A 110,444-nucleotide genomic window follows, 5' to 3' on the forward strand; every position below is an offset into this window, starting at 1 on the left:
CTGTCCGGGCGTGAGTTCGCCCTGGTCGATGGCGGCCTGGAGGTGGGTGTGCAGGCGGGTGTGCAGGGGGCCGGGGTGGTCGCGCCAGCCGCGCAGCAGGGCGGCCCAGTGGGGCGCATCGGTCGGGCTGTACGGCGTGGGCATGCGCTTCAGCGTACAGGCCAATCTGTCTGGATGAGCAGGCCAATGCGCGGGCCATTGCCTCTGCCGCCGGGGGGCCATTCGGGTGCACACTCTGGGGCATGACCACGCTCCCTGCCGCCAGTCCTGCGCCCTCGTTCTGGCGGGATTCGCACCCCAGCGCGGTGCTGGCCGGGCTGATCACCATGCTGATCGGCTGGGCGGGCCCGAACGTGCTGATCTACTCGGTGGCGCAGGCCGCCCACCTCAGCGACGCTCAGGCGATGTCGTGGCTGTGGGCGCACGCGCTGCTGGCGGGCCTGACCGGGATCATTCTGAGCCTGCGTACCCGCATGCCGATCCTGGTGACCTGGAGCACGCCGGGCATCGCGCTGCTCGTGACGGCCCTGCCGGGTATCCCGTTCCCGGAGGCAGTAGGGGCGTTCCTGACGTCGGGGCTGCTGGTGCTGGGCCTGGGGTTGTTCCCGCCGCTCACCAGGGCGCTCCAGAGCATCCCCGCGCCGCTGGCGGCCGCGCTGAACGCCGCGATCCTCCTGCCCTTCGGGTTCCGGGCGCTCCAGGCATTCGGCACCGCCCCCACGCTGGTGGGCGTGATGATCGCCGCGTACTTCGCGCTGCGGCTCGTCGCGCCGCGCTGGGCGGTGGCGGGCGTGCTGCTGACCGGCGTGGTCGCCAGCGGCGTCCTGAACCTGTGGCAGCCGCAGCCCGTCGCGCTGGCCCTGACCCGCCCGGAATTCGTGCTCCCGCAGTTCAGCCTGCACGCCACCCTGAACCTCGCGCTGCCGCTCACGCTCCTGGCGTTCACGGGGCAGTTCGTGCCGGGTTTCGGCGTCCTGAAGGCCAGCGGCTACGAGCCCGCGCCCGGCCCGATCCTGCGCGCCTGCGGCATCGCCAGCAGTGCCGCCGCGTTCGCCGGGTGCCACAATCTCACCCTGGGGGCGCTGCTGGCGAACATCGTCACGGGTCCCGAGGCGCACCCCGACGCGCGCAAACGCTACACCGCCGCCGTCTGGGCCGGCGTGTTCAACATGGTCGTGGCGCTGTTCGCGGGCACCGTACTGCACCTGCTGGGCCTCCTCCCCACCCAGGCCATCGCCGCACTCGCCGGACTGGCCCTGCTCGCCGCCATGGGCAGCAGCCTCCAGGCCGCCTTCCAGGGCGCCCAGACCGGAAGCCTCGCCGCGCCCGTCGTCCTGCTCGTCGCCCTCAGCAGCATCACCCCGCTCGGCATCGGCGCGCCCTTCTGGGGCATCCTGGCTGGGCTGATCGTGTACGCCATCGAGCGGCGGCCGCTCAGACCGGCGGCCCGCTGACTGCCCCGGCGCTGACCTGCGCGGCGATGAGGTGCGCGCAGGTCAGCGCGTCGCGGCCCGTGGTGTCCACCGTCAGGTCGTACTGCACGCCCCGGTGCACCAGCGCCCCCTGCGCGCGGGCCGTGCCGGTCACGAGGTCGCCCCGCGCGCAGTGGCGACCTCCGGGTCACACTGGACTCCCACCCACAGCACCGCCAGGCCGGCCAGGGCTGCCTGCCAGCGCGCCTGCGAGGCCGCGCCACCCAGGAACACCTCGTCCACGATCACGGGCACGCCTGCGCGGGCGACTTGCGCCACGCCCAGACTCCACGCGGTATCCACGCGGCGGAACACCTCCCCGGTGGCGATGGTGCCGTCCGCCGTCCCCGGATTCCCGCAGCGACGCGGGCAGCGCCGCGACCAGCGTGTCGGTGCTCAGCGTGAGCCACACGCCGGGCAGCAGCGCCTGAAGGTGGCGGGCTATGCTGGAGCTGGACCCGCCATTGAGGACGATCACCTGAACGCTCATGACCCCACCCTACCCGTCCCCTGACAGCCGGATACAGCGGCGCCGCGCCGCGTGGCAGGCCCTCTCGGCCCTGTTCCTGGACACCGAGGTCGACCCGGCGGACGTGGCGTTGCAGCTGCGCGCCACGGGCTTCAGCCTGCCGGAACTGCGGCAGATCCTGCGCGCCGAGGTGGCCCCGGTGCTGGGCGGCAACCTGCTGAGTGTGGCGGGCGTGTGGGCCGCCTTCGACCTGTCCAGCCTTGAGGACCGCTTCCGGGCAGGCCGGGCGCGGCCCACGCTGACCGGTGCGCTGGCCCTACGCTTGATCCGCGCCGACTGGCAGGCGGTGGAGGCTCGGTTCAGGGCAGAACAGGCGCCGGGCAGTTGACAGATGGCGAAACGCCTGTCATACTTGTGTTTCTGACCTGACGAGGTCGTGCCGTGCCTATCCCGCTGGTTCTCACGAGCGAACGTCCACTTCGGACTCTGCGCGAGTTTTCGCGCCCCGGCACTGGAAAGGCATCACTGCACTTGAGGGAGGCGTCCACCTCTGGGATTCACAAAAAACGGACGCGCGAGCAGGTGACACTGGTCAACCCAGTCCGTCTGCACCATCAGAGCAGCCCCTCAGCGGGCTGCTTTCTCTTTGGGCATGCAGCCATGTCAGGACGCCGGGAAGCACGTCCTCCTGGGTGGTGTCCACGGTCAGGCAGGGGGCGCCGCCCAGGTCGAGTGGCGTCCAGCAGCAGTGAGCAGGCAGGGTCGCGTACTCCATCGGGAGGTCGATCCCGGGTCGGCGCCCCGACGCCACCCGCGCGTCATGCCGCGCCTGGAGGACGTCCACGGGCGCGTGGCAGAACACCTGTACAGTCCTCGCCCCGTGTGCCTGGGCCAGCTTCAGGATGTGCGCCTCGCTGACCCCATGGTAGAAATGCGTTTCCAGCAGCGTATCCACGCCCGCCGCGAGCGTCACACCCGCCACGTGCCACAGCAGGTCAAAGCTCAGCGGGCCTGACACGGCGCCCGGAAGGTCCGGCATCCGGGCCAGCAGCAGCGCCTTGTACTCGTCTTTCGTCACGAACGGCATCCGAAGCGCCGCGGCCAGCCGCACGCCCAGCGTGGATTTCCCGGATGCTGGCATCCCCGACACGACCAGCAGCAGTGGCATGCCCGGCAGGGTAGCACCCCACCGGCCGGCTCAGCCGCGCGGCTGCCCACCTCACCGCGCGTCTCCGGGCACGCCAGCGGCCGACCGTGAGGTCCGCCTGCGGTCAGGGCGCGCAGGTGGCCGTGTCCACCGCGGGGTGGAACTGCACCGCGCAGCGGCGGGTGCCGTCCGGACCGCCCCGCAACTCGCCAGTCCGGACGGTGGTGCCCCGCTCGACCAGGCCGTAGCCCTCGTCATCCAGGGGGATCAGTTCGCCGTTCAGGAGCAGGTCGGCATTCACGGCGGGCTGCCCGGGCGCCCAGAAGAAACGCACGAAGGAGGACACCGTGAAGTTCGCGCGCCAGTCCACGGTGGTCAGGCCCAGGGGTGCCGGGCGGACCTCCAGGGTGCTGCTGCCCACCGCGATGCCCAGCGGCAGCTCGCGGGTGTTCACGCGCAGCGTGAGGGTCTGCGCGGGCGTGGGCTGCGGAATCAGGACGTCCCCGCGCGGGTCGGTGAGGATGACCGCGCCGCCATCCACGATCAGGGGCAGGCCCGGCACGCCCGTGCGGACCAGGACGCCCCGCTGCACCAGGGCCGGACTGAGCCGCCACTGCCCGTTCACCCTGCTGAGAGCGCCGGTCACCTGACCTTCCGCGCCCGTCAGACTGGCGCTCAGATTCAGCGCGACGTCCCGCGTGTACCCGTACGCGGCGTTCACGTTCTCCGGACTGACCCGGACGGCCACCACCTGATTCGCGGTGGGCGTGTACGTCAGCGTGGCGGCGGGCGTCACCGCGCCGGGCGCGCCCGCTGCCGTGACCTCCCCCCGGAGGTCCGGGGTGAATACGTACGAGCCGCGCACCTGCACGCTGTACCCGCTGGGCGCGACGGTGCCGCTCAGGCTGATCGCGCTGCGGTCATTGAGTTTGCGGGACGTGCCCAGCGCCGCCTCCCAGGAGCGGGGCGTGAACGCCGTGGCGACCGAGCCGCTCAGGAACCACGGATCGCTGTCGTACGAGGCGCGCAGGCTCACGGTGCTGCGCGGCAGGTCCCCGATGGGCACGCTGGCGCGGGCCTGCGTGTTCAGCGGCCCCCGCGCGTACGACACGCCGCCATTCAGTGTGGTGGTCACGCGCGCGGGGGCCGCGTCTGGAGCCGGTGTGCGTTTCACCTGCAGGCCCACCACGCCGGACAGGCTCTCCCCGTCGGGCAGGTGATCCGCGTTCAGCGCGACCTGCGCGCCAGCGGCCAGCGTGCCGTCCGCGCCGAGCTGCACGCTGCCCTGCGCGGCCAGCGTGCGCGTCAGGGTGGACTGCGCACTCAGCTGCCCCACCCAGCGGCCCGCGCTCAGGCCCAGCGTGGCGCGCGCCGTGAGGTCCTGGCCGGGCGTGACCGCGTCATCGTCCGGCACGGCGATCGTCTGCTCGGTCACGCCCGCCTCGCTGTCCAGCTGCAACTGAATGACGTTCCGGCTGGCGTCCAGGGGAATGTTCGTCAGGTGCACTTCGCCCGCACCGACGCTCACGACGCCCAGCGTCCGCGCGTTCACCCGCACCGTGATGTCCGCCGGGGCTTCCAGGAACAGGGTCACGTCCGGGTACAGGCGCGGCGTGATCCGCTCGTACGTGGCGGTCAGGCCGGTGAAGGCCCCCGCAGTGAAGCCCGGCTGCGTGCTGCCCGGCTCCGCGTTCACCGCGCCGTACAGCGTGACTTCCGGCGTGACCGCGTACTGCGCGGTGGCGCGGGCTGTGACCGTCCGCGCCGCCTGCGGGTCGGGGCTACGCGGGTCAATGGTGCCCAGGACGCCCACGTAGCCCGTGGCGCGCGCCGTGGCCCCACCGACCCCCACGTACGCCTGCGTGACGCCCAGCCCGGCGGGCTGACCGTCCGGCTGGCGGTACGTGGCGCTGGACCACACGCCGAAATCCACGCCCGTGGCCGGTTGCCCGGCAGGCGTGACGGACTTCAGGGCGCGGCTTACGTCAACGTGGCGCTGACCCAGGAAGGTGGGCTGCGGCCGGATCAGCAGGTCCTGACGCTCCTCGCGGTACGTGACGGTCAGGTCCGGTTTCAGGCGCACGAAGGCCACACCGTCACAGTCGACGCGCTCGGCCACATACCCCTGCTCATCGGGGCGCAGCAGGTCAGGGGGCAGCAGCGCGTCCAGGAGCTGCCCATCCTGCACGTCCAGCCGCACGACCTGACTACCCCGCTCGCTCTGCCCCAGGCGCACGTTCAGCAGCAGTTCCGGCGCGTCGCAGCTGGCCGCAGCGTGCCCGGTCAGGAGCGCGCTCAGGATCAGCCCGGCGCGCAGCTCAGGGGACAGGGATGGTCTGCGTGCGCGTCTGCCCGTTCTCATCGACGTACCTCAGGGTGAGAGGGCCGCTGGCGTCGGCCAGGCCGCTCAACGTGAACACCTGCGTGGTGCCGGCCAGCGCGGCGATCACCTGGATGGACTGCGCGCCGCTGCCCCGGGTGACGGTCACATTCCGGTACACGCTGCGGCGCGCGCCGCTGTTCCTCACGGTCAGGGTCACGTCGGCGCCACTGCGGGCCGCGGTCAGACTGACGTTCGCTTTCGCGTCCGGCTGCGTCACGTAGACCGGCAGCGAGAAACTCAGGGCGACATTCAGGGCCGCCCTGCTGTCCTTCCCGAGGGCCGTATTGATGGTGGGCAGGGCCACACCCTCCACCGCCTCCTGCTGCACGTACACGCGGTACGTGAGCTCCGTCTCGCCCGGCTTCTTCCGCACGCCGATGCGGATCACCTGCGACGCGCCGGGCTTGATCGTGAAACTGGACGGATTCACGATCAGGTCGCGCGTGTCGTCCAGTTGCAGGGTGCCGTTCACCACCCGCCACAGTTTCGGCGTGACGACGAAGCGTGCGGGCGTGGCCGTGCCATTGGTGATCACGGTCTCCGTCACGAGGTTCTTCGTGGCGTCAATGTTCAGGATGGTGGGATTGAACCCGAACGTCTGGGCGGAACCGCTGACGCCGCAGGCGCACAGGAGAGCGCAGGGCAGCAGGGCGCGGCGCAGGTTCGGGGTGGCAGGTGAAAACACACGGACTCCTTTGGGGGCGGATCAGGGCTGAGTGGAATGGACGGTCAGGGTCATGGCCGCGCTGTACGGCCCGACCGGCACCCACTGCCCAGCCGGGAACTTCAGGGTGAACCGCAGCGTCTGCGTGCCCTCAAAGCGCAGGCCCGAGAGCAGCGCCGCGCCATTCAGGGCCTGCAGGCTCAGCGTGCGGGTGCCCTGGCGCAGCTGCAGGTTCAGGTGCGGTCCACTGGCCTGCACACCGGGTCCACTGAGCAGCAGCAGGGCACTGTCCCGGGGCCCCTTGCACGTGACCAGAACGCTCAGCGTGCCGGTGGCCGCCGCGTTCAGCGCGGAGTACTCGGGCAGGCTCAGCTGGGTCTGCTGCACGGCGCAGGTGGCGCGGGCGCCGCCGCAGCTGAGAAGCATCAGGATCAACAGTCGTCGCATGGGACCTCTGTTACGCCATTCGTATCCGGCGCGAACGGTGTGGGCTGGCACGTCGGGCGTCGTCGCGGCCGACTCCTGACCCCTGCTGGGGCGGCCCTTGGCCTGCGCGTCCCCTGGAGTCCGCGTGACCTGTTCAGTAGGGGGCTGAACAGCCAGGGGTGGACGCGGGGGCCAGCTGGCCGGATGCGCCCACCCCAGTTCACGTGAGTTAGTAGTCGACGTTCAGGGTGAGGGTGCCGGTGTAGTCGCCCACCATGGCTTCAAACCAGCCCGCGTCGGGCGTGAAGCTGGCGTCCATGCCGTACGTGTCGCCGTTGCCGCTGGCCATGTTGTACTTGGTGATGTTCACGGTGTAGTTGCCGCGCAGGTTCTTGTTGTCATCGCCCGCGTTCCAGGTGCCCTGCCAGCCGTTCAGGACCAGGGTCAGGCGGCCGCTGAAGGACACGTTCGAGGTCTGAGGCGAGTTCATTTCACCGGCCTGGAAGCTCTGGGTGGCGCCGTTCACGGCGAAGTTCACGCCGGTGCCGGTCTGGCAGCGCAGCATGGGGGTGGAGCTGCCCTCGCCGAAGCCCGTGCCGGGAGCGCCCAGGTTCAGGGCTTCAGGGTTGACGTCGGTGCCGTTGTACGTGCCGGTCTGGCTGGTGTAGCTGCTGGCCAGGGCCACGGCGCAGCCGGGCACCACGGTGGTCTTGAAGATCAGGTCCGTGCTGGCACGGCCTTCGGAACGGCCAGCGTTGGCGACGGAGAGGGTAAGGGCAGCGAACAGCATCATTGCTTTTTTCATGACAGCCTCCCTCCGCATGGAGTGACGTCAGCACGCCAGCACGGCGACGCCGTGCCAGTCGGGCGCTGAAGCACCACGAGCGGAATGACCGGAATGTAAAAAACTTCTCATATGAAGTCAAGTTGAAAATTCTGTGATGAATTCCGCAAAAAAAATGATCAGTATTCCCCTGAATGGGGGTAAAGCCACGCTAGACGTGATTTTTCCCACAAAAAGACCACTTTGAATAGAGGCTCAGTGCCCCCTCTGGGGGTGTCCCCGTGACTGCTCTCGCGGGGGCGCCAGCTGGACCAAGCGCCACGCCCAGACAGCCCACGTGAAAGAGCAGGGTGGCCCAGCAGGTGCTGACCCGACGCGCCTGATGCTGAACGCCCCAAATCGATAGTTCCCGCGCTCCTCGCCCATCACTGCGCTCACCGGCGGGAAGAGCCGTGAGGTTCCGTTGACTCTGGCCGGTTGACGCAACCCAGTGATAGGCAGCTCTTCAGCGCCAGCCCAGGCCTGGCGCAACGTGCGTCAGGATGCTCTCGATCAGATGCGCGTTGTAATCCACCCCCAGCTGGTTCGGGACGGTCAGCAGGAGGGTGTCGGCTTCGGCGATCGCCTCATCCTGCCGCAACTGTTCGATCAGGCGGTCCGGCTCGTCGGCGTAACTGCGGCCGAACACCGCGCGGTACTGGTCGATCACGCCAAACTGATCCTGCCCTCCCTGCCGCCCGAAGTACATGCGGTCCTGGTCGTTCACGAGCGCGAAGATGCTGCGGCTGACCGACACGCGCCCCTCGCGGGCGTGCCCGGCTTCCTTCCACGCCTTGCGGTACGCGCGGATCTGCTCGGCCTGCTGCACGTGGAAGGGTTTGCCGTTCTCGTCCACCTTTAGGGTGGAACTCTGAAGGTTCATGCCCATCTTCGCGGCCCACTCAGCGGTGGCGTTCGACGCGGCGCCCCACCAGATCCGGTCGCGCAGACCTGCCGAGTACGGCTCCAGCCGCAGCAGGCCGGGCGGGTTCGGGAACATCGGGCGGGGGTTTGGCTGCGCGAAACCTTTGCCCTCGATCACGTCGAGGAACACCTCGGCGTGCCGCCGCGCCATGTCCGCTTCCGTCTCGCCGGGGGCTGGCGCGTACCCGAAGTGCCGCCACCCGTCGATCACCTGTTCCGGCGAGCCCCGGCTGATGCCCAGCTGCAGCCTCCCGCCTGAGATCAGGTCGGCGGAACCGGCGTCCTCGGCCATGTACAGCGGGTTCTCGTACCGCATGTCAATCACACCCGTGCCCAGCTCGATGGTCTTCGTCTTCGCGCCCATCGCGGCCAGCAGCGGGAACGGCGACCCCAGCTGCTGCGCGAAGTGATGCACCCGCACGTACGCGCCGTCCGCCCCCAGCTCCTCGGCGGCGACCGCCAGCTCGATGGTCTGGTGCAGCACGTCCGCCGCCGAACGCGTGCCGGACTGCGGGGACGGATTCCAGTGCCCGAACGAGAGAAACCCGATCTTCTTCATACCCACAGACTAGCGCGAATAGTTGAAAAAGTAAATCAGTTTGATAGATAAATCTAGGGAGAGTGTGTTCACCAACTGGCTTCCTTCTTCACGCGCGCATTCGGTAATCGCCGCCCCCACACCCACAACCAGATCAGGCACCCCAGGTTGACCAGCGGTCCAGCGAGCAACAGCAGCGCATTGCGCACCTGATCAACCGCAGACGCCCTCACATCCGCGCACGATGTGGCTCTGAAGTCGGCCTTGTGCAGCCAGAAGTCCTGCCCCTCCGCCGCGACGGGCAGACCCGCTGCCGTCAGCACGTTCAGCCGACGTCCCGGCACATCAATACGCCCGAACCTCTCCCCGTCCTTGAACCGCAGGAACGTCAGACCCTCAACGCAAGCCAGCCCCGTCACGGTCAGGCTCACGTTCCGAGGCAACCTCTCGTCCCCATCCCGGTGCCCCAACCCCAGTGGCAACTCCCGATCAGAATCGACGCTCGCCAGATAGAAACCTCCGCCCAGGGGCGTCTTGTAGAAATCCAGTGCCCCCCCGTCAGCATCGCTGCCTGCCCCACCGAAGAAGAACATGACCAGTGAAAACGCCAGCGCCAGAGAGGACACCACCCCCGCCCCCACCCACGCGACCGTACACACCGGATTTCGTTTCCGGATATGCGCCGCTGTCGCCAGGGCCATTAGCAGCCCAGCACCGATGACCAGCAGGAAAAGTACCGGGAGCAGCACGATGAATCCCATGGCCCTACCGTAGATAGTGTTCCGCAGGCTTTCGTCCCCACGCACGATAAGAGCTCTTTGGCCGCATCCCATAGAAGAAAGCCGGAGCATCACGCCCCGGCTTCCCTGATTGACCATCAACTATCGACGGTCAACTGTGACCTTCTTTAGAAGTCCATGCCGCCCATGTCAGGGCCGCCGGCGGGCGCGGCGGGCGCGGCCTTTTCGGGTTTGTCGCTGACGATGGCTTCGGTGGTGAGGATCAGCGCGCCGATGCTGGCGGCGTTCTGCAGCGCGGTGCGGGTGACCTTGGCGGGGTCGACGATACCGGCGGCGACCATGTCTTCGACGTACTCGCCGGTGGCGGCGTTGAAGCCGAAGCGGGGCTTGTCGCTGTTGATGACGGCGTTCACGATGACGCTGCCTTCTTCACCGGCGTTCGCGGCGATCTGACGGGCGGGCTCTTCGAGCGCGCGGATCAGGATGCGGGCGCCGGTGGCTTCGTCGCCGGTCAGGCTCTCGGCAGCCTTGCGCACGGCGGGGATGACGCGCAGCAGGGTGGTGCCGCCGCCCGCGACGATGCCTTCTTCCACGGCGCTGCGCGCGGTGCTCAGGGCGTCCTCGTAGCGGTGCTTCTTCTCTTTCAGTTCGGTTTCGGTGGCGGCGCCGACGCGGATGACGGCCACGCCGCCGGCGAGCTTGGCGAGGCGCTCCTGGAGTTTCTCGCGGGCGTAGTCGCTGTCGGTGGTGTCGAGTTCGCCCTTGATGGCGTTGACGCGGGCGTCGATGGCGCTCTGCTCACCGCGGCCGTCCACGATGGTGGTTTCGTCCTTGGTGATGCGGATGCGCGCGGCGCGGCCGAGCATGTCCATGGTGACGTTCTCGAGCTTGTGGCCGAGGTCTTCGCTGACGACTTCCCCGCCGGTGACGGCGGCGATGTCGCGCAGCATTTCCTTGCGGCGGTCACCGAAGCCGGGGGCCTTGACGGCGGCGATGTTCAGGGTGCCGCGCAGCTTGTTGACGACCAGGGTGGCCAGCGCTTCGCCTTCGACGTCCTCGGCGATGATCAGCAGGGGACGGCCGGTCTGGGCGACTTTTTCGAGGATGGGCAGCATGTCCTTGAGGTTGCTGACCTTCTTCTCGTTGATGAGGATGTAGGCGTCTTCGAGGACGGCTTCCATCTTCTCGGGGTTGGTGATGAAGTAGGGGTTGATGAAGCCCTTGTCGAACTGCATGCCTTCGACGACGTCCACTTCGGTGTCGAAGCCCTTGCTCTCTTCGATGGTGATGACGCCTTCCTTGCCGACCTTGTCCATCGCGCTGGCGATTTCCTGACCGACCTGCTCGTCGTTGGCGCTGATGCCGGCGACTTTCTTGATGGCTTCGCTGTCCTCGACGGGCACGGCGAGCTTCTTGATTTCCTCGATGGCGACCAGGACGGCCTTGTCGATGCCGCGCTTCAGGGCGAGGGGGTTGGCGCCGGCGGCGACGTTACGCAGACCTTCTTTCACGACGGCCTGGCCGAGGACGGTGGCGGTGGTGGTGCCGTCACCGGTGATGTCGTTGGTCTTGCTGGCGACCTCTTTGAGCAGCTGGGCGCCGATGTTCTCGAGCTTGTCCTCGAGTTCCACTTCCTTGGCGACGGTGACGCCGTCCTTGGTGATGGTGGGGCTGCCGAACTTCTTCTCGATGACGACGTTGCGGCCGCGGGGCCCGAGGGTGACTTTGACGGCGTTGGCGACGGCGTTGACGCCACGCTCGAGGGCGCGGCGGGCCTGTTCATCGAACACGAGCTGTTTAGCCATGGTGGTGCTCCTTTGGGGGCGGTGATCGCTGGGCGGTCACGCCTGTTGAGTTGGGGGTGGCTCTCCTGTACGGGGAGCGGTCAGCGCAGCGGACTGAGGGGGTGTCCCTCAGTCGGCGTGCGGTTTACTCGACGATCGCGAGGATGTCGCGTTCGCTGAGGAGGCTGTAGTTCTTGCCTTCAAGGCTGACTTCGGTGCCGCCGTACTTGGCGAAGTACACGGTGTCGCCTTCCTTGACGTCAAGGGCGACGCGGGTACCGTTGTCGAGCATCTTGCCGTTGCCGACGGCGATGACCTTGCCGCGCTGGCTCTTCTCTTTGGCGCTGTCGGGGACGTACAGGCCGCCGGCGGTTTTCTGCTCGGCTTCCTCGATGATTTCAACCAGAACGCGGTCACCTAGGGGTTTCAGCATGTTGTGTCCTCCTTGAATGGGTTGGGCCTCGGCTGTACCGGGGGTTCCCGGCTTTTTGCCGTTCCGCACGCAAGAATAGGCCTGCACTGGAAGAAATGTCAAACTTCAGAATCTGACAATCTGAGCGTGGTTCGCTCAAGGTGCGCCAGCACGCGCATTCCGCATATCCGTTTGCGAGGTGTGACCTTGAACATATATATGTAAGAGGAACATACATGCTGATGACCAGCTGACTACCTCAGAGGAGGAACCTGACCCATGCCGCGCCCCACCATCCTGACCCGCGCCGACTTCGAGACCGCCTTCGCCCGCCTCCAGGGCGCCCCCCTGACTCTGGCCGTCCTTGACCTCGACCACTTCAAGAGCCTCAACGACACCCTCGGACACGCCGAAGGCGACCGCGTGCTGCGCGGCGTTGAACGCCTCCTGGCCGGCAGCCTCCCCACCGGCAGCGTCATCGGACGCATTGGCGGGGACGAGTACGCCAGCATCCTTCCCGAAACCGCCGCCGAGACCGCCCTGATCCTCTTCGATGAGGTCATCAAGCACTTCCACATTCACCGCGACCCGCAGTGGCCGCGCGGCCTGGGCCTCAGCGTCGGCCTGGCCGCCCGGCCCGCGCACGCCAGCACGTACGACGACCTCAAACGCGCCGCCGACGAGGCCATGATTCGCGCCAAACGCGAGGGACGGGGCCGCGCGTGCATCTACGTGGAAAGCAAGATGGTCCTGAAAAGCAACTACTACCCCAAAAGTCAGCTTGAACGCCTCGCCAAACTGAGCGGCGCGCTGGGCCGCACCGAGGCCAGCCTGCTGCGCGAGGCGCTGGACGACCTGATCGAGCGGAACCGGGAGGCGCTGTGAGCGACCACTGGGCGCACCTCTTCCACGGAGAGTTCGCCAACCGGCGGGCCCTCCTGTCCGGCCTGACGCTGGAACAGGTGACAGCGCGGCCCTCCGCGCAGAGCCACTCCATCTACGACGAGCTGTGGCACGCGGCACTGTGGCAGACCATCATGGTGGACCGCGACGAGGCCCTGTACGACCGCCTGTGGCACGGTGGCCCACGCTACCCGCAGCAGCCCCCCAGCGACCTCACCGAGTGGACGGCGCTGGTCGAGGATTTCCTGAGCGGCCTGGAACGGGCTCTGGCCTGCACCCGCTCGCCGGAAGCCCTGAACCGGGAAGTCAACCCGGGCGAGACCATGGCCGACATCCTGAGCGGACTGGCCGTCCACAACGCCTACCACCTGGGCAAGATCGTGGCCCTGCGGCAGGTGCTCGGCGCGTGGCCCCCGTGAACACGGTCGCCTTGACCGGGGCGGGCTGGCACTCGCCAGGCTGGCTGGCAGCCCTCTCGGAAGCGTGGGCCGCGTACTGCGCGGGGTCACTGCCCATCGGGGCGTGCGTGCTGGATGAACAGGGGCAGGTCATCGCGCGGGGCCGCAACCGCCTGGGCGAGCCGCGCGGCGTGGCGGGCGTCATCAGCGGTCACGACCTCGCGCACGCGGAGATCAACGCGCTGCTGGCCCTGAAGGACACGCCCCGCCCAGACTGCTACGGGTGGACGGTCCTGACGACCGTGCAGCCCTGCCCGCAGTGCGCCGGGGCGATCGCCATGAGCGGCCTGCGCGGCGTGGCGTACGCGGCGGCGGACCCGTGGGCGGGCTGCACGCACCTGCTGACCCATGACCCCTACGTGTCCCGCAAGCGTATCCGCGTGGAGCGCGCCCCGGCGGACGTGCAGCTCGTGGCGCTGCGCCTGATGCTGCACGCCCTGCTGGACGAGGGGCGAGTGCCGGGCGAACGGGACGTGCTGGACAGCTTCGAAGCGGCTCACCCGCAGGACCTGCTGTTCACAGCGGCGCTTCACGAATCCGGCACCCTGACTGACCTCCGGGAACGCAGCGCGCCACTCCCGGAGGCGCTGGCGGTGCTGGCGTGACCCGGCCATGCGGGGTGAAGCGCAGCGTACCCCTTCGCCCCTCACCTCTAAAGCCTTCCGCAGGGTGGGCGCCGGGACGCGCGCGTACACTCCAGATTGTGACCCGACCCCCGAATCAATCGCCCTTCATGCGCTGGTTCCTCGAGACCGGCCAGCCTGAACCGGAAGGCTTCTACGAACAGGAGCGCCCCGAGACGCAGCAGCACACGCAGCCCTGGTGGAAGGTGATGTGCCTGACCGGGGTGGATTACTTCAGCACGCTGGGGTATCAGCCGGGTATTGCGGCGCTGGCGGCCGGGGCGCTCGCGCCGGTGGCGACGCTGGTGCTCGTGCTGGTCACGCTGCTGGGCGCGCTGCCCATGTACCGCCGCGTGGCGCAGGAGAGCCCACACGGGGACGGCAGCCTGAGCATGCTTGAACGCTTGCTGAACTACTGGCCGAGCAAGCTGCTGGTACTGGCCCTGATCGGGTTTGTCGCCACAGGTTTCGTGATCACGATCACGCTGTCCGCTGCGGACGCCAGCGCGCACCTGATCGAGAATCCCTTCCTGAAAGCGGCGCTGGATGGGCGGGAAGTGCCGATCACGCTGGGCCTGATCGCGCTGCTGGCCGCGGTGTTCCTCAAGGGCTTCAAGGAGGCCATCGGGATCGCGGTGGGCATCGTGGCGGTGTACCTGACCCTCAGCCTGATCGTGGTGGGGCACGGCGCGGCCGAGGTGATCACGCACCCCAGCCTGCTGAGCGGCTGGTGGGACGCCCTGGTACGCGCCTACACCAGTCCGCTGGCGCTGATCGGCGCGGCGCTGCTGGTGTTCCCGGCGCTGGCGCTGGGCCTGTCGGGCTTCGAGACGGGCGTGGTCGTCATGCCGCTCGTGAAGGGCGACCCGGCCGACACCCCGCAGAAGCCCGCCGGGCGGATCCGCAACGCGAAGAAACTGCTCACCACGGCCGCGCTGATCATGAGCGTCCTGCTGATCGGGTCGTCTCTGATCACCACCCTCCTGATTCCCCGGCATGAGTTCTGGGCGGCGACCAGCGTCACCCGCGAGGTCAGCAGCGCCGACCTGACGGCCGGGCGCGCGGTCGTGAACGTCCCGCTGGACAGTCAGACCCGCCCGCGCGAGGTGTACGCCCTGACCCTGCCCGCCGGGCGCAGCGGCACGTACGTCGTGCAGGCCGACACGGTGGGCGGGCGCGTGCCGATCACCGTGACCGTCCGGCCCGGCGGGAGCGCCGCGACCGTCACGGCCGTCACTCCGCCCGGCCAGGCGAACGGGCGCGCCCTGGCGTACCTGGCGCACCAGCGGCTCGGTGAGGGCTTCGGCACGGCGTACGACGTAAGTACCATCCTGATCCTGTGGTTCGCGGGCGCCAGCGCCATGGCGGGCCTGCTGAACATCGTGCCGCGCTACCTGCCCCGCTACGGCATGGCCCCCGACTGGGCGCGCGCCACGCGGCCCCTCGTGTTGATCTTCACGCTGATCGCGGCGGGCGTCACCGTGGCCTTCCAGGCGAACGTGGACGCCCAGGCCGGCGCGTACGCGACCGGCGTGCTGGCCCTGATGACCTCCGCGGCCGTCGCGGTGTTCCTGACCGAACTGCGCCGCGGCCACCGGGGGACGGCCGCGCTGTTCGCGCTGGTCAGCATGATCTTCGTGTACACCAGCGCCGTCACCATCCGCGAGCGGCCCGAGGGCCTGTGGATCGCGCTGGCGTTCATTGCGGGCATCCTGACGGTCAGCATCTGGTCCCGGATCGGGCGCAGCACCGAACTGCGCGTCTCGCGCGTCGTGCTCGACGAGCGTGCCGGGCAGCTCATCCGCGACACCGCCGCGCGGGGCCTGCCGGTGCGGTTCATCGCCAACCGCCTGAACGCCGGGGATACCGCCGAGTACCAGGAGAAGGCGCTGGAGGTGCGCCTGGACAACCACCTGCGCCCCAACGAGGCCGCGCTGTTCCTGGAAGTCGAGATCACCGACGCCAGCGAGTTCCGCCCCGAGGTGGACGTGACCGGCGTGCAGGTCGGCGCGCACGGCATCCTGCGCGCGCGGGGCAGCTCGGTTCCCAACGCGCTGGCCGCCGTGCTGCTGCACGTCCGTGACCTGACCGGCGTGCCGCCCCACGTGTACTTCGAGTGGAGCGAGAAGGGCCCCGCGCAGAACGCCCTGCGCTTCGTCCTGGCGGGCGAGGGCGACATTCCACCCCTGACACGTGAGGTGCTGCGCGTCGCCGAGCGGGACGCCGCGCGCCGCCCGCAGGTACACGTGGGCGGGTAACGGAAGTCCGGGCGGGGGCCACCGGGGCAGTCGGGTCCGGTGGCCCCCGCGGCTGGAGGTGCCGGGGCAACTTCGCCTGCCGGTTGCCGGACGGCTGGGTACACTGACCGCATGACCATCGGAGCGCACCTCACGCAGTTCGGCGGGTTTCAGGTTCAGCAGTGGAATCCCGGTGATCCGCTGGGGGACCCGGCCACCACCATTCACCGCGTCAGCGTGGAATGGGATGATCAGGAGTCCTGGGTGGAGCGGTTCCGGGCGTTCCTGAACGTGCCGGGCGTGGCCGCCACACCGGGGTTCGTGGTGGGCTGGTGGAGCACGGACGACAGCATGGAGAGCAACGCCGCGGTGGTCGAGGCGCTCGCGGCGGCGCACGCGCAGCTGCCGAACCTGCGGGTCCTGTTCATCGGGGACGTGACGTACGAGGAATCCGAGATCTCGTGGATCACGCAGTCCGACCTGTCCCCGCTGCTGGGCGCGTACCCGCACCTGACGCACCTGGGCGTGCGCGGCGGGAATGAACTGAGCCTGGGCCGGCTGCACCTGCCGCAGCTGCGCGAACTGGTGATCCAGGCCGGCGGGCTGAGCGCCGAGGTGGTCCGGCAGGTCATGACGGCCCACCTGCCCGCGCTGGAGCACCTGGAACTGTACCTGGGCACCGACGAGTACGGCGCGACGAGCAGCGTGGACGACCTGACGCCCCTGCTGGACGGCACGCTGTTCCCGCGGCTGCGGTACCTGGGCCTGAAGAACAGTGACGACCAGGATCAGATCGCGCAGGTACTGGCGGGCGCGCCGGTCACGGGCCTCATCGAGGAACTGGACGTGTCGCTGGGCGTCCTGACCGACGAGGGCGGGCAGGCGCTGCTGAGCAGCCCGCACGTGCCGCACCTGAAGAAACTGCACGCCGCACATCACTTTATGAGTGAAGCCATGGTCGCGCGTCTGGAAGCCCTGCCCACCCAGGTGGACGTCAGTGAGCGCCAGGATGACGAGGACGACTGGCGCTTCGTGGCCCTGGGTGAGTGAGGCCCGCGCCCGCCCCGCTGGCGCGCCGGACGTCCTGCTGATCGCCCCGCCGGACGGACGGCGCGCGCGGGCGTTCCAGGCGACCCTGGCGGGCCTGGGCTGGCCGCCGGCGCGGACCGTGCCCTACCTGGACCTGCTCACCGGGCGCGCGCACCTGGCCGATCTGGTGCGGCCCGGCACGGTCGTGCGCCTGGACTCGCCCGGCGAGGACCTGCCCACCGAGCGGGCCCTGATCGAGCGGGGCGGCGGGGTGCCGGGCGACCTGGCGGCCGGGGAGGTCGCCCCGATGCGCGCGTGGTACGCGGGCTTCAGCGCCCTGCTGGCGGACATTGACGCGGGGCTGGCGCAGGCCCCTCCGCACCGGCGCCTGCAGCGTAGCGACCACGTCCTGACCATGTTCGACAAGGCCGCCACGCACGCCCGCCTGCACGCGGCGGGGGTACCCGTCCCCGACGCCCTGCCGCCTGTGCAGGGCCTGGACGACCTGCTGGCCGGGGCGCGGGCGCGCGGCTGGTCGCAGGTGTTCGTGAAACTGCGCTACGGCTCCAGTGCGTCGGGCGCGCTGGCGCTGCGCTGGGCCGGGGACCGGGTCGCGGCGGTCAGCACCGTGCGCCTGGAGGGGGCGCGGCTGTTCAATTCCCGCCGCCTGATCGGGTACCGGACGTGGCCGGAGGTGCGCGCGGTCGTAGACGGCCTGGCCCCGCAGGGCCTGCACGTGGAACGCTGGCTGCCGAAAGCGGCGTGGCAGGGGTGCCCGATGGACCTGCGGGTGGTGGTGATCGGGGGGCGGGCGGAGCACGCGCTGGTGCGCCTGGGGCGCGGCCCGATCACGAACCTGCACCTGGGCAACGAGCGCGGCGACCTGGACGCCCTGAAAGCCGAGCTAGGCGCGGACCGCTGGGCCGCCGTGACCCGCGCGGCGCAGGGGGCGTTAGCGGCCTTTCCGGGCGCGCTATACGGCGGGGTGGACGTGCTGCTCACGCCCGGCTGGCGGCATGCGGCGGTGCTGGAGGTGAACGCCTTCGGGGATTACCACCGGGACGTGCTCAGCGGCGGGCTGGACACGTACGCGGCCGAGCTGCGCGCCCTGCTGGGGCACCTGCCGGGCGGGCTGGAGGCGGGGCATGCTGCGTCCGCGTGACCTGATCCCGCACGTGGACGTGGCGCTGATCACGCTGGACAGCCTGCGCTTCGACGTGGCCGCCCGCGCGCACGAGCTGGGCGAGACGCCGAACCTCTCGGCGCTGCTGCCGCCCGGTGGGTGGGAGGCGCGGCACACGCCGGGCAGCTTCACGTACGCCGCGCACCAGGCGTTCCTGGCGGGATTCCTGCCCACGCCCGCACGGCCTGGGCGGCACCCGCGGCTGTTCGCGGCGGCTTTCGAGGGCAGCCGCAGCATCGGGGAGGGCACCTTCGTCTTCCCGCAGGCCACGCTGCCCGCCGCTCTGGCCGCGCAGGGGTACCACACGGTGTGCGTGGGTGGCGTGGGCTTCTTCAACGGCCGCACCGCGCTGGGCTCGGCATTGCCGGACCTGTTCGCCGAGGCGCACTGGTCGCCCGCGCTGGGCGTGAAGCACCCGGACTCGGCGCGGGCGCAGGTGCAGGTCGCCGCGGGGGCCGTGACCCGCGCGCCGGGGCGGGTGTTCCTGCTGCTGAACGTGGCGGCCACGCACACGCCCACGCACCTCTACCTGCCGGACGCGCGGCGCGACTCGCCGGACTCGCAGCGGGCCGCGCTGCGCAGCGTGGACGCCGCCCTGCCGCCGCTGCTGGACGCCCTGCGCGCCCGGGGCCGCACGCTGCTGATCGTGTGCGCCGATCACGGCACCTGCTTCGGGGACGACGGGTACTGGGGGCACCGCCTGGCGCACCCGGCGGTGTGGACGGTGCCGTACGCGGACGGCATGCTGGAGGGGTCATGACGCCGCTGCCCCCCACCCTCCCGACGGACCTGCCGGACGCGCTGGCCCGCGGGCCGTACCAGGCCTACACGTACGCGTACCCGCACAAGACCGCGTACCGGCCCCTCGACCCGCCGGTGGCGCTGCGGGACGCCTGGGCGCACGAACGGCAGGACCACCTGTTTCTGTACCTGCACGTGCCGTTCTGCGAGATGCGCTGCGGCTTCTGCAACCTGTTCACGACCGTGAACGCCCCCCGCCCGCTGGAGGAAGCGTACCTGGACGCCGTCGAGCGGCAGGCGCGCGTGATCCGGGCCGCCCTGGGTGAAGGCGCCCACTTCGCCCGCGCGGCGCTGGGCGGCGGCACGCCCACGTTCCTGCGCGCGGGCGACCTGGAACGCGTGTTCGACCTGTTCCAGGGGACGTTCGGCGTGGACCCGCACGCGGTGCCCACCTCGGTGGAGACCTCCCCGGCGACCGCCACGCCCGAACGGCTGGCGGTGCTCGCGGCGCGCGGCGTGGACCGCGTGAGCATCGGCGTGCAGAGCTTCCTGGACAGCGAGGTGCGCAGCGTGGGCCGCGCGCAGGACGGCGCGCAGGTGCGCCGGGCGCTGGACAGCATCCGCGCCTCGGGCGTGCGGGCGCTGAACATCGACCTGATCTACGGCCTGGCGCATCAGACGCCCGACACCTGGGTGCAGTCCCTGGAGACCGCGCTGACCTGGGCGCCGGAGGAACTGTTCCTGTACCCGCTGTACGTGCGGCCCCTGACCGGCATCGGGCGGCTGGGCCGCTCCTGGGATGACGAGCGGCTGGACCTGTACCGCCTGGGCCGCGACCTTTTGAAGGGGCGCGGGTACGTGCAGACCTCCATGCGCCGCTTCCAGCGCGCGGACGCCCCGCCCGGCGACGAACCCGAGTACACCTGCCAGCTGGACGGCATGGTGGGCCTGGGCGTCGGCGCGCGCTCGTACGCGGGCGCGCTGCACTACAGCAGCGAGTACGCCGTGGGGGCGGCGGGCGTGCGGGACATCATCACGGACTTCGTGGGCCGCCCGGACGAGACCTTCGCGCTCGCCACGCACGGCTTCCACCTGAACGCCGACGAGCGGCGGCGGCGCTACCTGCTGCAGTCCCTGCTGCACGCCGCCGGGCTGGACCTCGCAGCGTACCGGGCGGCATTCGGGTCCGGCGCCCTGGCGGACTGGCCGCAACTGCACGCGCTGCTGGCTCACGGCCTGGCGGCCCGGGTGGGCGACATCCTGACCCTCACGCCCGCGGGCCTGGAGCAGTCCGACGCACTGGGGCCGTGGCTGTACTCGGCGGCCGTGAACGACCTGAGCGGAGCGTTCGAGTGGCGGTAGAGGCTGCCCGGCCCGCGCTGGAGCACCTGACGGTGCTGTACCGGGGGCCGCTGGCCAGCTGCAACTACGGCTGCCCGTACTGCCCGTTCGCCAAGCGCCGTGAGTCCCCCGATGAGCACGAGGCCGACCGGGCCGCGCTGGAACGCTTCGTGGCGTGGGTCGAGGCGCAGCCCTTCGACGTCTCGGTGCTGTTCACGCCGTGGGGGGAGGCGCTGATCTGGCCGCGCTACCAGCAGGCCATGGCGCGCCTGGGCCGCCTGAATCACGTGCGGCAGGTGGCGATCCAGACGAACCTCAGCGGCCCGCTCGGGTGGCTGGCGGACGCCGACCGCACGCGCGTGGGCCTGTGGGCCACGTACCACCCGGGCGAGGTGAGCCGCGCGCGCTTCCTGGCCCGCACCCGCGAACTGGACGCGCTGGGCGCACGCTACAGCGTGGGCGCAGTGGGCGTGCCCGCGCACCTGCCGGACCTCCAGGAGCTGCGCGGCGAACTCAGGGCCGGCACGTACCTGTGGGTGAACGCCTTTCACGACGGGCGGCCCTACACCCGCGCCGAGCGCGAGGCCCTGACCCGCATTGACCCGCTGTTCGAGGTGAACACCCGCCGCTACCGCAGCCGCGGCCTGCCCTGCGCGGCGGGCGAGACGGCCATCAGCGTCGACGGGGACGGCGTGGCGAGGCGCTGTCATTTCATCCCGGCGCCGCTGGGGAACATCTACGCGCAGGACGTGCGCGACCTGCTGGCCCCGCGGCCCTGCACGCGCGCCACCTGTCACTGCCACATCGGGTACGTGCAACTGCCGCAGCTGGACGCGCCCGCCGTGTACGGCGCCGGGCTGCTGGCCCGCGTGCCGGAAGGCCCGGCGTGGGCCGATCCGGCCGCTTACCTGGACCGGGCGCGGCAGCTGGGGCGCGCGGGCGCTACGCCTCGGTGACCGGCGCGTAGGCGGCCGGGTCGTCGAAGCCGGCCAGCCACGCGCTGCCCGCGTGCGCGGTGCGGATCGTGGGCGGCACGCGCAGCACGTACCCGCGCCCCGTCGAGGGGCACTGCACGCTCAGGGCCACGAAGGGTTCGTCGTCCGGCAGGTCAATGCGCAGCAGGCGCCGCTCCCCCCCCGCGTCGCGGTCCCGGTCGAGTTCCTGCGCGGCCACCTCGGCCAGGAAGCGCTCGTACCCGATGCGTTCCATCATCACGCGCCTCACCTCGGTGTTCCGCTCGGCCAGGATCTCCGCGCCCGTCAGGCTGTCCGGGTCGAAGGCGATCCGCTCGGTGATCTGCACGCCCCGCCAGCGCAGCGGCGTCCCGGCTGGCGCGCTCCTCAGGCCGCTTCCGGCCACGTCCAGCCACCCGCTGACCCGCAGGCCCGCCGGGAGGGCCGTCACGCCCCGGCAGCCGCTGAGGTCCAGCTGCGCGATCTGCGTGAGCCAGCCGGGCAGTTCGCGCAGGCTCAGGCAGTCCCGCAGGGTCAGGTGCCCGAAGCGCACGCGGGCCTGCCGGGGCCAGCGGCACAGGGCGTCGCAGCGGCTGAGGTTCAGGAAGCACACGTCCAGGCCCTCCGGTAGCGCCTCCAGTGACACGGCCCCCTGCACGCTGAGGGACCCGACGCTCAGGCCGGCGGGCAGCTCGGTCAGGCGCGGGCAGTCGTCCAGTGTCAGGCGGAATCGCACGCGCAGACTGGCGGGCACGCGGGTCAGGGGCAGGCCGCTGGCGATCAGTTCGCCCACGTCCAGATTCTCGGGCAGGGTGTCCAGGCCGGTGCCGCTGACGTTCAGGGTGTCGCCGCTCAGCCTGTCGGGCAGCGCGGTCAGGGTCACGCCGCTCAGGTCGAGCGTGCCGCGGAAGTGCAGCGGGCCGGGGGCGCCCCGCAGGATCAGAGCGCGGGCCTCGCTGGCGGGCACGCTGCGCACGGGTGTGGGGAGGGGCTCCGGGTGTGGGGTGATGGGGTGCCCGGGCCCGCTGAGGCTGGTGTGCACGCGCATGGCCTACCGCCTCCGAGTGATGGGCTGGCAACACCCGTTCAATCCGAGCGGAGCGAGAAGGAGCCAGGCGGATTCCGGGCGTGCAGTGGGCCACCCGTCGCTCTTCTGGGTAGTGAACGAGATAGACGGAACCCGCATCAGTCGATGACCCGGCGGATCGCCTCGGGGCTGTACTCGCGCTGCATCCACACGCGGTACGTGCCGCGCGGGAGCGGAATGGTCGCGTGTTCCTCGTGGATCAGGTCGGCCGTCTCGCTGAGGACCTGCACGAAGGTGTCGGTGCCCGCGGCGTACAGCTGCACCTGGGTAGGGTTGCGGAAGCGGTGGCTGTGGCCGGTGACTTCGCCGCGGGCAAGGACAGCGCCGGGGCGGGGGTGGGCGGCGGGCAGGGTGTCGACGCGCTGAACGAGGACGTCTCCGTGACGGTAGAGCATGATGACCTCCTGAAAAAGAATGACCTTCTTACGTAAATAGCATAACAAGTTGAGTGAACAAAGGCAACCCGACTCACCATCCGCCCCGTACAGTGACGCCATGCGCCACGACCTCACCCTTGCGGACGGCCCGTACACCCTGCGCCCCCTGACCGACGCGGACATCGCGCCGCTCATGGCCCTGGCTGCCGCGCACGAGGCCGAGTACGCCCGCATGGGCACGTTTCCCACCCAGGAGCGCTACTACACGGCCGCCCTGGACGCAGACGACCAGATGCCGTTCGTGACACTCGTGCACGGCGAGCTGGCCGGGGCGACCCGCTACATGGAGATGCGCCCCACCCAGCGCCGCCTGGAGATCGGCAGCACCTGGCTGGCCCCAGCGTTCATGCGCACGCCCGCAAACCGCACCTTCAAACGCCTGCTCCTCGACCACGCCTTCGGGACTATGGGCATGCTGCGCGTGGAGATCAAGACCGACATTCTGAACACCCGCAGCCAGCGCGCCATCGAGGGCCTGGGCGCTGTGCGCGAGGGCATCCTGCGCCAGCACATGCCCCGCCCGGACGGCACCCAGCGCGACACGGTCATGTACTCGATCATCGCCGCCGAGTGGCCGCAGGTGCGGGCCGCGCTGCTGAACCGCTAGGCGGAGGCGACCCCCAGGTGATCCGGGTGCCGCCTCCGTCCGTCTTCACGGCAGGGTGAGGGTGACCTTCCCGTCCCCGGCACTCAGGGTGTACTGCCCGGGCAGGAGCTGCCACGCGCCGGGGCCGTAGGCGTCGCCGACCCAGCTGCTCAGGCGCTCGTGGGGCACGGTGGCCTGCACGGCGCGGCTCTCGCCGGGTTTCAGCGTGGCACGCAGCACCCCGACCGGGCGCGAGGTGGCCTGGAGGGCGCCGCTGGCGGGCAGGGCGGCGCGCAGCAGGACCGTCACGGTGCCTGCCCGCTCGCCGGTGTTCGTCAGGGTGGCCTGCGCGGTCACGCCGTCCGGGGCGGGGGTGACGGTCAGGTCCCGCGCGACGCTGGTTGTGTAGTCCAGGCCGTACCCGAGCGGGTACAGCGGCAGCGGCGTCTCGCCGGCGCCCTCGGCGGGGCGGTCGCTCCAGAGGCCCACCTGGGTCAGGCTGTCCGGCCACGTGAACGGCAGGCGGCCCGGGAAGCCCGCGCGGCCGTACAGCGCGTCGGCCAGGGCGACGCCGCCCTGCGTGCCGGGCAGGTACGCCATGACCAGCCCGGCAAGGCGCGACTGCACGTCGCTGGGTAGGATCAGGGGCCGCCCGGCCATCAGGACCGCCACGACGGGTTTCCCGGTGGCGAGCAGGTCGCGCAGCAGCGTGATCTGCCCGTCCGGCAGGCTCAGCGTGGGGTTGTTCGCCTGGGATTCCGCGCCGGGCGCCTCGCCGACCGCGACGACGATCACGTCCGCGCCCTTCGCGGCGGTCAGGAGTTGCGGGCGTTTGGTTTCCGGCAGGGCGCTGACGGTCACGCCCGTCGGGGCCGACGCCTTCAGCGCGGGGGCCAGGGTGGCGACCTTCGGCACGTCCGGCACGTTGCCCTTGCCGACGCCCTGCCAGTTCACGCTCCAGCCGCCCAGCTGGATCGCGGCGCTGTCCATCGCGGGCCCGGTGACGAGCACGCGGCCTTTACGGATCGGCAGCGTGTCTGCCGGATTCTCCAGCAGCGTCAGGGTCGCCGCCGCCGCGCGCTTGGTGAGGTCGCGGTGGTCGCTCAGCACGCCGCTGCCGCTCAGTGGGGCGTCGAGCAGGCCCAGGCGGGCCTTGAAGGTCAGGACGCGCAGGGTCGCCTCGGCCAGGCGGGCCTCGCTGACCAGTCCGGTCTGCATGGCCTCTTTCAAGGCGTTCTGGTACGCTTCGACGCTGTTCGGGACCATGTACACGTCGATGCCCGCGTTCACGCTGGCCGCCGCCGCCCGCACGAGGTCGGTGTGCGTGCGGTAGGTCGTGATCAGCCGTTCGATGTCGTTCCAGTCGCTGACGAGCAGCCCCTGGAAGCCCAGTTCGCCGCGCAGCAGGTCCGTCAGCAGCGCGGGCGAGGTGTGGACGGGCACGCCGTTCACGCTGCCGCTGTTCGCCATGACGCTCAGCGCCCCGGCGCGGATGCCCGCCCGGAAGGGCGGCAGGAACACCTCGTGCAGCGCGCGGGCGCTGATCTCGGCGTTCGCGCGGTCCATGCCCAGGCTGGGCAGCCCGTACCCCGTGAAGTGCTTCAGCGTGGCCGCCACCCCACCCGACTGCAGGCCGTCCACGGCGGCCGCCACCTGATCCGCCACCAGCCACGGGGACTCCCCGAAGGTCTCGTAGAAGCGGCCCCAGCGGGGGTCACGGCCCACGTCCGCGACCGGCGCAAACGTCCAGCCCATGTTCATGGCGCGCATGTCCGCGGCGGTCGCCACGGCCACCTCGCGCGTCAGGGCCGGGTCGAACGCGGCGCCCAGGCCCAGGTTGTGCGGGTAGAGGGTCGCGGCGGGCACGTTGTTCACGCCGTGCACCGAGTCCGTCCCGAACACCGCCGGGAGGCCCTGCGGGTTGTTCGCGCGGCCCAGCGTGTCCAGGCGGCTCAGGAAGTCCGCCCAGCCGCGCGGCGTGTTCGGCTGCGGGGCATCCCCACCGCCGTTCAGCAGCGTGCCGGGCCGCAGGGCGCGGAAGGTGGCGTCCGCGTCCGCGCGCAGGGGCGCGCTGCGGCCCCCCTCGGTGAAGCGGAACACGTGCGCCATGCTGACCTGCCCGATCCGGTCGTCCAGACTCAGGCGCGGCAGGATCGCGCGGGCCTGCGCCTCGGCCGCCGCCTGACCGGTCAGGGCGCCCGCGTGCGCGGCCAGCGCGGCGGTCAGCAGCGCCAGGACGGGGCGCCTCACGCGGTATCCTCCTCGGTGTACTCGGCCCAGTGGAAGGTCGCCTCCTGCCGCTCGCCGCTCAGGTCCTGGCAGGTCAGGGCCAGGAACGTCCCGGTGAAACTCAGGCCGCCGCAGTGCTCGTCGCTCAGCAGACCCGCGCTGAACGCCGGTCCGACCGGCGTCCACGCGCCGCCCACCGCCTGATACGCGAAGCCGAAGGTGTCGCCGCTGTAGCGGACCTCCAGCCCCACGCGGCCCGTATCGCCCAGCGGGACGTCGCCTTGCAGGTGCTCGCGGTACACGCCGTTCTCGCAGCTCGTGACGTTCAGCGCGCGGCCCGCCGCCTCGTCCCGGCTGACGCGCGCGTACACCCAGTTGCGGCTGTCGTAGTACGCGCACACGCCCGCCATCTGCTGAAAATCACGCGGATCGACGCTCAGCTCGGTGCGCAGCCGCCCGTGCAGGGATTGCAGGCGGCGGCCCACCAGCGCCACGTGATGACGGCTCATCAGGGCCTCGCGGCCCGGCAGGACCAGCCCGCCCTCATCCAGGCGCACGCCCAGTTCGGCGGCAGGGGCGCGCAGGGTCAGCCACTCGGGGCGCATCGCCTCGCCCCGGAAGTCGTCGCGGGCAGGCACCTCCGGCCAGAGGTGCGGCGGCAGCGCGGGCAGCGTCGCGTGCAGCGCCGGGTGGTGTCCGCCCTGGCTCAGGTACGGCCACTCGCCCTCAGGCCAGTCCAGGCCCTGCAACGCCGTCTCGCGGCCCAGCGGGCACTCGCCGCGCGGGGTCAGGGGCCGGCCGCACAGGTGCGCCATCACCCACCTGCCGTCCGGGGTGTCGGTCAGGCTGGCGTGCCCGGACTTCTGGATGGGCAGGCCGGGATCGTCCACCGCCGTGAGCAGCGGGTTGTGCGGGTGCACCTCGTACGGCCCGAGTAGGTCGCGCGAGCGGGCCAGGGTCACGGCGTGCTCCCAGCTCGTGCCGCCCTCGGCGGTCAGCAGGTAGTACCAGCCGTCTTTCTTGTACACGTGCGGGCCTTCCGTGACTTTCAGGTGGGTGCCGGTGAAGATGGTCGTGCGCGGCCCCACCAGCCGCCCCTCGGCCGGGCTGTACTCCTGCGCCACGATCCCCGCGAAGGGGTTGCGGCCCGCGCGGTGGTCCCACAGCATGTTCAGCAGCCACTTGCGGCCGTCCCCACCCTCTGCGACGTCGTGGAAGAGGCTGGGGTCGAAGCCGCTGGAGTTCAGGTACACCGGCTCACTCCAGGGCCCCTCGATGTCGGGCGCCGTGACCAGATAGTTGTGGCTGTCCTTGAACGGCTCGGTGATGCCCCAGCTCTTCACGTCGGTGTAGATCAGGTGGAACTGCACCCCGTCGTGGCTCAGGCACGGCGCCCAGATGCCGCCCGAGTCGGCGTTCCCGCGCATATCGAGCTGCGACAGCCGCTCCAGGGGCCGCGCCGCCAGCCGCCAGTGCACCAGATCCCGCGAGTGGTAGATCGCCACGCCCGGGTACCACTGGAAGGTGCTCGTCGCCAGGTAGTAGTCCTCCCCGACGCGCAGGAGGCTGGGGTCCGGGTGGAACCCCGGCAGGACCGGGTTCGTGGCCGTCACCGTGGCGGGCGCCGTGGGGGTTCCCGCAGTGGACTGGGCCGCCGCGAGGGTATCCGTCACGCGCCGATCGCCTGCCCCGCGCGGGCCAGGAAGTCCCGGTACGTGCGCCCCGACAGTTTGGGCGTGCGCAACTGCGTGTCGAAGTTCACGTGCACGATCCCGAAGCGCTTGTCGTACCCCTCGGCCCACTCGAAGTTGTCCATCAGTGACCACGCGAAGTACCCGGCGACCTTCGCCCCGCGCGAGAGCGCTTCCTGCGTCGCCGCGAGGTGCTCGGTGAGGTACTGGGTGCGTTCCAGGTCGTTCACGTTCCCGTCCTCGTCCGCGACGTCCGGGTAGGTGCTGCCGTTCTCGGTGATGTAGATCGCGTCCGGCGCGTAGTCCTGTTGCAGGCGCACGAGCAGGTCGGTCAGGCTGTCCGGCGCGACCTCCCAGTCGAAGCCCGTGTACGCGCTGCCCTCGGGGCGGATCTGCCGGGCGTGCAGGAACCCCTCGCCGGGCGCGTCCTGCCCCACCGCGCGCGAGTACATGTTCACGCCCAGGAAGTCGGTGGGCTGCCCCATCAGTTCGGTGTCGCCGGGCAGCACCAGCCCCTGCGCCTGCGGGCTCAGGTCGCCCAGCAGGTCCACCATGTCCTGCGGGTAGCCGCGCCCGTACACCGGGTCCAGGTACCAGCGGTTCTGGAAGCCGTCCATGCGGTACGCGGCGGCGCGGTCGGCGGGCGTGTCGGTCGCGGGGTACGTGTGGTGGAGGTTCAGGGTGATGCCCGCCTGCGCGCCCGGCGCCTGACCGCGGATGGCCTGCATGGCCCGCCCGTGCCCCACGAGCAGGTGGTGCGTGGCGGCGAAACTGGCCCGCAGGTCGTGCCGGCCCGGCGCGTGAATGCCGATGCCGTAGCCCAGGTACGCCGAGCACCACGGCTCGTTCAGCGTGATGAAGTGCTTCACGCGGTCCCCGAGCGCCGCCGCGACGACCGCCGAGTACGTTCCGAAGGCCTCGGCGGTGCCGCGCACGGTCCAGCCGCCCTCGTCTTCCAGGGTCTGCGGGAGGTCCCAGTGGTACAGCGTCGCCCAGGGCGTGATGCCGCGCGTGAGCAGCCCGTCCACGAGCCGCTGGTAGAAGTCCAGGCCCGCCTGGTTCACCGCGCCGCGCCCGTGCGGCAGGATGCGTGGCCAGGAGACGCTGAAGCGGTACGCGTTCACGCCCAGGTCGCGGATCATGTCCAGGTCGCTGTCCAGGCGGTGGTAGTGGTCGCAGGCGACGTCGCCGGTGTCCCCGCCGCGCACCTTGCCGGGCGTGCGGCAGAAGGTGTCCCAGATGCTGGGGCCCTTGCCGTCCTCGCGGGGCGCACCCTCGATCTGGTAGGAACTCGTGGCGACGCCCCAGGTGAAACGGGCGGGGAAACGGGCAGGATCAGGAATGCGGTTGGTCATGGCAGAACTCCAGTGCAGGTGGGGGAGGGGAGAGATGGGGCGGGTCAGGGCGCGCGCCGGAACACGACGCGCGTGACGCTCTGGGGCGGCAGGGTCAAGGGGCGGGTGATGTTCAGGGCAGTGGGGAAGGTGCCCGCGTCCACGCCTGCCGGCGTGACGGCCTTCGCGCCGATCACCTGCCAGCCGTCCAACTGCGCGGTCAGCGGCAGGGTCCCGGCACTGGTGTTCAGGGCCAGCAGGGTCAGGCGGTCGCCGTCGGTGGCGGCGTGCAGCCACACGCGCGGGTCGTCGCCCGTCACCGGGAAGCTCTGGCCGCGCAGCTGGGCTGCCTCGCGCAGCGCGCCGTACCCGAAGCGCGGGAAGACCGCGTCGTCCAGCAGTCCGTGGTTCCCGACGCCCATCAGCGCGAAGTACGCGGGGCGGACTCCGGCCTCCAGGAAGCGCAGCGTGGCCTCGGTCGCCCACAGGCCGCCCAGTGCGTCGCTGAGGTGCCGGGCGCGGTCGGTGCGCCACGACAGTGCGAACTCGGTCACGGCCAGATTCAGTGGTCGGCCCTGCGCGGTCGGGTTGGTGGCCGGGTCGGCCCACAGGTCCCGCAGGTGCGCCACGCTGCCCGTCACGCGCTCGATGCTCGCCAGCGCGGCCTCGTCGGTCGCGCCGCCGTCGGTGGGGTACAGGTGGTACGTGATCAGATCGAAGGCGTCGGCGCACCCGCGCAGCACCTCGTCCAGAAACGCGCCCGGGTTGCTGGTGGCGGGCCCGGCAACGCGCGCCTGCGGGTCTACGGCCAGGATCGCCGCGCGCTGTGAGCGCACCGCAGCGCAGTATTTCGCGGGCGTCCAGCTGGGGTCGCTGCGGTTCGTGGCATACAGGTCGGGTTCGTTCCCAATCTCCCAGTACGCCACGCGCAGGCCCAGCTCGCGGGCGTCCCGCACGGCCTGCGCGGCGTCCCCGGGCGCGGCGCGGCCCACGCTGCCGCGCGTGAACACGCGGGTCTGCACGATCAGGTCCGGCTGGCCCAGCAGCGTCCAGTTGGTCTTCAGGGTCTGCAGCGCGGCGCGGATCAGGTCGTTCTCGTCCCCGATGTTCCCACCGGGCCAGCGCAGCAGCGCGGGCCGCAGGGCGCGCAGCTCGGGGAGCGCTTCCACGACCGGCATCCAGTTCCCCAGGTTGAAGCCCGGCCCACCCAGGGGGCGGCCTTCGCCGGGGGCGGGCGTGACGGTCACGGCCTGCCCCGCCCCGGCCAGCGCGCCCGTCAGGGCGGCCACCAGGGTCAGGGGATGCAGGGCGCGGCGCACGGAGCTCAGCACGGGGCTCAGTCCTTCACGGCGCCGCTGGTCAGGCCGCTGATCACCTGACGGCTGGCCAGCAGGAACACGATCAGCAGCGGAATGACCGTGATCACGACCAGCATCATGATCGCGCCCCAGTCGACGTTCACGTTCGTGGCCCCGCCGCCCAGGCGGCGCAGGCTCAGCGGCAGGGTCATGGTGTCGGGCTCGCTGAGTTTCATGATCAGCGCGCCCTTGAAGTTGTTCCACGCGCCCACGAACGTCACGACGCCCAGCGTGGCCAGGATCGGGCGGATCAGCGGCAGGACCACCTGACGGTAGATGCCGAACTCGGTCGCGCCGTCCATGCGGGCCGCCTCGATCAGTTCGCGCGGCAGGGCCGAGGAGATGTACTGCCGCATCAGGAAGATCCCGAAGGCGTTCGCCATGCCCGGCACCCACAGCGCGCGCGGCTGGCCCACCCAGTGCAGGACGTTGTTCATGACCAGGAAGCTGGGAATGTCCATCACCAGCGGCGGGATGAGCATGGTGCCCAGGATGAACGCGAACAGCGCGCCCTTGCCCCGGAAGTCGTACATGGCGAAGGCGTACCCGGCCAGCGAGCAGAAGAACAGCGTGGTCAGCGTGGAGATCAGCGCGATGTACAGCGAGTTCCAGAACTGCCGGGGCGCCTGCCCGTCCGTGACCTGCATCAGGCCCTGCCAGTTGCGGGCGAAGGCGTCCCCGAACCACAGGTGTGGCGGGAAGGTGAAGACCTCCGCGCTGGGGTGCGAGGCCCACACGAACATCAGGTAGAACGGCACGACCGACAGGAAGCAGGCCAGGAGCATCAGCGCCCAGATCGGCACGCGCTGCCAGGGCAGCCGGGCGCGACGGGTGGGGGCGCGTGGCGTGGCGTGCTGGGCGGGAGTAACGGTCATTTGTTGCCTCCGTCGCGAGTGAACAGGTAGTTGTTCAGCATGCTCAGCGCGAAGATCGCCAGAAACAGCAGCCAGCTCATGGCGCTGGCGTAGCCCATGTCCAGGTCGCGGAAGGCGGTGTTGAAGATGTGCATGGCGCTCGTGAGGCCCGCGCCGCCGCTGCCGCCGCCGTCGTTGAGGAGCATGAACGGTTCCTCGAACAGCTGCATGCTGCCCACGATGGTCAGGGTGAAGGCGTAGAACATCATGGGCCGCAGCAGCGGCAGCGTGATGTACCAGAATTTCTGCCACCCGTTGGCGCCGTCCACCGTGGCGGCCTCGTAGACGTCCTCGCTGATGGCCTGCAGGCCCGAGAGGTACAGCACGGTGTTCCACCCGACGTAGCGCCAGAACACGACGGCCGCGACCGAGTACGGCACCATGTTCGGGTCGCCCAGCCAGCGCACCGGGTCCAGGCCCACCAGGCCGCCCAGGTAGTTCAGGATGCCCAGCCGTTCGGAGTACAGCGTGGCGAACACGATGGCGATCGCCACGGCGTTCGTGATGTACGGCAGGAACAGGATGGTGCTGAACGCGCCCTGGAAGCGGCGCAGGCTGTGGTGGATGATGAACGCCAGCGGCAGCGCCACGAGGTGCTGCGGAATGCCGGACAGCAGCCCGATCCAGACGGTGTTCTTCAGGGATTTCCAGAACATGTCCGTGGGGCCCAGGGCCAGCTGGAAGTTCTCGAAGCCCACGAATTTCCAGTTGCCGATCCCGTCGAGCGGGCTCCACAGGTGGAAGGCCAGGAACAGGCTGAACAGCAGAGGGAACAGCCCGAACACGGCGAACAGGAGGAAAAACGGGCTGACGAACAGGTACGGCGCGAAGCGCTGCTGGAAGCGGGTGTAGCTCCAGGGCGCGCGCGGCGGGGCGGAGGTCGGGGTGCGCTGTGACATGCGGGACGTCCTTGCGTGAACGCGGGGGGCGCGCTGGCCGGCGGTGACCGGCGCGCGTCCCCCCGGGGTGCGGGGTGTTAGCGGGCGCGGCGCGCGATCTGGGCGCGGGCGTCGGCGAGCGCCTGCTTGATGTCCTTGCCCTGTTCGAGCACGTTGGTCAGTTCGGTCTGGAGGATCTGGTCGGCGACCGAGTCGTACTTGTTCACGTCGATGGGCTGGGTCTTGGCGGCGGCGTCACGCCACAGCACGCGGGCTTTCTGGCCGCCGAGGAACTCGACGGGTTCGCTGAAGGCCTTGTCCTTCTGCGCGGCGATCAGCGCGGGGAAGGCGCCGTTGTCCTGGAAGGCGGTGATCTGCGACTGCTGGTTCAGGGTCATGAACTTGATGAATTCCCAGGCCCACTGCTTGTTCTTGGCCTTGCTGGGAATGGCATAGAAGCTGCCGCCCCAGGACGCGAAGCCCTTCTCGGGGAGGTTCTGCACGCGCCACAGGCCCTTGGTGTCGGGCGCCATCCAGTTCTGCAGGGCGCCCTGCAGCCACGCGCCGCTGAACTGCGTGGCGACGGTGCCTTTCTTGAAGGCGTCGTACCACTCGTTGCTCCACTCGCCGATCTTGGCGTCCAGGCCGGCGTCGCGGACCTGCTTGGCGAGGGTCATGGCGCGCACGAAGCGGGCGTTGTCGGGCCCGACGAGGAGGTTGTTCTGCTTGTCGAAGTAGATGCCCTCGCCGGACTTGAGGTTGGTGCGGATGACGAGGTTGTACACGGAGGCGGCGGTGTTCACGAGGTACGCGCCGGTCTTCTGCTTGATCTTCTTGCCGCTGGCGATGTAGTTTTCCCAGCTGCTCTGCATGGTCAGGGGGTTCACGCCGGCCTTGTCGAGCACGTCCTTGCGGTAGAAGAAGGTGCCGGGGCCGATGTCGGTGGGCATGGCGATGAAGCGGCCGTCGCTGCCGGTGGCCTGCGCGATGGTGAAGGGCGTGAAGAGCTTCTTGTACTGCGCAGCACTGTAGGGGGCGCTGTTCAGGTTCTCGAGGCCCTGGCCCTCGGCGAACTTGCCGACGTAGCCGATCTCGATGGCCATGACGTCGGGGAGGCCCTGGCCGGTGGCGAGCGCGGTGGTCATGGCGGTGTGGTGGTCGGCGAACTGCTGGGCCTGGAGGTTGATGGTGACGTTGGGGTGCAGTTTGGTCCAGGCGGGCAGGATGGCCTTGATGGCGCTGTCCAGGCTGGGGAAGGCCGCGACGGTCAGGGTGACTTTCTCCTGGGCGTGGGCGGTGCCGAGCAGCAGGGCGGTGGCGAGGGCGAACGCAGCGGTTTGTTTCATGGTGACCTCCAGGTCGATTTGAAAGCGCTTTCAAAGTGGATACGAACGGGCGTGGCGGCAGACTCAGCCATCCGGGGTGCTCATGGCCTTCACCCCCCGTCTGGCGCGGCCTTCCGGACGCGGACGCACCGGGGGAGCCGTGGATTCACGGATGATCAGTTCAGGCTCGAAGACCTGCCGGACGACCGGCTGACCGTCGAGCAGGTTCAGCGCCTCGCGGGCCGCCGTCAGGCCGATGTCGTAGATCGCCTGCCGCACGGTCGTCAGCGGCGGCGTCATCAGCGACGAGGTGAACACGTCGTCGAAGCCCGTCAGGGACACGTCCCCGGGGACACTCACGCCGCGGCGGTACAGCGCCAGGCGCGCGCCCAGCGCCATCTGGTCGTTGGCGCACACCAGCGCCGTGAACGGCACCCCGGCATTCAGGATCGCCTCGGCGGCCTCCAGGCCACCTTCCTCGGTGTAGCGGCCCACCTGGATCAGTTCGGGGGGGACGGTCACGCCGTGCGCCCCCAGGTAGTCCAGGAAGGCCACGCGGCGTTCCATGGCGTCCTGCTGCCGCTCGGCGCCGCTGATGTACGCGAACTGGCGGTGCCCGAGGTCCAGCAGGTGCCGCGCGACCTGCTGCATGGCCTTGGTGTTGTCCAGCACGATGCAGCTGTGATCCAGGCCGCGCACGTCGCGGCCCACCGCGATCAGCGGCACCCGCCGCGCCACGTGCGTCAGGATCTGGTCGTCGAGGATGCCGCCCATCATGATCACGGCGTCCACCCGGCGGGCCAGCAGCAGGTCCAGCGCCTCCTGCTCGCGTTCGGTGCGCCACTGGCCGCTGATCACGATCGGGTGGTACGGCGTGTCGTTCAGGGCCGCCTCGATCCCGGCCAGCGCCTCGCCGTAGAAGGTGGAGTTCAGAGTGGGGGTGATCACGCCGATGGTCAGGCTGCGCCCGCCGGCCAGGGCCTGCGCCTGCGGGTTGGGGCGGTAGTTCAGGCGGGTGATGACGGATTCGACACGGGCGCGTTTTTCTGGCGTCACGTTGGCCGTGCCGTTCAGAATGCGTGACACGGTGCTGGGCGAGACGCCCGCCTCCCGCGCCACCTGCGCCAGGGTGACTGCTTCCATCATGGGTGCTCCTGCAAGTCAGGCCGGTTGCCTGCTCGGTGAAGAGAAGATTGAGATGTCCGGAGCGTACTCCTGTCTGAAAGCGCTGTCAACAGACAGCCGGGACGCCATTGTGGTGCTGCGCAGGCAGAATTATACCGGCGCAGACATATTTTGCTGCCAGAAGTGCCGAAGCGTCCACTGGAACTGCTTCCGCGATGGATGACGATTGGTTAGAAGAACTAAATATGGCGCGGCACCGAACAATCTGAATACCGAGGGCTTAATCGGTTCAGATCTTCTGAAGATGCGTTCTGATCGAAGATTATGCTGAGGGATTGACGTTCTGGGCTTAATCCAGCTACGCTGCACTTCGTTAAACCAACTAACTAAAGTGAGGACCGATGCCCACCACCCCCGGCGGCGACCAGCCGTACCTGAAACACCTCAACCGCGCCCGCGTGCTGCACCTGCTGCGCACCCACCCCGGCCTCAGCCGCGCCGAACTCGCCGCGCGCAGCGGCCTGACCAAGGTCACCGTCGGCAGCCTCGTCACCGGCCTGCTGGACGGCGGCTGGCTGCACGAGGGCCACCCCCGCCCCGGCGCCGCCGGACGACCGGGCCGCGAACTGCACCTCGGCGAGGCCCGGCACGTCCTGCTCGGCGTGGAGATCGGCGTGCTCGGCGCCCGCGCCGTCGCCACCACCCTGCGCGGCACCGTCCTGGCCCGCGCGCAGACCCGCACCCCCACCACCACCCCGCACGCCGCCGCGCAGACCGTCACGCAACTGTGCGGGCAACTCCTGCAGGACCCCGCCACGCAGGGCCGCGAGCTGCTGGGCCTGGGCGTGGCCCTGCCCGGCCCGGTCAGCCCCGACGGTACCCGCGTCCTGTACGCCCCGAACCTCGGCTGGGACGACGTGCCCTTCCTGGACCTGCTGCGCGCCGCCCCCGGCCTCCCGCCCCACCTGCCCCCGGAGGCCGTCACGCTGGACAACGAGGCGAACGCCGCCGCGTTCGGCGAGAGCTTCCTGCGTCCCGGCGACCCGCCGCAACTGCTGGCGTACGTGAGCCTGGGCAGCGGCGTCGGCGCGGGCTTCACGGCCCTGAGCGGCACCCCGCACGTCTTGCGCGGCGCACGCGGACTGGCCGGGGAGATCGGGCACGCGATCATCCAGCCCGGCGGCCTGTACTGCCACTGCGGGAACCGCGGCTGCGTCGAGACCCTCCTGAGCGGCTGGGCGATCCGCGCCGCGCTGAACCTGAACGTCCAGGACCCCCTGGACGAGGCCCTCGCCCCGCGCCTGCGCGAGGCCGCCGTGCAGGTCACCCTCGGCCGCGCCGGGGAGGCGCTGGGGCAGCTGCTCGTGAACCTGCACCAGACCCTCGGCCCGGACGAGATCGTCATCGGCGGCGCCCTGACCCGCCTGGACGGCGCCGTGCTCGGCCCCGCGCTGGACGTGTACCACGCCCGGCAGTGGCGCCCGGCCGCGCCACCCGCCCGCATCACGGTGCGCCAGGACAGCCGGCACCTGCCCGCACTGGGCGCCGCCGCGCAGGTCCTCGCGCACGTCATCGACACCCCACAGGAGCCCGCATGATCCCCACACTCACGCCCGTCACGCTGGGCCTCGACGTCGGCACCAGCGGCGTCAAAGCCGTCGCCGTCACCGTCAGCGGCGACACCCTGGCCGAGAGCACCCACCCCTACCCCCTCCTGACCCCCCGCCCCGGCTGGACCGAGCAGCGCCCCGTCGACTGGCTGGCGGGCGTGCGCGCCGCGCTGCGCGACCTGAGCGCCGCACTGGACGGGCAGGCGCAGCCCGTCGCGCTGGGCCTCAGCGGACAGATGCACGGCCTCGTCCCGCTGGACGCCCACGGCGAGGTGCTGCGGCCCGCGCTGCTGTGGAACGACCAGCGGACCGGCGCGCAGGTCGAGCAGATCGAGGCCCGCGTCCCCCGCGCCGACCTGGTCGCGCGGACCGGGAACCGCGCTGTGACCGGCTTCCAGCTGCCGAAGATCCTCTGGCTGCGGGACGAGGAACCCGAGGTCTTCGCCCGGCTGCGGCACGCGCTGATCCCCAAGGACTACGTCGGCTACGCCCTGACCGGCGTGCTGGCCGCCGAACCCAGCGACGCCAGCGGCGTCGGCGCGCTGAACCTCGCGCGCGGCGCGTGGGACACGGACGTGCTGGGCGCGCTCGACCTGACGCCCGACCTGTTCCCGCCGCTGCTGCGCTCCACCGACGTCGTCGGCACGTTGACCCGCGAGTGGGCCGCCGCGACCGGCCTCCCCGAGGGCCTCCCGGTCGTTGCGGGCGGCGGGGACAACGCCGCCGCCGGGATCGCCCTGGGCCTCTCGGGTGCCCGGCCCGACGTGGGCAGCGTTAGCCTGGGCACCAGCGGCGTGATTTTCAGCCCCCTGCGCCACCCCACCCCCGACCCCGAGGGCCGCGTGCACCTGTTCGCGCACGCCGACGGCGGGTACCACCTGCTCGGCGTGACCCTCTCGGCCGCCGGGTCCCTGGAGTGGCTGCATGCGAAACTCGCGCCCGACACGCCCATCTCCGTGCTGCTGGAGGAGGCCGCGCAGGTCCCCCCAGGCGCGGGCGGCGTGACGTTCCTGCCGTACCTGTCGGGCGAACGCAGTCCCCTGATGAACCCCCACGCCCGCGCGGCCTTCACCGGACTGAGCCTCGCGCACGGCCGCGCCCACCTGACCCGCGCCGTGCTGGAAGGCAGCGTCGCCGCACTGGCCGACGCGTACGCCGTCATGCAGGCCATCGCCCCGCTGAACACCCTGATCTCCACTGGGGGCGGCGCCCGCAGCGACCTGTGGCTGGGCCTCGCCAGCAGCGCCCTGAACCTCCCCGTTCACCCCACTGCTCAGCGCCCCGGCGCGGCCCACGGCGCCGCCATCCTCGCCATGCCCGCCGCCGGACTTCACCCGAGCCTGACGGCAGCCATGGACGCCACCCGCCCCGACCTCCACCCGCCCGTCCCGCCCGTGGACATGGCCGACGCCCTGAACGCCTACGCCGCCACCCGCACCGCCCTGTACGGAGGCTGAGCGTCCAGAAGCCCCTCCCACCCGACCTCTCGATTCCCTTTAAGGAGCCCCGCATGCCCGACTTCACCCCCACGCCCGCAGACAGGTTCACGTTTGGTCTCTGGACTGTCGGCAACACCGGCCGCGACCCGTTCGGCGAGGCGACCCGCCCGGTCCTGAAGGCGCCGTACCTCGTGGAGCAACTGGCTGCGCTGGGCGCGTACGGCGTAAACCTGCATGACAACGATCTCGTGCCGATCGACGCGACCGCCGCGCAGCGCGACGCCCTGGTGCGCGAATTCCAGCAGGCGCTCTCCGATCACGGCCTGGTCGTGCCGATGGCGACCACGAACCTGTTCAGCGATCCGGCCTTCAAGGACGGCGCGTTCACGAGCGCCGACGCCCGCGTGCGCGCCTACGCGCTGAGCAAGACCATGCACGCCATGGACCTCGGCGCGGAACTCGGCGCGGACACGTACGTGCTGTGGGGCGGCCGCGAGGGGACCGAGGTGGACGCCGGGGGCAAGCTGCTCGACGCGCTGGGCTGGTTCCGGGACAGCCTGAACTACCTCGCGGCGTACAGCGAATCGCAGGGGTACGGGTACCGCTTCGCGCTGGAACCCAAACCGAACGAACCGCGCGCCGACATCTTCCTGCCGACCGTCGGCAGCGCCCTGGGGTTCATCGCCACGCTGGACCGCCCGGACCTGTTCGGCCTGAACCCGGAGTTCGCGCACGAGACCATGGCGGGCCTGAGCTTCCCGCACGCCGTCGCGCAGGCCATCGACGCCGGGAAGCTATTCCACATCGATCTGAACGACCAGAAGATGGGCCGCTTCGACCAGGACCTGCGCTTCGGCGCGGAGAACCCCAAGGGCGCGTTCTTCCTCGTCAAGCTGCTGGAGGAGTCTGGGTACACCGGGCCGAAACACTTCGACGCGCACGCCCTGCGCACCGAGGACGAGGCGGGCGTGTGGTCGTTCGCGCGCGGCTGCATGCGCACGTACCTGATCCTGCGGGACAAGGTGCAGCGCTTCGCGCAGGACACCGAGATCCAGTCGGCCATCGCCGCGTACCGCGTGCAGGACGCGGAACTGGAGGTCCTGACCGGCACCTTCACCCCCGCGAACGCCGGGGCGCTGAAAGCCCACCCCTTCGACCGCGCCGCGCTGGGCACGCGCGGGCCCGGCCTGGAGGCGCTGGACCAGTTGACCATGGAACTCCTGCTCGGCGTCCGCTGAGCGGCGCTACCCTCAGCCCATGACCACGCCCGAAATCCACACCCGCACCTGGGGACACCTGCCCGGCGGGCAGCCCATCACGCAGTTCACGCTGACGCTCCCCGGCGGCGTGCAGGCCCGCCTGACTGACCTGGGCGCCACCCTCACCAGCCTGCACGTCCCCGACCGCAACGGCAGACCGGGCGAGGTCGTGCTGGGCTTCGACCACCCCGAACCGTACCTCAGCCGGGAGACCTCCCCGTTCCTGGGCAGCACCGTGGGCCGCTTCGCGAACCGGATCGCGCAGGCCCGCTACACGCTGGACGGGCAGGAGGTTCACCTGACCCCCAATGACGGCCCGCACGCCCTGCACGGCGGCCCGCGCGGCTTCGACCAGCACCTCTGGCACGGGCACGCCGAGGTGGTGGACGGGGGCGCGCAGGTCACCTTCACCCGCGTCAGCCCGCACGGCGAGGAGGGGCACCCCGGCACCCTGCACGTGCAGGTCACGTACCGCCTGACCGCGGAGCCCGACCGCACCCTGAGCATCGACTACCACGCCACGACCGACGCGCCCACCCACGTCAACCTGACCAACCACACCTACTGGAACCTCAGCGCCGACCCGCACGAACTCATCCACGCGCACGTCCTGACCCTGCCCGCCGACACGTTCACGCCCATCCACGCCGGCGGCATCCCCACCGGAGCGGTGCAGGACGTGACCGGCACCCCCTTCGACTTCCGCACGCCCCGTCCCCTGGGCGACGCGCTGGCCGAGCAGCCCGGCGGGATCGACCACAACGTCATGCTGCGCGGCGAACCTGGCACCCTGCAGCCCGCCGCGACCCTGCACCACCCCGCCAGCGGGCGCACCCTGCACATCCACACGACCGAACCCGCCCTGCAGGTGTACACCGGGAACTTCCTGGACGGCCAGCAGACCGGACACGCCGGCCGCGTCCACGCGTATCAGGCGTCCGTGTGCCTGGAAACCCAGCACGCCCCGGACTCCCCGAACCAGCCGCAGTTCCCCTCCACGCGCCTGAACCCGGGGCAGACCTTCACGTCCCGCACCGTCCACGTGTTCCGCAGCGAGTGACGGCCCCAGGCCCGCTGCCCAGACGCAGCGCCGCGGCGGGCCCGTCAGCGGTTCCGGAGCAGTGGGAACGGATTGATCGCCCCGCCTGACGTGTAGATCCCGTAGTGCAGGTGGGGCGGCGTGCCCTTCGCGTTTCCGCTGTCCCCCACGAAGCCCACCACGTCCCCCGCCTCCACCCAGTCCCCGCGTTTCAGGTTCGGGTACCGCTCCAGGTGCGCGTAGTAGTGCCGTTGCCCCGCCGGACCCAGGATCATCACCGTGCGGCCCCCCAGATTGTTCGGCCCGACGTTCACGACCATCCCGCGCGCCGTGGCACGGATCGGCGTGCCGCGCGGCGCGAAGATGTCCACCCCCTCGTGCCGCCGCCCCTGACTGCGCGCCCCACCCCAGGTATCCACGAAGCGCTGCCCCGGCAGGGGATTGGGCAGGCTACCTGCCACCGGAGCGGGTTCGGCCATCAGCGCCGCCATCCGCTGCGCGCCCTGAATCAGCGGCCACAGCAGGTACGCCACGCCCGCCAGCACCAGCACCGTCACGATCACCCCGACCACCCTGCGCATATGCCGGGCAGCATGCCGCCTGCCCCCGCGCCGTGAACCGGGCAAAAGTTGCAGAGCCGCCAACCATGAACGCGACCACAAGGCGCGTGCCCACGCGCGCTAGACTGCCCGGATGCCTGTCCGCCCCCCACCCAGTTCCCCCGCCCACCTGTGGACCCTGCCCGGCGGCCTGACCGTCGTGTTCGAACGCCGCCACACGCCCGGCTTCGCGTTCGACCTGCGCGTCCCGGTCGGCAGCGCCCACGACCCCGCCGGGGCGGAGGGGACGGGCGGCGTGCTGGAGGAATGGCTGTTCAAGGGCGCCGCCGGCATGGACGCCCGCGCCCTGCAGGACGCCTTCGACGACCTCGGCGTGCGCCGGGGCGGCGGCGTGGGGCCCGAGGCCACCCGCATCGGCGTGAGTGGCCTGCGCGCCGACCTGCGCGCCGCGCTGGCCCTCACCGCCGACGTCCTGAACCGCCCCGAACTGCCCGAGGACGAATTCGAGATCCTCACTGACCTCGCCCGGCAGGACCTGGAGGGTCTGGAGGACAGCCCCGCCGACCGGCTCGCCACCCGCGCCCGGCAGGTCGCCTTCCCCCGCCCCCCGGCCTCCCCGTACGCCGGGTACGCGCACCCCGCCAGCGGCACCCCGGACGGCCTGGACGCCCTCACCCCGCAGGGCGTGCGCGAGCACCTCACCCGCTACGGGCAGGCGGGCAGTGTGCTGGGACTCGTCGCCGACCTCGACCCAGGTGACGCTCTCGCCCTCGTCGAGGGGACCCTCGGCGGCCTGCGGCCCGGCCTCGACGAACCCGTCCCCGCGCCCTTCCAGGTCCACGTGCAGGCACACGAACCTCACCCGGACGGCGAGCAGACGCACCTCAGCCTCACCGCGCCCGGCGTCGGCCCCCGCGACCCGCACTGGCTGGCGTGGCAGGTCGCCCTGACCGCCCTGAGCGGCGGCAGCGCCAGCCGACTCTTCCACGCCGTCCGAGAGGAACGCGGCCTCGCCTATTCCGTCAGCGCCAGCCCCATCCTCCTCGGCGGGCACGGCTACCTCAGCGCGTACGCCGCCAGCACCCCCGACCGCGCCCCCGAGACCCTCCAGGTGCTCAGAGAGGAACTCGCCCGCCTCCCGCAGGGCCTGACCCCCGCCGAGTTCGAACGGGCCCGCACCGGCCTCGCCACCAGCGTCATCTTCGGCGCCGAGAGCCTACGCGGCCGCGCCCACGCCCTGACCCGCGACGTCGCCCTGTTCGGCCACCCCCGCTCCGTCCAGACCCTGCGCGAGAGCATCCAGGCCCTCACCCTCGACCACGTCAACGATTTTCTCAGCACCTACGACCCCACCCGGGACGCCACTACCGTCACCCTCGGCCCCAGCGACCCCACCCTCAACCCGGACCCCACCCATGCCTGACCTGCACCAGTACACCCTCCCCAACGGCCTCACCCTCCTCCTCGAACCCGACCCGGACGCGCAGACCATCGCCGCCGGGTACTTCGTGAACACCGGCAGCCGCGAAGAGAGCCCACAGGACATGGGGGCCAGCCACTTCATCGAGCACCTCCTGTTCAAAGGCAGCGACGCACTCAGCGCCCGCGAACTCAACGAACGCCTCGACGACCTCGGCGGGCACGCCAACGCCTTCACCAGCGAAGAAGCCACCGTCTACCACGCCGCCACCCTCCCCGAACACACCCCCGAACTCCTGCACACCCTCACCGAACTGATGCGCCCCGCCCTGCGCGAGGATGACATCCACACCGAACGCGGCGTCATCCTCGAAGAAATCGCCATGTACGCCGACCAGCCCAGCGTCCGCGTCACCGACCAGCTCCGCGCCGACTACTGGGGCGACCACCCCCTCGGCCAGCCCATCCTCGGCACCACCCACACCGTCACCACCCTCAGCCCCGACACCCTCCGTGCCCACCATCAGGCCCGCTACGGCGCCCGCCGCGTCACCCTCGCCGTCACCGGCCAGTTCGACCCCCACCAGCTCCCTCAGTGGGCCGAACAGCACCTCAAGGACTGGCCCACCGGCACCCCCACCCCCCACCCCGACCCCCGCCCCCCCGCCTGGCCCGACCAGACCCGCACCCTCACCGACCCCGACCTCACCCGCGTCCACCTCGCCGCCACCAGCCCCGGCCTGAGCGCCCACCACCCCCTGCGCGAAGCCGCGCACATCCTCGCCGACCTCATCGGCGGCGAAAACGGCGCCCTCTACTGGACCCTCATCGACACCGGCACCTGCGACAGCGCCGACCTCGCCCACCTCGAATACCAGCACCACGGTACCTTCGAAGGCGGCTTCACCAGCGACCCCGACCGCGCCCCCCAGGCCCTCGCCACCTACCGCAAAGTCCTCGCGGACGCCCACACCCTCATCACCCCCCACGCCGTGCGCCGCGCCGCCCGCAAACTCGCCGTCAGCACGCTCCTGCGCGCCGAAACACCCCAGGGCCGCCTCTTCACCCTCGGCATGGAATACCTCGCCACCGGCCGCACCCTCAGCACCGACGACCTCGTCAAACGCTACGAAACCGTCACCGTCGAGCAGGTGCAGGAAGTGCTGCGGCTCTGCCCCATGGACCGGCTGACGGTTGTGGCGCTCGGGCCTATCGCGGAACTCTGACGTTCATCTGGGGTCGGGTCTTCCCGCTGCAATGGGTGCGCTTGGCGGCGGGCCTCCCCACCCCCCAGCCCCCTCCCCCAGAGGGGCAGGGGGGCTTACGTTGGCACTGGGCAAGAGTTTTGACCCCTGCGGCGGTCTTGCGTCGGGCGGTGACGGGTCTGGCTTCGACGCCATCCTGCGCCCCCTCGTAGGCCCGCGCGCTGCGCGCACGACGGCCGGTGGGGGTCTGCGGTCCAGTGACGGGTGGAACGCTTCGCGCCGCTGATCGACTTTGAAAAGACCGCTTTGGCAGAAGCCAAAAAAGTAGAACCTTCCGGCACGCACCAAGTTGGCTGGCCCCACAACCGTCGTGGCAGCCGAGCCCGTCGTGCGCGCAGCGCGCGGGGCGGACGCAGCGAATTCGGAGGCATGAAGACCCATCAGTGGCCGAACCCGCCCCATACCCACTGACCACCTGTGAGAAATACCTGCCGAGCGCAGCGACTGCTCCCCCTGCCCCTCTGGGGGAGGGGGCTGGGGGGTGGGGCAGCCGGCCGCCAGGCGCAACCCTTCCACGTTATTTCGGGCTTTTAGCCCACCTGACGATCACCCACGAGTCATCGCCGCGTACAGCGCGAGCACCTCGCGCGCTTCGTCCACGTGCATCTGTTCCACGAGTGCGCCCTGGTGTGTGGCGATGCTTTTCCCTTCGTTTCGCGCGGCGTCCCACGCGTTGATGAGGGCCTGTGCCTCTGCCGCTTCGGTTGCGGTGACGCCGTAGGCGTGGTTGGCAGCTTCAATCTGGTTGGGGTGGATGAGGGTTTTGCCGCTGAAGCCGAGGGCGCGGCCCTGCTGGCATTCGCGGGTGAATCCGCCCATGTTGCGGATGTCGTTGTAGACGGCGTCGAGGGGTGTTTTGCCATGGGCGCGGGCGGCGAGGACGACGCTGCTCAGGGCGTGGAGGAGGGGGGTGCGGTCGGGGTGGGGCTGGGTGCGCAGGGCGCGGGCGAGGTCGTTGGCGCCGACGATGAGGGTGGTGACGCCGGGCACGGCGGCGATCTGGGGGGCGTTGAGGACGCCTTGTGGGGTTTCGATCATGGCCCAGAGGGGAAGGCCGAGGCTGAGGGCGTGGGCGTCGTGGGCGTGTTCGACTTTGGGGAGGACGATGCCGCTGGCGCCTGCGGTGAGGGCGAGTTCGCGGTCGTCGTGTTCCCAGGGGGTGTTCAGGGCGTTGACGCGGATGAGCACGGGGATGGTCCAGGGGGTCTGGAGGGCCTGGCGGATGTGGTCGCGTGCGTGGGGTTTGTGTTCGGGGGCGACGGCGTCTTCGAGGTCGAGGATGATGGCGTCGGCGCCCAGGGTGCGGGCTTTGTCGATGGCGCGGGGTTTGTCGCCGGGGACGTACAGGACGGAGCGTGTGGGGCGGGTGGAGGGCATGGGTTCAGTATCGGGCTGTGCGGCCGGTGATGGGATGCGGTGACGGGGTGCATAGTGGCGGTATGGCTGTCCTGCGTCCGCGTGTGCATTTCACCGCCCGGCGGTTCTGGCTGAACGACCCGAATGGGCTGGTGTTCGCGGGGGGGCGGTATCACGTGTTCTTCCAGCACAATCCGCGCGCGGGGAATCACGGGTACATGAGCTGGGGGCACGCGTCGAGCGTGGACCTGCTGCGTTGGGAGGAGCATGAGGTGGCGCTGCCGTGGCGGGAGGGGCAGGATGTGTTCTCGGGGAGCGCGGTGGTGGACTGGCGGAACACGTCGGGCCTGGGGGGCGCGGGGGATGGGGGGCCGCCGGTGGTGGCGATGTTCACGGGGAACGGCTTTTACCATCAGGCGCAGTACCTGGCGGTCAGTCGGGACGGTGGGGCGACGTGGGCCTTCGGGCCGCCGGAGCCGGTGCTGGATGAAGGCAAGCAGGATTTCCGTGATCCGAAGGTGTTCTGGTACGCGCCGGGAGAGTACTGGGTGAGCGTGGTGGTGCACCCGGACGAGCGGCAGGTGGGGGTGTACACGTCGCCGGACCTGCGGGTGTGGTCGCAGGTCAGTGTGTTCGGCCCGGCGGGTGGCGTGGCGGGCATCTGGGAGGTGCCGGACCTGTTTCCGCTGGAGGTGGCGGGGCAGGAGCGGTGGGTGTTGAAGGTGGATGTATTCGAGGGCGGACCGCAGGGCGGGACGGGCGCGCAGTACTGGGTGGGCGACTTTGACGGGCGGGTGTTCACGCCGTCGCAGGGGGCGCGCTGGGCGGATGTGGGCAAGGATTTCTACGCGGCGATCACGTTCAGTGACCTGCCGCAGCCGGGGCGGCGGGTGTGGCTGGGGTGGCTGAACAACTGGGTGTACGCGAACCACCTGTCAACCCAACCGTGGCAGGGGGTGTTGACGCTGCCGCGTGAGCTGAGTCTGGTTCCGGACGGCCCGGAGTGGGCGCTGGCGCAGGTGCCGGTGCCGGAACTGGAGGCGCTGCGGGAGGAGCCGCTGGCGCTGCCGGATGGTCAGCGGGTCGAGGTGGGGGAGGGGGTGCCGTTGGACCTCACGCTGCCCCTGACGTCCTGGACACTCCAGCTGCTGTCTGCTGGGGGAGAGGAGGCGCGGCTGTGGCTGGACGGCGGGAGCCTGCACCTCACCCGCGCGGCGCCGCAGGCTCTGGAGGACTTCGCCGGGACGTTCAGTGCGCCGCTCCCGGACGCGGTGGGCGAGGTGCGGGTGCTGCTGGACACCTGCACGCTGGAGGTCTTTGCGGCAGGGGGGCGGCTGGCGTTCACGCAACTCCTGCTGCCGCACGAGCCGATCTCGGCGCTGCGGCTGAGCGGGGTGGTTGGGCGCGGCTGGACGCTGCGGCCCACCCAGGCGCCGTAGGGCCTCTCTGCCTCAGGTCAGGCCCCAGATGCGCGGCGGGGCGAGTTCCAGCACGTTCCCGGCCGGGTCGTGGAAGTACAAGCTCTCGCCCCGGTCGCCCCAGGCGTACCGCGTGACGTGCAGGCCGGCAGCGCGCAGCCTCGCCTCCCAGGTGTCGGTCTGGGGGGGGTCCAGGGTCAGGCAGGCGTGCCCGCCAGGCGTTCCGGCGTGCGGGGGGACGTCGCCGGGCTGGGCGCTGGCGCGCGGGTCGAAGATCAGCAGCATGCTGCCGTCCAGCCGGTAGAACAGGTGCCGCCCCGGGACCCTGCTGTGCAAGGTCAGGCCGAGCACCTCGCTGTAGAAGTGCTCGGCTGCGTTCAGGTCGTGGGTGTACAGGCAGGTTTCCAGGACGCGCATGGGCGCAGCTTAGGGCAGCAGCAGGCGGGGTTCGGGCGCGGGGCCCTGCGCGCGGCGCTGCACGTCGCGCAGGACGCTGGAGCCGTCGGCGTGGATGCCGTGCTTGCGGAAGCTGGTGGCGAGACTCTGGGCGTCCCGGGCGAGCAGGTCGCGGAAGTGCGGGTTCTGACGGGTTGACAGTTGCGGGAAATCAATGATGGTCACGGTGTCCTCCCACCAGAGCAGGTTGTAGGTGCTGTAGTCGCCGTGCGCGTACCCGAGCCGCAGCAGGTGGCCCATGCCGGTCAGGCTCTGCTCCCAGGCGCTGCGGGCCTGCTCGGGGTTCAGTGCGGCGTCGCTGAGGCGCGGGGCGACGTAGTCCTCGGTGCCGATCAATCGCATCAGGACGGCGGGGTACGTGGCGGTGTAGTCGTAGGGGTGGGGGCCGACGAGGGGTTCGGGGACGGGCAGGCCGGCCTGCCACAGTTCCCACAGGTGCGCGTACTCGGCGGCCACCCAGCCGTGCTGGAGCATCTCCAGGCCCGCGCGGGTGCGGCCCTCGATGGCGCGGCGGTCGCGGTCTTTGATGATGACCTGCCCGGCGCGGTACACGCTGTCGTCCTTGAAGGAGCGGGCCTGCAGGTCGCGGTAGAGCTTCACGAGGACGCTGCCGCGGGGGCCGCGGGCGACGTACGCGGTGGCTTCCTTGCCGCTCTTGAGTTCCGCGATGATCTCGGTGACGTGCCCCAGGTCCTTCAGGCGGCGGATCACGTCGTCCTGTTCGCTGTCCTCATCGGCGGTCATCTGGGCGAGCTGTCGCCTTCCAACAGGCTTTTTCTTGCCGCGCCGGCGGGGCTCGGCAGCGTCGGTCCAGGGGTCATCCAGCCAGTCCTGATCGGTCCAGTCCTGGTCGGATGGGTTGTGGGTGCGGGCGCTCATGGGCGCCTCCGGGGGTCAATCCAGGGTGTTGAGCCCGAAGGCAGAGGCGGCCAGTGGTGTTGCGTCAAAATCACTCCAGGTTGCGGAAACGAGAACTCCGTGCGCGGCGGTCTGGATTTCAGTGATGTTGGTCATAGCTGGCACCTCCTTTCGGTGATGGGTCAAGCGTAGCAGGAGAGCGTGGCGCGTGTCACGAAAGCGGGGAGGCTAGGCCATCACGCCTAGCGCCCGCTGGCTGACCTGGGCGGTCAGGCATGCGGGGCGGCGCACCTGTCTGCTGCGCACCGCCCCTGCTGCTGTTTCGCTGCGTTTACTTCAGCGTTTTGCTGATGTACGCGTTCGAATAGTAGTCGGTCGCTTTCGCGCCGGCCGGGAGTTTGCCCTGCTTCACCAGTGCGGCGACCGCCTTCGTCCACGCGGTGGGATTCATGGCGCCCAGGCCGTTCGCCTGCGTGTACGGGCCGGTCATCAGGGGCACGCTGGCCTTCAGGACGTCCAGGCTGCCGCTCGCGCCGAAGACGGGCTGCGCCAGCTTGAACGCGCGGGCGGGGTCGGCGACCGTGAACTTCAGGCCGCGCTGGCTGGCACGCACGACCTTCTTCGCCAGGTCGCCGGTCAGGCTCTTGCCGGTGCCGATCAGGCCCACACCGACCATCGGGTAAGCCTCCGTGACGTCCAGCGTGTACACCTTCTTGCCGCTGGTGCGGGATAGTTGCAGCACGTCGTTGTTCGCGTAACCCACGGCGGCGTCCACCCGCCCGGCGCGCACGGCGTCCACCTGCGTGAACCCGATGGAGTTCAGGCGCACGTCGCGGCCCTCGTTCAGGTTCGCGCTGTCCAGCAGCGCCTGAATGGCGTGGTAGGAACTGCCGAACGGCCCGGGAATGCCCACGGATTTCCCTTTCAGGCTCTCGGGTCCGTTCAGAGGCGAGAGGCTGAACACGGTCACCGGGTTCTTCTGGTACATCGTCATGACGTACCGCACGTCCGCGCCCTGGTTGCGCGCGAAGATCGCGTCCTCCGGGTCGCCCACCACGAAGTCCAGCTTGCCCTGCAGGAGCAGCGGCAGCAGCTGCGATACGTACCCGTGCTGGTACTTGACCGTCAGGCCCTCCGCCCGGAAGTACCCCAGCTTGTCCGCGACGTAGAAGGGCGTGAACTGCACGTCCGGGTTATACCCCAGGCCGATGTTCACGGTGCGCTGCGCGGACGCGGTGGTGGCCAGCAGGCCCAGCAGGAGGAAAGCGGCACGCTTCATGAGAGGCAGTATAGGCGGGGCAGCTGACCGCGCCGTGACCCGGCTTCCCCTGTCCTGATCCATCGGGGTGCCGGATGTGCCGGATTCGGAAGTCTGATGGGTCTGTGTGGGACACGCGCGCCGCGCGCCGCGTGTCATGCTCCGCGCATGGACCTGAACTCCTGGACGCCGGACGACAACGCCCGCCGCTTCGCCACGCTGATCGCCACGGCGTCCGCCGTGTTCACCTTCCTGGCCCTCTGGATGGGCGCCGCCTGGCACCCGCTGCTGGCACTGCTGCTGGCCGCGGTGGACGCCGTGATCGTGTGGGTGCTGGCCCGGGCCGTGCTGCGCGCCTACTTCCGCCGCTGAGCCGGGCGGCGCAGCATGAACAGCCGCGCAACGCCCGCCTTGCGTGGACGGGTGGTACACTCGGGGGCACGCCCGCACACGCCCCAGAAGGCTGGGCAGTGCCCGGCCGCGTGAACAGCGCCCAGGTGGCGGCGGCAGACAAAGGAGAAAAACCCATGACCGACAACAACGAGCTGCGCCCCGGTGAGCAGACGCCGGAAGAACTGCGTAACCTGATCCCCCAGCTGGAAGGCGAACCCGACGAGGACCCCGTGCTGGACGCCGAGGAAGCCGCCGCTGAAACCAGCGTCAGCGCTGAAGGCGCCGAGGGCGAGGAGGAATTCGAAGAGGAATTCATCGACGCCGACGAACTGATGGCCGTGCTGGCCGAACTGAAGGAACTGCTCGAAGCTCAGGGCAAGGAAATCCGTGGACTGCGCCGCGAGATGCGCGAGATGCGCGAAAGCCAGGGCCAGGGCGGCTTCCGCCCACGCGAGGACCGCGGCGGCTTCCAGGGTGGCGACCGCGGCGGTGACCGTGGTGGCTTCCGCCCCCGTGAAGACCGCGGCGGTGACCGTGGCGGCTTCCGCCCTCGCGAGGACCGCGGCGGGTACCAGGGCGGCGGCGACCGCGGCGGCTTCCGTCCCCGTGAAGACCGTGGCGGCTTCCAGGGTGGCGACCGCGGCGGTGACCGTGGTGGCTTCCGTCCCCGCGAGGACCGTGGCGGCGACCGCGGCGGGTTCCAGGGTGGTGGCGACCGTGGTGGCTTCCGCCCCCGCGAGGACCGCGGCGGCTTCCAGGGCGGCGGCGACCGTGGTGGCTTCCGTCCCCGTGAGGACCGTGGCGGCGACCGCGGCGGGTTCCAGGGCGGCGGCGACCGTCCCGCGTTCCGTCCCCGTGAAGACCGTGGTGGCGACCGTCCCGAGCAGGGCGGCGAGTTCCGCCCCCGCGCCCGCGCGGACCGTGGCTGGAACAACCGCCGCGACGACGAGTAACACCCAGACGTAAAGGGGGGGCCGGACGCACTGTCCGGCCCCCCTTCTGCTGTGCGGGTGCGTCAGGCGGTCGCTGCGTTCGCCGTCTGCACGCTGGGCGTGAGGTACCGGTCGAGCCAGTTCAGGTACTCCTCCAGGCGTGTGAGGCGGCGGTCGGGGCGGCCCGAGCGGGACAGTTCGTGGTCCTCGCCGGGGAAGCGCACGAAGCGGGTGGGCACGCCGTGCAGGGTCAGGGCGGCGTACCACTGCTCGGCCTGCTCGATGGGGCAGCGGTGATCCAGCACCGAGTGGACGATCAGGGTGGGCGTGCGGACGTTCTCAACGTACTGGAGGGGGCTCATGTCCCAGAGCTTCAGGGCGTCTGCGCGGCGGTGGAAGTTCAGGCCCAGCTCGTCCTCCCAGAAGCGCAGGCCGATGTCGCTGGTGCCGCCGAAACTCAGCAGGTTGCAGATGCTGCGGTCCGTGATGGCCACCTGGAAGCGGGTGGTGTGCGCGGTCAGCCAGTTGGTCATGAAGCCGCCGTAGCTGCCCCCCATCACCGCGGTGCGCGCGCGGTCCAGGCGGGGCTGGGCGTCCAGGCAGGCGTCGAAGAACGCCAGCAGGTCGTCGGTGTCCACGCTGCCCCAGCGGCCGTGAATGGCGTCGACCCACGCCTGCCCGTAGCCGATGCTGCCGCGCGGGTTGCTGTAGCACACGGCCTGGCCGCGCGCGGCGTACAGCTGGAATTCGTGCGTGAAGGCGTGCCCGTAGTCGGTGTGCGGCCCGCCGTGGATGCTGAGGATCGCGGGGACCGGTTCCGTGCCGCCGGGCAGCAGCACCCAGCCTTCACCCTCGCCCAGGTCGGTGGGGAAGGGCACGCGGATGGGCGTGCGGGCCGCGAAGGGCAGGTTCGCGTTCAGGTCCGTGACCTGCGTGCCGTTCAGGATCACCTCGGGGAAGCGGTCGGCCCGCTCGCGGATCAGGGCGAGGCCGCCGCCGCGCGCCGTGAAGGCCGGGATGACGCCCTGCGGGTCGTGGTCGAAGGGCGCCACGTGGCCGCTCTGGCCGTCCTCAGCGAGGGTGGCGGTGAACAGGCCGCAGCTGCCGCGCACGGTGCTGGAGAACAGCAGCGTGCGTTCGTCCAGCCACGTGGGCTTCTCGGGCAGGGCGCCCACGTGGCAGTCGCCGCCCACGGCGTTCCCGACCGGGTGGTCGTGCCCGGCGTCCAGGCGCACGGGGGCCGCGCTCCCGTGCAGGGGTAGGAGGTACAGGTGGGTGTGTTCGGTGTTGCCCTGCCCGGCGGGGCGGCCCACCAGCACGAAGCGCTGTCCGTCCGGGTGCGGCACGACGGCGTTCACGGCGGACGCCCACTGCGTGACCTGCCGGGGCGCGCCGCTGAGGGGCAGGTGCCAGACTTCCTGCTGCCAGTGCGCGCCGGCCAGTTCGTCCGTGGAGGCAATGAACAGCGCGCCGCTGCTGTCCGGCAGCCAGGTCACGCCGCCCAGTTCGACGTCGGGCGCGTGCCACTCCTGCACCTCGCCGGTGGGGACGTGCAGGCGGTGCAGGCGCGCGGGCCGTTCGGGCAGCCAGTCGCGGCCGTTGAAGCGGTAGCGGGGGCGGGTGATCACGCGGGCCTCGCCGCGCTCATCGCGTTTGTCCTCATCGTCGGCGGTGGTCGTGAACGACACGTACTGCCCGTCTGGGCTCCACTGGAGGTCCGAGACGCCGTTGCGGAAGCGGGTCATGACCTGCGCCTCGCCGCCCGACAGGGGCAGCAGGTGCAGCTGCGCGCCGTCCCCGACCTTGCGCGTGAAGGCCAGGGTCTGCCCGTCCGGGGACCAGCGGGGGCTGCCGTCGCGGCCCTCGCCGCGGGTCAGGACGCGGGTGCCCTGCGCGTCGGCCAGCCAGATCTGCGATTTGTAGCGGGGCTTGGCGAAGTCAGCGTCGGGCTTGCGGGGGTCGTCCTCCTCGGTGCGGGTCAGGACGAACGCGGCGCGCGTGCCGTCAGGGCTGACCTGCGGGTCGGAGGGGAAGACCAGTGAGAGCAGGGTCTCCGGGCCGGGGGTGGGCGGGGTCATGCCCCACAGTCAAGCACACAACTCTGAGCATCAGGGGACCCGGCACGAATGGGAACGCTTCCAAAACGTCGTCCAGGACGAACCGCAGCCCCTGCAGCAGTTCATGATCACTGCCTAAAGGGAAAGTGGAACGCGTCTTGCTATTTCCAAACGGACTTCGCTTACGCTGATCTTACCGGCCTATCCGGCTCTGCCCCTGACGCCAGCGAACGCTCCGCTGACGTTGCCGACCTACCCTGAAGCGGTTCTCCCCTCACCTGCTGGCGCCGTTCAACCGGCCGCTTTCCTTCTTCATTCCTTCCCCCGGAGGTCTGTCATGCACGAACTGTCCTGTTCCTGGGTCCCCGGTACCTTTGACGTTGTCCGCCTGCGGGTCGCTGGCCGCACCATCGAAATGACCAGCGCGCACCTCGCCCGCCTGTTCGGCAAGCAGGCCCTGCACGACTTGTACCTGAAAGGCAGCGCCAAACTGAAAATCGACGCCCAGCAGGTCGCGCTGCTCAGCTGACCCGCCCTCACCGCAGCGTTAGGCTCCCTTCACCGGAACCTGACGCTGTTCTGTGCGCCCCGTCCTCCGTGGACGGTAGCATCCGGGCATGACCAACCGCACCCCTGGAGGGGACCTTGCGGCCCTCATGGCCGACCTGAAAGTCCTGACCGAGCTTGAATCGCCCTCCACCGACCCGGTCGCCATCCAGCGGGTCATGGACGTCATCGAGGGCTGGGCACGCGACCTGGGCGCCAGAACGCATGCCCTGGGCGGCGGTACCCGCGTCTTCCACTTCGGCGTGCAGCCCGACCAAGCCGAGCGGCCCATCCTGGTGCTCACGCATGCCGACACCGTCTGGCCGCACGGCACGCTGGAGCGCATGCCCTGGCGCGAGGACGGCGACCGGCTGTACGGGCCCGGCACGTACGACATGAAAGCCGGGATCGTCGCGCTGTTCCACGCCCTGCGCGCCCTGCAGGGCGAGTGGCCCCGCGGCGGCGTGACCGTCCTGCTGTCCCCCGACGAGGAGATCGGCAGCCCCAGCAGCCGCGATCACATCGAGCAGGCCGCCCGCGCCGCCCGCGTGGCCCTGGTCGTCGAGCCGCCCGTCGCGGACACCCACGCCCTGAAAACCGGCCGCAAGGGCACCGGCACATACACCCTGACCTTCACGGGCGTGGCCAGCCACGCCGGGAACAAACCCGAGGAGGGCGCCAGCGCCATTACGGCCGCCGCGCACGCCACCCTGGACCTCCAGGCCCTCGCGCGGCCCGAGGCCGGCACCACCGTCAGCGTCGGCCTGATCCAGGGGGGCAGCGCCGTGAACGTCATCCCGGAACGCGCCACCCTCGACATTGACCTGCGCGTCAGCAGCCTCGCGGAAGCCGAGCGGCTGGACGCTGCCGTGCGCGCCTGGACGCCCCAGGACCCCCGCGTGACCGTGCAGGTCACGGGCGGCCTGAACCGCCCTCCCTTCGAGCAGGGCGGCGGCACCCTGGCCCTGTACGAGCAGGCCCGCGCCATCGCGCAGGACCTGGGATTCGACCTGACGCACGCCGTGGTCGGCGGGGGCAGCGACGGCAACTTCACCGCGCCCATCATTCCCACCCTGGACGGCCTGGGCGCCCCCGGGGACGGCGCGCACGCCCAGCACGAACACGTGCGCCTGGACCGCTGGCCCGACCACGTGCGCCTCCTGACCGAACTGCTGCGCCGCGTCTGACCGGCCCGCACAGACCCGGCGGGCGCCCTGGTCCATCAGAGGCGCCCGCCGCTGCCTGGAGGTGAGGCCGGATCAGCAGGCGGCGGCACCCACCGCCACGGCACTGGGCGCGGGGGCGCGCAGCAGCGTCATGAACTCCTCGGCGTCCAGCGGGCGGGACAGACCGTGCCCCTGACCCAGCGGGCAGTTCAGTTCGCGCAGCACGGCCAGGTGCGCCGCGGACTCGACCCCCTCGGCCGTCAGGTCCAGCGGCAGGTGCTGCGTCAGGCCCAGCACGGCGCTCAGCAGCGCCCGCGCGAACGATTCGCCGTCCCCGCCGGTCAGGTCCACGGTGCAGGACCGGTCCAGTTTCACGCCCGTGATCGGCAGGGAACGCAGCCGCGCCAGGTTCGAGTACCCGGAGCCGAAATCATCAATGCTGAGGCCCACCCCCACATCCCGCAGGTCCTGCAGCGTCCGCGCCGCCCGGTCATCCTCGTACAGCGACGCCGTTTCAGTCAGTTCCAGCTCCAGGCGGCAGGGGTCCAGGCCACTGTCCCGCAGCGCCTGCTGCACCACCTGCGGGAACTCCGCCTGCAAGAGCTGCACGGCGCTGACGTTCACGCTGACCGTCACGTCCGCCCAGGGCAGGGCGGCGCGGCACGCCTCGCGCAGCACCCACGCGCCGATCGGGGCGATCAGACCCACTCGCTCGGCCACCGGAATGAACTCGCCCGGGGAGACAGGGCCCAGCTGCGGGTGCGTCCAGCGGAGCAGCGCCTCGGCCTTCACGGGCCTGAGGTCATGCAGGCGGAACACCGGCTGGAAGTGCAGGCTGAGTTCCTCGCGGGTCAGGGCGAGACTCAGGTCCCGCGCCAGCAGCTGGAAGCGCTCGGTGGCGGCGTCATGCGGCTGGTAGCGGCGCACCTGCCGCCGCCCGGCGCGCTTGACGGCAGCCATGGCGCTGTCCGCGTGCCGCAGCAGTTCTTCCGGGTCGGTCGCGTCCTCCGGGTACACGCTCACGCCGATGCTGAGCGTGACGTCCATACCGACCAGCAGGCTGGGCCGGGTGGGCGCCAGCTGCAACAGGCGGCGCGCCTCCCACTGCGCGCTGCGGTCATCCGCGTCCGGGAGGAGCACCACGAACTCGTCGCCGCTCAGGCGGTACACGCCGCTGCCCTGCGGCGCGAGCCGCTGCAGTTCCTGCGCCACGCCGCGCAGCAGCTCGTCGCCCGCGGCGTGCCCCAGCGTGTCGTTCACGACCTTGAACGCGTCGACGTCCACGACCAGCACCGCGAACGTGCCGCCGCGGCCGGTGAGGTTGCGCAGCTGCTCGGTCAGTCGAACCCGGCCCGGCAGGCCCGTGAGCAGGTCCGTGAACACCAGTTCGCCCAGCACCCGCCGCTCGCCCTGCGCGCGGCCCAGCAGGTCGTTGCGCCGCATGAAGTGCGACGCCCCGTACAGGCTGACCAGGGTCGCCATGTTGATCTGCACGGCGGCGCGCAGCGCGTCGAGATTCACGGCGTGCCCCTGGAGTAGCGGCCACAGGATCAGCAGGGCGCTCAGGGCCGCCACGGCACTCACGCTCCAGTTCAGGGTGCGCCGGACCGGGCGGGACAGGTCCGTCATCATGGTCCAGGTGATGATGGCCGGCAGCCACACCAGCGTCTCCAGCAGTTCCGACAGGAGGGTCTGCGGGTCGCGGAGCAGCAGCGTCAGCAGCAGCAACTTGACGCTCATGAACAGCGTGCTGCCCGCCGTGAGCAGCAGCGTCACCCGCTGAAGGTCCCCCCAGCGGCGCAGCACCGCCACCCAGCTGAGGCCCAGCAGGCTGCTCATGGCCAGGTACAGCCAGGGGTCAACGTGCCGGTCCCACGCGTCCGGCCGCGCCAGCAGCAGGGCCAGCAGCACCGACACCTGAACGGCTGGCAGGCCCCACAGCAGCATGCGCCGCCAGGCGGTCAGCAGGTCTTGGTGTGCAGTGCCTTCGCCCATGATCTGTCCACTGTAATGAGGAATTTCACACAGATTTCATACGGCCCACTCAGGGGTCCGGGCGGCGGGGCCCGTATGCTGACAGGCGGAGGTTCCCGGCCTGTGTTCAACCTGTTCCGCAAGAAAGCGTCCGCCAACCCCTACGTGCAGCAGGACGACGTGCAGACGTACCGTGTCCGCGTCCGCACCCGCCCCCACGCCGAGGTGGTCGAGTTCCGCTTCACGAAGGGCGCGCACATCGGCATTGACGACGACGGCACGTACCTGTTCCGCAAACCCGTCGTGAGCCCGCAGCACTTCGACCGGGGTGAACTGCTCGTGCGGTTCGACCGCGGCTACCGCGTGACCGCCACCGAAGGGGAGAACGTGGACTTCATCCCCGTCAGCGACTGGGACTGACCCCGGGGCACGCGCGGCGCCCGTCACTTCACCTCGTAGAACGTCTCCTCGGTCACGCGCTGCGGGAACTTCCGGATGAAATCCACCGTGCTCAGCGCCTGCGTGCGGTGACACGCGATCGCCTGAAGTTTACGCACGATGAATCGCGTCACGTCGTGGCGCACGTTCGGCGGCAGCCACTCGGCCCGCAGCGCCTCGTTCTCCGGTGCGGTATCCGACGCGTAGTACCACAGGCGGGGCCGCTCACCCTCCGGCAGGGCGTCCCAGGCGGCCTTCACGGCGCGGTGCGTGGTCACGTGATCCGGGTGGCCGTTGCTGCCGTTCGGCGGGAAGGTCAGCACCACCTCGGGCCGCAGGCGCACCATCGCCTCGCGCGCCACCTCGGTCAGCGCCGCGAGTGGCTGATCTTTCAGGTACTTGTCCGGGAAGTGGTGATGCTCGAAGACACTCCCGCCCGCCTGCGCTTCGGGCGTGGTCAGCCCGATGACCTCCAGACACGCCGCGAGTTCCACCTCGCGCATCCGTGCCAGTTCCTCCGGCGTGTCGCACAGGCCCAGCGTGCGCCCCGCCTCGCCGCGCGTCAGGGTCACCAGCCCGCACGCGGCTCCGGCCTCCAGGTGGCCCATCAGCGTGCCGGACGCGCCGTACACCTCGTCGTCCGGGTGCGGCACGATCAGCAGCAGTTTCAGTCCGTCACTCATCCGCCCAGCATAGGCCCGCGCGTGCGTCACCGCGCGGGGCACGCCCCCGGTACGCTGCCCGTATGCGCCGCCCCCTGACTCTGCTGCCCTGTGCGCTGCTGGCCCTGTCTGGCACCGCTCCCGCAACCAGCTGGACGTACGCGCGGCTGTACGTCCTGACCGAGTACCCCACCAGTCCGCGTGAGCGGCCGGCCGAGCCCACCCGGGCACTCCTGCGCTGGATGACGCCCACGCAGACCCGCACGTTCGAGGACCCCCACCCCACGACGCCGGACCTGAAGGGCCTGAACGCCTTCGTGTCCGGCGTGGTGGGCGCGCCGGTGCAGGTGACCTGGGACCTGCTGCTGACCTTCGACGCGCTGGGCCGCGCCGGGTGGGAACTCGTGACCTGCGTGCCCTTCGAGAACGTCACGGGCGGCGCGTACCACGTGAGCAGCGAGTGCTTCTTCAAACGGCCCCGCGAGGACCACCCGGCCGGAACGGCGTAGGCGTGCTGGCGGATGCGACCCGGATCGGGCGGCCCGCATGATGGGCGCATGACTGCCCCACAGCCCTTCACGCTGCGCGAGCCGCGCAAACCCGACGACTTCGCCGAGATTGCGGCCCTGCTGAGCGCCGCCGATCCCGAGTGGCCGGTCACGCCGGACCTCCTGAGCGTCTGGGACGCCGCGCACGACCCGGCGCTGTACCGCCTTGAACTGGTGGCCGAGCAGGCAGGCCGCGTCGTGGGGGTGGGGCAGGTCGGGCATGATGATTTCGCCTTCGAGGAGTGGCGTTACTTCGGCGGCATCACCGTCCACCCGGACGCCCGCGGGCAGGGGATCGGGACAGCGCTGTACGGCGCGTTGATGGAATCCCTGCGGGCCCGGGGCGCGCAGGACATCCGCACCATGCTCAGCGATCAGGCGCACGACGCGCCGGGCCGGGCGTTCCTGGCCGCGCGGGGATTTACGCGCACCTGGGACCGCTTCGAGTCGCGCCTGCACACGGACGAGGCCGAGCTGGGCCGCTTCGACGACCTCATGGCGGCCGTGGCCGCGGACGGCGTGCACCTGCGGTCCACCGCGGACCTGGCCGGTGATCCGCAGCGGAACCGGCGGCTGTGGGAACTGGACTGGCGCCTCTTCCAGGACGTGCCGATGGGCCAGGCCCTCACCCGGCGGCCCTTCGAGGCATGGGTGAAGCAGGAACTGGACGACCCGACCTTCAGTCACGAGCTGTCCTTCGTGGCTGTGCGGCCTGGCGTGCAGGACCCGGAGACCGGCCCGTACGTGGGGTACAGCACCCTGATGCGCAACCCGGCGGGCTTCTACGTGATCGGCATGACCGGCGTGCGCCGAGAGGACCGCGGGCGCGGCGTGGCCAAGGCCCTGAAAGTCGCTGCGATGCGCGCCCTGGCCGCCGCGGGGGGCGGCGAGATCCGCACCTTCAACGACCCGCCCAACAAGGCCATGCTGGGCATGAACCGCGCACTGGGCTTCCGGCGCGGCCCCACCCGCAGCCGCTACGAACTGCACCTGGACCCCGTGACGGGCGAGCGCCGCCCCATCGACGTGCCGCCGGTGACCGCGTGACCGGGGCGGCCCCCACCCCCGCGCGGCCCGTCACGCTGCGCCCCGCCACGGACGCCGACCTGGGCGCTCTGGCCGCGCTGCTGAGCGCCGTGAACCCCCGCCACCCCTGGACGGCCGAGACGCTGCGGCGGGAACTGGACGCCCTGCGCGGCCACCCGCTTGGCCTGCACACCGCGCAGTGGCTGGCCGAGGATGACGCCGGGACCCTGCTGGGCGCCACGTCGGTGTGGCAGTTCGGCGGGATGTACCACCCGGACCGCTACCACGCCGAGGTGTCCGTCCACCCGGACGCCCGCGGGCAGGGCGTCGGCACCCGGCTGGCCGCGTTCATGGACGCGCACCTGCGCGGGCGGGGCGCGCGTGAGGTCCTGGCCGGCGCGTACGAGGACGAACCGCACAGCCTCCGCTTTCTGGAACAGCGCGAGTTCCGCGAGGTCATGCGCTTTTTCGACAACGTGCTCACGGTGGCCGACTTCAACCCGGACGCCTGGGCGCACCTCACGCTGCCCGGCGGCCTGCGCGCCGTGAGCGCCGCGGACCTGACGGCCGAACTCGGCGCGGACGCCGCCCGCCGCGCGTACTACGCCGGCTGGCTGGCCGCGCGCGAGGACGTGCCCCGCACCGGCGCGGCCACGCCCGTGTCCTACGAGGAGTTCCTGAAACGCCTCGACCGACCCGAGGTGCTGCCCCACGCGACCCTGCTGGCCCTCACCCCGGCGGGCGAGGTGGTGGCCGTGTCGGAACTGTACCGCGACCAGCACGACCCGCAGCGGCTGAACACCGGCCTGACCGGCACGCACCGCGGGTGGCGCCGCCAGGGGCTGGCGCTGGCCCTGAAGGTTGCCGCGCTGCGCGCCGCGCGGGACCTGGGCGCCCGGGAAGTCTGGACGGGGAACGCCACCACCAACCAGCCCATGCTGGCCCTGAACGAGCGCTTGGGCTTCCGGCCGCGCGTCGCGTGGATCGAGATGAAACGCGGCGACCTGGACGGGTGACGGGGGCTGGACCGGCCCCGAAGCAGGGGCTACGGCGGCCCTCCTGACCGGCCGAGACGCCTGAGGCGATGTGGTCGCGCGGGCTGTGGGGCAGTCGGCCGCTGCCTCACGGTCCCGCGCCGCGGCGCTGAACGCGGCTGGGCGCCCGCCACGACGTAAGCTGTGAACGTGCTGCTGAGTATCGACTGGGACGCCTTCTCCGGCACGCGGGAACTCGTGTTCGACGCGCCCATCTGGGGCACCCGCGACCGCGAACACGACCGGCTGGACGCCTGGCACGACCGCGTTCAGCGGCGCGGCGGTCAGGACTGGAGCGCCCTGGACAGTGACTTCCCGCTGTACCCCGGCTGGGAGGCCCTGCGCGCCTACGCGGGCTCAGGCCCGGCGTTCGTGACGCTCAGTCACGCTGACGCGTGGGCGTGGCTGGAACGCCACCCCGGTCTGGACGTGCTGAACCTCGACTCGCACCACGACCTGGCCAGCCGCAGCGGCGACCCCACCCGGGTCCGGCCCGGCAACTGGGCGGGCCTGGGCCTGGCGCGCGGCCTGATCCGCACCGTCACGACCCTCTATCCGGACTGGCACGCCACCCTGCCCGTCGCCGAGGGATTCGACCTGGACCGCACCTGGACCGAGGTCCGGCCCCTGCTGACCCCGGACCTGCACGGCCGCGTCCACCTGAAGCGGCAGGCGCGGCCCGGCGACGGCCTGCCCGACCCGGCGCAGGTCACGTCCGTGCTGCTCGTGCAGTCCCCGGCCTGGACCAGTCCCGCGCACGATCCGGCGTTCGGGGCGCTGGCACGCCACCTGACAGCGCAGCCCCTGGTGCCCCCATACCCCCGATAGGGGAGGACCGCTGGTCGTTCGACGTGACATTCCTCCATGCTGTGCAGAGCCGTTCATCACGCCCAGTTCACCCCGGTCAGCCGGGAGTTCACCGCGCCCCACAGGAGTGTCTCCGACCCCATGCCTGACTCGACCCCACCCATGGCCTACCAGGTCGGCGCGTTCGCCCTGATCCAGCATCAGGGGGCCTACCTCATCACCCGCCCCCACCACCCGCTCCAGCCGGGCGCGCAGGGCCTGCCCGGCCTGATCCTGAACGCCGAATCCGGCCTGAACCCCGTGGCGCTTCAGCTGCGGCGCGTGATCCGCGAGCAGCTGAAACTGGTCGTCAGTGAGCTGCGCCTCGCCGGGTCCTACGTGGCGCGCGGCACCCCCCACGAGCCGCGTCACGCCCAGCTGCACCTGATCTTCGGAACGGACTACAGCGCCGGGATTCTCGAACCCGATCCCGCGCAGGTCAGCGCCGCCGAATGGATTCCGGGCGCCGAACTGCTCGCACCCGGCGGCGCGCCCGACTGGCTCCAGAACGCCGTGCGCGAGTACGAGCTGGTCACGCCGCCCCCGGTGGCCGCGCCCGGGACGTCCCGTTCCCGGCTGGGCTTCATCCGCCGCCGCTGACCGGACCCCCGATCAGGCGCGTACGGCCCTGAGGACGGCGGGGGAGACCGCCTCCGGGCCGCTCAGGGACGGGCTCGGATCACGCCGTGGGGTTCGCGTCCACCCCGGCGTCCGCGCCGTCTTCACCGGGTTCGAGGGTCAGGGTGACGGTCTGCCAGTGGGCCGGGAGGGTCAGGCGCAGCACGCCACTCTCGGTGGCGAAGCTGGCGGCCCCCTGCACCTCACGCACGGGGCCCAGGCCCAGGACGTGCAGGGTTTCCCGCTGCTCGAACGTGCCCGCACTGCCGTCCGCCTCGCGGCGGATGGTGAGGCGCTCGCCCTGCCGCTCGCCCACCAGGCGGGTCAGGCGCCCGCCCGCATGGCCGTCCCCGGTGTCCTCGTACAGCTGGCCCACGAAGCCGTCCGGGGCCGCGTGAATCAGCCACGTCAGGCGCGCCCAGCAGGCCGAGGTCGTGTGTGGGGCGGCCTCGGTGACGGGCAGGGCCGTCCCGGCGCGCAGGTACAGCGGCAGGGTGTCCAGCGGGGCGTCCGCCACGACGTGCTGCCCGCCCGCGTGCACCGGCCCGAACTGCGACAGGTTGAACACTGCCGCCCAGCGTCCCGCCGGGAGGTACACCAGGCGCCGCCGGTGCCCGGCCCGCAGGACGGGTGCGACCAGCAGGCCCTCGCCGAGCAGGTACTGCGTGTCCTCGCGCGCGGCGTCCTCGTCGGCGGGCCAGTGCAGCGCCAGGGGCCGCAGGACCGGCAGGGCCGTGCGGGTCGCGGCGTGCGCCAGCGTGTATAGGTGCGGCAGCAGCCGGTAGCGCAGCTCCAGCGCGGCGCGGATCACGTCCGTGACGGCCTCCCCGAAGCGCCAGGGTTCCTGATCGGCGGTGCCCAGCGCCGCGTGGTTGCGCAGGAACGCGTACCCGACGGCCGCCTGGTACCAGCGGGCCAGCAGTTCCCCGGTGGTGTCCCCGGCGAAGCCGCCCACGTCCGCCGCCGCGAACGGAATGCCGCTCAGGCCCAGGCCCTGAATCATGGGAAGGCTCAGCGCCAGGTGCGACCACGTGGCGGTGTTGTCCCCGGTCCACACGGTCGCGTGCCGCTGAATGCCGGCGTACCCGGCGCGGGTCAGGACCCACGGGCGGATGTTCGGGCTGAACTTCGCGTAGCCCAGGCGGCTGGCCTCGCTCATGCCGTTCGCGTACGCGTTGTGGACTTCCAGGTGCGTGCGCGTGCCGTGCCGCGCGTCGTACGGCAGGGTCTTGCCCTCGGTCTCGCGCGGCTGGCGCAGGCTGAAGCACGCGGGCTCGTTCATGTCGTTCCACTGCCCCTGAATCCCGGCGTCCGCGAAGAATTTATGCCGCCCGGCCCACCACGTGACCACCTCGGGCCGCGTGAAGTCCGGGAAGACCGCCGGGTCCGGCCAGACCTCCCCGACCAGCACGTCCCCGCGCGCCGTGCGCACGAGGTGATCACCGCGCGCCGCTTCCTCGTACACGTCGTAGCCCGCTTCGACCTTCACGCCGGGATCCACGATGGGCACGAGCTTCACGCCCTGCGCACCCGCCTCCTTCACGAACGCGCTCAGGTCCGGGAAGTTCGCGCAGCTCACCGTCCAGACCTTGTACGCGTCCATGTGGTCGATATCCACGTACACGCTGTCCAGCGGCAGATTCCGGTCCCGGTAGCCCTGGATCACGGCGCGCAGATCGTCCGCCGTGCGGTAGCCCCAGCGGCTCTGCGCGGCGCCCAGCGCCCACAGCGGCGGCATGGGCGCGTACCCGGTCAGGTCCGCGTAGCGGCGCAGCACGTCCGCCGGGCGCGGCCCCGCCAGGACGTACACGTCCAGCTCCGGCCCCGAGGACGCCCAGCGCACCTCATTCGGGTGGGCGCGCGCCACGTCCACCTCCATCCGCCACGGTTCGTCCACGAACACCCCGTGCGCCTGGCCGCTTTGCACGACCGTCGTGAACGGCACGGACACGTACAGCGGGTCCGTCTCGGTGTGGTGCGGGAAGCAGTCGGTGTTCCAGAACGTCAGGTGCATGCCGCGCTTGTCCAGCGGCCCCACCCGCTCCCCGAAGCCCAGGTACATCGCGCCGTCCGGAGCGTCCAGGTTCAGGCGGGTGCGGCGCAGGTTGAACCGCTCCGCGTCCAGCGCGGGGCGCTGCGTAGGCGCCTCACCCGACCAGCTGTGCGCCTGGATGAGCACGCGCTGCGATTCGCCGCTGCCGGTCAGGACCCGCCACGCGCCCGTCACGCGGTCCAGCCGCAGCGACAGCCCGTCCCCGACGATCAGCACCTCGCTGCCCTCCTCCGTGGCGGTCAGGGGCGCGCCCATGGGTAGGTCCGGGCGCAGCGCGAAACTCCGCTTGGCGCTCAGGCGCGGGAAGCCCAGCGTGTTCGCGCGCGCTTCCGGGAAGAGGCGCGCCCGCAGCACCCCAGGGAGTGGCGCCGACACCACCAGCACGTCCGCGTCACCCCATACGCGCACTTCCGGTCCCTGATCACCCGACGCCACCTCAAACGAAGAGAACCTCATGATGCCGCCCAGCGTAACGCGCACGCCCGCGTCACCCCGCGCGGGGGATAGATGGCCCGGCCCTAGCCGACGCCCAGGAACTCGACCTGCACGCCGCTCTCGTCCGCCGCGCGCCGGGCGAGGTGCAGCTGCGCCTGCGCGCCGGGCCGCAGGGCGCGCTCCGGGCGCTGCCACAGCGCCTGCGCAACCCGGCTGGCCCGGCGCACCAGCAGCACCTCGCCCGGCCGGGCCAGCCCCACGGCGGCCAGCAGCGCCTGCGCGCTGGGCGGCACGTCGGAACTCAGGTCCAGCGGGACGTGCGCGGTCACGCGCTCACCGGGGCGGCGCAGGCTGACGCGCGCCTCGGGCTGCGCGGGCCGCTGCTCGATCAGCACGTCCGACCGCACGTCCAGCAGGCCGCCCGCGCCGCCGCCGCGCCGGGCGTCATTCGCCAGGTCATGCGCGCTCTGCATGTGCCGCCGCGTGCGGGGCGCGTACACGACGCGCAGGGTCACGCCGCGCGCCAGCGCCTCGGCCTGCACCTCGCGGGCGTCCTCGTCCAGCAGGGCGGGCCCGCGCCCACGCCCGACCGACGCGATCACCGCTTGATTGTCCGTGTGCACGGTCAGGGGCTCCCCGGGGGGTGCGGCGCGCACGGCCTCCAGCACGGCGCGCACCTCGGCGGCATTGTTGTCCGGCGCGAGCAGCTGACCCTGAAACCGGGCGGGCAGCGCGCCCGGGCGTAGCAGCACCAGGCCCCAGCCGCCCAGGCCGCGCCAGTGCCCCTCGGGGCTGGATTGTTCCTGCCAGCTGGCATCCACGAACGCCTGATTCACACGGGGATCCTCCGGTCAGGGAAAGAGAGGAGAGGTGAGGTGAGGGGCGCAGCCTGACCTGCATTGTGGCCGCTGCAGGCCGCGCCGGTCGTTGAGGATTCCCTCAGCATGCCCTGGTCCGCAGCATGCCGCGCGCCCCACTGCGGGCGGATCAGCCACCCGGCCTACGCCGCCAGCCGGGTGGTCAGTCGAGGGTGGTGTCCAGCGCGTGCGCCAGCACCTGCCGCGCCAGCCGGTGCAGACTGCGCGGATCGAACTCCCCGGCCTCCAGGCGGCGCAGCAGCTCGGGCTGCACGCGCGCGTCCCGCGCCAGCTGCACCAGCGGAATGCCCAGCAGGCGCCGCCGCCGGCCCAGTCTCACGCCTCCGGGAAAGGTCACGGTGTCCATGCACCATGATGCCCTGAGTGGGCGGGCCGGAATGGGATACTGACACCATGACCCACGCCGCTGACCCCGCCGGACTCGACATTCTCGACCTGTACCGCCAGGCCGGCGCGTACCACGAGGGGCACTTCCTGCTCGCCTCGGGCCGCCACAGCCCCAAATTCCTGCAGAGCACCACCGTCCTCCAGTACCCGCAGTACACCGAGCAGATCGGCCGCGCCCTGGCCGCGAAACTCCGCGAGGCGGGCATCGACGCGCAGCTGGTGATCGGCCCGGCCATGGGTGGCGTGGTGCTCGCGTACGAAACGGCCCGTCACTACGGCACCCGCGCCATCTTCGCCGAGAAGGACGGGATGGGCGGCATGAAGATCCGCGAGGCCTTCACCCTGACCCCCGGCGAGACCTTCGTGGCCGTCGAGGATGTCCTCACCACCGGCGGGAGCGTCCTGAAGGCCGTGCGCGCCGCCGAGGCCGCCGGAGGCCGCTGCGTGGGCATCGCGTGCATCGTGGACCGCCGCGCCCAGGGGGGCGACCTGGGCGGTTACCCGCTGGCGGCCCTGACCCGCCTGGTGTTCGACACCTACGCGCCGGACGAGGTGCCCGAATGGCTCGCGGCGCTGCCCCTCCAGGAGATCTGACAGACGCGCGGATCCCGCCCCCTGATCCAGCTTGGCCACTCCCCGCAGTCTGTCAGAGGCTGAACGCCTGCGTGGGAGGCGCGGTCCGCTGCGCCTCAATCAGGGTCAGGAAGATGTCCACGACGCGCGGATCGAACTGCGCGCCCCGCTGCGCGCGGATCTCCGCGACCGCCTCCGCGTGCGTCCACGCGGCCTTGTACGGTCGCGGGTGGGTCAGGGCGTCGTACACGTCACACACCGCGAAGATCCGCGCGGCCAGCGGAATCTGCTCGCCCCGCAGGCCGTCCGGGTAGCCACGCCCGTTCCAGTGCTCGTGGTGGTGCCGGATGACGTCCAGCGTGGCCGGCAGCAGGCCCTGTAAGCGCTGCGCGATCTCGAAGCCACGCGCGGCGTGCGCCTGCATGACCACCCACTCCGACGCGTCCAGCGGACCGGGCTTGAGCAGGATCGCGTCCGGAATGGCCAGCTTCCCGATGTCATGCAGCGAAGCGCCCTGCTCCAGCGCGTGCAGTTCCGTCTCGTCCAGGTCCAGGCGGCGGCCCAGCGTCCCGGCAAGTGCCACCACGCGCGCCGTGTGCCCCGCCGTTTCCAGGTCCCGTTCCTCCAGCGCGGCGCCCAGGGCGAGTAGGCCGCCCTGCACCGCCCGGCGCAGGTGCTCCAGCGCCGCCTGCTGCTCGAACGTGTGCCCCAGCCGCGAGGCGAGCGCCTCGGTCAGCCGCCGCGCCTGCGGGGTGATGACCCGCCACGTGTCGAAGTGCAGCAGGCTGATCACGCCCATCAGCCGCCCACCGTACCGGACGGGCACCATGAGGACGCTCTTCAGGCCCGCGTCCAGCCAGATGGGCAGCACGTGCGACTCGGCGGGGTAATCGTTGCTCCAGCGCGGCTCACTGTGGGCCAGCACCTCGGCCGTCAGGCCCCGGGGCCCGGAGAACGAGCGGCCCAGCATGGTGGTCACCATGGATGGAAAGTCGCCGTCTAGGCGGGCCAGCACGAACGTCTCCTCCTGCCGCTCCAGGTAGCAGCTGCCCTGAAAGCCCAGCACGGCGCGCGCCAGCGCCAGACCTTCAGTCAGGACTTCCTGCGGCGTGGCCAGCTGCTCCAGGCGGCTGGTAAATTCCTCCACGCTGGCGCCCAGGCGGGTGTCGCGGCCCATCTGGGCGCGCTGCTGCTCCTTGTGCTCGTACATGGCGGCGTCCGCCAGGGCCAGCACGCGTTCCAGGGACGTGACGGCCGTGACGGGCGCCACGCCCACCGCAAAGGGAGGGAGCGTCTCGCCTTCCAGGTGCAGCCTCGCGGACACGGCGTCCAGCAGGGCCCGCGTCTGTTGGGTGCTGAAGCCCGGCAGGAGGAGAGCGAACTCGTCCCCGCCCAGCCGCGCGGCCAGCCCGGTTGGCTGGGCCGCGTCCTGCAGGGCGTGCGCCACACGCGTCAGGTACTCGTCCCCGGCGCCATGCCCGCCCAGGTCATTGATGGCCTTCAGGCGGTTGAGGTCGATGACCGCCACGCTCAGCGGCCCGGCCGCCTGCGCCAGCGTGAAGCGCCGCTGGAGGCCCTGCCGGTTCCACAGGCCTGTCAGGGAGTCCCGTTCCTCGCGGTCCCGCTGGCGCTGCGCCTCGTCCTGCCAGTCGCGGGCCTGCTGCAGGCTGCGGTGCAGGTGGCTGAACAGCAGCGTGATGGTCAGCAGGGCGCCCAGGGCGCTCAGGCAGGTCAGCAGCAGAATCAGGCGCAGGCCGGTGCCCATGGTGTCGGTCTCGCCGCTGCGCACGGCGCGCACCTGCCCGCGCAGGGCCGCAAAACTCGGGTCCACCTGCGTCCGGGCGAAGTGCGCGGCCTCCTGACGCTGCCCGCTGCCGATCAGCGTCAGGAGGTGCGCGGCCCTCTGCGCGTAGCCGGACACGGGCGCGCTGAGCCCCTGTTGCGGCGCGCCGGGCCGCAGCCGTCCCAGGAGTAGATCCGCGCGGCCCTGCTGTTCCAGCTGCGCGGCGTGCTGCCGCAGCTCCTGAAGGCTGCTTTGCGCTTCGGCCCGAAGCGCGTCGTCGAGCGTGCCGCGCTGCCGCGCCTGCCACGCCAGGGCGTTCAGGGCGAACGCGGCGGTGCGGGTGTCCGCGAGGGTCACGAGGGCCTGCTGGTGGCGGGCGACATCCTGAATGAGGACCGTGTTCAGCGCGGCGGACGTCAGCGTCAACGTGAGCAGCGCGTACAGCCACGCGGGCGCGCCCAGCAGGCTCGCGCGCAGGGCTGCCCGCCAGGGCACGGGGCGGTCGGGCCCGTGCAGGTTACGCGACATGCTGCCCATCATGACCCGCCAGGACTGTCCCCGCTCTGACACGTCCGTGCAGCGTCAGTCTGCGCCGCGCAGCGGGCGGGGCGGCGGCGCCTCCACGTGCACCGGCTGGCCCGTGACCGGGTGCGTGAAGTCCAGCGTCCAGGCGTGCAGGTGGTACCCCAGGTCCCCCGGCAGACCCGGCAGGTCCGGGTGGGGGAGGCCGCCCGGGCCGTACAGCGGGTCGCCCACCAGCGGGTGCCCGGCAGCGGCGAGGTGAATGCGGATCTGGTGCGGGCGACCGGTATGGATCGCCACGTCCAGCAGGGTGGCACCGGCTCGGCGTTCGCGGACGCTGGCCACGCTGCGCGACGGCTTCCCCTCGGGGCTGGCGGCGAACACGCGGCCCAGGCGCGGGTGCGGCACCGGCCCGATGGGCGTCCGGATGTCCAGTGTCTCCCACGGTGGCTCGCCCACAGCCAGCGCGCGGTACACCTTCCCCACTTCATGCTCCCGCCACGCGCGGGACAGCGCCGCGCCCGCCGCCCCGGTCCGGGCGAACAGCACTGCGCCGCTCGTGCCGCGCCCCAGCCGGTGCAGCGGACTCGCCCCCGGGTAGCGCAGCCGCACCTGCGTCAGCAGCGTGTGCGTCAGGAACCCGGCGCCCGGCAGCGTCGGCAGGCCCGACGGTTTGCTCACCGCGACCAGCGCGTCGTCCTCCAGCAGCACGGCGTAGTCCAGCGGGGCCGCCTCCTCCCGCCACGGCGGGCGGTGCCACACCACCACGTCCCCGGCGCGCAGCACCTCGTCCCCGCGCGCCGGCACGCCCCGCACCTCCACCTCACCCGCCGCCAGCCGCGCCGCCCACGTCGCCCCGTCCGAGTGCCGGTACTCGCGGGCCAGGAACGCCAGCACCCGCTCCCCACCCGCGCGCACCTGCGAACGGAACGCGAAACCACTGTTCGAGGGGGCGTCGTCGGACATGGGGGACAGGGTAAAGGGTGCGGCCGTTCCGCGTTCGACTTCCCCCGAAACCGTACACTGGCCGGTGATGTTTGGTTCGCCCTCTCCGAGAAGTCGCCCGCAACCGGGGCATCTGTATGACGTGGCCGTGGTCGGTGCCGGACTGGCGGGCACCGAGCTGGCGTGGCGGCTGGCCCGCGCCGGACTGGACGTGCTGCTCGTGTCGCAGGCGCTCGATCACCTGGGGAATCTGTACCAGCCGACCACGGCGGGCGTGACCTTCCCGGGCGGCAGTCTGTTCGAGGAGGTGCGCGCCGCACTACACCCCGACACGGATGGCTGGACGTTCCACCGGCACCTGAAGGCCCGCGTGGAGGAGACGAGCGGCATTCACCTCCTCCAGAGCACCGTCACCGCACTGGACGAGGAGGACACGCAGGTGGTGTTCTCGACCTGGGAGGGCCCGAAACTCCACGCGCGGCTGGGCGTGCTGGCCGTCGGCGCGTTCCTGAAGGGCCGCCTGCTCGTGGGGGACACCATGGACGAGGCCGGGCGCCTCAGTGAGGTCGCGTACGACTTCCTGGCGGACGACCTGATCGCCAGCGGCATCTGGCTGATCGGCAACGAACGCCGCGCCGAGGGCGAGGGCGTCGAACCGCTGTACGACGTGCGCTTCCTGACGCCCGCCCCCAGCGAACTGGACGGCTTCCGCGTGAACCGACTGGAGCGCGTGCGGATGCTGGGGCAGTGCACGCCCGGCGAGCACACGTATGACAGCGTGCTGCGTGACGCGGCCCGCCTCGCCGAGCAACTCCAGGCAGAGGTGCGCGCATGATCGCCCGCCTCGGTGACTTCCAGTTCCCCGACGCCGCCGCGCGCCTGTACCCGGACACCCCGGACCGCCCCTGGGTGCTGGAGGTCGGCTTTGGTGACGGGCGCTTCTGGCCGCATTTCGCCGCGACCTTCCCCGAGGCGCCCAACTACCTGGGCGTGGAACTCTCCGGCGTGTCCCTGCTGAAGGCGCACCGCCGCCTGCGGGACGCGGGCCTGGACAACGCGATCCTCACGAAGATGCCCGCCGATGTCCTCGTGCGGTCCGTCATCCCGCACGCGGGCCTGGACCTGATCGTCGTGAACTTCCCCGACCCCTGGCCCAAGGCCGGACACACCGACCACCGCCTCCTGCGCGTCCCGTTCTTCCAGCTCGCGGCCAGCCGCCTTAAGCCCGGCGGGATGATCCTGTTGACCACCGACCACGACGAGTACTTCGAGTTCGCGTGCGAGCAGGCCCAGGCCAGCGGCGTCATGCGCGTCGAGCGCACCGACCCGCCCGCCGCCGCGCTGGAAACCAAGTACGCCCTGAAGTGGCGTGACCTCGGCCTGGGCGTCAACCACGCCCGCTTCATGCCTACCGCCCACACGCCCGTCCCGCACGGGCTGACCACGCCCTACCCGGAGGACCCCACCACCGTGCCCCACGCCGTCCTGACCCTGCCCGATACCTTCAACCCCCAGGCCTTCGAGAAGGTCACCGAACGCAACCCCGGCAGCCGCAACGCGGACGAGGGCGGCGCGTGGACGGTCATCCTGCTCGACCTGTACGCCGGCCTGCGCCGCGACGGCTGGGTCGTCCTGGCCCACGTCGTGGAGGGCGAACTGACCCAGGAGGTCCTCATTGGCATCACCGCCCGCGAGGACGGCACGCACCTCGTGCGCCTCGCCAAGTTCGGCGGGCCCATCATCACGACCGGCGTGAAGGCCGCCGTGGGCGTCGTCACCCGCTGGCTGGAGGCTCAGGGCGCCGTCGTCAAGCACCACGGGTACTGACGGGCCGGTGCGCTTCACGACCGAACCCATGAGCGTCCTCCTGCCTGCCGTGCGTGACCGGTTGCGCGCGGCGGGCGAGGCGACCTTCGAGGTCCCCGACCCCGACGCGGGCCTGGGCCGCTACGCGGGCGAGGCGACCCCGCACGGCACGCACCGCCCCTGGAGCACCTGGACGGACCTCGCGGACCTGCTCGGCGCGCACCTGCTGACCCCGGACAGGGCAGGGGAGGGGCGGGTGCGCCTGACCCTGCGGGCCCACGCCCCGGCCCGCGACCCGGATCACGCCGGGTACGGCCCGGACGGCGACTGGGCCCGCGTGAACAAGCTGGAGGACCCCATCTTCCTGGCGACGTTCGTCGAGGCGCTGCGCCGCGTGAACCCCCCCCAGGGCGGGCGGGTGCTGGCCCTGGGTGTGAACGCCGGGCATGAACTGGACGCCCTGCCACTCGCCTTCCCAGACCGCACCTTCGAGGTGGTGGGCGTGGACCTCGACCCGGCCGCCGCGCAGGCGGCCCGCGAACGCCATCCCCAGGCGACCATCCACGCGGCGGACGTGAACGCCCTGCCCCTGGAACTGGGCCGCTTCGACCTGATCCTGGCCCTGAGTCTCCTCCAGAGCCCTGGCGTGCGGCAGGACGTCCTGCTCGCCACGCTGCGCCGCCAGCACCTCACGCCGGGCGGCGGCCTGATCCTGGGGTACCCCAACGCCCGCTACCGGGACGGCACCCTCTCGTACGGCGCGCGCATGCGCAATTACGCCCGCCCGGACCTGAGCCTGCTCGCCGCCGACGTCACGAACGCCCGGCGCGGCCTCCAGAAACACGACTGCAAGGTGTTCGTGACCGGCAAGTACGAGGTGCTCCTGACCGCCATTCCGGCCCACACGACCACGCCTACCGACCTGGAACTGTAGACGCCGAACTGCTGAAGCGGCGCGCCCCTCGCACGGGAAGCGCGCCGCCAGAGGACGCAGCCTCAGCCCTTGGTCAGGATGCGCACCGTGAGGATCTGATCCGCTACGGCGCCCGCCACCTCGGCGTTGTTCTGGTCCATGGTGCGGGTCAGTTTGGGCAGCAGGTCGTCACCGGTCACGACCTTCCCGAAGATGGTGTGCTTGCCGTTCAGGAAGTCGGTCGGTTCGAAGGTGATGAAGAACTGGCTGCCGTTCGTGGCCGGGCCGCTGTTCGCCATCGCCAGGATGCCACCGCTGTTGAAGGTCAGTTTCTGGCGGAATTCATCCGCGAACTGGTAGCCGGGACCGCCAGTGCCCCACTCGGCCTTCTGAGCTTCATCCACGCTCTTGGGGTCGCCGGTCTGCGCCATGAACCCGTCGATCACGCGGTGGAAACGAATGCCGTCGAAGTAGTGGTTTCGGGCCAGGAACACGAAGTTGTTGACCGTGACGGGCGTCTCCTGCTCGTACAGGTCCGCCAGCATCTGCCCCTTGCTCGTATCGATCAGCGCGTAATAGTCCTTGCCGTCGGTCAGGGCCATGTCCGGCTCGGCCTTGAACTCGCGCTTGGGTTCGGTGGTCAGGAACGGCACCTCGGTGTACCCGGCGGGGACAGGGCCGGGTTTGGTGACGGCGGCTGCGTCGGTCTTCGTGTCCGTGGCGGGCGTCTCGGTGGCCGGGGTGTCGGTCGCGGGCGTGGTGGTGTCCGTCGCGGCCGTGTCCGTCTTCGTGTCGGTCGTGGTCGCGTCGTCCTTCTTCTGGCAGGCGGTCAGGGCCAGCAGGGCCGTGAGGATCAGGGCAGCGTGTTTCATGGTCCGTGACAGTCTAGCGGCCCCCGCACGCCGCGCGTCACCCGAAGGGTGCACCGCCCGCCGGGGCAGAGGGCCGCGCGGTAGACTACTCAGTTGATGATCGTGACCATTGATGGCGTTGCCGCCAGCGGAAAATCCAGCGTGTCCTCCGGCGTCGCGCAGGCCCTCGGCGTTCCCTACGTCAGCAGCGGCCTGCTGTACCGCGCCGTGACCCTGCTCGGCCTGAACGCCGGAGCTGACCTAGCCGACGCGGCCACGCTGCTCCCTCTGCTCTCTGGCGTGCGCCTCGAACCCCTCGCCAGCGGCAACCGTGTCTGGAACGCCGGTGCCGACCTGACCGCCGACCTGCACAGCACCCGCGTGGACGCTGGCGTCAGCACCGTGGCTGCCATCCCACAGATCCGCCAGTGGGTGGACGATCAGCTGCGCGCCCTCCCCGCTCCCCTCGTTGCCGAAGGGCGCGACATGGGCACCAACGTCTTCCCCTACGCCCAACACAAGTTCTACCTGACCGCCAGCCCCCGCGTCCGGGCCGAACGCCGCGCGAAGGAGCGCCCCGAGGACATCCCCGCCATTGAGGCCGCCCTGACCGAACGCGACCGCCAGGACACCACCCAGAGTGCCCCCGCCCCCGACGCCCGCGTGATCGACACCGGCCCCCTGACCTTGCAGGGTGTGATTGACACCATCCTTGAACACCTGCGCTGAGGCACAACGAAAACGCCGCCCCGCTCAAACGGGGGCGGCGTTGCGCGTATCAGGTTACTGAGGGCGCGCCACGGTGAACTGCTGGCTGGTGTAGGTTTCAGTGTCACTGGCGACGCTCTCGTCACCGAGTGCCTTGAGCACTTTCACGCGCAGCTGGTAGGTGCCGTTCGCTGCCGCGCTCCCATTGCTGAGCTTGCCGTCCCAGCTGTAGGTGTTGTACGCGTCGCAGGTGCTGCTGGTCTTGGACACGTCGTTGGTGCAGTTACGGCCCAGGTACTCCTGCTTCAGCAGGGTGTCGACCACGGCGCCGTTGCCGTCGAGCAGTTCCATGGTCAGCTTGCGGGCCTGGTGCGAGATCTGCGCAATGACGTACGGGGCGTCCAGGGTCAGTTCGTTGGGCTTGGTCGAATCGAGTGCAACCTGCTTGAAGGTGTAGTCGATGGGGTTGGCCACCGTCTGCCCCTCGGTGTAGTAGGTGTCGGCCACGTCGTCACCCAGCGCGGGGAAGTCCTGTGACTTGCCGCCCACGATCAGGTTGCCCAGCACCTGGATGCTCTGGTAGTCCCCCACGAAGCCGCCGTAGGGCACCACGATGTTGGGGCTGGTGGTGCTCTCCAGATCCACGTAACCGCCGTACTGGGCCTTGTCCGCAGCGCCAGCAGGAGGCGTCACCACGACGTTCAGTTCCACCTCGCTGAAGGGAGGCACGATGATCTGCACGCCGCTCGCGGTATCAGCACTCTGACCGTTGATGGTCATGGTGGCGTACTTCTGCACGGGGGTCGGCGCCAGGGTGGTCCCGCCAATCGTCAGGGCGGGGTAGTTATAGGCGGTGTACACCTCGCGGCGCGCGCCGGTGTTCTTCAGAACAACGACCTTGCTGCGCGTGGCGAAGGTGGCGCTCTCGCCGAGGCTCAGCTTGGCGGGGGTGGCGCGCACCGAGTTGGTGTAGGCGTTCACGATGTTGATCATGCCCGCACCCTGACGCTGCGCGTAGTCGGGCAGGCCCGTCACGAGGGTGCTGCCGTTCAGGTACCAGCGGAGGCTGGCGGTGTTCATCAGCATCGTCCGCATGTCTTTGGCGGCCGTGTTGGGGTAGGCCTGCAGCAGCAGTGCTGCGGCGCCCGCCACGTGCGGGGAGGCCATGCTGGTGCCGCTGAGCACCTCGTAACCGGCGGGATCTGCGCTGAGCGGGTAGGTACTGTAGATGTTGCCGCCGGGGGCACCCAGATCAGGCTTGAATTCCAGCTCGGCGCTCATGCCGATGGAGCTGAAGCTGCTGGAGGCGTTGGCGGTGGGGTTGTTGACGCTGACCTTGCTGCCGTCGAAGGTCATGCTGACGCCAGCAGCGATCAGGCCGTCGATCTTGGCGCCGTCGGTGTCGCTGATGGACACCACGGGGATCGTGATAGCAGGCGTGCCAGCCACCGTGGGGCTGATGTACCCGGCGGCGTTGTTGTACAGGATGACGGCGCTGGCACCGGCGTCCTGGGCGTTCTTGGCCTTCTCGTAGAATGAGCAGGTCCCGCGGCGGATCAGGACGGCCTTGCCGGTCAGGCTGCCGGCTGCGAAGCCGCCGCTGGCCGTGCAGCCGTCGTTGGTCGTCGTGGTGGTGCTGCCGGGTTTCTTCGTGATGGGCAGGTTGGTGCCCAGTGTGGGGGCGGGAGCGCCGGTGGCGGTGTAGTAGCCGACCTTGGTGCCGTTGGAGAGGGTGAAGCCTTCTAGGTCGATCTTGGCGTTGTCGACGGAGGCGACTGAGATCACTTGATCGCCCATGGTGGGGCCGCCCATGCTGTAGGTGCCGCTGGCGCCGCTGTTGCCTGCGGAGGCGACCATCACGACGCCTTTTTTCACCATGCGGTCAGCGGCTTTGGCCAGCGGGGTTTCCTTCCAGTTGTCGAAGGCCGACCCCAGGCTCATGTTCACGACCTGCATGCCGTCCTTCACGGAGCGTTCCATGGCGGCCAGGATGACGTCGTCGTACGAGCTGCCGCCGCAGCCGAAGATGCGGTAGGCGCCGAAGCTCACTTCGGGCGCGACGCCGGCGAAGGGGCGCCCGTCACGGGAGTTGCCGGGATCGTACCCGCCGATGATGCCGGCCACGTGCGTGCCGTGTCCACCGCAGTCGTCGGGATTCTCGTCAGGGACCGGCACGTACTTGCTCTCCTTGCCGTAGTCGTCACCCACGAAGTCATAACCAGCCACGATGCGGCCCTTGAAGGCGGGGTGATCCACGTCGATGCCGGAATCGATGACGCCGACCTTGACGCCCTTACCGGTCAGGCCCAGTTCGTTCTGGGCGATGTCGGCGCCGGTCATACCCTTGGCGTAGAACATCTCGGGGGTCACGGTGGCATTGAGGTCCACGGTGGTTTCCGGTGCGTCCACCCGGTGAATCGGGTAGATGCCCAATACGCCCGGCATCTGAGAGATGCGGCCCATTTCGCTGCTGCTGGCCTGCACGGCGAAGCCGTTGAACAGCGTCTGGTAGGCGCTGATCTCCTGGTACTTGATGCCCTGTTTGGCAGCCTGAGCGCGGAAGGTGGCCTGCTGGGAACCGACACTCTGGCTGCTGAGGCTGGTGGGATCACCTTCGAGTTCCACGAACCAGCGGTCGGTGACGACCTGGGCCGTCTTCAGGAGGGAACCGTCGTGCTGCGCGGTGGTGGTCGTGGGCGTATTGCTGGTACCGCAGGCGCCCAGCAGCAGGGCCAGGCTCAACAGGGACGCAGTTTTCAGGGTGTTCTTCACGTGGGACTCCTTGGGGGCGCCTTAGCGGCGGCTCAGGGCGATCTGGTAGGTGTTGGTGACTTTGTCGTCGGTGGCCGTGGGGTCGTCGTGAATGTCGAAGCTGGTGATGACGACGGTGTACGTGCCGGTTGCGGGGACGTTGAAGCGGATTTCGGATTCAAGTCCGGCGCCGCTGTCATCGTCTTTTTCCAGGATGGTCTTGCCGTCGGGCATCAGGATCATCACGTAGGGATCCAGGGTGCTGGCGGCGTCAGCACTGACGCTCTGAACGGTAAGTTTGAGCATGTCACCTGCGGCCGCGTCGAACTTGAAGTAGTCCATGTCGCGGGCCTGGCCGGTGATGAAGCCCTTGGCGCTGCTGCCGATGCTGATGGCCGTGGCGGCCGCCACGCTGTCGTTGGGTTCATTGGCGTCGGCGATGGCGACCGTGAAGGGCGTGGTGCCCTGCTGGGTGTTGCCCTGCGCGTCGAAGGCTTTGGCGGTGATGGTGTGGGTGCCGTTGTCAGCGAAGGCGTAGGCCTTGCTGGTGGTGTAGGGCGCGTCGGTGTCGGTGGCGATCAGGGTACCGTTGTCGTAGAACTCGACCTTGGTCACGCCGACGTTGTCAGTGGCGGTCGCCGTGAAGGTCGCGGTACCGGCCGCTTCAAGGCGGGTGGGGGCCGCAGCGACCGTGACGGTCGGGGCGACCGTATCGATGTTGACGGTCAGGGTGGTGGTGGAACTGGTGGTCTGACCCTGCGCGTCGAAGGCCTTGGCGGTGATGGTATGGGCACCGTTGTCAGCGCCGGTGTAGGCCTTGCTGGCGGCGTATGGCGCGTCGGTGTCGGTGGCGATCAGGGTGCCGTTGTCGTAGAACTCGACCTTGGTCACGCCGACGTTGTCAGTAGCGGTCGCCGTGAAGGTCACGGTGCCGGGTGAGGTCAGGGTGCTGGGGGTGGCGGTCACGCTGACGGTGGGGGCCGTGACGTCGATGTTCACGGTGACGTTGGTGGTGGCCTCTGCGGTGTTGCCCGCCGCGTCGCTGGCCACGGCTCGGTATGTGACGGTGCCGTTCTGTGCGCTGCTGAGGCTGCTGGTGGCGGTGTAGGGTTCGGCGTTGTCGCTGCTGATCAGTTTGGTGCCCTGATAGAAGTCGACTTTGGTGACGCCGACATTGTCCTTGGCAGTGGCGGTCAGGGTGATGTCGCCGGCCGCGGTGAGGGTGGCGGGCGTAGCGGTGAGCGCAATGGTGGGTTTGGTTGCGTCTGGTGTGGGTTGGGGCGCGCAGGCGCTCAGGAGGGCGCCGGTCAGGGCCAGAAGGGCGAATGGAATGGATCGCTTCATGTGATCTCCTTGAATGCCCATGCAGTGCCACCTCCTGCATCCCTGGATATCTAGGGAAGAGGTGAGGGTTGTCTGGGCTCCTGGGTTGACGCCAGGGATTGTGTTGCTATGGGTGTAGATCATACGCGCCCCCCTGCCTGGGGGCAAGGTTCGTTCACCACAATCTCAGATTGGTCTCAGTGCTACTTGAGCGCTCCGCGGTGCCGTGGTCCACGAGAGCTGCATGGTTATGCGATTTCCTGACACAGTCATCTCGTGTGGTGTGTAGTCAGAGCAGTGTTCTGATAAGAGACGGAAGGTGAGTCTGGGCTGTGGGAAGGCTGAAGTGGGGAACGTCGCTGGGGACGCTATTCGGCGCACCGTTCGCCCGTACCTTGAAACCATGACTCGTCTCCGCGTTCTGCCCGTGTTCGCCCTTGCGCACATGACCGGGGCGCTGGCGCAGTCACAGGCGGCGCTGGATGCCGTGGACGCCCGTCAGATGAGCATTCCTGCGGCCCGCACGACCTTCCAGAAGGGTGGGTATCCAGGCAGTGCCCTGACGGTGCGTCAGACGCTGGCGCCAGGGGTGAATTACACCCGGCAGGTTGTCAGTTATCAGTCGGAAGGGCTGCGGATCAACGCGCTGCTGACCGTGCCGCGCGGTACGCCGCCAAAGGGTGGGTGGCCCGCCATCGTGTTCAACCACGGGTACATTCCACCCAACGTCTACCGCACCACGGAGCGGTACGTGGCCTATCAGGATGCGTTCGCACGGGCCGGATTCATCACCCTGAAAAGCGATTACCGGGGGCACGGCAGCTCACAGGGCGAGCCGCTGGGTGGGTACTACGCGCCGGGCTACACCACGGACGTGCTGAACGCCCTGGGCAGCCTGAAACGCGACCCGCGCGTGAACCCGGCGCGGATCGGGATGTGGGGCCACTCCATGGGCGGCTTCCTGACCCTGCGGGCCATGGTCATTGACCGCAGCGTGAAGGCCGGGGTGATCTGGGCGGGTGTCGTTGGGGACTACGATCAGCTGATGAACAGCTGGACGCGCCGCGCGCCTGTCCCGGCCAGCATCCCGCCGCAGGTCCTGAACCTGCGCAAGCAGGCGGTCGCGAAGTACGGGACTCCCCGCGCAAATCCCACCTTCTGGAAGACCCTGAGCGCGAACACCTATCTGCGGGACCTGGGTGGACCCGTTCAGCTGCATATCGGCACGAAGGACGAGGACGTGCCCGTCGCGTTCCACACGGCCCTGGCCGGGCAGCTGCGGCCCCTGGGTAAGCTGGGCGCGAATTACGTCTACCCGGGGGACAATCACAACCTCTCGGGGAACCTGCGCGTGGCCCTCAGCCGCAGCGTGCAGTTCTTCAAGGACCGCCTGTAGTGCGCGCGTTGGTCAACCTCACGCTGCTGGCCCTGCTGGCGGGCGCCGGGTACGTGGCGCTCACGCAGCAGGACGCGCTGCCCCTGCGTGTGCCCTGGAAGCCGGCCCAGTCTGCTGAGCCCACCCGACCGGACGTGACAGGTTCGGAGGGCCTCCTCCAGAACCTGAGTGACACTGCCCTGAAGGCCGCGGTGGCCCGCAACCCGGTCAGCATTCAGGCCCTGAAGGCCCGCGAGTATCCGGGTAGTGCGCTGACGGTGCGTCAGACTCTGGCGTCAGGGGCGAATTACACGCGGCAGGTCGTGAGTTATCAGTCCGAGGGGCTGCGGATCAACGCGTTGCTGACTGTGCCGCGGGGCGCGCTGCCGCGGGGGGGTTGGCCGGCCATCGTCTTCAATCACGGGTACATTCCACCGGCCGAGTACCGCACCACCGAACGCTACGTGGCGTACCAGGATGCCTTTGCCCGCGCGGGGTTTGTCACGCTGAAAAGCGATTACCGCGGGCACGGCCGCAGTGAGGGAGAGGCGCAGGGCGGGTACAACGACTCGGGGTACACCGTGGACGTCCTGAATGCCGCCGCCAGCCTGAAACGCGATGCGCGCGTGAACCCGGCCCGGATTGGCCTGTGGGGTCACTCCATGGGCGGGCAGCTGAGCCTGAAGGCCATGATCGTGGACCCCAGCTTGAAGGCCGCGTCGCTGTGGGCAGGGGTGAACGCCAGTTACGACGTACTGGCCACCGACTGGAACCCGCGTCCCGGTCAGCCCCGGACGCTGGACGCCCTGAACCGCCGCTATCTGCGCCTCCTGAGCCCCAACGCGTATCTGAGGGAACTGAATGGGCGTCCCATTCAGCTGCATCACGGCACGAATGACCAGGACGTGCCGTACGCCTTCCAGAAGAACCTCGCGGATGACCTGCGGAACGCGGGGCAGGGCGTCGAGGCGTACCGTTATGACGGGGACAACCACAACCTCTCCGGGAATCTGCGCGCCGCGCTGAACCGCAGCGTGAAGTTCTTCCAGAAGAACCTGTGACGATCACTCCACCCAGGTGACCTTCTGCGCCAGCGGCGCCCGCTGCGCAGACGGTAACTCGCCTGCCGGGTAGCCCAGCACCAGCAGGCCCAGCAGTTTCGGCGCCCCGAGCGCCTGGGCGGCCACGGGACTGACCATCACCGGGCCACTCACCCACTTGCCGACCAGCCCGAACGCGGTGGCCGCCAGCCACATGTTCTGCGCCGCGCACGCCAGGGCCGCCTGCTCCTCCCACTCGGGCATCTTGGGTTTGTCCGGCATGTGCAGTTCCAGGCTGATCCACAGCGGGGCCCGCCATGCCCGCGCCCGCTGCGCCTCCAGGGCCGCGCCGCTGTCCCGGTCCGGGGCGCTGCCCGCCGCGTACGCCTGCGCGAACACCTCTGCCAGCTGCGCGCGGCCCTCTCCCGTGAACACCGTGAAACGCCACGGTTCGGTCCGCCCGTGATTCGGTGCCCAGGTGCCCGCCTCCAGAATGGCCTCCACCACCGCGCGCGGCACCGCGTCAGGCTTCAGCTGGCCTATATCCACCGTGCGGCGCGAACGGATGACGTCCAGCACGGTCAGGGCAGCGGCAGGGAACGGAATGTCCAGCGTGGTCATGACCCCACTATGCCGCGCCTCACCGCGCGCCGCGCCACGCCTTCCCGGCCAGGATCAGGGCCTCACGCGGGCGCTTCAGGTACGCCCCCAGGAGCGCCCCCCCCAGCGCCGCGGCCAGCAGGACCGGTTCAGCAATCACGCCCGGCACGAACACCAGCAGATTCACCGCGACGCCCAGCGGCGCCACCAGGGTCTCAAAAACGCGGCGCAGCACTGCCGCTGACCGGACAGATCGGCGCTGCACCACCCGCTGCCCGATCTCAAGAAGCGTCAGTTCCAGCGCCAGAAGGGCCGGCACAGCCCACGTGAAGGCGCGCGGCCCGAACAGCGCGGGGAGACCCGGCCAGCCACACGCCAGCCACGTCAGCACGCCGACGATCACCCCGACACGCAGGACCGCCGTCCACACCGGACCGGGCCCTCGGGTCCGCTCGGTCAGCAGGCGGCGCACCCGCTGGTCCCGTTCCAGCCACGCCACGTCCGCCCGGGTGAAAAACTGCGCCTCCAGCGCCGCGCGCACCTCGTCAGCTGGACCCAGCGCCACCAGCGCCGCCCGGATGCTTGCCGCATCAGGCTCACCCGGCGCCGTGGCGTCCAGCACGTGCCCGGTCAGGTCCGCCCGGATGCGCGCCGCTGAATCCTCCGGGAAGGGCGCCGTCACCGTGTCCAGGTAGGCGGCGAGGTCCAGGCTGAGCGCGTCCGTCGTCATGCCTGCGCCTCCAGATTCAGGGTGCGACTGACGCGCCGGGCGGTCAGGTGCGCGTCCCAGATCACGCCAGCGGACACCACGGGCAGCAGGCACAGGGACACCAGAGTGAGGAGGTCCCTGTCCGGGGTGAGCAGGGCCGTGACCCACTGGCTGAGCATCAGGCCCAGCATCAGGAGGCGTGCCCCCAGCGTCCAGCGGTACGGGTCCGGCCGCCGCCACGTCAGGGCCGTCAGACCCAGCATCAGGGCGAGGCCCGTCAGGGGGCCCGGCAGGTGCCGGATCAGGTCGCCCCTGTCCTCCAGGTTGTTCCAGATCATCAGGCCGGCGTACCCCACCTGCACCGCCAGCAGCGTTCCCCACAGCCGCCGGGGTGGACGCTGGTACTGCTCGGCCAGGTCCTGTGTGGCGTACGTGCGCCGCAACGCGCGGTTCACGTGCGCCGGGTCGCCCAGACTGGCGACGGCCTGCGCCTCGGTCAGGCCGCTGTCCAGGGCGTCGTGAACGTGCGCGCAGTACTCCGCGCCCACGCGGTCCCGCGTGGCGGGCGTGAGGTCACGCAGCGCCTCCGCCAGCCAGCCGGTCAGCGCGGCAGTCATGCGTTTCCGCCCAGGACGGCCTGAACGGCACTGACCTGCGCCTGCCAGTCGCGGCGGGTGCGGGCCAGGGCGCCGCGGCCCTTCTCGGTCAGGTGATACTCGCGCCGGACCCGGCCGGTCACCTCCCGTTCGTGGCTCTCAATGAGCCCTTCGGCTTCCAGGGCGTGCAGGGCGGGGTAGAGGGTGCCTTCGCGGGCACGCAGCAGGCCGTCACTGCGGGTGTTGATGGCCTGCGCGATGGCGTACCCGTGTTCGGGTTGTCGGTCCAGGACGGCCAGGATGAGCAGGCGGAGTTGCTCGCGGGCATTCATACCGGCACGATACCTCTGGAACAGATGCATCTCAGGCCGATGTATCACGACTGGGCTCAGGCCACCGGCAGACCGTACGCCCGGCGGGTATTCGCGTCCGTCGCCGCCTCCAGCTCCTCCGGACGCAGGCCACGCAGGGCCGCGATGAACTCCAGCGTGTGCCGCACGTACCCCGGCCGGTTGGGCTTCCCACGCTTCGGAACGGGCGCCAGAAACGGCGCGTCCGTCTCCAGCAGCATCCGCGCCAGGGGCAGGCCACGCGCCGCCGCCTGAATCTCCTGCGCATTCTTATATGTGGTGTTCCCCGCAAACCCGAAGAACGTGTGCTCACCCCGCTCCAGCCCGAAACGCAGCAGCTCCGCGTGCCCACTGAAGCAGTGCAGGATCACCGGCACGTCCGGCCACGCGCGCAGCACGTCCATCACGCCCCGGTGCGCGCTGTCCTGCCCGGCCTTGTCCCGCGTGTGAATCACCAGCACCTTCCCGCTGCGCCGCGCGAGATCCAGCTGCCACTCGAACGCCGCGACCTGCGCGGCCCGCTTCGTGTCATCCCAGTAATCATCCAGGCCGCTCTCGCCAATCCCGACCACGCGCGGGTGCCCGGCGAGCGCCTCAATCTGCGCGCGGGCCTCCGGGCTGTCCTCGTCCGTATCCGTCGGGTGCAGGCCTACCGTCGCAAAGACATCACTGAACTGCTCGGCCAGCGCCACGGCATTCCGCGCATGCTCGGGGCTCGCGCCGATGCAGACCAGGGCACTCAGGCCCAGCTCGCCGCGCGCGCCCGCCGGGTCGTCGATGTAATCCAGGTGCGTGTGCGAATCGATCATGCCGCCCAGCCTAGCGCCGCGCCCCCAGCCGTCCCACCTGCGCCCCATCACTCTCATGAGACCCCCGCGCTAAAGTGCGACCCGTGCAGAAAGTCGGTTTGTACGCGTTGGTGGGCATCATGGCTTTCGCCCTGATCTTCGCCCTGCTGCCCACCCCGGGCCTCGACGCCAGCCAGTCCGGCGCGCGGCTCAGCGGCGTGCAGCTCCGCCTGTACCCATCCGGCGACGCGGACGCCACCTGGAGTTTCCGCGCCGCTGACGTCCGCAACGACCCCGTGGCCGGCCTGACCACCCTGACCGGCATTACAGGCGGACAGCGTCTCCTCAAGGAACGCGTCGGCGGCAAACTGACTGGCCGCGAAACACTGGACGCCACCCTCACCACCCCAGAACTGACCATCGATGATCAGGACACCATGACCACCCGTCAGGCCCGCATCACCCTGGTACAGCAGTGTGCGGACATTGACCTCCAGGGGACCGAGCAGACCCCCGTGAAGATCGAACAGGGCCAGGGCTTCAGCGCGACAGAAGCAAAGATCAACTCCACCAGCCTCACCGGCACTATCCGCGACCTGAAGATGACCTTCGCTTTCAGCATCCTGGATTCCTCGCCCAATTCCAAATACTCCGTCCCTCTTGACCCGACCGAGACCTGCCGCGACGGCAAGCGCGTTCCCCTCACCTGACCTGTTCTAGGAGACCCCCATGAAGAAAACGACCTCACTGCTGGCCCTCCTCGCCCTCACCGCTCCCGTACTCGCCCAGACCGACGCGGGCAAACGCCTGATCACCATCGAAGGCGCCCCGCGTGGTGACGTCCGCAACGGGCCCCTGAACTTCACTGGCAACCCCGTCAAGGCGAAAGTCAGCACCCTGAACATCGAGGCCTCCCAGGCCGTCCTGGCCGCCCCCAAGGGCACCGCGCTGATCGAAGCGAAAGGCAAGCGCACCGCTGACTTCACCGGCAACGTCAAGGTCGTCCGTGGTCGCCTGACCGCCACCGGCAACGCCCTCGCGTACAGCGAGGCGACCGGGCAGGGTGTCCTGAACGGCAGTGCCAGCGCCACCTTCACGCCAGACAAGACGGACGGCGACACCGTGAATATCAAGGCCGCGCAGATGAGCCTCGACGTGGACAATGACCGCTCCACCAGCACGGGGGGCGTGAGCCTCTCCAACGGCGCGCAGAGCGGCAAGGCCGACAAGCTCGTGTTCGATGAGCAGCGCGAACTGGCGCTGCTGACCGGCTCGCCCAGCCTGACGCGCGCCGCGAAAGCCAATCAGAAGGAACTGATCATCACCGGGCAGGAAGTCCGCGCGCTGACCAAGACCAAGACGCTGTACGTCCGGGGCGGCGTGAAGCTCGTGCAGGGCACCACCACCACCACCGGGGACGCCGTGTACTACGACGACAGGAAGAACGTCGCGTACGTCGTCGGGAACGCTGTCAGCGTGGACAGCAAGAGCAAGGTGACCGTCAAGGCCCCCGCCAGCGGCTACCTGGAGCAGCGTACTGACCTGGCCCGCGTGCGCGCTCTGAACGCCGCGTACAAGATTCCCACCGATCAGTTCAAGCTCACCGGCGAGAAGTAAACTCCAGGTATGCCCCGCTCCCGCCTGATCACTGCGCTCCTGACCGCGCTGCTCTCCGGCGGGAGCTTCATGCCGGTCGCGCTGGCCCAGCAGGACGCCGCTCAACCGCCCGCGCAGCAATCACCTCCACCTGTGGACTCCACGGGCGAGGACGGGCCCGCTGATACCGGCGCGGTCGGTGCAGAGCAGTCCAGCCTGAGCCTGGTGCGCCGCAGTGAGAAGGACGGCAAGGACCGCCAGATCACCATTGTGCGGACGGGGACCTCGGATGAAACTGGCATCTTTGCGCTCTGCCAGCCGCAGGACGCTGATCCGCCGGACACGCCGACCCTGGCGGTGTTCAGCGAGACCGGTGCGGGCGGCGTGCAGATCACCATCGACAAGAATGTGATCCGCGTGCCGCTGGCTGTCGTAACCCAGTTGCCCCCCAAGGACGGGCAGGATGGCAGTGACGGTCGCGTGGAGGCCAGCGCCGGAACAGCCCGGTTCCTCGATGAGCCGCCGGAAGGGAAGACGGATCGTCTGAGCCGCTGCGAGGTTGAGGCGACGCCCAAGCCTGCGCCGGACACCGTGATCGTCACGCAGGGCCGCACGGAACTGAAGGGGCAGAAGCTGGTGTATGACAGCTCGGACGGCGTGGCGCGCATTGACGGGCCCGTGACCTTCAAGCGCAGCAGTGACAGGGACGCCCTGACCGGGAAGAGTGACCGGATTGAGGTCAGCGTGGATGACGAGAAGACCACGCTGGTCGGGAATGTGGAACTGAAGTCTGATGGGGGGCGCACCAGTCGGGCCGCGCGGGTCGAGTACGACGACACCCGCAACGTCGCTCGGCTGTACGGTACGCCCGAACAGCCGGCCGAGAGCGTCAAGGGCGGCGACACGCTGCGCGCCGGGGTGATCGTGTACGACCTGGACCGCAACGAGGTGTACGCCGAGAAGGCGGAGGGGGGCACCATCACCGGGGAGTTCATTGACGGTGAGGATGGGGCTGCCCCGGCTGCGCCTGTGCCCCCGGCGCCCTCGCAGCAGCCCTGATTCGGGTCAGGTGTCGGTAGCGCGGCGGGCCTGGAGGAGCACCTCGGCGCTGCGGTGCAGGGCGTCCTGCTCGTCCTGCGTCAGGTGTGGCAGGACTGTGTCGAGCACGCCGGCGCGGCCGATCACGCGCGGCACGCTGAGGCTTACGCCGAACGCGGGGGTGGGGGCGCTGACGGTCAGGACGGCGCGGCGGTCGCCGAGGATGCGCTCGGTGATGCGGGCCAGGGCCGCGCCGATCCCGTAGTACGTGGCGCGTTTCCCGCCGATAATCTGCGCGGCAGCCTCGCGCGTATCCCGTTCGATCTGCGTGCGGATGTCCGGCGTCCAGGGCAGGCCACGCGCCGCCATGAATTCCGCGACGGGCAGTCCGGCGACGGTGGCGGTGCTCCAGGCGATGACCTCGCTGTCCCCGTGTTCGCCCAGCACGTACCCGTGGACGTGTGTGGCGTCCACCCCGGCGTGCGCGGCGATCAGGTGCCGGAAGCGGGCGGAGTCCAGGACAGTGCCCGAGCCGATCACGGCGTGTCCGGGGGCGAGGCGGACGCTCAGGTCGGTCAGGAGGTCCACGGGGTTCGTGGCGATCAGCAGGGCCGCGCCGGGTGCGGCGGCCGCCACGCGGGGGATCAGGTCGTGGAAGATCGCGGCGTTCTTCTGCAGCAGGTCCAGGCGGGTCTCGCCGGGCTTCTGGTTCGCGCCGGCGGCGACGATGACCACGCCGCTGCCGTGCAGGTCCTCCAGGGGGCCGCTGCTAACCCGGGTCCCGTGGCTGACGGGGGCGGCGTGCGCGATGTCCTGCGCCTCGGCGTGGGCGCGGGTGTCGTCCAGGTCCGTCAGGACGAGTTCGCTGCATGAGCCGCGCAGCGTCAGGGCGTACGCGGCGGTCGCGCCGACCAGGCCGGCGCCCACCACCCCGACCTTCACCTCTGCTCCTTCCCCTGGCGCTTCTTCATCGGGCGGCCCGGACGGTCAGGACCGGGACGGGGCTGCGCGCCACGATCTTCTCGGCGGTGCTGCCCACGAAGAAGTGTTCCAGCGCGCCCTGCGCGTGCGTGCCCACCACGATCAGGTCCGCGCCCCATTCGCGCGCGGCGTCCAGCAGGCCGGTGACGGGATCGCCGACCATCAGTTCCTGCTCCTCACCGGGGCGCAGGTCGCGGCCCAGGCGCTGCGCGTCGGCGTGTTCCAGGGTGTGCAGCAGCGTGGGGTCCGGCAGGGCAGGGGTGACGCCGCCCATCAGGTCCGGCGCGGCGGTCACGCGGGCGTCCGTGACGTGCACGAGGCGCAGGGTCGCGCCCGGGAAGCGCGTGCGGGCCAGGTTCAGGGCGGCCTGCGAGGACTCGGAGAAGTCCACGCCCACCAGGATGCGCTGGAAACCGGTCGGGAGCTGATTCAGGGGCTCGGTCATGCCCTGAACGTACACCCGCTCCGGTCCGGGCAGCCCGGAAAATGAAGTGCCGGTCAAGATGCCCGGGCCGGGCGGCCGTGCCGGATCAGTGGGTCAGGCGGGTGTCGCGCGGCGTGTCCCATCTCAGCTGCCGCCGCCCGGCCCGTTTCGCGGCGTACAGGCGCCGGTCGGCGAGGTCCAGCAGGCCGCTCACGCTGTCGGCCTCGTGCGCCAGGACCGCGCCGGCACTGAAGGTCACGGTGGGCAGCGGGGCGGGCAGGCGCAGGGGCGTGCCGTTCAGGCGGTCCGTGACGGCCCGGGCTTCCTGCGGGCCGGGGCAGCTGATGAGCAGCAGGAATTCCTCGCCGCCCCAGCGGGCCAGGACCGCGTCGGCGCGCAGCTGCTGGCGCAGAGCGGGACCCAGCGCGCGCAGGACGGCGTCCCCGGTTGCGTGCCCACGGGTGTCGTTCACGGTCTTGAAGTGATCAAGGTCCAGCATGACGAGGGTGAAGCCCGCGTGTTCACCGCGCAGCAGCTGAGCGTGCAGGTGGTGCAGGTGGTCCAGCATCGCGCGGCGGTTGGGCAGGCCCGTGAGTGGATCGGTCAGGGAGGCGCGTTCGAAGGTGGCGGCTTCCTGCTGGAAGTCCGTGATCTGCTGCCCGAAACTGCTGGCCATGCCGATGATGACGGTGGTGCACGCCAGGTACGCCAGTAAGCCCAGGTCGTATGTGGGTCGGGTGGCGCACAGGGCCGTGAAGGCGGCCAGGGCCGTGACGGTCGCGGGCGCGGCGTGCCGCAGTGGCAGCAGTCCGAACCACAGGGCCACCATGATCAGGAAGGACAGGTAGGACGAGGTGGGCACCGCGGTGGCGTGCAGCAGGGGCACGAACTCCGCGGTGGTGGAGACGGTCACGGCCACGACGATGAGCGGGTTCAGGCGCGGGGTGGGCCACCGGAGCCAGGTCAGTGCGATCAGCACCCACGCGGAGATCAGCAGGCCGACCGTGTACGCGGCGGCGTTCATCCAGTCTGCCCGGGTCAGCTGCTGGCTGATGATGAACACGTGGGCGGTCAGGGACAGGGCGGCGGCGATCAGGTACGCCACGCGGCGCACCCGTTCAACCCGGGTGAGACGCGCGTGCAGACCGTTCATATCTGCATGATGACGTCCGGCCCTGGCAGAACGCTGACAGGGCGTTGGTTCAACGTCGAAGGTGTATTCAGCAGACCTTGAGGTCGCGCGGGGGTGGCGCCCAGGCGCGCGTACACTCCGAGGTATGCAACTCCAGAGCTTCGGGGCGGCCCTCACGGTCACCGGCAGCATGCACCTCCTGACCTTCGGCGGCCAGCAGGTCCTGATCGACTGCGGCCTCTTCCAGGGCAACGACGAACTGGAGGCCCGCAACCGCGAGCCCTTCCCCTTCGACGTGGCCGCCCTGGACGCCGTGATCCTCACGCACGCGCACCTCGACCACGTGGGTCGCCTGCCGCTGCTCACAAAACTGGGCTTCCGCGGCCCGGTCTACTGCACCGCGCCCACCGCGGGCCTCGCCGAGACCGTACTGCTGGACAGCGCCCGGCTGCAGGTGGACGGGTACCGCCACGACCTGCGCCGCGCCCGCCGGCAGGGCGTCCCGGACGAGCAGGTCCCCCCGCCCCTGTACGAGGAGGAGGACGTGCACCGGGCCCTGGCGCTGCTGCGCCCCCACCTGACGTTCGGCGAGACCACCCGCATCGGGGGGCTGCGCGTCACGCCCGAACGGGCCGGGCACATCCTGGGCAGCGCGTACCTGCTGCTCGAGAGTGCGGACGGCCGCCTGATCATGAGCGGCGACCTGGGCAACCGCGAGAGCGGCCTGCAACTGGACTTCACGCCCCCACCCCACGCGGACGCCGTGGTCATCGAGACCACCTACGCCAACCGCACGCACCGCCCCTGGCCGGCCACACTGGCCGAATTCCGCGACGCGCTGCGCGACTCGGTGCGGCAGGGCGGGAAGATCCTGATTCCCAGCTTCGCCATCGAGCGCACCCAGACGATCCTGCATACCATCAAGAGCCTGATGGACGCCGGGGAGGTCCCGCGCATCCCGGTGTTCCTGGACTCCCCCATGGCGGCGCGCGCCACGCACGAGTACTTCGAATTCGGCGACGAACTGATCCCCGAGGTCCGGGACGCCCTCCAGGCCGGCGAGGACCCCTTCCGGCCCAGCACGCTGCACGTGGTGCCCACCAGCGCCGAGTCGCAGCGCATCAACAAGTACGACGGGCCCGCGATCATCCTGGCGGGCAACGGGATGATGACCGGCGGGCGCATCCAGCACCACCTCAAGCACCACCTCTGGAAGCCCAGCACCAGCCTCATCAGCGTGTCCTACCAGTCCCCCAGCAGCCTGGGCGGCCGGATCGTCACGGGGGCCGACCACGTGCGCATCATGGGCGAGGAGATCGCCGTGAAAGCCCACGTGTACACCATCGGCGGCTTCTCCGCGCATGCCGATCAGGACGACCTGCTGGCTTTCCTGGACAGCACGGGCAACCCGCACGTGTGGCTGGTGCACGGCGAACCGGACGTGATGGCCGCCTTCCTGCCCGTCCTGGAAGCCCGCGGCCTGAAGGGTGACCTGGTGCCCGACCGGCACCCTGTGGACCTGACCGGCGCCGGGTACGCCCAGGGCCTCCCGCCGGGCTTCGAGTCAGCCCCGACCCGGGGCGTGCAGGCTGAAGCGGGCGAATAATCCCTGGGCGTTCTCAGGGGCAGCCGCTACAGTGGAACTCCATGACACGCGCCCTGCCCCTGCTTGTGCTTCTCCTGACCGCCTGCGGCCCCAAATCCATCCAGGGCCTCCAGACCTTCACGTATGCCGGGGGCGATCACCGCAGCGGCTCACTGGTGTACACCGAGAACCCCCCGGCCGGCGGACCGCACAACGCCATGTGGCAGAACTGCGGCGTGTATGACCGCCCGCTGTACAACGAGTACGCCGTGCACAGCCTGGAGCACGGCGCCGTGTGGATCACCTACCGCCCGGACCTGGACGCGGCGCAGGTGGATACGCTGAAAAAGCTGGTCGAGGGCCGTCCCTACACCCTCCTGAGTCCCTATGACGGGCTGGATACGCCGGTCGCCATCAGCGCCTGGGGCGCGCAGCTGAAGGTGGACAAGGCCGACGACAGCCGCCTGAAGGCCTTCCTGGATAAGTACGAGCAGGGCCCCACCGCCCCTGAGCGTGGCGCGTCGTGCAGCGGCGCCTACGGCGAGACCCGCTGAGCCAGACAGCGGAACGGCCCCGCAGTCATCTGCGGGGCCGTTGCTGTGGCGCGGATCTTCAGCGCTGTTCCTCATCGTCGAAGTACTCGAAGCGGAACGTGCCGATTTCCACAGTGTCGCCCTCGCGGGCCCCAGCGCGTTTCAGGGCGTTGTACAGACCCTGCCGCTTGAAGAGGTTCCCGAGGTACTCGGCGGCCTCGTCCATGAAGCGCGAGAAGCGCACGATGCGTTCCTCGAAGCCGCCCCCGTGCACCGACCAGACCCGCTCGGGTTGCCCGTCGTTGATGATGCCCACGCCCTTGGCAGCCGGATCGATGCGGAACTCGATGCGCAGCGGCTCCTCGCGCACGGTGTCGGACTCGATCTCCAGCGCGTTGTTCTGCGCCCACAGCTCGCGGTCGGGGAGCATCTGGAACACGGCCTCGCGCAGTTCCGGCAGGCCCTCGCCTTCCCGGGCGCTGACCTGCACGACGGGCAGGCCGAACTCCGCGAGTTCATCCACGACCATCGCCGCGAGGTCCTCGTCGGTCAGTTCCACCTTGTTCAGCGCGATCAGTGACACCTGATCCAGCAGCGTCGGATCGTAGGCGCGCAGCTCGGCCTGCAACTGCCGCAGCTCCTCGACGGGGTTGCGGGTCACGTCCAGCACGTACACGAGCAGGCGCGTGCGGCTGATGTGCCGCAGGAACTCCAGGCCCAGGCCCTTGCCCTCGCTGGCCCCCTCGATGATGCCGGGGATGTCCGCCAGCGTGAAGCGCTCATCGACCGACGTGCCGTTCGCGTCTACGCGGTCCACGACGCCCAGGATGGGCGACAGGGTCGTGAACGGGTAGTCCGCGATGGCCGGGTTCGCGCGGGACAGCGCCGCCAGCAGGCTGCTCTTCCCGGCGTTCGGGTAGCCGACCAGGCCCACGTCCGCGATCAGGCGCAGTTCCAGGCGCACGCGGCGCTTCTGCCCGGGCGTGCCCAGTTCCGCGAAGCGCGGGGCCTGACGGGTGCTGCTCACGAAGGTGCTGTTGCCACGCCCGCCGAAGCCGCCGCGCGCGATGACCTTCTCCTGCCCGACCCGCACGAGGTCCGCGATGACCTTCCCGGTCGTCTCGTCGAACGCGGTCGTGCCGACGGGCACGTCAATGAAGACGTCCTCGCCGTCCCCACCCTGACGCAGGCGGCCCTCGCCGTACGCGCCGTTCGGGGCTTTGAACTTGCGGCGGCCCACCAGCCGCTCGAGGCTCTCGACGCCCTCGATGGCGCGCAGGATGATGCTGCCGCCCCGCCCGCCGTGCCCGCCGTCCGGGCCGCCTTTTTCCATGTACTTCGCGCGGTGGAAGGACATGCTGCCGTCCCCGCCGTTCCCGGCGGCCACCTCGATATTCAGGACGTCACGAAACGCCACTGGCCTCACCTCCCTTGGGGCAAGGCGCGCGCGCGCGTCCTCACCCGGCACCGCTCTTCTGGGTGCCACTGTACGACGCCGCCCCGCAAAGAGGGGGCGGCAGCAAAGAAGCGCCCAAAACCCGAACACCGGGCTGGGCGCTCCCGCAGAACTTCAGCCGTTCGCTCAGTCAGCGGCGGCGGCGGTGGGCACTTCGATGCTGATGAAGCGGCCCTTGGCGCCACGGTTCGTGAACACGACCCGGCCGGTTTCCAGGGCGAAGAGGGTGTGGTCGCGGCCCATGCCCACGTTCGGGCCGGCCTTGAACTTCGTGCCGCGCTGGCGGACGAGGATGTTGCCGGCCAGCACCTGCTCGCCGCCGAACTTCTTCACGCCCAGGTACTTGGGCTGGCTGTCACGTCCGTTCTTGGACGAACCTACGCCTTTCTTGTGTGCCATGTCGGTTTCCTCCCCTTAGCCCTTGATGCCCAGGATCTTGATCGCGGTGTAGTCCTGGCGGTGGCCGGTGCGGCGGCGGTACTGGATGCCGCTCTTGTACTTGCGCACGTAGATCTTCTCGCCACGGCCGTGCTCGACGACTTCGGCGTTCACGGTGAACTTGCCGGCGTCGTCGCCGAAGACGGTCTGGTCGCCGCCCACGAAGATGGGGGTCAGGTCGAGCTTGTCGCCCGCTTCGCCTTTCAGGCTCTCGACGCGGATGACGTCGCCTTCCTGCACGCGGTACTGCTTCCCGCCGGTCTGAATGATTGCAAACATGGTGTTTCCTCCTGCCGCGCGCCCGGGAAACGCTGCCCTGGGCGGCCTTGGCCTGCTGCACCCGCTCGGCGGGTCACCAAGCAAGTACTGTAACACACCGTCAGGGTGTAGGGAACCCGTCCGGGTCCGGCGGATCAGCGCAGACTCGGGGGTGGCAGGCAACGGCACTCGACCCGCGCGGGGCGGGGCAGGGGCTGTTCGGTTGCGTGCGGGTTCCCGGGTCTGGTGAACGTGTCCTCGCGGTACACGTGGACTCGCGCGGGGCGAGCCGGGTTCTGCTGATCCTCCAGAGCTGCCCTGGGGCAGCTGACCGGGCCAGCATAGCACGGAACCCGGGGCGGCCCGGACGCGTACTGACTGTCGTGATCTCCCGAGTCCGAGCCGTGTGGCGCGACGCGCTGGCCCTGCTGTTCGCCCTGGGTGACCCCCGCACGCCCCTGGGTGCCAAACTCATGGCCGCGCTGGCGCTGGCCTACGCGCTGCTGCCGCTGGACCTGCTGCCCGACCTGACGCCAGTTCTGGGCGTGGCGGACGACATCCTGATCGTGCCGACCCTGCTGGCCCTGGCGGCCCGGACCCTGCCCTCCCCGGTTCTGGCGCAGGCCCAGACCCGCAGCCTGGCCCTTCAGCGGCGTCTGCCCTGGCTGGTTCCCGGCGTGGTTCTCGGCGCCCTGACCCTGCTCAGCCTGCTGGGCTGGGCGGTGTGGCGGGCCGTGACGGGCTGAACGCGCCTAACCACCCCTTAACCGCCCCGCTTACACTGCACTTCATGAGATTGTTGCTCGTGGAGGACGACGCCCGCATCGCGCAGCCGACCGCCGACGCGCTGCGCGAGGCCGGGTACGCCGTCACCTGGGCGCAGACCGGCCCGGAAGGCCTGGAGGCCGCCGCGCTGGGCGAGTACCCGCTGGTGATTCTGGACGTGATGCTGCCCGGCATGGACGGCTTTACGGTGGCCCGTGAACTGCGCGAGCAGGGCGTGGAATCCGCGATCCTGTTCCTGACCGCCCGCGGTGAACTGAGTGACCGCGTGGAGGGCCTAGACCTGGGCGGGGACGCGTACCTGGTCAAGCCATTCGCGGTGCCCGAGCTGCTGGCGACCCTGCGGGCGCTGGCGCGGCGCGAGCGGGGCACGTCCGCGCCGCGCGTGGCCTTCGCGCAGGGGCGCGGCACGCTGGACACCGTGGCGCGCACCGTCACCTGGGACGGCGCGGAGGTGGCCGTGACGGGCCGTGAGTACGCCCTGCTGGAGGTGCTGTCGCAGGCGCCGGAACGCTGGTTCACCCGTGAGGACCTGATTGACCGCGTGTGGGGCCCGGAGTTCGACGGCGAGGCCCGGATCGTGGACGTGTACGTGCGGTACGTGCGGCGCAAGCTGGCCCCGGAAGCCATCACGTCCGAGCGCGGGCGCGGGTACCGCGTGGAACGCTGAGGGGCGTGGAGGAGAGAACGTGCGACTGACCCTGCGGGCGCGGCTGGCGCTGTGGGCGGCCCTGGCGACCGGCGTGGCGGTACTGCTGGTCGGTGCGGGCCTATACTGGTCCGTGAACGGCTTCCTGTGGCAGGCGCAGGAGCAGCGGGTGAACAGCGTGCTGGGGGCCGTGCAGGGGCGAGTGGAGGGCCTGCTGCGCCCCCGTCAGGACGATGACCTGCTGGGGTCGTTGCTGGGCCCGCAGCCGGTGAGCATCTCGCAGTCGGATCTGGAACGCATCGCGGACGACGTGGACCGCCGCGGCGTGGACCTGCGGGTGATCGCCCGGCAGGGTGCCGAGCTGGTGGCGGTCGGAACGCCCAGCTTTCCGGCAGACGTAGCGGTGAACCTGGGGCCGGGCCTGCACCGGACCGGCACGCACCTGATCCTGCAGCGGGCCCTGCGCGGGGTGTCGTTGCAAGTGGCGGTGGACGCCCGCTCACTGCGGGAGGCGCGCGAGGCGTTCCTGCGGGCCCTGACGGCGCTGGTGCCGCTGGCGCTGCTGCTCTCGCTGCTGGTGGGCTGGGTCGTAGCCGGGCGGCTGCTGCGGCCCGTGCGGGCGCTGGAGGGCGCCGCGCACGCCATCGGGGAGGGCGGGGACCTGCGCCGCCCGCTGCCCGGCGCGGGCGACGGGGACGAACTGGCGCGGCTGGCCCTGACGTTGCAGCAGAGTTTCGCGCGCCTCGCGGACGCCCGCGACCGCGAGCAGGGCTTCCTGCGCGCCGCGGCGCACGACCTGCGCTCCCCGCTGGCGGCGCTGACCGCGCGGGTCGAGGGGACCCTGGCCCGCGACCGCGACGCCGAGCGGTACCGCGCCGACCTGCGCGAGATCGGCACGGACATCACCCGGCTGTCCACCCTGGCGAATCATCTGCTTCTGCTGGCGCGCGACCCGGCGGCGGTGCAGCGCGCCCCAGTGCCGCTGCGGGACCTCGCCGCCGACGCGGTGGACCGCGCCCGGGAACTCGACCCGCTGGCGGACGTGGACCTGGACGGCGCGGAAGCCGTCACGGTGCCCGGCGACCGAGTGCTGCTGGGGCAGGCGATCTGGAACCTCACTACGAACGCCGTGCGGCACGCGCCGGGCGCGACGGTCCTCGTGCAGGTCCGCGCCGAGCCGGGCGGCGCGGCCGTGACCGTGCAGGACGATGGCCCCGGCGTGGACGCCGCCACCCTGGCCCGCCTAGGTGAGGCCTTCTACCGCCCGGATGCCAGCCGCACCGCCGACGCGTCCGGCGCGGGCGGGCACGGGCTGGGGCTGGCCCTGGCGCGGCACGTGGCGCAGCTGCACGGCGGCACCCTGGACCTGGACAGCGCGCCCGGCGCGGGCTTCCGCGCCACCCTGCACCTGCCCGGGTAGGTCCTGCTCCGGGGGCGTCTGCTACGCTGTGCGGCAATGAACAGTTCAGTGCCGCGCTGGAGTGCCGTCGTGCTGGGCGGCGGGGATCCCGGCGATCCGTTTGCCGCTGCGCACGGCGTGAACGTCAAACCGCTGATCCCTGTGGCGGGCGTCCCGATGGCTCTGTACGTCCTGCGAACCCTGCGCGGCAGTGACCGGGTGGGCCGCGTGGCGTACGTGGGCCCCACCACCCCGGATCTCGACCCCCTGATCGACATCCGCGTCACCGATCACGGCACCCTGCTGAGCAACCTGGAAGCGGGTGTGGAGGCCCTGCGTGACCTGGGCCTCGCCCCCGGCGAGCGGGTGCTGGTCGTCACCGCCGACGTGCCCATGCTGCGCCCGGAGGAGGTGCGGGACGTGCTGGACGCCGCGCCGCTGGATGCCGGCCTGGTGTACCCCGTCGTGCGCCGTGAGGTCTGCGAGGCCGCGTACCCCGGCGTGAAACGCACCTACGCCCGCCTGAAGGACGGCACCTTCACCGGCGGGAACCTCTTCCTGCTGGACCCGGCCCTGATCGGGCAGTTCCTGCCGCGCCTGCGCGAGGTGCTCGCCGCCCGCAAGGCCCCGCTGAAACTCGCCGGGCTGATCGGCTGGGACGTGCTGCTCCGCCTGCTCACCGGCCGCCTGCGCGTGGCGCGGCTGGAGGAGAAGGTCTCGGGTCTGCTGGGCGTGAAGGCCCGCGCGCTGATCACCCCGCACGCCGCCGTGGGCACCGACGTGGACAAGGACGCCGATCTGACCCTGGCGGAGGCGCAGCTGCGCGGCCGGACCTGAACCGCCCCTGAATCCTGAGGTGCGCACTCGGTTTTGGCGACCTGAACGGTGAAAATCATGTCCAGCTTCGCCCTTGCGCCCTCGGGGCCCGGTGTGCATACTGTCCCTCATGCCTCACGTGATCGTTAGCCCCTGCATCGGCGTCAAGGACCAGGCCTGCACGGAAGTCTGCCCGGTGGAATGCATCTACGACGGCGGCGATCAGTTCCTGATCCACCCCGACGAGTGCATCGACTGCGGCGCGTGCGTGCCCGCCTGCCCCGTCAGCGCCATCTTCCCCGAAGAGGACGTCCCCGGCGGCGAGGAAAGCTTCATCGAGAAGAACCGCGTCCACTTCGGCCTCTAACCCCACCCCTGACTGCGCCTCCCCCTCCCGTCCCCCGGGCAGAGGGAGGCGCGCTCCGTGCAACCGCGGCCCGGTGTCCCTTGCCGCGCCCCGCCCGGCAGGGCTAGCATGGGTCCCGCCGCGCCCCGCATGGGCGCGTGACCCCCGAGGAGGTGATGACGTGACCCCAGACCCCCACACCCTGGACGGCGAACCGCCCAGTCGACCTCTGATCACGCCCCACCCATCCCCGGAGGTCGCGCCATGCCCCACCCTGAAGGCCGCGCATGCTGACGTACTACCGCAGCGTCGGCGGCAAGCTGAACACCATTGACGGATACATCGACGGCTGCTGGATCAACGCCGCCGACCCCAGCCCCGAAGAACTCGCCCGCGTCGCCCGTGAAACCGGCCTCGAACTGGATTACCTGTCCTACCCGCTCGACCCGGATGAACGCTCCCGCTTCGAGCGGGAAGACGGGCAACTGCTGATCATCATGCAGACCAGCTACCGGCTGGCCGAGGACAGCGACATCCCCTACGACACCGTTCCGCTGGGCATCCTGCACACCGACCACTGCCTGGTCACCGTGTGCGCCCTGCCGGAGAACCCGGTCATCAAGGACGTGCTGGGCGGGCTGGTGCGCCGCGTGAGCACCGTCAAGAAAAACCGCCTGACGCTGCAGCTGTTCCTGCGCAACGCCCAGCGGTTCCTGATCGACGTGCGGCAGATCAACAAGCGCGTGGACGCCATCGAGGACAAGCTGGAGAACAGCCAGCAGAACCGCGAGCTGCTGAACCTCCTGAAACTCGAGAAGAGCCTCGTGTACTTCCTGACCGGCCTGAAAGCGAACGAGGCCATGATGGAACGCGTCAAACGCGACCGCATCTTCGAAATGTACGAGGAGGACAGCGACCTGCTCGACGACGTGCTGATCGAGAACCTCCAGGCCATCGAGATGGCCAGCATCGCCAGCAACATTCTGACCAGCATGGCAGGCGCGTTCGCCAGCGTGATCAGCAACAACGTCAATCAGGTCGTGAAGGTCCTGACCGTGACGACCATCCTGGTGGCCATCCCGACCCTGGTGACCAGCGTGTTCGGCATGAACGTCCCCATCCCCTTCCACGACAGCCCGGAAGGCATCTGGATCGTGCTGGGGCTGGCTGTGGCGCTCGCCGTGGCCGTGGCGGGCATCTTCTACCGCCTCCGCGTGCTGTAGCTGTAGGAAGATGATGGTGAACAGGTGATGGTTGATAGAGGGTCACCCCACCTATCAACCATCTCCTTTCAACCGTTTACTCCTTACTGACGATCAGGAGCGCGCCGAACAGCGCGAGATTCTTCAGGAACTGCGTCTGTTGCTGCTGCCGCTCCTTGCCCTGCTTGTCCCAGAAGGGATGACCGATGACGGTGGTGGGGATCAGGCTGGCCGCCAGGGCCACGCTGGCCGCGCGGGGCAGCAGGCCAGCCGCCATCAGTGCGCCCGCGCCGACCATCACGCCGCTGTTGACCTTCACCGCCAGTTCAGGTTCCGGCACCTCCGCGCCGCGCGCTGCGCGCACGATGGGTTCAGGGTTCTGCAGGTGATCCAGGCCGCTCTTGATGAAGATGCTCGCGAGCAGCGCCCGCCCGATGAATCTCGTCACACTCATGCCTTGCCCTCCTTGAACTGTCCCGGAGTCTAGCGCAGGCACGCCCGGCCCTCACGCGTCCCCACGCTTGGGCGTCCCTTCAGTGAAGCGGAGAGGGCCTCACATGCCCTGGATGACCGACAGCTGCCGCGTCAGGTCCGCCATGAGGTCCTGCACGGCGCGCGTGCCGGTGGCCAGCATCTGCACGTACTCCTCGTGCGTCAAAACGCCGACCTCCGCACCGCCCTGCACTTCGACGATCAGGCCGTCACTCGTGGCGACCACGTTCAGGTCCGCGCGGGCCACCTTGTCCTCGGCGTAATCGAGGTCCACGCGGATCTCACTGCCGACCAGACCGACGCTGACCGCGCCGATGTTGCGCGAGATGGGCCAGTCGGTCAGGCGGCCCTTCTGGATTAGACGGTCGCAGAAGTCATGCAGCGCCGCGTGCCCCGCCAGGATGCTCGCCACGCGCGTCCCACCATCCGCGACGAGCACGTCGCAGTCCACGTACAGCGTCTGGTTGCGGAAGAAGCGCAGGTCCATCCCGGCGCGCAGCGCGCGGCCCAGCAGCCGCTGGATCTCATGGCGGCGGCCGTTCTGGAGGTTGCGTTCGCGCGCCTGCCGGTCACTGGTCGCGCGGGGCAGCATGGAGTACTCGGCGGTCAGCCAGCCCTCCTTGCTGCCGCGCATGTGCGGCGCGGCCTTCTCTTCCAGGGTGACGGTCGCGAGGATCTCGGTGCGGCCCATGATCAGGTGCGCGCTGCCGGGCGCGTGCGGGTTCACGCCCCGCTTGACGGTGACGGGACGGGGCGTGAGGAGGTCGCGGCCTTCGCGGATGGGCTGGGTCATGTCTGCATGCACTCGATTCTGGGCGGGGCCCGGTGAACTTCCCCCTCATTCTGCACGTTCGCGGACCCCAGCGCACGGGACAGCAGCTCCGTGATGACCGGCGCGGCCCGCGCGGGGTCGCCCGTCACCAGGAACGCCTCGGTGCCGCCCGAGGGCCGGGCGCTCAGCAGGCCGCGCTCCTCCAGCACCCGCCGCGTGTGCCGCGCGACCGCCGCGCCACTGTCCAGCAGCGTGAACGTGTCCCCGAAGTCCGCGCGGATGCTGTCCGCCAGGAACGGGTAGTGCGTGCAGCCCAGCACGAGCTGGTCCGCCCCGGCCTGGGCGACCGGCGTCAGGATCTCGCGCAGCACCTCACGCGTCCGCGCGGAATCCGCCTGCCCGGCCTCCACCAGCGGGACCAGCTCGGTACTCACGGCCTTCAGGACCTGCACGCCCGCCGGGCCGGCGAACTCACGGATCACGTCCGCCAGCAGCGTCCCGCGCATCGTGCCCGGCGTGGCCAGCACGCCCACCACGCCTGTGCGGGTCGCCTGCACGGCCGGTTTCACCGCCGGGACCAGCCCGATCACCGGCATGTCAAACCGTGAGCGCAGGTCGCCCAGGCTAAACGCCGACGCCGTGTTGCACGCTACCACCACGCCCTTCACGCCCCGCGCGTGCAGCGCCGACACCGCCCGCGCGGTCAGCTCGCGGATCTCGTGGTCCGGCCGCGCGCCGTACGGCACGTGCGCCGTGTCCGCCAGGTACAGCAGGTCCTCGCCCGGCAGCGCCCGCCGCAGGTCTCCCAGGACACTCAGGCCGCCCACGCCACTGTCGAACACGCCAAGCGGTGCGTCACTCATCGCGCTGATGATACGGGACGCTCAGGCCTCGGCCAGGGCCTCGCGCAGCGTGTCGCCCAGCGCGCGGACGCCGCGCGTGATTTGCTCGGGCGTGGCGTTGCTGTAACTCAGGCGCATGGTGTTCTCGCCGCCGCCCAGCGCGTAGAAGGGACTGCCGGGCACGTACGCGACCTTGCGCTCCACCGCGCGGGGCAGCAGGGCCTGCGTATCCACGCCCTCCGGCAGCGTCAGCCACAGGAACATGCCGCCCTCGGGCGTGGTGGTCTGCACCCCGGCGGGGAAGTCCGCGTGGATGCGGTCCAGCATCAGGCGGGCGCGCTCGCCGTACGCCTGCCGGACCCGTTCGATCTGGCGGGGCAGCACGTCCTGCACGAGTTCCGTGATGATCATCTGATTGAAGGTGGGTGTGTGCAGGTCCGCGCCCTGCTTCGCCTGGATCAGCTTGCCGATGATCGGCGCGGCGGCCTGCACCCACGCGTCCCGCAGGCCCGGCACCAGGGTCTTGCTGAACGAACTGGAGTAGATGACGTGGTTGCGGTCGGCGTCGCCGTGCAGCTCCAGGCCCAGGCTGTACAGGCTGGGTGCGGCCTCGCCCGTGAAACGCAGCTGCCCGTACGGGTCGTCCTCGATCAGCACGACGCCGTGCTGCGCGGTCAGTTCCACCAGTCGGCGGCGGCGCTCGGCGCTCAGGGTGCGCCCGGTGGGATTCTGAAAGTTCGGCACGGCGTACAGCAGCTTCGCGCGCGTGGTCTTCAGAACTTCTTCCAGGGCGTCCACGTCGATGCCGCCGTCATCCGTGGGCACCTGCACGTACCTGGGCAGGTACGGCTGGAAGGACTGCAGCGCGCCCAGGTACGTGGGGGCCTCCACGAGCACCACGTCCCCCTCGTCAATCAGGACCTTGCCGAGCAGGTCCAGGCCCTGCTGGCTGCCGGTCACGATCTGCACGTTCCGCGCCGGGATGCCCGCCTGCGCGCCAATCCACTCGCGCAGCGGCGCGTGGCCCTCGGTGGTCGAGTACTGCAGCGCGGCCGGGCCGTACACGTCCAGCACGCGCTGGCTCGCGGCGCGCACCTCGTCCAGCGGAAACAGTTCCGGCGCGGGCAGCCCCCCGGCGAAACTGATCACGTCCGGCTGCTGCGTGATCTTCAGGATCTCGCGGATGGCGCTGGCCGTCATGCTCTGCGCGCGGCGCGACAGCGTGCCGTCCAGATCGAAGGCCAGCGGGGCAGGGGAGGGGGTGGTCATGCCCGCATGGTAGTCCCCTGTCTACCCCGCGCGGCCCAGTCATGTGGACGGCCCCCGAGTGTGACCCGAGTCACTCCGGGTAGAGTGGGGGACGCTCAAGGAGGTATTCACATGCTCGTCACCGGTAACGACATTTTGGTTCCCGCCCGCGCTGGCCACTACGGCGTCGGCTCGTTCAACACCAACAACATGGAGATCACGCAGGCGATCATCCACACCGCCGAGCGGCTGCGCAGCCCCGTCATGGTGCAGATGAGCGAGGGCGCCATCAAGTACGGCGGCCAGGATCTCGCCAACATCGTCATCGACCTCGCCCGGCGGGCCACCGTGCCCGTCGCCCTGCACCTCGACCACGGCAGCTCGTACGAGAGCGCGCTGAAGGCCATCAAGATGGGCTTCACCAGCGTCATGATCGACGCCTCCCACCACGGCTTCGAGGACAACGTCAAGGAAACGAAACGCGTCGTGGAAGCCGCGCATGCCATGGGCATCAGCGTGGAAAGCGAACTCGGGCGCCTGGGCGGCATCGAGGAGCACATCGTCGTGGACGAGAAGGACGCCTTCCTGACCGACCCCGAGGAAGCCGTGCAGTTCATCGAGCAGACCGGCACCGACTACCTCGCCATTGCCATCGGCACCAGCCACGGCGCGTTCAAGGGCAAGGGCCGCCCCTACATCGACCACGCGCGCATCGAGAAGATCGCCAGCCTGACCAGCATTCCCCTCGTGGCCCACGGGAGCAGCGGCGTGCCGCAGGAGATCGTCGAGCGTTTCCGCGCCGCTGGCGGGCAGATCGGCGACGCCGCCGGCATCGCTGACGAGGACCTCCAGCGCGCCACGCAGTTCGGCATCGCCAAGGTGAACGTGGACACCGACCTCCGCTTGGCCAGCACCGTCGGCATCCGCGAGGCCCTGATGGCAAACCCCAAGGAATTCGACCCCCGCAAGATCTTTGGCCCGGCCCGCGACGTCATGAGCCAGGTCATCGAGCACAAGATGCGCGTGCTCGGCAGCGTCGGCAAAGCCTGATCCACAGGCACCGTGGAAGGCGGTGGTCCGCTCCGGTCAGCTGATCCGGGGCTGACCGCCGCATTCATGTTGAGCTCGCGTGACAGCGGGAAACTCTCACCCTGCCGCTTTATCCTCACGTTGAATGAGAGCGGCGTGGTTCACAACCTGGGGAGCGGTCACGCTGGGTGCGCTGGGCCTCGCCGCGACCGTCACGCCGACCACCGTCCCCGCACTCCCGGCCGGCTGGCAGGCGAAGATTGCAGCCCTGCTCCCGCAGGTCGGGCAGAGTGTCACGCTGCTGGAACGCCGACCCAGCATCTCCACGGTCGGCCTGGAATTCGTGGTCGCCAGCGCCGGCGGGGACCGGGACGTGCTGCGGCAGGTCACTGCCTCTGCCGCGCGGGGGATCGCGCCGGTGTACGACAAGCGTCTCAACATCACCCCTGAGGAATTCAAGCGGTACTTGGTGTTCCAGAACACGCTTGCCTCGACCGGCAAGACGTTCCGGCTCGTTGTGACCCGCGACCCCAGCCGCCTGACCTTCGGGGACAACGCGTACATGAACGGCGTACTCAAGGGCGTCAGCATCGACCTGAAAACAGGTGAGATGCGCGGACCTGAAGGGTTCACCGCCCGGCCCATCGCCGTGCCCGCCAACGACGACCCGGACCGCGGCCTGCTGGTCCGCAGCGGCTACCAGTGGCGCATGATCGGCAACAACGCCCAGATCGGGAACGGGGTGCGCGGTACGCTGAACCTCCTGCAACTCGCCAGTGGCCGCGTTGTGCTGAGCTACACCCGCAAGAGCATGATCGACCGCAAGGTCGACGACATGGAACGCGAACTGATCATCGAGTACAGCCGCTGACGCCCTGGCCGGCGCTGACGCCCGCCTGACCGGAAGTCAAGGTCTCCTCACGTTCCCTTCAGAGGCCGTCACGCCCCACCCCCTAGGCTGATCCTCATGAAGCGAAACCTCCTGATGCTCGGCGCCGCCCTGACCCTGGGCGGCCTGAGCGAAGCGAACGCGGGACGACTCTCCCCGACCCTGCTGGCCCGCGCTCAGAAAGGCGACCAGACGACGGTGGGCGTCATCGTGCGGTTCCAGTTCGCCAACGATGCCCGCGGCCGCGCGCAGTTCAAGAACCTGCGCGGCCAGCTGACCAGCAAACTGGCCGCCCTGGGCCCCATGGCGGGCTTCGTGAACCAGGCCCTGAAAAGCGGCAAGGCCACCCAGCTGTGGCTAGACCAGAGCATCTACCTGCCCATGACGCCCGTCCAGGCGCGCGCTCTGGCCCTGCTGCCCTTCGTGTCCGACGTGTTCGAGAACTTCAAGGTACAGATCCCCAAACCGCAGAAGGCCGTGGCCCTCAGTGCCGCCGCCGCCGCGCCCGGCGAGGCCTGGCACCTTGACAAGATCGGCGCGCCGCAGGCCTGGGCCGCCGGATTCAAGGGGCAGGGCATCAAGATCGGGCACCTGGACAGCGGGATTGACGCCAGCCACCCGCAGCTGAACGGCAAGGTCGCCGCCTTCGCTGAATTCAACGCGGACGGTGACCGCGTGCAGGGCGCCACGCCACACGACACCACCAACCACGGCACGCACACCGCGGGCCTGCTGGTCGGGGACACGGTCGGCGTGGCCCCCAGCGCCAAGGTCATCAGCGCGCTGGTCCTCCCAAACAACGAGGGCACGTTCGCTCAGGTCATCGCCGGGATGCAGTACGTGCTCGACCCGGACAACAACGCCGACACAGACGACGGCGCGGACGTCGTGAACATGAGCCTCGGCATTCCCGGCACCTTCGATGAGTTCATCGTGCCCGTGCAGAACATGCTCAAGGCTGGCGTGGTCCCCGTGTTTGCCATCGGTAACTTCGGGCCGGCGTCTGCCAGCACCGGCAGCCCCGGCAACCTGCCTGACGCGATCGGCGTGGGCGCCGTGGACAAGAACGGTCAGGTGGCCAGCTTCAGCAGCCGCGGCCCGGTGAACTGGAACAGCACCATCAAGGGTGTGTTCGTGAAACCGGACATTGCCGCGCCCGGCGTGGAGATCACCAGCTCCTTCCCGAACGGCCAGTACGGCGCGCTGAGCGGCAGCTCCCAGGCCAGCCCCATCACAGCGGGCGCCGTGGCCGTGCTGCTCTCCGCGAAGCCCGGCACCAGCGTCGACGGCATTAAGAACGCGCTGTACACCAGCGCCAGCAACGCCGGCAGCAAGAACAACAACGTGGGCTACGGCCTGATCAGTGTGCCGGGCGCGCTGGGGAAACTGGGCGTGAACCTGGGAGGCTCTACGCCAACTCCAACCCCTACGCCAACCCCGACCCCCACCCCGACTCCTACTCCCACGCCGACCCCCACCCCAACTCCGACGCCAACCCCCACACCGACTCCGACACCCACGCCCACCCCGGCACCAGACCCGGCACCCACGGGACCCAGCGGCTACTCGCTGTGCGCGCTCGAAGGCAGCAAGTGCAACTTCAGCGGTCAGAAAGACGCCGCGTTCGGTACCGCCGGGAAGTACCTCACGGGGGTTGGCACCGACGGGTTCAACTGCACCGTGGCCGAATGGGGCCGTGATCCCGCGCCCGGCCTCAGGAAAGGCTGCTTCATCAAGGACCGCGCCGGCACCGGCAGCACGCCCACCCCGACGCCCACACCCACCCCGACCCCCGCGCCCAGCACTGGGAAGAAACCCACCGTCATGCTCGTGGATGACGACATGGGCCAGGGTGCCGATGTGACGGGCGCACTGCGCGACGCCATCAAGGCCAATGCCGCCAGCGGCGGGGCGTTCGTGTGGAACACGCAGACCCAGGGCCAGGTGCCACTGAGCGAACTGAAACGCGCCGATATCGTCGTGTGGGCCACGGGTGAGCAGTACCAGAACACCATCACCCCCGCAGATCAGAACGTGCTTCAGCAGTACGTGGCGGGCGGCGGGAACCTGCTCATCACGGGACAGGACATCGGGTACGACATCGGCACCAGCGCCTTCTACACCGGCACCCTGAAGACCCGTTTCGTGGCGGACAGCAGCGGGCAGGCGAAGTTCGTGACCCGCGGAGCGTTCGGGAACACGGCCTTCACCCTGAACGCCCAGGGAAGCGCCGGAAACCAGTACTACCCCGACGTGATTGCCGACCTGAACGGCAGCAGCGTCGTGGCCTCCTGGGGCACAGCCAACGCTACGGCCGGGACCATCACCGCGCAGAGCATCCGCGTGGACCCGAATAAGACCCGCGCCGCGCAGAAGGTCAAGGAGCCCCGCGGACTGGTCGAGCAACTGGCCGCGAATGTCCTGAACACCGTGCTGGGGCAGATTCTGGGCGGCAACAGCCAGTCCGCTCAGAACCGGCCGCGCGTGAGCGCCCAGTCCGCCGGTGAGAACGCCGGAGCGATTGTCGCCAACGACGCCGGGAAGTACCGCACGGTCACCATGGGCTTCGGCATGGAAGGCCTGACGCCCAACAGCCGCAACATCCTGATGAAAACCGCCTTCGACTGGCTGATGAAATAAGTTCCGCCCGGGCCGCCCACGTGAACGCGTGGGCGGCCTTCTTGCTTGCCTCAAGGTTGTCCCCGTCCGGCTTGGGGAAGCTCCCATGCAGCGCAGAAGGTCGGAGGGTACGGTCAGGGCATGACCACACTGCGCGATATCATGACCACCGACCTGACCACCACCGATCCCCGCGCCACCCTGAAAGAGGTCGCCACGCTGATGCGGGAGCAGGACATCGGCAACGTGCTGATCATGGACGGCGACACCCTGAGCGGCATCATCACGGACCGGGACATCGTCATCCGCGCCGTGGCGTACGGGCACGACCTGGGCAGCGCCGCAACCGACTACGCCACTGGCAGCGTGTTCACCATGGACGCGGGCACCAGCGTGCAGGACGCCGCGAAGGCCATGGCGGACCGCCAGTTGCGCCGCCTGCCCGTCACGGACGGCGCGAAGGTCGTCGGAATCGTGAGCCTTGCCGACCTCGCCACACGCGCCAGCGGCGGCGCGGACGAACAGGCGCTCCAGGGCATCAGCCAGCCCACCATCTGAAGCGGCGCAGGGAGGGCGGCCTGGGTTTTCCCCGGGCCGCCCCCTCTTGAGCATTCCTCCATTCCAGGCGTCCGGCATTGACTTCGAGCGCACGCGAAGGACTACGGTGTCCGCATGACCCCGATCAAGAGCCCACTGGCCCCCCGCGCCGACGCCGCCGACCTACTGAAAGACACCGACCTGACCGGCCAGACCGCCGTCGTGACCGGCGCGGGCTCCGGGCTGGGCGTCGAGACCGTCCGCGCGCTCCTGGGCGCCGGGGCGCGCGTGATCATGCCTGTCCGTGATACCGCGCGCGGCGAGGAGGTCGCCCGCGAACTCGCCCAGGCCACCGGAAACAGCGACGTGCACGTGCTGCACCTCGATCTCGGGTCGCTCGTCTCGGTACGGCAGGCCGCCCGGGAGATTCTGGCCCTGGCCCCGCAGATCAAGATGCTGATCAACAACGCGGGCGTCATGGCCACCCCGCAGGGCCAGACCGCCGACGGCTTCGAGACACAGTTCGGCACGAACCACCTGGGGCACTTCCAGCTGACCCGCCTGCTGATGCCCGCGCTGCTGGCTGCCGCGCCCGCGCGGGTCGTGTCCCTGAGCAGCAGTGGCCACCGCATCAGCGACATCCGCTGGGACGACCCGAACTTCCGGGCGACCCTCTACGACCCCTGGCAGGCGTACGGGCAGAGCAAGACCGCCAACGCCCTGTTCGCCGCCGAACTCAACCGCCGTTACGCTGACCAGGGCGTCACCGCGAACGCCGTGCATCCCGGCGGGATCATGACCGGGCTACAGAAGCACATGCCCGAAGGCGAGGCGCAGCGGCGCGGCTGGGTCGACGAGAACGGCGTGCCCAACCCAGCCTTCAAGACGCCCGCGCAGGGCGCGAGCACCAGCGTGTGGGCGGCCACGGCGCCCGAACTCGACGGCGTGGGCGGCCTGTTCCTTGAAGACCTCCAGCAGAGCACCCCGCTGGACGAGACCAGCCCCAACCCGATGTTCGGGTACAAACATTACGCGCTGGACGCGGACAGCGCCCGCCTCCTCTGGACCCTCAGTGAGCAGCTGATCGACCAGACCGGGAAGTAAACACAGAAGACAGCAGGGCCCCCGGCTCATCAGACCGGGGGCCTCCTGGATTCGGGACTTATCCCAGGTCGCGCAGTTTGCGGTACAGCTCCTTCTGCTCATCGCTCAGGGTGGCGGGTACCGTCACGTTCAGGCGCACGTACAGGTCGCCGCGCGTGCCGTCCTTCTTTGGCCAGCCCTGCCCGCGCAGGCGCATACGCCGCCCGCCGCTGCTGCCGGGAGGCACGCTCAGGTTCCCCTTGCCGCTCAGGGTCTGCACGGTCACGTCGCCACCCAGCGCCGCGACAGGAGCGGGCACGTCCACGCTGGTGGTCAGATGGTCGCCGTCCAGGTCGAAGCGGGCGTCCTCCAGCACGCGGATGGTCAGCAGCACGTCCCCACCGCCCGGGCCCTGCCCGGCCAGCCGCAGGCGTGCACCGTCCCGCGTGCCCGCCGGGACGCGCAGGCTCAGGCGTTTGCCGTCCACGTTGATGACCTCGTCCGAGCCGCTGAAAGCTTCCTCCAGCGTGACCTGCAACTCGCCTTCCACGTTCTGCACGAAGCGGCGACTCTGGCCTACGCCGCCCAGGCCGCCGCCGAGGAGGTCCTCGAGGTTCACCTGCGCGCCGCCCTGGAAGCCCGCGCCGCCCCGCCGCCCGGCCCCGCCGAACAGCCCCTGGAAGAAATCGCTGAACTGCGAACCGTCGAACCCCGCGAAGTCCCCACCCTGGAAGCCGCCGCCCTGGTAGCCAGGGGGCACCTGCCCGGTGTGCCCGAACTGGTCGAACACCTTACGTTTCTCCGGGTCGCTCAGGACGGCGTAGGCCTCGCCGATCTCCTTGAACTTCTCGGCGGCCTTCTCGTCTCCGGCGTTTTTGTCCGGGTGGTACTGCTTGGCCAGCTTGCGGTACGCGCTCTTGATGTCCGCGTCGGACGCGCCGCGGGACACGCCCAGCACGTCGTAGTAATCCTTGTACGCCATGACTTCCTCCTCTCCTGTGTCCCGGTACGACCCTACGCGCCCAGCTGTTCCAGGCGGTTCAGGACCACCCGCAGCCCGTACGCCGCGGCGATCTCGCGGGCGGTCACGCCCCGCCGGTCCGCCTGCCCTGGTTTCGCGCCGCGCGCCACGAGCAGGTCCAGCACGTCCGTACGCGGCGCGCGGCGCCCCTCCTTGTACGCCTGTCCTTCCACGTCCACGCTGTGCAGCAGTGGCAGCCAGTAGCGCGGGTCGTCCGGCAGCGCGCCCGCCTGGAGCAGCGCCCGGATGAACGTGGGCGGCGCGTCCCGGTCGATGGCGAGGTTCAGCAGCGGCAGCGTCGAGGTGCCCGGCCAGAAGTTCACGTCGTGCACGCGGCCCAGCAGGGCCAGCAGGTCTGACTCGGCCACGCCGTGCCGCAGCGCCCAACCCAGCGCCTCGTGCGTTTTCGTCTGACTGGGCGCCTGTACCTCGTCGGTCAGGGTGCCTGCCTTGAGCGCCTCGATCAGCGGGTTGGCGTTCTCGCGCTGCACGAGCCGCACGTACTCGCCTTCCACCTGCTCGCGCGCCCAGCCTTCCTTGCGCAGCAGCTTCAGGCTGCTCGTCACGCTCGGGTTGCTCTGGAAGCACTTCACCGGAATGCGCCGTGCCAGTTCCTCCCAGCCGTACTCGGCCTGGAGGTGCGTCACGACGCGTTCCAGCGTCACGCCATGCAGAGGATCGCGGGCCGTTGATGGCTGACGCGGCAGGCCCTTCTCTCCCTCAACCATCAACGGTCACCTCTCAACCCTTCCTGCTCACGACGACGCGCGCGGGACGCACGAGGCGGTCTCCCATGCGGAAGCCCAGCTGGTATACCTGCACGATCACGTCGTCCTCATCGCCGGGCACGACCTGCAGCGCCTCGTGCCACTGCGGGTCGAACGCCTCGCCTTCCTTGCCGGTCGCTTCCAGGCCCAGGCCCGCGAACACGCCCAGGATCTTGCCCTGCACGGCCTGCATGCCGGGGATCAGCTTGGCGGGGTCGGCGGTGCCCATGGTCACGGCGCGGTCCATGTCGTCGTACACGGGCATCAGCGCCTCAGCGGCCTTGCTCACGCCCTGACCCTGCGCGGCGTGCACGTCCTCCTGCGTGCGGCGGCGGTAGCTGTCGAAGTCGGTCGCCAGTCGGGCCAGGCGGCCCTTCAGGTCGGCGTTCTCCTTCTCCAGTTCGTCGGCGCGTTCCAGCTTCGCCATCATCTCCTGCACCTGCCCGAGCATGCCCTCGTCCAGGCCGTCCATGCCGGGGAAGGCCGTCTCGGCGTCCTCGGCCATGTTGTCGGTTTCGGTGTCGGGCACGTCCAGGCCGTCCTCGCTGACGGTTCTGGCGCGGGTGTCGGCTTCAGTGGGCGCGGTGGTGTCCGGGGTGGGTTTGCGTTGATCGTCGGTCATTTTGGGGCCTCGCTTGCGGAACATCCGTTCCAGCTTAGTCGTGCAGGGCAGGGGAGAGGCGGCGCCGTGGCCGTCCTCTCCCCTGCAAGTGTGTCTGATCGTGGAGGACGAGCGCTTATTCGGCGGGTTTAAAGTCCGCGTCGATCACGTCGTCATCGGCTTTCGCCTGCGGCTGGCCCTGCGCGGCGCCGGCGTCCTGACCCTGCGCCTGCGCGGCGGTCATGAAGGTCCGGAGTTCCTCTTCCAGCTTCTTCTGCGCAGCGTCGATCTTGGCGTCGTCGTCGCTGCGGACGGCTTCCTCGGCCTCGTCGGCGGCGGCCTTGAGCTTGTCCTTGGCGTCCTGGGCGGCAGAGCCGTTCTCCTCGATCTGGCCGAGGGCCTGGACGCGCAGGCTGTCGAGGTTGTTGCGCTTCTCGACCTTCTCGCGGCGCTGCTTGTCGGCGGCCGCGTTCTGCTCGGCTTCCTGCACCATGCGTTCCACGTCGCCCTTGTCGAGGGTGGTGGTGTTCTCGATGCGGATGCTGGCTTCCTTGCCGCTGGTCTTCTCCTTGGCGGTGACGTGCAGGATGCCGTTGGCGTCGATGTCGAAGGTCACCTCGATCTGGGGCTGACCGGCGCGCATGGGCGGGATGCCTTCGAGCTTGAAGCGGCCCAGGCTCTTGTTGTCGTTCGCCATGGGGCGTTCACCCTGGAGGACGTTGATCTCCACGCCGGGCTGGTTGTTCTCGGCGGTGGTGTAGATCTCGGTCTTCTTGGCGGGCACCGTGGTGTTGCGGGTGATCATCGGAGCGATCATGCCGCCCTTGACTTCCACGCCCAGCGTCAGCGGAGTCACGTCCACCAGGACGATGTCGCCCAGGCTGCTGTCCCCCTGGATGATCCCGGCCTGCACGGCGGCGCCGAGCGCAACGGCCTCGTCGGGGTTCACGGACTCGTTGGGGGTCTTGCCGATGATGTCCTGCACGATGCGCTTCACGGCGGGGATGCGGGTGCTGCCGCCCACCAGGATTACTTCGTCGATCTTGCTGGCGTCCAGCTTGGCGTCCGCAAGGGCCTGTTCGACGGGCTTGCGCACGCGGCGCAGCAGGTCGGCGGTGAGTTCCTCGAACTTCGCGCGGCTCAGGGTGCGCTCGAGGTGCATGGGTGTGCGGGTCTCGGGGTCGAAGGTGATGAACGGCAGGCTGATGGTGGTTTCAGACGCGTTGCTCAGTTCGATCTTGGCCTTCTCGGCCGCTTCGATCAGGCGCTGCAGGGCCTGCTTGTCCTTGCGCAGGTCGAAGCTGTTGTCCTTCTGGAACTCGGTGGCGAGCCAGTCGACGATGCGCTGGTCGAAGTCCGCGCCGCCCAGGTGAGTGTCGCCGCTGGTGGACTTCACTTCGAACACGCCGTCACCCAGTTCGAGGATGGTCACGTCGAAGGTGCCGCCCCCCAGGTCGAAGACCAGCACGGTCTCGTTGCCCTTGCGCTCCAGGCCGTAGGCGAGCGCGGCGGCGGTGGGTTCGTTGATGACGCGCAGGACGTTCAGCCCCGCGATCTCACCGGCCTGCTTGGTGGCCTCGCGCTGGCTGTTGTCAAAGTACGCGGGCACGGTGACGACCACGTCCTTGATCTTCTCGCCCAGCTTGGCGCTGGCGTCGTTCACGAGTTTGCGCAGCACCTCGGCGCTGACCTGCTCGGGGGCGAGGTCCTGGCCGTTCACTTCGATGCGCACGCTGCCGCCGGGGCCTTCTTTCACAGTGAAGGGGCTGCGGGCGGCCTCTTCCTTCACTTCGTCCCAGCGGCGGCCGATGAAGCGCTTGACTTCGAACAGGGTCGCAGCAGGGTTCAGGGCGGCCTGACGGCGGGCGATCTGCCCGACGAGGCGCTCGTCGCCCTTGTACGCGACGACGCTGGGGGTGGTGCGGGCGCCTTCGGCGTTCACGATCACTTCGGGGCGGCCGCCTTCCATCACGGAGATCACAGAGTTGGTGGTGCCGAGGTCAATTCCGACTGCTTTGGGCATGTTGACTCCTGGAGGTATGGGGATTTGCTGCCATGCGGGCAGCAGTTCTGATCGCCATACAGCATAGGCCCACAGTTGTCGGGTGTCAATAGACTTGAGTGTAGGCCG

General features: G+C 70.2%; 108 protein-coding genes and 1 pseudogene (1 of these 109 running past the window's edge). 52 read left to right on the forward strand and 57 right to left on the reverse strand.

Going from position 1 to position 110,444, the window contains the following annotated elements:
• Window positions 1–144 carry the 5' portion of an aminotransferase-like domain-containing protein gene (locus tag IEY63_RS10915; RefSeq protein WP_189069053.1) on the reverse strand. The gene continues 1,284 nt to the left of window position 1, outside the view, so only the first 144 of its 1,428 coding nucleotides appear in the window; its start codon is at window positions 142–144; its stop codon lies off the left edge, out of view.
• 98 nt (window positions 145–242) lie between these two features.
• Here IEY63_RS10915 and IEY63_RS10920 point away from each other — a divergent pair, with 98 nt between their 5' ends.
• Window positions 243–1,454 carry a benzoate/H(+) symporter BenE family transporter gene (locus IEY63_RS10920; RefSeq protein WP_189069054.1) on the forward strand — a complete coding sequence of 404 codons (1,212 nt, stop codon included), beginning with the start codon at window positions 243–245 and terminating at the stop codon, window positions 1,452–1,454.
• Here the strand turns inward: IEY63_RS10920 and IEY63_RS22590 are convergent.
• Window positions 1,435–1,739 (reverse strand): annotated as a pseudogene (locus IEY63_RS22590) (phosphotransferase-like protein); the annotation flags it as partial. The gene IEY63_RS10920 and the pseudogene IEY63_RS22590 overlap by 20 nt on opposite strands.
• Window positions 1,621–1,962, reverse strand: a complete 342-nt coding sequence (locus tag IEY63_RS22595) for a phosphotransferase-like protein (protein ID WP_373290909.1) — start codon at window positions 1,960–1,962, stop codon at window positions 1,621–1,623. The pseudogene IEY63_RS22590 and the gene IEY63_RS22595, both read right to left, overlap by 119 nt.
• Between IEY63_RS22595 and IEY63_RS10930 the strand changes: the two genes are divergently transcribed.
• Window positions 1,961–2,329, forward strand: coding sequence for a DUF7079 family protein (locus tag IEY63_RS10930; protein WP_189069055.1), 369 nt, complete (start codon window positions 1,961–1,963; stop codon window positions 2,327–2,329). The genes IEY63_RS22595 and IEY63_RS10930 overlap by 2 nt on opposite strands.
• 204 nt (window positions 2,330–2,533) lie before the next feature.
• On the opposite strand, the gene IEY63_RS10935 is transcribed toward IEY63_RS10930, so the two are convergent.
• The 9 genes from IEY63_RS10935 to groES all read right to left on the reverse strand — a co-directional run bounded on the left by IEY63_RS10935 (window position 2,534) and on the right by groES (window position 11,803).
• Complete coding sequence (locus tag IEY63_RS10935) at window positions 2,534–3,109, reverse strand: P-loop nucleotide/nucleoside kinase family protein (RefSeq protein WP_189069056.1); 576 nt, start codon at window positions 3,107–3,109, stop codon at window positions 2,534–2,536.
• A 103-nt stretch (window positions 3,110–3,212) separates the two neighbouring features.
• The gene (locus IEY63_RS10940; RefSeq protein WP_189069057.1) at window positions 3,213–5,450 is read right to left on the reverse strand and encodes a hypothetical protein; all 2,238 of its coding nucleotides are present in this window, start codon (window positions 5,448–5,450) and stop codon (window positions 3,213–3,215) included.
• On the reverse strand, window positions 5,407–6,156 hold the full coding sequence (locus tag IEY63_RS10945; RefSeq protein WP_189069058.1) for a fimbrial biogenesis chaperone: 750 nt from the start codon (window positions 6,154–6,156) through the stop codon (window positions 5,407–5,409). Before IEY63_RS10945 ends, IEY63_RS10940 begins: the two co-directional genes overlap by 44 nt.
• A gap of 21 nt (window positions 6,157–6,177) precedes the next feature.
• Window positions 6,178–6,582: a hypothetical protein gene (locus IEY63_RS10950; protein WP_189069059.1), complete on the reverse strand. Its 405-nt coding sequence runs from the start codon at window positions 6,580–6,582 to the stop codon at window positions 6,178–6,180.
• A 208-nt stretch (window positions 6,583–6,790) separates the two neighbouring features.
• Entirely contained in the window at window positions 6,791–7,366 is a 576-nt protein-coding gene (locus tag IEY63_RS10955) for a hypothetical protein (protein WP_189069060.1), read from the reverse strand.
• A 484-nt stretch (window positions 7,367–7,850) separates the two neighbouring features.
• Window positions 7,851–8,867: an LLM class flavin-dependent oxidoreductase gene (locus tag IEY63_RS10960; protein WP_189069061.1), complete on the reverse strand. Its 1,017-nt coding sequence runs from the start codon at window positions 8,865–8,867 to the stop codon at window positions 7,851–7,853.
• A 68-nt stretch (window positions 8,868–8,935) separates the two neighbouring features.
• Window positions 8,936–9,607 carry a hypothetical protein gene (locus IEY63_RS10965; protein WP_189069062.1) on the reverse strand — a complete coding sequence of 224 codons (672 nt, stop codon included), beginning with the start codon at window positions 9,605–9,607 and terminating at the stop codon, window positions 8,936–8,938.
• Window positions 9,608–9,753: 146 nt separating this feature from the next.
• Window positions 9,754–11,391 carry a chaperonin GroEL gene (gene groL / locus IEY63_RS10970; RefSeq protein ID WP_189069063.1) on the reverse strand — a complete coding sequence of 546 codons (1,638 nt, stop codon included), beginning with the start codon at window positions 11,389–11,391 and terminating at the stop codon, window positions 9,754–9,756.
• A gap of 124 nt (window positions 11,392–11,515) precedes the next feature.
• Window positions 11,516–11,803 carry a co-chaperone GroES gene (groES, locus tag IEY63_RS10975; protein ID WP_046843919.1) on the reverse strand — a complete coding sequence of 96 codons (288 nt, stop codon included), beginning with the start codon at window positions 11,801–11,803 and terminating at the stop codon, window positions 11,516–11,518.
• 258 nt (window positions 11,804–12,061) lie between these two features.
• Between groES and IEY63_RS10980 the strand changes: the two genes are divergently transcribed.
• The 9 genes from IEY63_RS10980 (at window position 12,062) to IEY63_RS11020 (ending at window position 21,253) form a co-directional block, all read left to right on the forward strand.
• Window positions 12,062–12,667 carry a GGDEF domain-containing protein gene (locus tag IEY63_RS10980; RefSeq protein WP_189069064.1) on the forward strand — a complete coding sequence of 202 codons (606 nt, stop codon included), beginning with the start codon at window positions 12,062–12,064 and terminating at the stop codon, window positions 12,665–12,667.
• The gene (locus IEY63_RS10985) at window positions 12,664–13,104 is read left to right on the forward strand and encodes a DinB family protein (protein WP_189069065.1); all 441 of its coding nucleotides are present in this window, start codon (window positions 12,664–12,666) and stop codon (window positions 13,102–13,104) included. The genes IEY63_RS10980 and IEY63_RS10985 overlap by 4 nt, the downstream gene beginning before the upstream one ends.
• Window positions 13,092–13,748 carry a nucleoside deaminase gene (locus IEY63_RS10990; RefSeq protein ID WP_229784659.1) on the forward strand — a complete coding sequence of 219 codons (657 nt, stop codon included), beginning with the start codon at window positions 13,092–13,094 and terminating at the stop codon, window positions 13,746–13,748. Before IEY63_RS10985 ends, IEY63_RS10990 begins: the two co-directional genes overlap by 13 nt.
• Window positions 13,749–13,975: 227 nt before the next feature.
• Window positions 13,976–16,024 carry an APC family permease gene (locus tag IEY63_RS10995; protein ID WP_229784669.1) on the forward strand — a complete coding sequence of 683 codons (2,049 nt, stop codon included), beginning with the start codon at window positions 13,976–13,978 and terminating at the stop codon, window positions 16,022–16,024.
• Between the two features lie 111 nt (window positions 16,025–16,135).
• Window positions 16,136–17,053: an STM4015 family protein gene (locus tag IEY63_RS11000; protein ID WP_189069066.1), complete on the forward strand. Its 918-nt coding sequence runs from the start codon at window positions 16,136–16,138 to the stop codon at window positions 17,051–17,053.
• Entirely contained in the window at window positions 17,013–18,194 is a 1,182-nt protein-coding gene (locus tag IEY63_RS11005) for an STM4014 family protein (RefSeq protein ID WP_189069067.1), read from the forward strand. Before IEY63_RS11000 ends, IEY63_RS11005 begins: the two co-directional genes overlap by 41 nt.
• Complete coding sequence (locus IEY63_RS11010) at window positions 18,178–18,975, forward strand: STM4013/SEN3800 family hydrolase (RefSeq protein ID WP_189069068.1); 798 nt, start codon at window positions 18,178–18,180, stop codon at window positions 18,973–18,975. The genes IEY63_RS11005 and IEY63_RS11010 overlap by 17 nt, the downstream gene beginning before the upstream one ends.
• Window positions 18,972–20,318: an STM4012 family radical SAM protein gene (locus tag IEY63_RS11015; protein WP_189069069.1), complete on the forward strand. Its 1,347-nt coding sequence runs from the start codon at window positions 18,972–18,974 to the stop codon at window positions 20,316–20,318. The genes IEY63_RS11010 and IEY63_RS11015 overlap by 4 nt, the downstream gene beginning before the upstream one ends.
• A complete protein-coding gene (locus IEY63_RS11020; protein ID WP_229784660.1) occupies window positions 20,309–21,253 on the forward strand; it encodes an STM4011 family radical SAM protein in 945 nt (314 codons plus the stop codon). Before IEY63_RS11015 ends, IEY63_RS11020 begins: the two co-directional genes overlap by 10 nt.
• Here the strand turns inward: IEY63_RS11020 and IEY63_RS11025 are convergent.
• A complete protein-coding gene (locus tag IEY63_RS11025; protein WP_189069070.1) occupies window positions 21,240–22,298 on the reverse strand; it encodes a DUF6745 domain-containing protein in 1,059 nt (352 codons plus the stop codon). The two genes, IEY63_RS11020 and IEY63_RS11025, sit on opposite strands and share 14 nt — an antisense overlap.
• 137 nt (window positions 22,299–22,435) lie before the next feature.
• On the reverse strand, window positions 22,436–22,732 hold the full coding sequence (locus IEY63_RS11030) for a DUF8820 family protein (protein WP_189069071.1): 297 nt from the start codon (window positions 22,730–22,732) through the stop codon (window positions 22,436–22,438).
• Between the two features lie 100 nt (window positions 22,733–22,832).
• On the opposite strand from IEY63_RS11030, the gene IEY63_RS11035 reads away from it, so the two are divergent.
• Entirely contained in the window at window positions 22,833–23,381 is a 549-nt protein-coding gene (locus IEY63_RS11035) for a GNAT family N-acetyltransferase (RefSeq protein ID WP_189069072.1), read from the forward strand.
• Window positions 23,382–23,426: 45 nt separating this feature from the next.
• On the opposite strand, the gene IEY63_RS11040 is transcribed toward IEY63_RS11035, so the two are convergent.
• The 8 genes from IEY63_RS11040 to IEY63_RS11075 form a co-directional block, all read right to left on the reverse strand.
• Window positions 23,427–25,610, reverse strand: coding sequence for a glycoside hydrolase family 3 N-terminal domain-containing protein (locus tag IEY63_RS11040; RefSeq protein WP_189069073.1), 2,184 nt, complete (start codon window positions 25,608–25,610; stop codon window positions 23,427–23,429).
• Window positions 25,607–27,262, reverse strand: coding sequence for a glycoside hydrolase family 43 protein (locus IEY63_RS11045; RefSeq protein ID WP_229784661.1), 1,656 nt, complete (start codon window positions 27,260–27,262; stop codon window positions 25,607–25,609). The genes IEY63_RS11040 and IEY63_RS11045 overlap by 4 nt, the downstream gene beginning before the upstream one ends.
• A complete protein-coding gene (locus IEY63_RS11050) occupies window positions 27,259–28,635 on the reverse strand; it encodes a GH1 family beta-glucosidase (RefSeq protein WP_189069074.1) in 1,377 nt (458 codons plus the stop codon). The genes IEY63_RS11045 and IEY63_RS11050 overlap by 4 nt, the downstream gene beginning before the upstream one ends.
• 44 nt (window positions 28,636–28,679) lie before the next feature.
• Complete coding sequence (locus IEY63_RS11055; RefSeq protein WP_189069075.1) at window positions 28,680–29,945, reverse strand: hypothetical protein; 1,266 nt, start codon at window positions 29,943–29,945, stop codon at window positions 28,680–28,682.
• A gap of 5 nt (window positions 29,946–29,950) precedes the next feature.
• Complete coding sequence (locus IEY63_RS11060; protein ID WP_189069076.1) at window positions 29,951–30,847, reverse strand: carbohydrate ABC transporter permease; 897 nt, start codon at window positions 30,845–30,847, stop codon at window positions 29,951–29,953.
• Entirely contained in the window at window positions 30,844–31,785 is a 942-nt protein-coding gene (locus IEY63_RS11065) for a carbohydrate ABC transporter permease (RefSeq protein WP_189069077.1), read from the reverse strand. Before IEY63_RS11065 ends, IEY63_RS11060 begins: the two co-directional genes overlap by 4 nt.
• A 77-nt stretch (window positions 31,786–31,862) precedes the next feature.
• On the reverse strand, window positions 31,863–33,110 hold the full coding sequence (locus tag IEY63_RS11070; protein ID WP_189069078.1) for an ABC transporter substrate-binding protein: 1,248 nt from the start codon (window positions 33,108–33,110) through the stop codon (window positions 31,863–31,865).
• Between the two features lie 63 nt (window positions 33,111–33,173).
• On the reverse strand, window positions 33,174–34,235 hold the full coding sequence (locus tag IEY63_RS11075; RefSeq protein WP_229784662.1) for a LacI family DNA-binding transcriptional regulator: 1,062 nt from the start codon (window positions 34,233–34,235) through the stop codon (window positions 33,174–33,176).
• Between the two features lie 380 nt (window positions 34,236–34,615).
• Between IEY63_RS11075 and IEY63_RS11080 the strand changes: the two genes are divergently transcribed.
• Genes IEY63_RS11080 through IEY63_RS11095 form a run of 4 tightly spaced genes read left to right on the forward strand, consistent with a single transcriptional unit; the run spans window position 34,616 to window position 39,582 of the window.
• Window positions 34,616–35,812, forward strand: coding sequence for an ROK family transcriptional regulator (locus tag IEY63_RS11080; protein WP_189069079.1), 1,197 nt, complete (start codon window positions 34,616–34,618; stop codon window positions 35,810–35,812).
• The gene (gene xylB, locus IEY63_RS11085; protein WP_189069080.1) at window positions 35,809–37,281 is read left to right on the forward strand and encodes a xylulokinase; all 1,473 of its coding nucleotides are present in this window, start codon (window positions 35,809–35,811) and stop codon (window positions 37,279–37,281) included. Before IEY63_RS11080 ends, xylB begins: the two co-directional genes overlap by 4 nt.
• A 53-nt stretch (window positions 37,282–37,334) precedes the next feature.
• A complete protein-coding gene (xylA, locus tag IEY63_RS11090; protein ID WP_189069081.1) occupies window positions 37,335–38,501 on the forward strand; it encodes a xylose isomerase in 1,167 nt (388 codons plus the stop codon).
• A gap of 19 nt (window positions 38,502–38,520) precedes the next feature.
• Window positions 38,521–39,582 (forward strand): aldose epimerase family protein, encoded by a 1,062-nt coding sequence (locus IEY63_RS11095; RefSeq protein ID WP_189069082.1) that lies wholly within the window; start codon window positions 38,521–38,523, stop codon window positions 39,580–39,582.
• 44 nt (window positions 39,583–39,626) lie between these two features.
• Here the strand turns inward: IEY63_RS11095 and IEY63_RS11100 are convergent, their stop codons facing one another.
• Entirely contained in the window at window positions 39,627–40,142 is a 516-nt protein-coding gene (locus IEY63_RS11100; RefSeq protein ID WP_189069083.1) for a M23 family metallopeptidase, read from the reverse strand.
• Between the two features lie 112 nt (window positions 40,143–40,254).
• On the opposite strand from IEY63_RS11100, the gene IEY63_RS11105 reads away from it, so the two are divergent.
• Window positions 40,255–41,544 carry a M16 family metallopeptidase gene (locus IEY63_RS11105; RefSeq protein WP_189069084.1) on the forward strand — a complete coding sequence of 430 codons (1,290 nt, stop codon included), beginning with the start codon at window positions 40,255–40,257 and terminating at the stop codon, window positions 41,542–41,544.
• On the forward strand, window positions 41,537–42,766 hold the full coding sequence (locus IEY63_RS11110) for a M16 family metallopeptidase (protein WP_189069085.1): 1,230 nt from the start codon (window positions 41,537–41,539) through the stop codon (window positions 42,764–42,766). Before IEY63_RS11105 ends, IEY63_RS11110 begins: the two co-directional genes overlap by 8 nt.
• 585 nt (window positions 42,767–43,351) lie before the next feature.
• Here IEY63_RS11110 and IEY63_RS11115 read toward each other — a convergent pair.
• Window positions 43,352–44,182 (reverse strand): HpcH/HpaI aldolase/citrate lyase family protein, encoded by an 831-nt coding sequence (locus IEY63_RS11115; protein ID WP_189069086.1) that lies wholly within the window; start codon window positions 44,180–44,182, stop codon window positions 43,352–43,354.
• Between the two features lie 62 nt (window positions 44,183–44,244).
• Here IEY63_RS11115 and IEY63_RS22460 point away from each other — a divergent pair, with 62 nt between their 5' ends.
• Window positions 44,245–45,600 (forward strand): glycoside hydrolase family 32 protein, encoded by a 1,356-nt coding sequence (locus tag IEY63_RS22460; protein ID WP_189069087.1) that lies wholly within the window; start codon window positions 44,245–44,247, stop codon window positions 45,598–45,600.
• A 12-nt stretch (window positions 45,601–45,612) separates the two neighbouring features.
• On the opposite strand, the gene IEY63_RS11125 is transcribed toward IEY63_RS22460, so the two are convergent.
• The 3 genes from IEY63_RS11125 to IEY63_RS11135 all read right to left on the reverse strand — a co-directional run bounded on the left by IEY63_RS11125 (window position 45,613) and on the right by IEY63_RS11135 (window position 48,172).
• Entirely contained in the window at window positions 45,613–45,996 is a 384-nt protein-coding gene (locus IEY63_RS11125) for a VOC family protein (RefSeq protein WP_189069088.1), read from the reverse strand.
• A 9-nt stretch (window positions 45,997–46,005) separates the two neighbouring features.
• Window positions 46,006–46,914, reverse strand: a complete 909-nt coding sequence (locus IEY63_RS11130) for an RIO1 family regulatory kinase/ATPase domain-containing protein (RefSeq protein WP_308425224.1) — start codon at window positions 46,912–46,914, stop codon at window positions 46,006–46,008.
• A 310-nt stretch (window positions 46,915–47,224) separates the two neighbouring features.
• A complete protein-coding gene (locus tag IEY63_RS11135; protein ID WP_189069089.1) occupies window positions 47,225–48,172 on the reverse strand; it encodes an ABC transporter substrate-binding protein in 948 nt (315 codons plus the stop codon).
• A gap of 147 nt (window positions 48,173–48,319) precedes the next feature.
• Between IEY63_RS11135 and IEY63_RS11140 the strand changes: the two genes are divergently transcribed.
• A complete protein-coding gene (locus IEY63_RS11140) occupies window positions 48,320–48,523 on the forward strand; it encodes a hypothetical protein (RefSeq protein ID WP_189069090.1) in 204 nt (67 codons plus the stop codon).
• A 155-nt stretch (window positions 48,524–48,678) separates the two neighbouring features.
• The gene (locus IEY63_RS11145) at window positions 48,679–49,497 is read left to right on the forward strand and encodes a hypothetical protein (protein WP_189069091.1); all 819 of its coding nucleotides are present in this window, start codon (window positions 48,679–48,681) and stop codon (window positions 49,495–49,497) included.
• A gap of 62 nt (window positions 49,498–49,559) precedes the next feature.
• On the opposite strand, the gene IEY63_RS11150 is transcribed toward IEY63_RS11145, so the two are convergent.
• Window positions 49,560–51,554, reverse strand: a complete 1,995-nt coding sequence (locus IEY63_RS11150; protein WP_189069092.1) for a S9 family peptidase — start codon at window positions 51,552–51,554, stop codon at window positions 49,560–49,562.
• 316 nt (window positions 51,555–51,870) lie between these two features.
• On the opposite strand from IEY63_RS11150, the gene IEY63_RS11155 reads away from it, so the two are divergent.
• Together IEY63_RS11155 and IEY63_RS11160 are read left to right on the forward strand one after the other, a co-directional pair.
• Window positions 51,871–52,062: a hypothetical protein gene (locus tag IEY63_RS11155; protein WP_189069093.1), complete on the forward strand. Its 192-nt coding sequence runs from the start codon at window positions 51,871–51,873 to the stop codon at window positions 52,060–52,062.
• 88 nt (window positions 52,063–52,150) lie between these two features.
• Complete coding sequence (locus IEY63_RS11160; RefSeq protein WP_189069094.1) at window positions 52,151–53,266, forward strand: M20 family metallopeptidase; 1,116 nt, start codon at window positions 52,151–52,153, stop codon at window positions 53,264–53,266.
• A 72-nt stretch (window positions 53,267–53,338) separates the two neighbouring features.
• Here IEY63_RS11160 and IEY63_RS11165 read toward each other — a convergent pair whose 3' ends face one another.
• Complete coding sequence (locus IEY63_RS11165) at window positions 53,339–55,240, reverse strand: putative bifunctional diguanylate cyclase/phosphodiesterase (protein WP_189069095.1); 1,902 nt, start codon at window positions 55,238–55,240, stop codon at window positions 53,339–53,341.
• A 102-nt stretch (window positions 55,241–55,342) separates the two neighbouring features.
• On the opposite strand from IEY63_RS11165, the gene IEY63_RS11170 reads away from it, so the two are divergent.
• Window positions 55,343–55,639 (forward strand): hypothetical protein, encoded by a 297-nt coding sequence (locus IEY63_RS11170; RefSeq protein ID WP_189069096.1) that lies wholly within the window; start codon window positions 55,343–55,345, stop codon window positions 55,637–55,639.
• Between the two features lie 23 nt (window positions 55,640–55,662).
• On the opposite strand, the gene IEY63_RS11175 is transcribed toward IEY63_RS11170, so the two are convergent.
• Window positions 55,663–56,340, reverse strand: a complete 678-nt coding sequence (locus IEY63_RS11175) for a PIG-L deacetylase family protein (RefSeq protein ID WP_189069097.1) — start codon at window positions 56,338–56,340, stop codon at window positions 55,663–55,665.
• Window positions 56,341–56,402: 62 nt separating this feature from the next.
• Between IEY63_RS11175 and IEY63_RS11180 the strand changes: the two genes are divergently transcribed.
• The 5 genes from IEY63_RS11180 to IEY63_RS11200 all read left to right on the forward strand — a co-directional run bounded on the left by IEY63_RS11180 (window position 56,403) and on the right by IEY63_RS11200 (window position 60,373).
• Window positions 56,403–56,828 carry a DUF4177 domain-containing protein gene (locus IEY63_RS11180; RefSeq protein ID WP_189069098.1) on the forward strand — a complete coding sequence of 142 codons (426 nt, stop codon included), beginning with the start codon at window positions 56,403–56,405 and terminating at the stop codon, window positions 56,826–56,828.
• A 48-nt stretch (window positions 56,829–56,876) separates the two neighbouring features.
• Window positions 56,877–57,914: a GNAT family N-acetyltransferase gene (locus IEY63_RS11185; RefSeq protein WP_189069099.1), complete on the forward strand. Its 1,038-nt coding sequence runs from the start codon at window positions 56,877–56,879 to the stop codon at window positions 57,912–57,914.
• A complete protein-coding gene (locus IEY63_RS11190) occupies window positions 57,911–58,909 on the forward strand; it encodes a GNAT family N-acetyltransferase (protein WP_189069100.1) in 999 nt (332 codons plus the stop codon). Before IEY63_RS11185 ends, IEY63_RS11190 begins: the two co-directional genes overlap by 4 nt.
• A 168-nt stretch (window positions 58,910–59,077) precedes the next feature.
• Window positions 59,078–59,755: an arginase gene (locus IEY63_RS11195; protein WP_189069101.1), complete on the forward strand. Its 678-nt coding sequence runs from the start codon at window positions 59,078–59,080 to the stop codon at window positions 59,753–59,755.
• A 120-nt stretch (window positions 59,756–59,875) separates the two neighbouring features.
• Window positions 59,876–60,373: a hypothetical protein gene (locus IEY63_RS11200; protein ID WP_189069102.1), complete on the forward strand. Its 498-nt coding sequence runs from the start codon at window positions 59,876–59,878 to the stop codon at window positions 60,371–60,373.
• A gap of 79 nt (window positions 60,374–60,452) precedes the next feature.
• Here IEY63_RS11200 and IEY63_RS11205 read toward each other — a convergent pair whose 3' ends face one another.
• From IEY63_RS11205 to IEY63_RS11215, 3 genes are all read right to left on the reverse strand, one after another.
• Window positions 60,453–62,900 (reverse strand): glycoside hydrolase family 31 protein, encoded by a 2,448-nt coding sequence (locus IEY63_RS11205; protein WP_189069103.1) that lies wholly within the window; start codon window positions 62,898–62,900, stop codon window positions 60,453–60,455.
• Between the two features lie 62 nt (window positions 62,901–62,962).
• Window positions 62,963–63,715 (reverse strand): ribonuclease H family protein, encoded by a 753-nt coding sequence (locus tag IEY63_RS11210; RefSeq protein WP_189069104.1) that lies wholly within the window; start codon window positions 63,713–63,715, stop codon window positions 62,963–62,965.
• A 184-nt stretch (window positions 63,716–63,899) separates the two neighbouring features.
• Window positions 63,900–64,103 (reverse strand): XRE family transcriptional regulator, encoded by a 204-nt coding sequence (locus IEY63_RS11215; protein ID WP_189069105.1) that lies wholly within the window; start codon window positions 64,101–64,103, stop codon window positions 63,900–63,902.
• Between the two features lie 47 nt (window positions 64,104–64,150).
• On the opposite strand from IEY63_RS11215, the gene pyrE reads away from it, so the two are divergent.
• On the forward strand, window positions 64,151–64,738 hold the full coding sequence (gene pyrE, locus IEY63_RS11220) for an orotate phosphoribosyltransferase (protein ID WP_189069106.1): 588 nt from the start codon (window positions 64,151–64,153) through the stop codon (window positions 64,736–64,738).
• 52 nt (window positions 64,739–64,790) lie between these two features.
• Here pyrE and IEY63_RS11225 read toward each other — a convergent pair whose 3' ends face one another.
• Both IEY63_RS11225 and IEY63_RS11230 read right to left on the reverse strand, forming a co-directional pair.
• Window positions 64,791–67,028: a sensor domain-containing diguanylate cyclase/phosphohydrolase gene (locus IEY63_RS11225; RefSeq protein ID WP_189069107.1), complete on the reverse strand. Its 2,238-nt coding sequence runs from the start codon at window positions 67,026–67,028 to the stop codon at window positions 64,791–64,793.
• Window positions 67,029–67,082: 54 nt separating this feature from the next.
• Entirely contained in the window at window positions 67,083–67,988 is a 906-nt protein-coding gene (locus IEY63_RS11230; RefSeq protein WP_189069108.1) for an RluA family pseudouridine synthase, read from the reverse strand.
• Between the two features lie 67 nt (window positions 67,989–68,055).
• Between IEY63_RS11230 and IEY63_RS11235 the strand changes: the two genes are divergently transcribed.
• The 3 genes from IEY63_RS11235 to IEY63_RS11245 are packed head-to-tail and all read left to right on the forward strand — an operon-like array spanning window position 68,056 to window position 70,707.
• Window positions 68,056–68,802, forward strand: coding sequence for an FAD-dependent oxidoreductase (locus IEY63_RS11235; RefSeq protein WP_189069109.1), 747 nt, complete (start codon window positions 68,056–68,058; stop codon window positions 68,800–68,802).
• Window positions 68,799–69,794 carry a tRNA (guanine(46)-N(7))-methyltransferase TrmB gene (gene trmB, locus IEY63_RS11240; protein ID WP_189069110.1) on the forward strand — a complete coding sequence of 332 codons (996 nt, stop codon included), beginning with the start codon at window positions 68,799–68,801 and terminating at the stop codon, window positions 69,792–69,794. Before IEY63_RS11235 ends, trmB begins: the two co-directional genes overlap by 4 nt.
• Before the next feature lie 28 nt (window positions 69,795–69,822).
• Complete coding sequence (locus tag IEY63_RS11245) at window positions 69,823–70,707, forward strand: class I SAM-dependent methyltransferase (protein WP_189069111.1); 885 nt, start codon at window positions 69,823–69,825, stop codon at window positions 70,705–70,707.
• 62 nt (window positions 70,708–70,769) lie between these two features.
• Here IEY63_RS11245 and IEY63_RS11250 read toward each other — a convergent pair whose 3' ends face one another.
• Window positions 70,770–71,558 (reverse strand): peptidylprolyl isomerase, encoded by a 789-nt coding sequence (locus IEY63_RS11250; RefSeq protein WP_189069112.1) that lies wholly within the window; start codon window positions 71,556–71,558, stop codon window positions 70,770–70,772.
• A 96-nt stretch (window positions 71,559–71,654) separates the two neighbouring features.
• Between IEY63_RS11250 and cmk the strand changes: the two genes are divergently transcribed.
• Window positions 71,655–72,266 (forward strand): (d)CMP kinase, encoded by a 612-nt coding sequence (gene cmk / locus IEY63_RS11255; protein WP_189069113.1) that lies wholly within the window; start codon window positions 71,655–71,657, stop codon window positions 72,264–72,266.
• Window positions 72,267–72,320: 54 nt separating this feature from the next.
• Here the strand turns inward: cmk and IEY63_RS22560 are convergent, their stop codons facing one another.
• Together IEY63_RS22560 and IEY63_RS11265 are read right to left on the reverse strand one after the other, a co-directional pair.
• The gene (locus tag IEY63_RS22560) at window positions 72,321–75,017 is read right to left on the reverse strand and encodes a S8 family serine peptidase (protein ID WP_189069114.1); all 2,697 of its coding nucleotides are present in this window, start codon (window positions 75,015–75,017) and stop codon (window positions 72,321–72,323) included.
• A gap of 21 nt (window positions 75,018–75,038) precedes the next feature.
• The gene (locus IEY63_RS11265; RefSeq protein ID WP_189069115.1) at window positions 75,039–76,340 is read right to left on the reverse strand and encodes an Ig-like domain-containing protein; all 1,302 of its coding nucleotides are present in this window, start codon (window positions 76,338–76,340) and stop codon (window positions 75,039–75,041) included.
• 382 nt (window positions 76,341–76,722) lie between these two features.
• Here IEY63_RS11265 and IEY63_RS11270 point away from each other — a divergent pair, with 382 nt between their 5' ends.
• Both IEY63_RS11270 and IEY63_RS11275 read left to right on the forward strand, forming a co-directional pair.
• On the forward strand, window positions 76,723–77,715 hold the full coding sequence (locus IEY63_RS11270; protein WP_229784663.1) for an alpha/beta hydrolase family protein: 993 nt from the start codon (window positions 76,723–76,725) through the stop codon (window positions 77,713–77,715).
• Entirely contained in the window at window positions 77,715–78,755 is a 1,041-nt protein-coding gene (locus IEY63_RS11275; RefSeq protein WP_189069116.1) for an alpha/beta hydrolase family protein, read from the forward strand. The genes IEY63_RS11270 and IEY63_RS11275 overlap by 1 nt, the downstream gene beginning before the upstream one ends.
• A gap of 3 nt (window positions 78,756–78,758) precedes the next feature.
• Here the strand turns inward: IEY63_RS11275 and IEY63_RS11280 are convergent, their stop codons facing one another.
• Genes IEY63_RS11280 through IEY63_RS11300 form a run of 5 tightly spaced genes read right to left on the reverse strand, consistent with a single transcriptional unit; the run spans window position 78,759 to window position 81,798 of the window.
• Window positions 78,759–79,355, reverse strand: a complete 597-nt coding sequence (locus tag IEY63_RS11280) for a nitroreductase family protein (RefSeq protein WP_189069117.1) — start codon at window positions 79,353–79,355, stop codon at window positions 78,759–78,761.
• 19 nt (window positions 79,356–79,374) lie between these two features.
• A complete protein-coding gene (locus tag IEY63_RS11285; protein ID WP_189069118.1) occupies window positions 79,375–80,064 on the reverse strand; it encodes a hypothetical protein in 690 nt (229 codons plus the stop codon).
• Complete coding sequence (locus tag IEY63_RS11290) at window positions 80,061–80,660, reverse strand: HAAS signaling domain-containing protein (RefSeq protein ID WP_189069119.1); 600 nt, start codon at window positions 80,658–80,660, stop codon at window positions 80,061–80,063. Before IEY63_RS11290 ends, IEY63_RS11285 begins: the two co-directional genes overlap by 4 nt.
• On the reverse strand, window positions 80,657–80,971 hold the full coding sequence (locus IEY63_RS11295; RefSeq protein WP_189069120.1) for a PadR family transcriptional regulator: 315 nt from the start codon (window positions 80,969–80,971) through the stop codon (window positions 80,657–80,659). The genes IEY63_RS11290 and IEY63_RS11295 overlap by 4 nt, the downstream gene beginning before the upstream one ends.
• 56 nt (window positions 80,972–81,027) lie before the next feature.
• Entirely contained in the window at window positions 81,028–81,798 is a 771-nt protein-coding gene (locus IEY63_RS11300; RefSeq protein WP_189069121.1) for a TatD family hydrolase, read from the reverse strand.
• Between the two features lie 119 nt (window positions 81,799–81,917).
• On the opposite strand from IEY63_RS11300, the gene IEY63_RS11305 reads away from it, so the two are divergent.
• The 3 genes from IEY63_RS11305 to IEY63_RS11315 are packed head-to-tail and all read left to right on the forward strand — an operon-like array spanning window position 81,918 to window position 84,432.
• On the forward strand, window positions 81,918–82,487 hold the full coding sequence (locus tag IEY63_RS11305; protein WP_229784664.1) for a hypothetical protein: 570 nt from the start codon (window positions 81,918–81,920) through the stop codon (window positions 82,485–82,487).
• Between the two features lie 19 nt (window positions 82,488–82,506).
• Window positions 82,507–83,394 (forward strand): LptA/OstA family protein, encoded by an 888-nt coding sequence (locus IEY63_RS11310; protein ID WP_189069123.1) that lies wholly within the window; start codon window positions 82,507–82,509, stop codon window positions 83,392–83,394.
• A 9-nt stretch (window positions 83,395–83,403) separates the two neighbouring features.
• Window positions 83,404–84,432, forward strand: a complete 1,029-nt coding sequence (locus IEY63_RS11315) for an LptA/OstA family protein (RefSeq protein ID WP_189069124.1) — start codon at window positions 83,404–83,406, stop codon at window positions 84,430–84,432.
• Window positions 84,433–84,438: 6 nt separating this feature from the next.
• Here IEY63_RS11315 and IEY63_RS11320 read toward each other — a convergent pair whose 3' ends face one another.
• From IEY63_RS11320 to IEY63_RS11330, 3 genes are all read right to left on the reverse strand, one after another.
• Window positions 84,439–85,353 carry a lactate/malate family dehydrogenase gene (locus IEY63_RS11320; protein ID WP_189069125.1) on the reverse strand — a complete coding sequence of 305 codons (915 nt, stop codon included), beginning with the start codon at window positions 85,351–85,353 and terminating at the stop codon, window positions 84,439–84,441.
• Between the two features lie 25 nt (window positions 85,354–85,378).
• Window positions 85,379–85,837: a universal stress protein gene (locus tag IEY63_RS11325; RefSeq protein WP_189069126.1), complete on the reverse strand. Its 459-nt coding sequence runs from the start codon at window positions 85,835–85,837 to the stop codon at window positions 85,379–85,381.
• An 85-nt stretch (window positions 85,838–85,922) separates the two neighbouring features.
• Window positions 85,923–86,969, reverse strand: a complete 1,047-nt coding sequence (locus IEY63_RS11330) for a GGDEF domain-containing protein (RefSeq protein WP_189069127.1) — start codon at window positions 86,967–86,969, stop codon at window positions 85,923–85,925.
• A gap of 124 nt (window positions 86,970–87,093) precedes the next feature.
• On the opposite strand from IEY63_RS11330, the gene IEY63_RS11335 reads away from it, so the two are divergent.
• A complete protein-coding gene (locus IEY63_RS11335; protein ID WP_189069128.1) occupies window positions 87,094–88,554 on the forward strand; it encodes an MBL fold metallo-hydrolase RNA specificity domain-containing protein in 1,461 nt (486 codons plus the stop codon).
• A gap of 41 nt (window positions 88,555–88,595) precedes the next feature.
• Window positions 88,596–89,087: a thioredoxin-like domain-containing protein gene (locus IEY63_RS11340; protein ID WP_189069129.1), complete on the forward strand. Its 492-nt coding sequence runs from the start codon at window positions 88,596–88,598 to the stop codon at window positions 89,085–89,087.
• Between the two features lie 58 nt (window positions 89,088–89,145).
• On the opposite strand, the gene obgE is transcribed toward IEY63_RS11340, so the two are convergent.
• The 3 genes from obgE to rplU all read right to left on the reverse strand — a co-directional run bounded on the left by obgE (window position 89,146) and on the right by rplU (window position 91,239).
• Window positions 89,146–90,483 (reverse strand): GTPase ObgE, encoded by a 1,338-nt coding sequence (gene obgE / locus IEY63_RS11345; protein WP_189069130.1) that lies wholly within the window; start codon window positions 90,481–90,483, stop codon window positions 89,146–89,148.
• A 165-nt stretch (window positions 90,484–90,648) separates the two neighbouring features.
• The gene (gene rpmA / locus IEY63_RS11350; RefSeq protein WP_189069131.1) at window positions 90,649–90,921 is read right to left on the reverse strand and encodes a 50S ribosomal protein L27; all 273 of its coding nucleotides are present in this window, start codon (window positions 90,919–90,921) and stop codon (window positions 90,649–90,651) included.
• A 15-nt stretch (window positions 90,922–90,936) separates the two neighbouring features.
• Window positions 90,937–91,239 (reverse strand): 50S ribosomal protein L21, encoded by a 303-nt coding sequence (gene rplU, locus IEY63_RS11355; RefSeq protein WP_189069132.1) that lies wholly within the window; start codon window positions 91,237–91,239, stop codon window positions 90,937–90,939.
• 362 nt (window positions 91,240–91,601) lie between these two features.
• Between rplU and IEY63_RS11360 the strand changes: the two genes are divergently transcribed.
• The 6 genes from IEY63_RS11360 (at window position 91,602) to IEY63_RS11385 (ending at window position 96,434) form a co-directional block, all read left to right on the forward strand.
• A complete protein-coding gene (locus tag IEY63_RS11360) occupies window positions 91,602–91,964 on the forward strand; it encodes a DUF1232 domain-containing protein (protein ID WP_189069133.1) in 363 nt (120 codons plus the stop codon).
• A gap of 44 nt (window positions 91,965–92,008) precedes the next feature.
• Window positions 92,009–92,671 (forward strand): response regulator transcription factor, encoded by a 663-nt coding sequence (locus IEY63_RS11365; RefSeq protein WP_189069134.1) that lies wholly within the window; start codon window positions 92,009–92,011, stop codon window positions 92,669–92,671.
• A 19-nt stretch (window positions 92,672–92,690) separates the two neighbouring features.
• Window positions 92,691–94,070 carry a sensor histidine kinase gene (locus IEY63_RS11370; protein ID WP_189069135.1) on the forward strand — a complete coding sequence of 460 codons (1,380 nt, stop codon included), beginning with the start codon at window positions 92,691–92,693 and terminating at the stop codon, window positions 94,068–94,070.
• A 36-nt stretch (window positions 94,071–94,106) separates the two neighbouring features.
• A complete protein-coding gene (locus IEY63_RS11375; RefSeq protein WP_189069136.1) occupies window positions 94,107–94,886 on the forward strand; it encodes an NTP transferase domain-containing protein in 780 nt (259 codons plus the stop codon).
• 109 nt (window positions 94,887–94,995) lie between these two features.
• Window positions 94,996–95,232, forward strand: coding sequence for a ferredoxin (locus tag IEY63_RS11380; protein ID WP_046843451.1), 237 nt, complete (start codon window positions 94,996–94,998; stop codon window positions 95,230–95,232).
• Between the two features lie 266 nt (window positions 95,233–95,498).
• A complete protein-coding gene (locus IEY63_RS11385; protein WP_189069137.1) occupies window positions 95,499–96,434 on the forward strand; it encodes a magnesium transporter CorA family protein in 936 nt (311 codons plus the stop codon).
• 76 nt (window positions 96,435–96,510) lie between these two features.
• Here IEY63_RS11385 and IEY63_RS11390 read toward each other — a convergent pair whose 3' ends face one another.
• The 4 genes from IEY63_RS11390 to IEY63_RS11405 form a co-directional block, all read right to left on the reverse strand.
• On the reverse strand, window positions 96,511–96,867 hold the full coding sequence (locus tag IEY63_RS11390) for a DoxX family protein (protein ID WP_189069138.1): 357 nt from the start codon (window positions 96,865–96,867) through the stop codon (window positions 96,511–96,513).
• A gap of 99 nt (window positions 96,868–96,966) precedes the next feature.
• On the reverse strand, window positions 96,967–97,698 hold the full coding sequence (gene rph / locus IEY63_RS11395) for a ribonuclease PH (RefSeq protein WP_189069139.1): 732 nt from the start codon (window positions 97,696–97,698) through the stop codon (window positions 96,967–96,969).
• Window positions 97,695–98,540 carry a glutamate racemase gene (gene murI, locus IEY63_RS11400; RefSeq protein WP_189069140.1) on the reverse strand — a complete coding sequence of 282 codons (846 nt, stop codon included), beginning with the start codon at window positions 98,538–98,540 and terminating at the stop codon, window positions 97,695–97,697. The genes rph and murI overlap by 4 nt, the downstream gene beginning before the upstream one ends.
• A 21-nt stretch (window positions 98,541–98,561) precedes the next feature.
• Window positions 98,562–99,788 carry an aminotransferase-like domain-containing protein gene (locus tag IEY63_RS11405; protein WP_308425225.1) on the reverse strand — a complete coding sequence of 409 codons (1,227 nt, stop codon included), beginning with the start codon at window positions 99,786–99,788 and terminating at the stop codon, window positions 98,562–98,564.
• 111 nt (window positions 99,789–99,899) lie between these two features.
• On the opposite strand from IEY63_RS11405, the gene fba reads away from it, so the two are divergent.
• The 5 genes from fba to IEY63_RS11430 all read left to right on the forward strand — a co-directional run bounded on the left by fba (window position 99,900) and on the right by IEY63_RS11430 (window position 105,945).
• Window positions 99,900–100,817, forward strand: a complete 918-nt coding sequence (gene fba, locus IEY63_RS11410; protein ID WP_189069141.1) for a class II fructose-1,6-bisphosphate aldolase — start codon at window positions 99,900–99,902, stop codon at window positions 100,815–100,817.
• Window positions 100,818–100,941: 124 nt separating this feature from the next.
• Window positions 100,942–101,667, forward strand: coding sequence for a hypothetical protein (locus tag IEY63_RS11415; RefSeq protein ID WP_189069142.1), 726 nt, complete (start codon window positions 100,942–100,944; stop codon window positions 101,665–101,667).
• Window positions 101,668–101,763: 96 nt separating this feature from the next.
• On the forward strand, window positions 101,764–104,325 hold the full coding sequence (locus IEY63_RS22685; RefSeq protein WP_189069143.1) for a S8 family peptidase: 2,562 nt from the start codon (window positions 101,764–101,766) through the stop codon (window positions 104,323–104,325).
• Between the two features lie 120 nt (window positions 104,326–104,445).
• Window positions 104,446–104,862, forward strand: coding sequence for a CBS domain-containing protein (locus IEY63_RS11425; RefSeq protein ID WP_189069144.1), 417 nt, complete (start codon window positions 104,446–104,448; stop codon window positions 104,860–104,862).
• Between the two features lie 114 nt (window positions 104,863–104,976).
• Complete coding sequence (locus tag IEY63_RS11430; RefSeq protein ID WP_189069145.1) at window positions 104,977–105,945, forward strand: oxidoreductase; 969 nt, start codon at window positions 104,977–104,979, stop codon at window positions 105,943–105,945.
• Between the two features lie 58 nt (window positions 105,946–106,003).
• Here IEY63_RS11430 and IEY63_RS11435 read toward each other — a convergent pair whose 3' ends face one another.
• The 4 genes from IEY63_RS11435 to dnaK form a co-directional block, all read right to left on the reverse strand.
• Window positions 106,004–106,906, reverse strand: coding sequence for a DnaJ C-terminal domain-containing protein (locus IEY63_RS11435; RefSeq protein ID WP_189069146.1), 903 nt, complete (start codon window positions 106,904–106,906; stop codon window positions 106,004–106,006).
• A gap of 32 nt (window positions 106,907–106,938) precedes the next feature.
• Window positions 106,939–107,673 carry a VF530 family DNA-binding protein gene (locus IEY63_RS11440; RefSeq protein ID WP_189069147.1) on the reverse strand — a complete coding sequence of 245 codons (735 nt, stop codon included), beginning with the start codon at window positions 107,671–107,673 and terminating at the stop codon, window positions 106,939–106,941.
• 13 nt (window positions 107,674–107,686) lie between these two features.
• Window positions 107,687–108,334 (reverse strand): nucleotide exchange factor GrpE, encoded by a 648-nt coding sequence (locus tag IEY63_RS11445; protein ID WP_189069148.1) that lies wholly within the window; start codon window positions 108,332–108,334, stop codon window positions 107,687–107,689.
• Between the two features lie 115 nt (window positions 108,335–108,449).
• Window positions 108,450–110,336 carry a molecular chaperone DnaK gene (gene dnaK / locus IEY63_RS11450; RefSeq protein WP_189069149.1) on the reverse strand — a complete coding sequence of 629 codons (1,887 nt, stop codon included), beginning with the start codon at window positions 110,334–110,336 and terminating at the stop codon, window positions 108,450–108,452.
• Between the last annotated feature and the right edge of the window lie 108 nt (window positions 110,337–110,444).

This window comes from Deinococcus radiotolerans, from assembly GCF_014647435.1.
GTDB classification, from domain to species: domain Bacteria; phylum Deinococcota; class Deinococci; order Deinococcales; family Deinococcaceae; genus Deinococcus; species Deinococcus radiotolerans.

What these genes read in the sequence shown, in the direction of transcription:
- IEY63_RS11225 (WP_189069107.1), bottom strand. Translation starts at nt 67,028, where the DNA reads ATGTCGCGTAACCTGCACGGGCCCGACCGCCCCGTGCCCTGGCGGGCA.
- IEY63_RS11060 (WP_189069076.1), bottom strand. Translation starts at nt 30,847, where the DNA reads ATGACCGTTACTCCCGCCCAGCACGCCACGCCACGCGCCCCCACCCGT.
- IEY63_RS11340 (WP_189069129.1), top strand. Translation starts at nt 88,596, where the DNA reads ATGACACGCGCCCTGCCCCTGCTTGTGCTTCTCCTGACCGCCTGCGGC.
- IEY63_RS11295 (WP_189069120.1), bottom strand. Translation starts at nt 80,971, where the DNA reads ATGAATGCCCGCGAGCAACTCCGCCTGCTCATCCTGGCCGTCCTGGAC.
- groL (WP_189069063.1), bottom strand. Translation starts at nt 11,391, where the DNA reads ATGGCTAAACAGCTCGTGTTCGATGAACAGGCCCGCCGCGCCCTCGAG.
- IEY63_RS11405 (WP_308425225.1), bottom strand. Translation starts at nt 99,788, where the DNA reads ATGACCACCCCCTCCCCTGCCCCGCTGGCCTTCGATCTGGACGGCACG.
- IEY63_RS11380 (WP_046843451.1), top strand. Translation starts at nt 94,996, where the DNA reads ATGCCTCACGTGATCGTTAGCCCCTGCATCGGCGTCAAGGACCAGGCC.
- IEY63_RS11200 (WP_189069102.1), top strand. Translation starts at nt 59,876, where the DNA reads ATGCCTGACTCGACCCCACCCATGGCCTACCAGGTCGGCGCGTTCGCC.
- IEY63_RS11305 (WP_229784664.1), top strand. Translation starts at nt 81,918, where the DNA reads ATGGCTTTCGCCCTGATCTTCGCCCTGCTGCCCACCCCGGGCCTCGAC.
- IEY63_RS11150 (WP_189069092.1), bottom strand. Translation starts at nt 51,554, where the DNA reads ATGACCCCGCCCACCCCCGGCCCGGAGACCCTGCTCTCACTGGTCTTC.
- IEY63_RS11245 (WP_189069111.1), top strand. Translation starts at nt 69,823, where the DNA reads ATGAGCGTCCTCCTGCCTGCCGTGCGTGACCGGTTGCGCGCGGCGGGC.
- IEY63_RS11265 (WP_189069115.1), bottom strand. Translation starts at nt 76,340, where the DNA reads ATGAAGCGATCCATTCCATTCGCCCTTCTGGCCCTGACCGGCGCCCTC.
- IEY63_RS11445 (WP_189069148.1), bottom strand. Translation starts at nt 108,334, where the DNA reads ATGACCGACGATCAACGCAAACCCACCCCGGACACCACCGCGCCCACT.
- IEY63_RS11140 (WP_189069090.1), top strand. Translation starts at nt 48,320, where the DNA reads ATGGACCTGAACTCCTGGACGCCGGACGACAACGCCCGCCGCTTCGCC.
- IEY63_RS11310 (WP_189069123.1), top strand. Translation starts at nt 82,507, where the DNA reads ATGAAGAAAACGACCTCACTGCTGGCCCTCCTCGCCCTCACCGCTCCC.
- IEY63_RS11000 (WP_189069066.1), top strand. Translation starts at nt 16,136, where the DNA reads ATGACCATCGGAGCGCACCTCACGCAGTTCGGCGGGTTTCAGGTTCAG.
- IEY63_RS11180 (WP_189069098.1), top strand. Translation starts at nt 56,403, where the DNA reads ATGCGCCGCCCCCTGACTCTGCTGCCCTGTGCGCTGCTGGCCCTGTCT.
- IEY63_RS11005 (WP_189069067.1), top strand. Translation starts at nt 17,013, where the DNA reads ATGACGAGGACGACTGGCGCTTCGTGGCCCTGGGTGAGTGAGGCCCGC.
- IEY63_RS11035 (WP_189069072.1), top strand. Translation starts at nt 22,833, where the DNA reads ATGCGCCACGACCTCACCCTTGCGGACGGCCCGTACACCCTGCGCCCC.
- IEY63_RS11235 (WP_189069109.1), top strand. Translation starts at nt 68,056, where the DNA reads ATGTTTGGTTCGCCCTCTCCGAGAAGTCGCCCGCAACCGGGGCATCTG.
- IEY63_RS11080 (WP_189069079.1), top strand. Translation starts at nt 34,616, where the DNA reads ATGCCCACCACCCCCGGCGGCGACCAGCCGTACCTGAAACACCTCAAC.
- IEY63_RS11135 (WP_189069089.1), bottom strand. Translation starts at nt 48,172, where the DNA reads ATGAAGCGTGCCGCTTTCCTCCTGCTGGGCCTGCTGGCCACCACCGCG.
- xylB (WP_189069080.1), top strand. Translation starts at nt 35,809, where the DNA reads ATGATCCCCACACTCACGCCCGTCACGCTGGGCCTCGACGTCGGCACC.
- IEY63_RS11160 (WP_189069094.1), top strand. Translation starts at nt 52,151, where the DNA reads ATGACCAACCGCACCCCTGGAGGGGACCTTGCGGCCCTCATGGCCGAC.
- IEY63_RS11025 (WP_189069070.1), bottom strand. Translation starts at nt 22,298, where the DNA reads ATGCGCGTGCACACCAGCCTCAGCGGGCCCGGGCACCCCATCACCCCA.
- pyrE (WP_189069106.1), top strand. Translation starts at nt 64,151, where the DNA reads ATGACCCACGCCGCTGACCCCGCCGGACTCGACATTCTCGACCTGTAC.
- IEY63_RS11165 (WP_189069095.1), bottom strand. Translation starts at nt 55,240, where the DNA reads ATGGGCGAAGGCACTGCACACCAAGACCTGCTGACCGCCTGGCGGCGC.
- IEY63_RS10950 (WP_189069059.1), bottom strand. Translation starts at nt 6,582, where the DNA reads ATGCGACGACTGTTGATCCTGATGCTTCTCAGCTGCGGCGGCGCCCGC.
- dnaK (WP_189069149.1), bottom strand. Translation starts at nt 110,336, where the DNA reads ATGCCCAAAGCAGTCGGAATTGACCTCGGCACCACCAACTCTGTGATC.
- IEY63_RS11290 (WP_189069119.1), bottom strand. Translation starts at nt 80,660, where the DNA reads ATGACTGCCGCGCTGACCGGCTGGCTGGCGGAGGCGCTGCGTGACCTC.
- IEY63_RS10960 (WP_189069061.1), bottom strand. Translation starts at nt 8,867, where the DNA reads ATGAAGAAGATCGGGTTTCTCTCGTTCGGGCACTGGAATCCGTCCCCG.
- IEY63_RS11230 (WP_189069108.1), bottom strand. Translation starts at nt 67,988, where the DNA reads ATGTCCGACGACGCCCCCTCGAACAGTGGTTTCGCGTTCCGTTCGCAG.
- IEY63_RS11425 (WP_189069144.1), top strand. Translation starts at nt 104,446, where the DNA reads ATGACCACACTGCGCGATATCATGACCACCGACCTGACCACCACCGAT.
- IEY63_RS22685 (WP_189069143.1), top strand. Translation starts at nt 101,764, where the DNA reads ATGAAGCGAAACCTCCTGATGCTCGGCGCCGCCCTGACCCTGGGCGGC.
- IEY63_RS11315 (WP_189069124.1), top strand. Translation starts at nt 83,404, where the DNA reads ATGCCCCGCTCCCGCCTGATCACTGCGCTCCTGACCGCGCTGCTCTCC.
- IEY63_RS10930 (WP_189069055.1), top strand. Translation starts at nt 1,961, where the DNA reads ATGACCCCACCCTACCCGTCCCCTGACAGCCGGATACAGCGGCGCCGC.
- rpmA (WP_189069131.1), bottom strand. Translation starts at nt 90,921, where the DNA reads ATGGCACACAAGAAAGGCGTAGGTTCGTCCAAGAACGGACGTGACAGC.
- IEY63_RS11330 (WP_189069127.1), bottom strand. Translation starts at nt 86,969, where the DNA reads ATGAACGGTCTGCACGCGCGTCTCACCCGGGTTGAACGGGTGCGCCGC.
- IEY63_RS11155 (WP_189069093.1), top strand. Translation starts at nt 51,871, where the DNA reads ATGCACGAACTGTCCTGTTCCTGGGTCCCCGGTACCTTTGACGTTGTC.
- IEY63_RS11010 (WP_189069068.1), top strand. Translation starts at nt 18,178, where the DNA reads ATGCTGCGTCCGCGTGACCTGATCCCGCACGTGGACGTGGCGCTGATC.
- IEY63_RS11375 (WP_189069136.1), top strand. Translation starts at nt 94,107, where the DNA reads ATGAACAGTTCAGTGCCGCGCTGGAGTGCCGTCGTGCTGGGCGGCGGG.
- IEY63_RS11280 (WP_189069117.1), bottom strand. Translation starts at nt 79,355, where the DNA reads ATGACCACGCTGGACATTCCGTTCCCTGCCGCTGCCCTGACCGTGCTG.
- IEY63_RS11185 (WP_189069099.1), top strand. Translation starts at nt 56,877, where the DNA reads ATGACTGCCCCACAGCCCTTCACGCTGCGCGAGCCGCGCAAACCCGAC.
- IEY63_RS11130 (WP_308425224.1), bottom strand. Translation starts at nt 46,914, where the DNA reads ATGAGCGCCCGCACCCACAACCCATCCGACCAGGACTGGACCGATCAG.
- IEY63_RS11270 (WP_229784663.1), top strand. Translation starts at nt 76,723, where the DNA reads ATGACTCGTCTCCGCGTTCTGCCCGTGTTCGCCCTTGCGCACATGACC.
- IEY63_RS11335 (WP_189069128.1), top strand. Translation starts at nt 87,094, where the DNA reads ATGCAACTCCAGAGCTTCGGGGCGGCCCTCACGGTCACCGGCAGCATG.
- IEY63_RS11300 (WP_189069121.1), bottom strand. Translation starts at nt 81,798, where the DNA reads ATGATCGATTCGCACACGCACCTGGATTACATCGACGACCCGGCGGGC.
- IEY63_RS11385 (WP_189069137.1), top strand. Translation starts at nt 95,499, where the DNA reads ATGCTGACGTACTACCGCAGCGTCGGCGGCAAGCTGAACACCATTGAC.
- cmk (WP_189069113.1), top strand. Translation starts at nt 71,655, where the DNA reads ATGATCGTGACCATTGATGGCGTTGCCGCCAGCGGAAAATCCAGCGTG.
- rph (WP_189069139.1), bottom strand. Translation starts at nt 97,698, where the DNA reads ATGACCCAGCCCATCCGCGAAGGCCGCGACCTCCTCACGCCCCGTCCC.
- groES (WP_046843919.1), bottom strand. Translation starts at nt 11,803, where the DNA reads ATGCTGAAACCCCTAGGTGACCGCGTTCTGGTTGAAATCATCGAGGAA.
- IEY63_RS11030 (WP_189069071.1), bottom strand. Translation starts at nt 22,732, where the DNA reads ATGCTCTACCGTCACGGAGACGTCCTCGTTCAGCGCGTCGACACCCTG.
- IEY63_RS11440 (WP_189069147.1), bottom strand. Translation starts at nt 107,673, where the DNA reads ATGGTTGAGGGAGAGAAGGGCCTGCCGCGTCAGCCATCAACGGCCCGC.
- IEY63_RS11125 (WP_189069088.1), bottom strand. Translation starts at nt 45,996, where the DNA reads ATGCGCGTCCTGGAAACCTGCCTGTACACCCACGACCTGAACGCAGCC.
- IEY63_RS10965 (WP_189069062.1), bottom strand. Translation starts at nt 9,607, where the DNA reads ATGGGATTCATCGTGCTGCTCCCGGTACTTTTCCTGCTGGTCATCGGT.
- IEY63_RS11065 (WP_189069077.1), bottom strand. Translation starts at nt 31,785, where the DNA reads ATGTCACAGCGCACCCCGACCTCCGCCCCGCCGCGCGCGCCCTGGAGC.
- rplU (WP_189069132.1), bottom strand. Translation starts at nt 91,239, where the DNA reads ATGTTTGCAATCATTCAGACCGGCGGGAAGCAGTACCGCGTGCAGGAA.
- IEY63_RS11115 (WP_189069086.1), bottom strand. Translation starts at nt 44,182, where the DNA reads ATGCCCTCCACCCGCCCCACACGCTCCGTCCTGTACGTCCCCGGCGAC.
- fba (WP_189069141.1), top strand. Translation starts at nt 99,900, where the DNA reads ATGCTCGTCACCGGTAACGACATTTTGGTTCCCGCCCGCGCTGGCCAC.
- IEY63_RS11415 (WP_189069142.1), top strand. Translation starts at nt 100,942, where the DNA reads ATGAGAGCGGCGTGGTTCACAACCTGGGGAGCGGTCACGCTGGGTGCG.
- IEY63_RS11095 (WP_189069082.1), top strand. Translation starts at nt 38,521, where the DNA reads ATGACCACGCCCGAAATCCACACCCGCACCTGGGGACACCTGCCCGGC.
- IEY63_RS11050 (WP_189069074.1), bottom strand. Translation starts at nt 28,635, where the DNA reads ATGACCAACCGCATTCCTGATCCTGCCCGTTTCCCCGCCCGTTTCACC.
- IEY63_RS11430 (WP_189069145.1), top strand. Translation starts at nt 104,977, where the DNA reads ATGACCCCGATCAAGAGCCCACTGGCCCCCCGCGCCGACGCCGCCGAC.
- IEY63_RS10920 (WP_189069054.1), top strand. Translation starts at nt 243, where the DNA reads ATGACCACGCTCCCTGCCGCCAGTCCTGCGCCCTCGTTCTGGCGGGAT.
- IEY63_RS11105 (WP_189069084.1), top strand. Translation starts at nt 40,255, where the DNA reads ATGCCTGTCCGCCCCCCACCCAGTTCCCCCGCCCACCTGTGGACCCTG.
- murI (WP_189069140.1), bottom strand. Translation starts at nt 98,540, where the DNA reads ATGAGTGACGCACCGCTTGGCGTGTTCGACAGTGGCGTGGGCGGCCTG.
- IEY63_RS11110 (WP_189069085.1), top strand. Translation starts at nt 41,537, where the DNA reads ATGCCTGACCTGCACCAGTACACCCTCCCCAACGGCCTCACCCTCCTC.
- IEY63_RS10935 (WP_189069056.1), bottom strand. Translation starts at nt 3,109, where the DNA reads ATGCCACTGCTGCTGGTCGTGTCGGGGATGCCAGCATCCGGGAAATCC.
- IEY63_RS11435 (WP_189069146.1), bottom strand. Translation starts at nt 106,906, where the DNA reads ATGGCGTACAAGGATTACTACGACGTGCTGGGCGTGTCCCGCGGCGCG.
- IEY63_RS11215 (WP_189069105.1), bottom strand. Translation starts at nt 64,103, where the DNA reads ATGGACACCGTGACCTTTCCCGGAGGCGTGAGACTGGGCCGGCGGCGG.
- IEY63_RS11070 (WP_189069078.1), bottom strand. Translation starts at nt 33,110, where the DNA reads ATGAAACAAACCGCTGCGTTCGCCCTCGCCACCGCCCTGCTGCTCGGC.
- trmB (WP_189069110.1), top strand. Translation starts at nt 68,799, where the DNA reads ATGATCGCCCGCCTCGGTGACTTCCAGTTCCCCGACGCCGCCGCGCGC.
- IEY63_RS11365 (WP_189069134.1), top strand. Translation starts at nt 92,009, where the DNA reads ATGAGATTGTTGCTCGTGGAGGACGACGCCCGCATCGCGCAGCCGACC.
- IEY63_RS11075 (WP_229784662.1), bottom strand. Translation starts at nt 34,235, where the DNA reads ATGATGGAAGCAGTCACCCTGGCGCAGGTGGCGCGGGAGGCGGGCGTC.
- IEY63_RS11285 (WP_189069118.1), bottom strand. Translation starts at nt 80,064, where the DNA reads ATGACGACGGACGCGCTCAGCCTGGACCTCGCCGCCTACCTGGACACG.
- IEY63_RS11145 (WP_189069091.1), top strand. Translation starts at nt 48,679, where the DNA reads ATGACCGACAACAACGAGCTGCGCCCCGGTGAGCAGACGCCGGAAGAA.
- IEY63_RS11250 (WP_189069112.1), bottom strand. Translation starts at nt 71,558, where the DNA reads ATGAAACACGCTGCCCTGATCCTCACGGCCCTGCTGGCCCTGACCGCC.
- IEY63_RS11175 (WP_189069097.1), bottom strand. Translation starts at nt 56,340, where the DNA reads ATGAGTGACGGACTGAAACTGCTGCTGATCGTGCCGCACCCGGACGAC.
- IEY63_RS10995 (WP_229784669.1), top strand. Translation starts at nt 13,976, where the DNA reads ATGTGCCTGACCGGGGTGGATTACTTCAGCACGCTGGGGTATCAGCCG.
- IEY63_RS10955 (WP_189069060.1), bottom strand. Translation starts at nt 7,366, where the DNA reads ATGAAAAAAGCAATGATGCTGTTCGCTGCCCTTACCCTCTCCGTCGCC.
- IEY63_RS11100 (WP_189069083.1), bottom strand. Translation starts at nt 40,142, where the DNA reads ATGCGCAGGGTGGTCGGGGTGATCGTGACGGTGCTGGTGCTGGCGGGC.
- IEY63_RS11205 (WP_189069103.1), bottom strand. Translation starts at nt 62,900, where the DNA reads ATGAGGTTCTCTTCGTTTGAGGTGGCGTCGGGTGATCAGGGACCGGAA.
- IEY63_RS11015 (WP_189069069.1), top strand. Translation starts at nt 18,972, where the DNA reads ATGACGCCGCTGCCCCCCACCCTCCCGACGGACCTGCCGGACGCGCTG.
- IEY63_RS10940 (WP_189069057.1), bottom strand. Translation starts at nt 5,450, where the DNA reads ATGAGAACGGGCAGACGCGCACGCAGACCATCCCTGTCCCCTGAGCTG.
- xylA (WP_189069081.1), top strand. Translation starts at nt 37,335, where the DNA reads ATGCCCGACTTCACCCCCACGCCCGCAGACAGGTTCACGTTTGGTCTC.
- IEY63_RS11325 (WP_189069126.1), bottom strand. Translation starts at nt 85,837, where the DNA reads ATGACCGAGCCCCTGAATCAGCTCCCGACCGGTTTCCAGCGCATCCTG.
- IEY63_RS10980 (WP_189069064.1), top strand. Translation starts at nt 12,062, where the DNA reads ATGCCGCGCCCCACCATCCTGACCCGCGCCGACTTCGAGACCGCCTTC.
- IEY63_RS11390 (WP_189069138.1), bottom strand. Translation starts at nt 96,867, where the DNA reads ATGAGTGTGACGAGATTCATCGGGCGGGCGCTGCTCGCGAGCATCTTC.
- IEY63_RS22595 (WP_373290909.1), bottom strand. Translation starts at nt 1,962, where the DNA reads ATGAGCGTTCAGGTGATCGTCCTCAATGGCGGGTCCAGCTCCAGCATA.
- IEY63_RS22460 (WP_189069087.1), top strand. Translation starts at nt 44,245, where the DNA reads ATGGCTGTCCTGCGTCCGCGTGTGCATTTCACCGCCCGGCGGTTCTGG.